This is a genomic window from Paenibacillus sp. sgz302148, assembly GCF_056120465.1.
On the sequence record NZ_JBVYOJ010000001.1, the window covers coordinates 692,057 to 791,973 of the forward strand.

General features: G+C 52.3%; 87 protein-coding genes, 17 tRNA genes, 1 rRNA gene and 2 pseudogenes (1 of these 107 cut by a window edge). 24 read left to right on the forward strand and 83 right to left on the reverse strand.

Annotated features, from left to right (window positions below; genetic code table 11):
* From AC0LWM_RS03135 to AC0LWM_RS03205, 15 genes and pseudogenes are all read right to left on the reverse strand, one after another.
* Window positions 1-261, reverse strand: a pseudogene (locus AC0LWM_RS03135) (ABC transporter ATP-binding protein) (its annotated part extends 582 nt beyond the left edge of the window); the annotation flags it as partial.
* Window positions 262-272: 11 nt separating this feature from the next.
* Complete coding sequence (locus tag AC0LWM_RS03140; protein WP_474673432.1) at window positions 273-1,370, reverse strand: putative 2-aminoethylphosphonate ABC transporter substrate-binding protein; 1,098 nt, start codon at window positions 1,368-1,370, stop codon at window positions 273-275.
* Window positions 1,371-1,554: 184 nt separating this feature from the next.
* Window positions 1,555-2,337, reverse strand: coding sequence for a DeoR/GlpR family DNA-binding transcription regulator (locus AC0LWM_RS03145; protein ID WP_474673433.1), 783 nt, complete (start codon window positions 2,335-2,337; stop codon window positions 1,555-1,557).
* Window positions 2,338-2,340: 3 nt separating this feature from the next.
* Entirely contained in the window at window positions 2,341-4,074 is a 1,734-nt protein-coding gene (locus AC0LWM_RS03150) for a putative 2-aminoethylphosphonate ABC transporter permease subunit (RefSeq protein WP_474673434.1), read from the reverse strand.
* A 207-nt stretch (window positions 4,075-4,281) separates the two neighbouring features.
* The gene (locus AC0LWM_RS03155; RefSeq protein ID WP_474673435.1) at window positions 4,282-5,736 is read right to left on the reverse strand and encodes a CoA-acylating methylmalonate-semialdehyde dehydrogenase; all 1,455 of its coding nucleotides are present in this window, start codon (window positions 5,734-5,736) and stop codon (window positions 4,282-4,284) included.
* A 14-nt stretch (window positions 5,737-5,750) separates the two neighbouring features.
* The gene (gene iolC / locus AC0LWM_RS03160) at window positions 5,751-6,752 is read right to left on the reverse strand and encodes a 5-dehydro-2-deoxygluconokinase (RefSeq protein WP_474673436.1); all 1,002 of its coding nucleotides are present in this window, start codon (window positions 6,750-6,752) and stop codon (window positions 5,751-5,753) included.
* Window positions 6,749-7,582: a 5-deoxy-glucuronate isomerase gene (gene iolB / locus AC0LWM_RS03165; protein WP_474673437.1), complete on the reverse strand. Its 834-nt coding sequence runs from the start codon at window positions 7,580-7,582 to the stop codon at window positions 6,749-6,751. Before iolB ends, iolC begins: the two co-directional genes overlap by 4 nt.
* 147 nt (window positions 7,583-7,729) lie before the next feature.
* Window positions 7,730-9,675: pseudogene (locus tag AC0LWM_RS03170) on the reverse strand (3D-(3,5/4)-trihydroxycyclohexane-1,2-dione acylhydrolase (decyclizing)).
* 80 nt (window positions 9,676-9,755) lie between these two features.
* Window positions 9,756-10,526: a sugar phosphate isomerase/epimerase family protein gene (locus AC0LWM_RS03175; protein ID WP_474673438.1), complete on the reverse strand. Its 771-nt coding sequence runs from the start codon at window positions 10,524-10,526 to the stop codon at window positions 9,756-9,758.
* Between the two features lie 19 nt (window positions 10,527-10,545).
* Complete coding sequence (locus tag AC0LWM_RS03180) at window positions 10,546-11,397, reverse strand: carbohydrate ABC transporter permease (RefSeq protein ID WP_474673439.1); 852 nt, start codon at window positions 11,395-11,397, stop codon at window positions 10,546-10,548.
* A 15-nt stretch (window positions 11,398-11,412) separates the two neighbouring features.
* Window positions 11,413-12,309: a carbohydrate ABC transporter permease gene (locus AC0LWM_RS03185; protein WP_474673440.1), complete on the reverse strand. Its 897-nt coding sequence runs from the start codon at window positions 12,307-12,309 to the stop codon at window positions 11,413-11,415.
* 69 nt (window positions 12,310-12,378) lie between these two features.
* Window positions 12,379-13,698 (reverse strand): ABC transporter substrate-binding protein, encoded by a 1,320-nt coding sequence (locus AC0LWM_RS03190; protein ID WP_474673441.1) that lies wholly within the window; start codon window positions 13,696-13,698, stop codon window positions 12,379-12,381.
* A 28-nt stretch (window positions 13,699-13,726) separates the two neighbouring features.
* On the reverse strand, window positions 13,727-14,686 hold the full coding sequence (locus tag AC0LWM_RS03195) for an aldo/keto reductase (RefSeq protein ID WP_474673442.1): 960 nt from the start codon (window positions 14,684-14,686) through the stop codon (window positions 13,727-13,729).
* Between the two features lie 144 nt (window positions 14,687-14,830).
* Entirely contained in the window at window positions 14,831-15,556 is a 726-nt protein-coding gene (locus tag AC0LWM_RS03200) for a glucosamine-6-phosphate deaminase (protein ID WP_474673443.1), read from the reverse strand.
* A complete protein-coding gene (locus AC0LWM_RS03205; protein WP_474673444.1) occupies window positions 15,553-16,731 on the reverse strand; it encodes an ROK family protein in 1,179 nt (392 codons plus the stop codon). Before AC0LWM_RS03205 ends, AC0LWM_RS03200 begins: the two co-directional genes overlap by 4 nt.
* A gap of 446 nt (window positions 16,732-17,177) precedes the next feature.
* Here AC0LWM_RS03205 and AC0LWM_RS03210 point away from each other — a divergent pair, with 446 nt between their 5' ends.
* Window positions 17,178-18,080, forward strand: a complete 903-nt coding sequence (locus tag AC0LWM_RS03210) for a transposase (protein WP_474673445.1) — start codon at window positions 17,178-17,180, stop codon at window positions 18,078-18,080.
* A gap of 949 nt (window positions 18,081-19,029) precedes the next feature.
* On the opposite strand, the gene AC0LWM_RS03215 is transcribed toward AC0LWM_RS03210, so the two are convergent.
* The 6 genes from AC0LWM_RS03215 to AC0LWM_RS03240 all read right to left on the reverse strand — a co-directional run bounded on the left by AC0LWM_RS03215 (window position 19,030) and on the right by AC0LWM_RS03240 (window position 25,429).
* Window positions 19,030-20,154 (reverse strand): ROK family transcriptional regulator, encoded by a 1,125-nt coding sequence (locus AC0LWM_RS03215; protein ID WP_474673446.1) that lies wholly within the window; start codon window positions 20,152-20,154, stop codon window positions 19,030-19,032.
* Window positions 20,155-20,222: 68 nt separating this feature from the next.
* Window positions 20,223-22,364, reverse strand: coding sequence for a YhgE/Pip family protein (locus AC0LWM_RS03220; RefSeq protein ID WP_474673447.1), 2,142 nt, complete (start codon window positions 22,362-22,364; stop codon window positions 20,223-20,225).
* 15 nt (window positions 22,365-22,379) lie between these two features.
* Window positions 22,380-22,742, reverse strand: coding sequence for an ArsR/SmtB family transcription factor (locus tag AC0LWM_RS03225; RefSeq protein WP_474673448.1), 363 nt, complete (start codon window positions 22,740-22,742; stop codon window positions 22,380-22,382).
* 217 nt (window positions 22,743-22,959) lie between these two features.
* On the reverse strand, window positions 22,960-23,937 hold the full coding sequence (gene glpX, locus AC0LWM_RS03230) for a class II fructose-bisphosphatase (protein ID WP_474673449.1): 978 nt from the start codon (window positions 23,935-23,937) through the stop codon (window positions 22,960-22,962).
* Between the two features lie 34 nt (window positions 23,938-23,971).
* Window positions 23,972-24,781 (reverse strand): pyruvate, water dikinase regulatory protein, encoded by an 810-nt coding sequence (locus AC0LWM_RS03235; protein ID WP_474673450.1) that lies wholly within the window; start codon window positions 24,779-24,781, stop codon window positions 23,972-23,974.
* 9 nt (window positions 24,782-24,790) lie between these two features.
* Window positions 24,791-25,429, reverse strand: coding sequence for a helix-turn-helix transcriptional regulator (locus tag AC0LWM_RS03240; RefSeq protein WP_474673546.1), 639 nt, complete (start codon window positions 25,427-25,429; stop codon window positions 24,791-24,793).
* Window positions 25,430-25,583: 154 nt separating this feature from the next.
* Between AC0LWM_RS03240 and AC0LWM_RS03245 the strand changes: the two genes are divergently transcribed.
* Window positions 25,584-26,498 (forward strand): pseudouridine-5'-phosphate glycosidase, encoded by a 915-nt coding sequence (locus AC0LWM_RS03245; RefSeq protein WP_474673451.1) that lies wholly within the window; start codon window positions 25,584-25,586, stop codon window positions 26,496-26,498.
* A gap of 94 nt (window positions 26,499-26,592) precedes the next feature.
* On the opposite strand, the gene AC0LWM_RS03250 is transcribed toward AC0LWM_RS03245, so the two are convergent.
* Complete coding sequence (locus AC0LWM_RS03250) at window positions 26,593-27,300, reverse strand: HAD family hydrolase (RefSeq protein ID WP_474673452.1); 708 nt, start codon at window positions 27,298-27,300, stop codon at window positions 26,593-26,595.
* A 95-nt stretch (window positions 27,301-27,395) separates the two neighbouring features.
* On the reverse strand, window positions 27,396-28,424 hold the full coding sequence (locus AC0LWM_RS03255) for an NADH:flavin oxidoreductase/NADH oxidase (protein WP_474673453.1): 1,029 nt from the start codon (window positions 28,422-28,424) through the stop codon (window positions 27,396-27,398).
* A 176-nt stretch (window positions 28,425-28,600) separates the two neighbouring features.
* Between AC0LWM_RS03255 and AC0LWM_RS03260 the strand changes: the two genes are divergently transcribed.
* Complete coding sequence (locus AC0LWM_RS03260; RefSeq protein WP_474673454.1) at window positions 28,601-28,939, forward strand: winged helix-turn-helix transcriptional regulator; 339 nt, start codon at window positions 28,601-28,603, stop codon at window positions 28,937-28,939.
* An 81-nt stretch (window positions 28,940-29,020) separates the two neighbouring features.
* Here AC0LWM_RS03260 and AC0LWM_RS03265 read toward each other — a convergent pair whose 3' ends face one another.
* The 10 genes from AC0LWM_RS03265 to AC0LWM_RS03310 all read right to left on the reverse strand — a co-directional run bounded on the left by AC0LWM_RS03265 (window position 29,021) and on the right by AC0LWM_RS03310 (window position 38,782).
* Entirely contained in the window at window positions 29,021-29,269 is a 249-nt protein-coding gene (locus AC0LWM_RS03265; protein WP_474673455.1) for a hypothetical protein, read from the reverse strand.
* A gap of 27 nt (window positions 29,270-29,296) precedes the next feature.
* Complete coding sequence (locus AC0LWM_RS03270; protein ID WP_474673456.1) at window positions 29,297-29,674, reverse strand: VOC family protein; 378 nt, start codon at window positions 29,672-29,674, stop codon at window positions 29,297-29,299.
* Window positions 29,675-29,702: 28 nt separating this feature from the next.
* The gene (locus tag AC0LWM_RS03275; protein ID WP_474673457.1) at window positions 29,703-30,638 is read right to left on the reverse strand and encodes an AraC family transcriptional regulator; all 936 of its coding nucleotides are present in this window, start codon (window positions 30,636-30,638) and stop codon (window positions 29,703-29,705) included.
* Between the two features lie 220 nt (window positions 30,639-30,858).
* On the reverse strand, window positions 30,859-31,737 hold the full coding sequence (gene pstA, locus AC0LWM_RS03280) for a phosphate ABC transporter permease PstA (RefSeq protein WP_474673458.1): 879 nt from the start codon (window positions 31,735-31,737) through the stop codon (window positions 30,859-30,861).
* A complete protein-coding gene (gene pstC / locus AC0LWM_RS03285) occupies window positions 31,734-32,690 on the reverse strand; it encodes a phosphate ABC transporter permease subunit PstC (RefSeq protein ID WP_474673459.1) in 957 nt (318 codons plus the stop codon). Before pstC ends, pstA begins: the two co-directional genes overlap by 4 nt.
* A gap of 83 nt (window positions 32,691-32,773) precedes the next feature.
* Complete coding sequence (locus tag AC0LWM_RS03290) at window positions 32,774-33,631, reverse strand: phosphate ABC transporter substrate-binding protein (RefSeq protein WP_474673460.1); 858 nt, start codon at window positions 33,629-33,631, stop codon at window positions 32,774-32,776.
* A gap of 50 nt (window positions 33,632-33,681) precedes the next feature.
* Window positions 33,682-35,106 carry a stalk domain-containing protein gene (locus tag AC0LWM_RS03295; protein WP_474673461.1) on the reverse strand — a complete coding sequence of 475 codons (1,425 nt, stop codon included), beginning with the start codon at window positions 35,104-35,106 and terminating at the stop codon, window positions 33,682-33,684.
* Between the two features lie 212 nt (window positions 35,107-35,318).
* On the reverse strand, window positions 35,319-36,830 hold the full coding sequence (locus AC0LWM_RS03300) for a PH domain-containing protein (RefSeq protein WP_474673462.1): 1,512 nt from the start codon (window positions 36,828-36,830) through the stop codon (window positions 35,319-35,321).
* Window positions 36,823-37,302: a PH domain-containing protein gene (locus AC0LWM_RS03305; RefSeq protein ID WP_474673463.1), complete on the reverse strand. Its 480-nt coding sequence runs from the start codon at window positions 37,300-37,302 to the stop codon at window positions 36,823-36,825. The genes AC0LWM_RS03300 and AC0LWM_RS03305 overlap by 8 nt, the downstream gene beginning before the upstream one ends.
* Before the next feature lie 133 nt (window positions 37,303-37,435).
* Entirely contained in the window at window positions 37,436-38,782 is a 1,347-nt protein-coding gene (locus AC0LWM_RS03310) for an MATE family efflux transporter (RefSeq protein ID WP_474673464.1), read from the reverse strand.
* A 203-nt stretch (window positions 38,783-38,985) separates the two neighbouring features.
* Between AC0LWM_RS03310 and AC0LWM_RS03315 the strand changes: the two genes are divergently transcribed.
* Window positions 38,986-39,813: a M15 family metallopeptidase gene (locus AC0LWM_RS03315; protein WP_474673465.1), complete on the forward strand. Its 828-nt coding sequence runs from the start codon at window positions 38,986-38,988 to the stop codon at window positions 39,811-39,813.
* 57 nt (window positions 39,814-39,870) lie between these two features.
* The gene (locus tag AC0LWM_RS03320; RefSeq protein WP_474673466.1) at window positions 39,871-40,245 is read left to right on the forward strand and encodes a hypothetical protein; all 375 of its coding nucleotides are present in this window, start codon (window positions 39,871-39,873) and stop codon (window positions 40,243-40,245) included.
* A 30-nt stretch (window positions 40,246-40,275) separates the two neighbouring features.
* On the opposite strand, the gene AC0LWM_RS03325 is transcribed toward AC0LWM_RS03320, so the two are convergent.
* Window positions 40,276-41,046 (reverse strand): class I SAM-dependent methyltransferase, encoded by a 771-nt coding sequence (locus AC0LWM_RS03325; protein ID WP_474673467.1) that lies wholly within the window; start codon window positions 41,044-41,046, stop codon window positions 40,276-40,278.
* A gap of 175 nt (window positions 41,047-41,221) precedes the next feature.
* Window positions 41,222-41,806: a nitroreductase family protein gene (locus tag AC0LWM_RS03330; protein WP_474673468.1), complete on the reverse strand. Its 585-nt coding sequence runs from the start codon at window positions 41,804-41,806 to the stop codon at window positions 41,222-41,224.
* A 195-nt stretch (window positions 41,807-42,001) separates the two neighbouring features.
* Here AC0LWM_RS03330 and AC0LWM_RS03335 point away from each other — a divergent pair, with 195 nt between their 5' ends.
* The 3 genes from AC0LWM_RS03335 (at window position 42,002) to AC0LWM_RS03345 (ending at window position 45,096) form a co-directional block, all read left to right on the forward strand.
* Window positions 42,002-43,630 carry a GAF domain-containing sensor histidine kinase gene (locus AC0LWM_RS03335; protein WP_474673469.1) on the forward strand — a complete coding sequence of 543 codons (1,629 nt, stop codon included), beginning with the start codon at window positions 42,002-42,004 and terminating at the stop codon, window positions 43,628-43,630.
* A 20-nt stretch (window positions 43,631-43,650) separates the two neighbouring features.
* Complete coding sequence (locus AC0LWM_RS03340; RefSeq protein ID WP_474673470.1) at window positions 43,651-44,304, forward strand: response regulator; 654 nt, start codon at window positions 43,651-43,653, stop codon at window positions 44,302-44,304.
* Between the two features lie 165 nt (window positions 44,305-44,469).
* The gene (locus AC0LWM_RS03345) at window positions 44,470-45,096 is read left to right on the forward strand and encodes an FMN-dependent NADH-azoreductase (protein ID WP_474673471.1); all 627 of its coding nucleotides are present in this window, start codon (window positions 44,470-44,472) and stop codon (window positions 45,094-45,096) included.
* Window positions 45,097-45,205: 109 nt separating this feature from the next.
* Here the strand turns inward: AC0LWM_RS03345 and AC0LWM_RS03350 are convergent, their stop codons facing one another.
* From AC0LWM_RS03350 to AC0LWM_RS03360, 3 genes are all read right to left on the reverse strand, one after another.
* Window positions 45,206-46,246: a Gfo/Idh/MocA family protein gene (locus AC0LWM_RS03350; protein WP_474673472.1), complete on the reverse strand. Its 1,041-nt coding sequence runs from the start codon at window positions 46,244-46,246 to the stop codon at window positions 45,206-45,208.
* 181 nt (window positions 46,247-46,427) lie between these two features.
* A complete protein-coding gene (locus tag AC0LWM_RS03355) occupies window positions 46,428-48,323 on the reverse strand; it encodes a PrkA family serine protein kinase (protein ID WP_474673473.1) in 1,896 nt (631 codons plus the stop codon).
* 157 nt (window positions 48,324-48,480) lie between these two features.
* Window positions 48,481-50,286 (reverse strand): SgrR family transcriptional regulator, encoded by a 1,806-nt coding sequence (locus tag AC0LWM_RS03360; RefSeq protein WP_474673474.1) that lies wholly within the window; start codon window positions 50,284-50,286, stop codon window positions 48,481-48,483.
* A gap of 115 nt (window positions 50,287-50,401) precedes the next feature.
* Between AC0LWM_RS03360 and AC0LWM_RS03365 the strand changes: the two genes are divergently transcribed.
* On the forward strand, window positions 50,402-50,566 hold the full coding sequence (locus tag AC0LWM_RS03365; RefSeq protein WP_474673475.1) for a hypothetical protein: 165 nt from the start codon (window positions 50,402-50,404) through the stop codon (window positions 50,564-50,566).
* A gap of 74 nt (window positions 50,567-50,640) precedes the next feature.
* The gene (locus AC0LWM_RS03370) at window positions 50,641-51,354 is read left to right on the forward strand and encodes a DUF2161 domain-containing phosphodiesterase (RefSeq protein ID WP_474673476.1); all 714 of its coding nucleotides are present in this window, start codon (window positions 50,641-50,643) and stop codon (window positions 51,352-51,354) included.
* Between the two features lie 109 nt (window positions 51,355-51,463).
* Here AC0LWM_RS03370 and AC0LWM_RS03375 read toward each other — a convergent pair whose 3' ends face one another.
* The gene (locus AC0LWM_RS03375; protein ID WP_474673547.1) at window positions 51,464-56,083 is read right to left on the reverse strand and encodes a LamG-like jellyroll fold domain-containing protein; all 4,620 of its coding nucleotides are present in this window, start codon (window positions 56,081-56,083) and stop codon (window positions 51,464-51,466) included.
* Between the two features lie 241 nt (window positions 56,084-56,324).
* On the opposite strand from AC0LWM_RS03375, the gene AC0LWM_RS03380 reads away from it, so the two are divergent.
* From AC0LWM_RS03380 to AC0LWM_RS03415, 8 genes are all read left to right on the forward strand, one after another.
* Window positions 56,325-57,461, forward strand: coding sequence for a HupE/UreJ family protein (locus tag AC0LWM_RS03380; RefSeq protein WP_474673477.1), 1,137 nt, complete (start codon window positions 56,325-56,327; stop codon window positions 57,459-57,461).
* Between the two features lie 74 nt (window positions 57,462-57,535).
* Window positions 57,536-57,802 carry a hypothetical protein gene (locus AC0LWM_RS03385; protein ID WP_474673478.1) on the forward strand — a complete coding sequence of 89 codons (267 nt, stop codon included), beginning with the start codon at window positions 57,536-57,538 and terminating at the stop codon, window positions 57,800-57,802.
* A gap of 244 nt (window positions 57,803-58,046) precedes the next feature.
* Complete coding sequence (gene kduI / locus AC0LWM_RS03390) at window positions 58,047-58,880, forward strand: 5-dehydro-4-deoxy-D-glucuronate isomerase (RefSeq protein WP_474673479.1); 834 nt, start codon at window positions 58,047-58,049, stop codon at window positions 58,878-58,880.
* A gap of 3 nt (window positions 58,881-58,883) precedes the next feature.
* Window positions 58,884-59,642 (forward strand): DeoR/GlpR family DNA-binding transcription regulator, encoded by a 759-nt coding sequence (locus tag AC0LWM_RS03395; protein WP_474673480.1) that lies wholly within the window; start codon window positions 58,884-58,886, stop codon window positions 59,640-59,642.
* Between the two features lie 7 nt (window positions 59,643-59,649).
* Window positions 59,650-60,402: a 2-dehydro-3-deoxy-D-gluconate 5-dehydrogenase KduD gene (kduD, locus tag AC0LWM_RS03400; RefSeq protein WP_474673481.1), complete on the forward strand. Its 753-nt coding sequence runs from the start codon at window positions 59,650-59,652 to the stop codon at window positions 60,400-60,402.
* A gap of 6 nt (window positions 60,403-60,408) precedes the next feature.
* Window positions 60,409-61,086 carry a bifunctional 2-keto-4-hydroxyglutarate aldolase/2-keto-3-deoxy-6-phosphogluconate aldolase gene (locus AC0LWM_RS03405; protein WP_474673482.1) on the forward strand — a complete coding sequence of 226 codons (678 nt, stop codon included), beginning with the start codon at window positions 60,409-60,411 and terminating at the stop codon, window positions 61,084-61,086.
* Between the two features lie 88 nt (window positions 61,087-61,174).
* Window positions 61,175-62,308, forward strand: coding sequence for a glycoside hydrolase family 88 protein (locus tag AC0LWM_RS03410; protein WP_474673483.1), 1,134 nt, complete (start codon window positions 61,175-61,177; stop codon window positions 62,306-62,308).
* A gap of 223 nt (window positions 62,309-62,531) precedes the next feature.
* On the forward strand, window positions 62,532-64,286 hold the full coding sequence (locus AC0LWM_RS03415; RefSeq protein ID WP_474673484.1) for a Rieske (2Fe-2S) protein: 1,755 nt from the start codon (window positions 62,532-62,534) through the stop codon (window positions 64,284-64,286).
* Between the two features lie 336 nt (window positions 64,287-64,622).
* Here the strand turns inward: AC0LWM_RS03415 and AC0LWM_RS03420 are convergent, their stop codons facing one another.
* The 3 genes from AC0LWM_RS03420 to AC0LWM_RS03430 form a co-directional block, all read right to left on the reverse strand.
* Window positions 64,623-65,819 carry an aminotransferase-like domain-containing protein gene (locus tag AC0LWM_RS03420; protein ID WP_474673485.1) on the reverse strand — a complete coding sequence of 399 codons (1,197 nt, stop codon included), beginning with the start codon at window positions 65,817-65,819 and terminating at the stop codon, window positions 64,623-64,625.
* A 114-nt stretch (window positions 65,820-65,933) separates the two neighbouring features.
* On the reverse strand, window positions 65,934-66,086 hold the full coding sequence (locus tag AC0LWM_RS03425) for a hypothetical protein (protein WP_474673486.1): 153 nt from the start codon (window positions 66,084-66,086) through the stop codon (window positions 65,934-65,936).
* Window positions 66,087-66,127: 41 nt separating this feature from the next.
* A complete protein-coding gene (locus AC0LWM_RS03430) occupies window positions 66,128-67,069 on the reverse strand; it encodes an NAD(P)/FAD-dependent oxidoreductase (RefSeq protein WP_474673487.1) in 942 nt (313 codons plus the stop codon).
* Between the two features lie 195 nt (window positions 67,070-67,264).
* Here AC0LWM_RS03430 and AC0LWM_RS03435 point away from each other — a divergent pair, with 195 nt between their 5' ends.
* Window positions 67,265-67,690 (forward strand): hypothetical protein, encoded by a 426-nt coding sequence (locus AC0LWM_RS03435; RefSeq protein WP_474673488.1) that lies wholly within the window; start codon window positions 67,265-67,267, stop codon window positions 67,688-67,690.
* Window positions 67,687-68,757, forward strand: coding sequence for a phosphodiester glycosidase family protein (locus tag AC0LWM_RS03440; RefSeq protein ID WP_474673489.1), 1,071 nt, complete (start codon window positions 67,687-67,689; stop codon window positions 68,755-68,757). Before AC0LWM_RS03435 ends, AC0LWM_RS03440 begins: the two co-directional genes overlap by 4 nt.
* 310 nt (window positions 68,758-69,067) lie before the next feature.
* Here the strand turns inward: AC0LWM_RS03440 and AC0LWM_RS03445 are convergent, their stop codons facing one another.
* On the reverse strand, window positions 69,068-69,322 hold the full coding sequence (locus AC0LWM_RS03445; RefSeq protein WP_474673490.1) for an AbrB/MazE/SpoVT family DNA-binding domain-containing protein: 255 nt from the start codon (window positions 69,320-69,322) through the stop codon (window positions 69,068-69,070).
* A 134-nt stretch (window positions 69,323-69,456) separates the two neighbouring features.
* Window positions 69,457-69,921, reverse strand: coding sequence for a tRNA (uridine(34)/cytosine(34)/5-carboxymethylaminomethyluridine(34)-2'-O)-methyltransferase TrmL (gene trmL / locus AC0LWM_RS03450; RefSeq protein ID WP_474673491.1), 465 nt, complete (start codon window positions 69,919-69,921; stop codon window positions 69,457-69,459).
* Window positions 69,922-70,075: 154 nt separating this feature from the next.
* Here trmL and AC0LWM_RS03455 point away from each other — a divergent pair, with 154 nt between their 5' ends.
* Together AC0LWM_RS03455 and AC0LWM_RS03460 are read left to right on the forward strand one after the other, a co-directional pair.
* On the forward strand, window positions 70,076-70,792 hold the full coding sequence (locus tag AC0LWM_RS03455; protein ID WP_474673492.1) for a response regulator: 717 nt from the start codon (window positions 70,076-70,078) through the stop codon (window positions 70,790-70,792).
* Between the two features lie 181 nt (window positions 70,793-70,973).
* The gene (locus AC0LWM_RS03460) at window positions 70,974-71,372 is read left to right on the forward strand and encodes a hypothetical protein (RefSeq protein ID WP_474673493.1); all 399 of its coding nucleotides are present in this window, start codon (window positions 70,974-70,976) and stop codon (window positions 71,370-71,372) included.
* 527 nt (window positions 71,373-71,899) lie between these two features.
* Here the strand turns inward: AC0LWM_RS03460 and serC are convergent.
* On the reverse strand, window positions 71,900-72,991 hold the full coding sequence (gene serC, locus AC0LWM_RS03465) for a 3-phosphoserine/phosphohydroxythreonine transaminase (RefSeq protein WP_474673494.1): 1,092 nt from the start codon (window positions 72,989-72,991) through the stop codon (window positions 71,900-71,902).
* Between the two features lie 165 nt (window positions 72,992-73,156).
* On the opposite strand from serC, the gene thpR reads away from it, so the two are divergent.
* On the forward strand, window positions 73,157-73,756 hold the full coding sequence (gene thpR / locus AC0LWM_RS03470; protein WP_474673495.1) for an RNA 2',3'-cyclic phosphodiesterase: 600 nt from the start codon (window positions 73,157-73,159) through the stop codon (window positions 73,754-73,756).
* Between the two features lie 55 nt (window positions 73,757-73,811).
* On the opposite strand, the gene AC0LWM_RS03475 is transcribed toward thpR, so the two are convergent.
* The 19 genes from AC0LWM_RS03475 to AC0LWM_RS03565 all read right to left on the reverse strand — a co-directional run bounded on the left by AC0LWM_RS03475 (window position 73,812) and on the right by AC0LWM_RS03565 (window position 95,331).
* Window positions 73,812-75,605, reverse strand: coding sequence for an extracellular solute-binding protein (locus AC0LWM_RS03475; protein ID WP_474673496.1), 1,794 nt, complete (start codon window positions 75,603-75,605; stop codon window positions 73,812-73,814).
* A gap of 91 nt (window positions 75,606-75,696) precedes the next feature.
* On the reverse strand, window positions 75,697-76,485 hold the full coding sequence (locus AC0LWM_RS03480) for an alpha/beta hydrolase (protein WP_474673497.1): 789 nt from the start codon (window positions 76,483-76,485) through the stop codon (window positions 75,697-75,699).
* 151 nt (window positions 76,486-76,636) lie between these two features.
* Entirely contained in the window at window positions 76,637-78,061 is a 1,425-nt protein-coding gene (gene glnA / locus AC0LWM_RS03485) for a type I glutamate--ammonia ligase (RefSeq protein ID WP_474673498.1), read from the reverse strand.
* 271 nt (window positions 78,062-78,332) lie between these two features.
* Window positions 78,333-79,394 carry a 3-deoxy-7-phosphoheptulonate synthase gene (gene aroF, locus AC0LWM_RS03490; RefSeq protein WP_474673499.1) on the reverse strand — a complete coding sequence of 354 codons (1,062 nt, stop codon included), beginning with the start codon at window positions 79,392-79,394 and terminating at the stop codon, window positions 78,333-78,335.
* A 221-nt stretch (window positions 79,395-79,615) separates the two neighbouring features.
* Window positions 79,616-80,104, reverse strand: a complete 489-nt coding sequence (locus AC0LWM_RS03495) for a DUF2062 domain-containing protein (protein ID WP_474673500.1) — start codon at window positions 80,102-80,104, stop codon at window positions 79,616-79,618.
* A gap of 68 nt (window positions 80,105-80,172) precedes the next feature.
* Window positions 80,173-81,123, reverse strand: a complete 951-nt coding sequence (locus AC0LWM_RS03500) for a 4-hydroxy-3-methylbut-2-enyl diphosphate reductase (RefSeq protein ID WP_474673501.1) — start codon at window positions 81,121-81,123, stop codon at window positions 80,173-80,175.
* A gap of 42 nt (window positions 81,124-81,165) precedes the next feature.
* Window positions 81,166-82,608, reverse strand: a complete 1,443-nt coding sequence (locus AC0LWM_RS03505) for a sensor histidine kinase (protein WP_474673502.1) — start codon at window positions 82,606-82,608, stop codon at window positions 81,166-81,168.
* Window position 82,609: 1 nt separating this feature from the next.
* Window positions 82,610-83,299: a response regulator transcription factor gene (locus tag AC0LWM_RS03510; protein WP_474673503.1), complete on the reverse strand. Its 690-nt coding sequence runs from the start codon at window positions 83,297-83,299 to the stop codon at window positions 82,610-82,612.
* A 135-nt stretch (window positions 83,300-83,434) separates the two neighbouring features.
* A complete protein-coding gene (locus tag AC0LWM_RS03515; protein ID WP_474673504.1) occupies window positions 83,435-85,093 on the reverse strand; it encodes a S1C family serine protease in 1,659 nt (552 codons plus the stop codon).
* A 148-nt stretch (window positions 85,094-85,241) separates the two neighbouring features.
* The gene (locus AC0LWM_RS03520; protein ID WP_474673505.1) at window positions 85,242-85,655 is read right to left on the reverse strand and encodes a YugN family protein; all 414 of its coding nucleotides are present in this window, start codon (window positions 85,653-85,655) and stop codon (window positions 85,242-85,244) included.
* Window positions 85,656-85,722: 67 nt separating this feature from the next.
* Window positions 85,723-86,373, reverse strand: coding sequence for a response regulator (locus AC0LWM_RS03525; protein WP_474673506.1), 651 nt, complete (start codon window positions 86,371-86,373; stop codon window positions 85,723-85,725).
* A 28-nt stretch (window positions 86,374-86,401) separates the two neighbouring features.
* Complete coding sequence (locus tag AC0LWM_RS03530) at window positions 86,402-87,427, reverse strand: HAMP domain-containing sensor histidine kinase (protein WP_474673507.1); 1,026 nt, start codon at window positions 87,425-87,427, stop codon at window positions 86,402-86,404.
* Window positions 87,428-87,440: 13 nt separating this feature from the next.
* A complete protein-coding gene (liaF, locus tag AC0LWM_RS03535; protein ID WP_474673508.1) occupies window positions 87,441-88,385 on the reverse strand; it encodes a cell wall-active antibiotics response protein LiaF in 945 nt (314 codons plus the stop codon).
* Window positions 88,386-88,589: 204 nt separating this feature from the next.
* Window positions 88,590-88,727 carry a hypothetical protein gene (locus AC0LWM_RS03540; protein WP_474673509.1) on the reverse strand — a complete coding sequence of 46 codons (138 nt, stop codon included), beginning with the start codon at window positions 88,725-88,727 and terminating at the stop codon, window positions 88,590-88,592.
* Window positions 88,728-88,751: 24 nt separating this feature from the next.
* A complete protein-coding gene (locus AC0LWM_RS03545; RefSeq protein WP_474673510.1) occupies window positions 88,752-89,264 on the reverse strand; it encodes an RNA polymerase sigma factor in 513 nt (170 codons plus the stop codon).
* A gap of 142 nt (window positions 89,265-89,406) precedes the next feature.
* Window positions 89,407-90,042, reverse strand: coding sequence for a 3D domain-containing protein (locus AC0LWM_RS03550; protein WP_474673511.1), 636 nt, complete (start codon window positions 90,040-90,042; stop codon window positions 89,407-89,409).
* 112 nt (window positions 90,043-90,154) lie between these two features.
* Entirely contained in the window at window positions 90,155-92,092 is a 1,938-nt protein-coding gene (gene thrS, locus AC0LWM_RS03555) for a threonine--tRNA ligase (RefSeq protein ID WP_474673512.1), read from the reverse strand.
* A 39-nt stretch (window positions 92,093-92,131) separates the two neighbouring features.
* Window positions 92,132-94,051: a threonine--tRNA ligase gene (gene thrS / locus AC0LWM_RS03560; protein WP_474673513.1), complete on the reverse strand. Its 1,920-nt coding sequence runs from the start codon at window positions 94,049-94,051 to the stop codon at window positions 92,132-92,134.
* A gap of 362 nt (window positions 94,052-94,413) precedes the next feature.
* The gene (locus AC0LWM_RS03565) at window positions 94,414-95,331 is read right to left on the reverse strand and encodes a putative sporulation protein YtxC (RefSeq protein WP_474673514.1); all 918 of its coding nucleotides are present in this window, start codon (window positions 95,329-95,331) and stop codon (window positions 94,414-94,416) included.
* 172 nt (window positions 95,332-95,503) lie between these two features.
* Here AC0LWM_RS03565 and AC0LWM_RS03570 point away from each other — a divergent pair, with 172 nt between their 5' ends.
* The gene (locus AC0LWM_RS03570) at window positions 95,504-96,613 is read left to right on the forward strand and encodes a GGDEF domain-containing protein (protein WP_474673515.1); all 1,110 of its coding nucleotides are present in this window, start codon (window positions 95,504-95,506) and stop codon (window positions 96,611-96,613) included.
* Window positions 96,614-96,728: 115 nt separating this feature from the next.
* On the opposite strand, the gene AC0LWM_RS03575 is transcribed toward AC0LWM_RS03570, so the two are convergent.
* The 19 genes from AC0LWM_RS03575 to AC0LWM_RS03665 all read right to left on the reverse strand — a co-directional run.
* Window positions 96,729-97,928, reverse strand: coding sequence for an MFS transporter (locus tag AC0LWM_RS03575; RefSeq protein ID WP_474673516.1), 1,200 nt, complete (start codon window positions 97,926-97,928; stop codon window positions 96,729-96,731).
* A gap of 191 nt (window positions 97,929-98,119) precedes the next feature.
* Window positions 98,120-98,205: transfer RNA gene (locus AC0LWM_RS03580), tRNA-Leu, on the reverse strand.
* 29 nt (window positions 98,206-98,234) lie between these two features.
* Window positions 98,235-98,311, reverse strand: a tRNA-Arg gene (locus AC0LWM_RS03585).
* A gap of 18 nt (window positions 98,312-98,329) precedes the next feature.
* A tRNA-Leu gene (locus tag AC0LWM_RS03590) sits at window positions 98,330-98,418 on the reverse strand.
* A gap of 12 nt (window positions 98,419-98,430) precedes the next feature.
* Window positions 98,431-98,504 (reverse strand) — tRNA-Cys (locus tag AC0LWM_RS03595).
* 12 nt (window positions 98,505-98,516) lie between these two features.
* Window positions 98,517-98,591 (reverse strand) — tRNA-Gly (locus AC0LWM_RS03600).
* A gap of 13 nt (window positions 98,592-98,604) precedes the next feature.
* A tRNA-Gln gene (locus AC0LWM_RS03605) sits at window positions 98,605-98,679 on the reverse strand.
* A gap of 30 nt (window positions 98,680-98,709) precedes the next feature.
* Window positions 98,710-98,785 (reverse strand) — tRNA-His (locus AC0LWM_RS03610).
* Between the two features lie 15 nt (window positions 98,786-98,800).
* Window positions 98,801-98,874: transfer RNA gene (locus AC0LWM_RS03615), tRNA-Trp, on the reverse strand.
* Between the two features lie 13 nt (window positions 98,875-98,887).
* Window positions 98,888-98,973 (reverse strand) — tRNA-Tyr (locus tag AC0LWM_RS03620).
* A gap of 10 nt (window positions 98,974-98,983) precedes the next feature.
* Window positions 98,984-99,059 (reverse strand) — tRNA-Thr (locus AC0LWM_RS03625).
* A 16-nt stretch (window positions 99,060-99,075) separates the two neighbouring features.
* Window positions 99,076-99,151: transfer RNA gene (locus AC0LWM_RS03630), tRNA-Phe, on the reverse strand.
* A gap of 33 nt (window positions 99,152-99,184) precedes the next feature.
* Window positions 99,185-99,261: transfer RNA gene (locus AC0LWM_RS03635), tRNA-Asp, on the reverse strand.
* Window positions 99,262-99,271: 10 nt separating this feature from the next.
* Window positions 99,272-99,348: transfer RNA gene (locus AC0LWM_RS03640), tRNA-Met, on the reverse strand.
* An 11-nt stretch (window positions 99,349-99,359) separates the two neighbouring features.
* Window positions 99,360-99,435, reverse strand: a tRNA-Val gene (locus AC0LWM_RS03645).
* A 27-nt stretch (window positions 99,436-99,462) separates the two neighbouring features.
* A tRNA-Glu gene (locus tag AC0LWM_RS03650) sits at window positions 99,463-99,537 on the reverse strand.
* A gap of 12 nt (window positions 99,538-99,549) precedes the next feature.
* A tRNA-Ser gene (locus tag AC0LWM_RS03655) sits at window positions 99,550-99,642 on the reverse strand.
* Window positions 99,643-99,645: 3 nt separating this feature from the next.
* A tRNA-Asn gene (locus AC0LWM_RS03660) sits at window positions 99,646-99,721 on the reverse strand.
* Between the two features lie 90 nt (window positions 99,722-99,811).
* Window positions 99,812-99,917, reverse strand: a 23S ribosomal RNA gene (locus AC0LWM_RS03665); the annotation flags it as partial.

A 99,917-nucleotide genomic window follows, 5' to 3' on the forward strand; every position in this document is an offset into this window, starting at 1 on the left:
CGCGTACGATTGAAACATCATGCCGAAGTTGCGTTTCGCCGGCGGCAGCGGCGTCAAATCGCGTCCTCCAAGCAGCATTTGCCCGGTATCGTTTTTTTCGAGGCCGGCGATGATGCGCAGCAGCGTCGATTTGCCGCAGCCGCTCGGCCCGAGCAGGCAGACGAATTCATTTTTACGAATATCGAGATCGATGCCGTTCAGCGCCGTTTGCTTGCCGTACCGCTTGGAAATGCCGCGAAGCGTTAAATAACCGTTGCTCATGAGATCACCTGTCATTGTTGTTTTGGTTCCGCTTTGCTGCCGTAATTCTTATCCCATTGTTCCAGCGTCGCTTCGCGATTCAAAGCCGCCTTGTTCAAGTCGTTTTTGATCAGTTGCTTGAGCGGATCTTGGGAGTAGCCTTCCGGAATGCCGGCGCCTTCGTTTTTGATGCTGATAATGGCATAATTTTTGTTGTATTCCTTCATGACGTCCGCCGAAATCGCCCAATCAAGAAACGTTTTCGCTTCCGGTTTGATGTCCGGTTTTTTCATCAGTGCATTCGCTTCAACATCCCAGCCCGATCCTTCTTTCGGGAACACGACCTCAACCGGAGCGCCTTTCTGCTTCTCTTGAATGCCGCGGTAGCCGAAGGAAAGACCAATCGGCACCTCGCCCGTTCCCGCCATCTTGGCCGGCTTCGATCCCGAATGCGTATAAACTGCCATGTTCTCGTGCAGTTTATCCATATAAGCCCAGCCTTGCTCCTCGCCCATCAGCTGCAGGAAGGCGTTGACGGTCAAATATCCCGTACCGGAAGACGCAGGATGCGGCATCGCCAGCAGCCCTTTATATTCCGGCTTGATCAGATCCGCATAAGACTGCGGAATCGGCAGGTTGCGCTTTTCCATTTCTTTCGTATTGACGACGATCGCCGTTTCCCAAGCGTCGATGCCAACCCACGTAGGCGGCGAAGTCGTGTCCTTAAATTCCGGTGATACTTTCTCAGCCCCTTGAGGCTCAAACGCTTCCAGCATGCCTTTGTCCTTCAGCACGAGTAGGCTTGTCGCGGCAAGTCCCCATACGACGTCGGCTTGCGGATTGTCTTTTTCGGCGATCAGCTTGGCCGTAATGACGCCCGTGGAATCGCGGACGATATTGATTTTGACGTCCGGATATTGCTTGCGGTACGACTCCAAATACGTTTGAATTTGATCATCCTCGAGCGCGGTGTATACAGTAAGTTCGGAAGATCCGGACGATTCCGCGCTTGAGCCGGAACCGTTATCCGCCTGCCCCTGCTCGTCCGATTTGGCCCCTCCGCTCGCGCAGCCGGCAGTCAGACCGGCACACAGCAATAAAATCGTCATCCATTTGAACGTTTTTTTCATCGATCAAGAACATCCTTTCGCTATAACCATCATTTTTCGGCAATCTACCCGCATGCGCTGCCCCGTTGCCGATGAATCCAATATAACGCCTTTTTGTAAAATCAATATAAAACGCAAGTAAAGGTTATGTGTTGTTTATGTTATGTTGTGTTTTTGTGTGTTGTCCTTATCGCCAAAATTGGTTTTACTCCGCATGAATCCACGCCGTGTCGGATTCGTTCAATTCCTCCAACCATTCCGCCGGCGCCGCGACGTCGCTTATAATGATGTCCACCTCTCGCAGGTCAGCGATCTTGTACATGGTGACGACACCGATTTTGGAGCTGTCCGTCATGATGATGCTTTGCTCGGAATGCTCCATCATTTTACGCGCGAGATTGCCCCGTTCCGCATGAAATCCGGTAATGCCTTTGCGCAGCTGGATGCCGTCGATCGATATAAACGCCTTGTTGACATGGAAGTTGTCCAGCATTCGCTCCGACAGCACTCCCGTTACCCGATCGTTTTTCACGTCGTATGCTCCCCCGAGAAAAACAATATCGCCTTCGAACAAGCCTCGAAGCTTATAGTCCCGGAGCAGCCGCAGCGCCGGAAACCCTTGCGTGATCACGGTGACGTTTTTTTTGCCCATTAAATAATGAATGAGCTGCAAAGGCGTTGTCCCGTCGTCGATCATGATGACGTCGTTATCCTGCACGAGCGCCGCCGCCTCGCGGCCGATTTTCCGCTTCTCCTGCACGAACATATACTCCCGCTTTTCGTATTCCGGTTCGCGGTCGAGCGTAATTTTGACGGCCCCGCCGTATACCCGCTTCAGCTTCTGCTCTTTCTCCAGCTCTTCCATTGTGCGCCGCACCGTCTCGAACGACACTTGCAGCTTTTCAACCAGCTCATCGCTCCGCACTTTGCCTTCCAAATTAATCAGGTTCAAAATATATTGCTTCCGTTCAAAAGAACTAAGCGACATCGTTTATTCCTCCTCCGTTCGGCGGCTCCAGCGGTCCGTACGACGGCGAACCGTCTTGGCGGCGAAACCGTACACCGTATGAAAAGCCAAATTTACCAGCAGTACGAGCACTGACATCGCAGCGGCCGCGGCGACGTCTCCCGCATCGTCCATGTTGACGATGCTCACCGAAGCGAGCTTCAGATCGGGTGCGTACAGAAATACGACCGCCGAGATCGTTACCATCGAATTCACGAAATAATAAGCGGCGATTTCCAAAATCGCGGGCGAACAAATCGGCGCCGTCACCCGCCAAAACGTGCGCAGCGCCGGGACGGCCATCGCCTCCGACACAAGCTCGATTTCTTTGTCCAGCTTCTTCAGCGACGTCGTCGCCGTCATGAACGCAACGGAGAAAAAATGAACGACATTCGCCAGCACAAGAATCGCCGCCGTTCCGTAAATGCCATGAAGCGGATTGTTCGGATTGTTGAAGAAAAAAATATAAGCCAGTCCGATCACAACCCCCGGCAGCGCCGTCGGGAGCAAAGCAAGGAAATAGCCGATATGCCGGAGCGCCGGAAAATGTTTCGTCTTCTCGATCAAATAAGCGCATCCAAACGTTACGGCTGTACCCAACGCCGCCGATAAAGCCGCTACGATCAAGCTGTTCCACAAGGGACCATAGCTGCCGGCCGCCGATTTGCTGAAATCGTAGTGAACCAAAGACAAACTCAGATTATAAGGCCAATACTTCACGAACGTTGCGAACACAACCGTGCCGAGCAGCATCAAGATAGCAATCGCCACCGTATAGTTGAATACCCCATAAGCAGCATCCCGTTTCCGGTTCGGCTGAATGCGGTATGGCGTCGATTTGGAGCTGAGCGACGACGTCTGCTTGCGGGATACGATCCGGTCGACCGCGAAAGAAATGATCGCCGGGATCGTAAGCAGCAACCCTACGGTCGCCCCCATCGTCATATTCGCTTGACCGAAAATATATTTGTATATATCCGTCGCCAGCACGTTGTACTGCCCGCCGATAACGCCCGGCGCGCCGAAATCGGTAAAGCTCAGCGTAAAAGCGACGAATGCCGCGCCGATCAAACCGTATTTCACGTTCGGCAGCGTCACCGTCACGAATTTGCGCCAGCTTCCCGAGCCGAGTGTCTCCGCCGCTTCATACAACCGGTTGTCCGCCATTGCAAAGGCAGCCGAGATCATCACGAATACATGAGGAAAGGTATACACGACCTCGGAGATAACGATGCCGACCGGGCCGTACACATGTATATCCAGTCCCCGCTCCAGCCACCCGAATACCCCGGTCGTGACAAGCCCTTGATTGCCGAACAAATAGACGAGCGCGATGCCATACATCATCGTCGGAGCAAATAAAGGAAGCATGGCGACGCCCTTCAGGAACGCTTTCCCGCGAATTTGCGTACGGTGTATGCCAAAAGCGAACAGTAAAGCCAGTACGACGGACAAAACCGTCGTCGATACCGACACAAAAACCGTATGCTGCATCGATTGCAGCAAGGACGGCGTGGAGAAATATTTGGCGAAGTTCGCGAATCCGACAAACCGGCCCGCCTCATCAAAAAAAGATTTTTCAAACAACGTATACAACGGCAAAACAATCATCACCGCGAGCAGGACGATCATTAAGCCGATCAACCCTTTTAACAGCAGCACGTCGCCGCCGCCCCGCGCCCAAATGCCGCGGCTTCTAGCCATTTCCGCCTTGTTCATCCCATTCTTCCCTTCTTCGTTCATAGCTTCAATTTATCAGCGCATTGTAAATTTCATATCAAACACACATTAAGATTAAGTAAATTCCATGTATTGCCGTGGATTTACGTGTGTTTCCAATGAAAACAAAAAACCCTTTGCCGTCCGCAAAAACGGGGCAAAGGGTCGAGATGATTGTGTTTACCAGTTCTATCCGTACATCAATAATCAATAACGAGCGACAACCATTTTTTTGCGCGTATAAAATTCGACACCGTCGCGTCCGTTGGCGTGCAAATCGCCGTAAAACGATTTTTTGTAGCCGGAAAAAGGGAAAAACGCCATCGGTGCCGGAACGCCGACATTCACGCCGAGCATGCCCGCATCGATCGTTTCGCGGAATTGGCGGATCGCCTTGGCGCTGTCCGTATAGATGCAGCTGCCGTTGGCGAAATCCGACCGGTTGGCGATGTCGATCGCTTCGGCCAAGGTTTCGGCGCGGACGATTTGCAGCACCGGAGCGAAAATTTCGTCGTTCCAAATCGTCATGCCCGGCTTCGCATGGTCGAAGATCGTCGGCCCGATGAAGTAGCCGTCGCCCTTCGAAGCTTCATGCTCCCGGCCGTCCAGGATGAGACTGGCGCCTTCCGCTTCGCCTTTGCCGATATAATCGGCCGTCCGCTGGCGGTGCGAGTCGCGGATGACCGGCCCGAGGAACACGCCGTCCGTGAGGCCATTGCCGACCGACAATTGACGGGCCGCTTCGGTCAAACGCTCGACCAGCCGGTCCGCCACGTCGCCGACCGTCACGACGACCGAGCAAGCCATGCACCGCTCGCCGGCCGAACCGAACGCGGCGTTGATGACCTCTTTGACGACGAGGTCAAGGTTTGCATCCGGCATGACGATCGAGTGGTTTTTGGCGCCACCGAGTGCTTGCACCCGTTTGCCGTATGCTGCGGCTTGCTTGTACACGTACTCGGCAACCGGCTGCGAGCCGACGAACGAAATCGCCACAACGTCCGGATGCTCGAGCAGCCCGTTCACCACGTCGTGGGCGCCGTGGACGATATTGAATACGCCGGCAGGCAATCCTGCCTCCGTCAGCAGCTCGGCCAGACGGTTCGCGAGCAGCGGCGTCCGTTCCGACGGCTTGAGCACGAACGTATTGCCGCAAGCGATTGCCAGCGGGAACATCCAGCAAGGCACCATCATCGGGAAATTAAACGGCGTAATGCCGCCGACGACGCCGATCGGGTACCGGTACATGCCGGATTCGATGCCGGTGGCGATGTCGGGAAGCATATTGCCCATCATCAGCGTTGGCGCTCCGGCAGCAAATTCGACGCATTCGATGCCGCGCTGTACTTCGCCGTATGCCTCGCCGTAGCTCTTGCCGTTTTCGATCGTGATCAGTTCGGCAAGCTGCTTCCAGTTGTCCACGAGAAGCTGTTGGTATTTAAACATGATGCGGGCCCGGCGAGGTACCGCAACTTGGCTCCAAGACCGGAATGCCTCTTTGGCCGAAGCCACTGCTGCATCCAGGTCGGTGCGCGACGATAACGGTACGCGGGCTATAATTTCGCCCGTCGCCGGATTCGGTACGTCGTCCATCCGGCCCGAAGTCGCGTCCACAAAGCGGCCGCCAATGTAGTTTTGTAGTTGCTGTATTTCCGCTGTCATTGCAAGTCCCTCCATTAGCGCGGTATATTTTCGCACGATCTGATTTTGTCTTCGATTTGTTGTACGGTCGGCATGGCGTCGGAGCAGCTGTGGCTCGACACGACGATCGAAGCCGACGCGCTGCCGAACTCCTGGCAGCGCTCGACGCTCCACCCTTGCAGCAGCCCGTACAGGAACGCTCCCGCGAACGAATCTCCCGCTCCGAACGTTTTGACGACGTCGGCCGGGAACGTGCCCGACCTCGACATTTTGCCGTCGCTCGTGAAGGCGATCGATCCGCGCGAGCCGTGCTTCACCAGCACCAGCTTCGCGTGGCAGCGAAACCACGATTCCGCCGTGTACCAATCGTCATTGCGCAGCGGGCCGGAAACGGCCTCGATCACGTCGAACTCCTCGCGGCCGGCGATGATCACGTCGCTTTTTTCGGCGACCAGCTTGCAATAGATGCCCGCTTCCTCCCGCGATTTCCAAGTATACGGCCGGTAATCGACATCGAACACGACAACGACATTATGCTTTCTCGCATAGTCGAGAGTGACGAATACCGCTTCCCTTGACGGGCTTTGCGCAAGCGCCGTTCCCGATATAAGAATCGCTTTCGCCTGCCCGATATACTCTTCGCGAATATCGCCGGGTTCCAATTTCAGATCGGCGACATTGTCCCGGTACATAAGGATGCTGCAGTCGGTCGGTGATTTGATCTCCGTAATCGCAAGCCCCGTGACGCTTCCGGAGCGGTCGACGATCACGCTCTCCGTATTGATCCGTTCTTTTTGCAAATACTGGACAATGAATCGTCCGAACGCGTCATCCGCTACGCGGCCGATAAAACCGGCGCGCAAGCCGAGTCTGGCCGCCGCTATGGCGATATTCGCGGGAGAGCCGCCGACGTATTTCGTGAACGTCAACGTTTCCTCCAGCGGCCGGTTGATCTCGTTCGCGTTCAAATCGATGCATAACCTGCCGAGCGCGATTAAATCAAGGGAACGTTCGGCTTCGAAAACGATCGGATTCATGAGGCGTCCCCCTCTCCGGCAGCCTTACGGAGCATCAACCTTTCGTGATCCGGGTCGTTATGGAACTTCCAGGTCCGCGTCGGTCCGGCCATGACGTTCAAATAATAGAGATCGTAGCCGGGAGCCGCGGAAACCGGATGATAGCCGCGCGGTACGAGGACCGCGTCGCCGTCCCGAACGGTCAACGTCTCGTCAAGCGATCTGTCGTCGGTATATACCCGCTGTACGGCAAAACCGCGTCCCGGATTGACCCGATGATAATACGTCTCCTCCAGATACGATTCGCGCGGCAAATCGTCTTGATCATGCTTATGCGGCGGGTAACTCGACCAATGGCCGCCTGGCGTGAACACTTCGACGACAAGCAGGCTGTCCGCCGGCTCGTTTTCCGGCAAAATATTGTGAATATACCGCTCCATGCTGCCGTAACCGCGCGTTTCGACGCCGACTTCGCCCGGCGAAATCAATCTCGCCGCATACGTCCCTTTGCCCGGGGCCGAGCAGACGGCAAACTCCAACCCCGTCTTCGCCGTCACTTTCGCAACGTCGCCCGAAGGAACGTATACGCTATAAGGCGGAATTTGTTCAAAAATACTCATGCGACTTCCGACATCGGCAAACGTCTCCTTAGCCGTGCGTATGTCGGCTTTCCCGCTCAGCAGCACGATGCACAGCTCCGACTCGCCTGTCTCTTGTTTCCATGATTGTCCTGCTTCCAGTTTATAAACGGCGAACGCAACATACCGCCAGCCCGCCGATTCAGGCGTAATCTTCAGCAGGTTCCCGTCTTCGGCTGGCTCCAACCGGCTGGGTACAATTAGCTTCGACATCTCGGTTTCCCTCCAGATTCCAGTTTCCAGTCTCCCATGTCCCATGCCGCCTTCCGTTCCCGGAAGGGGCTTCTCGTTTTCATTTGCGCAGCCTGCTCGCACTGGCCGCACGCTGCACGCTGCACGCTGCACACTTCACGCTGCACGCTACCACTTCAACGCTTGGGCCAGCTGCTTCGTCGATTCGCGGTACGCCTCTTGCACCTTGACGCTGTCTGACGTCTCGGCGACGTCAACCCGCCACCACGATTCATAACCCGCCGTATTCGTCCCGGGAAGCACCTTCACCTCGACCAATGTGGTGACCGTCTCTTGCTTGGCCGCCTCAAGCGCCCGCTGCAGCTCGTCCGCGGTCCGTGCCGTATAGGCGGCGGCGCCCATGCTGCGCGCATGCGCGGCGAAGTCGAACGGCATGTAGTCGCCGTCGAGCTTCCCGGTTTGCGCCGAGCGGTAGCGAAACTCGTTGCCGAAGCCGTCGCTGCCGTGGCCCTTTTGCAAATTGTGAATGCACTGGTAGCCGCTGTTGTCGAGCAGCAGAACCGTAATTTTGCGTCCTTCCTGCAAGCTCGTAACCAGCTCGGAGTGAAGCATGAGATAGCTGCCGTCGCCGACGATGGCATAAACGTCTCCATCAGGTTCGGCCAGCTTCACGCCAAACGCACCGGACACCTCGTAGCCCATGCAGGAGAAGCCGTATTCGAGATGATACGTCTTCGGCTCGCCGCTGCGCCAGAGCCGGTGCAGGTCGCCGGGCAGGCTGCCCGCTGCGCACACGATCACGTCCTGCGGACCGAGGAATGCGTTAATGACGCCAAGCGCCCGCGTTTGCGACAGTCCGTCCGGCAACTCAAGCGCATACAGGCGATCCGTTTCTCGCTCCCAAGCTTGCTTTAATGCGTCCAGCTCGTCCTTCTCGTACGCCGAACAATATTTCAACTCTTCCAGAGCCTCGGTCAGCTCGACCAGCGCTTCGCCGGCGTCGGCGACGACCGAAACCGCGTATAGCTTGACGGCGTCGGACGCATTCACGTTGATATGCAGGAACTCGACGTCCGGATTTTGGAACGCGGACTTCGAGCCCGTCGTAAAATCGCTGAGCCGCGTGCCGACGCAGATGACTAGATCGGCTTCCTTCGCCAACCGGTTCGCCGCCAGCGTCCCGGTGACGCCGATGCCGCCCATGTTGAGCGGATGGTCCCAAGGCAAGGCGCTTTTGCCCGCTTGCGTAACGCCGACCGGGATCCGGAACGTTTCCGAGAACTGCCGCAACGGAGCGGTCGCGAGCGCATAATGGACACCTCCGCCGGCGATGATCAGCGGTTTTTTCTTCCTGGCGATCAGCTGAACCGCCCGCTCACAGGCCGATAAAGACATCGGCCGCCTATCGATCTCATGCACGCGCTTCGCGAAGAAGTCCGCCGGATAGTCGTAGGCTTCCGCCTGCACGTCTTGCGGCAGCGACAGCGTCACCGCTCCGGTATCGGCCGGATCGGTCAATACCCGCATCGCCTGCATCAGCGAGCTCATGATCTGCTCCGGACGCAAAATCCGGTCCCAATATTTGCTCACCGGCTTAAACGCATCGTTGGCCNCATCAGCGAGCTCATGATCTGCTCCGGACGCAAAATCCGGTCCCAATATTTGCTCACCGGCTTAAACGCATCGTTGGCCGACACCGTATAGTCGGCAGGGTTCTCGATTTGCTGCAGCACCGGATCGGGCTGCCTGCATGCGAAAATATCGCCCGGCAAGAACAGCACCGGAATGCGATTCACCGTCGCAGTGGCGGCGGCCGTAACCATGTTCAGCGCGCCGGGGCCTATGGAAGACGTGCACGCGAATATTTCGAGCCGGTTTTTCTGTTTGGCGAAAGCCATCGCGGCATGCGCCATCCCTTGCTCGTTTTTGCCTTGAATGAACAGCAAATTTCCCGGCGTGCGCTCGAGCGCTTCCCCGATGCCCGTCACGTTTCCGTGGCCGAATATGCCCATTACGCCCTTGACGAACTTTCGTTCTTCCCCGTCGATCTTGACGTATTGATTGTCCAAAAAAGCGATTAGCGCCTGCGCCATCGTTAAACGTATCGTCTTCATCCGAACTCCTGCCTCCCGTAAAACTATCTAATCAACCGCGATTCTGTCAGATCGCCATTCTTGCTAGACATGCCGTTACTCTATTTGCCGAGCCCCAGCTTCTCCGACATCCGGATCAGGTTTGTCAAGCTGAGCTCCAGGCTGTCGAACGGGCTACCGGGACATTCGTCCTGCTCGACGGCGTAATATTCAACTCCGTTCTGCTCGCCCCACAGCAAAATCGGTTCAAAATCGATGCAGCCCGTGCCGATTTCGGCATAAAACTCCCGCTCGTCGTTCGTCATATCTTTCAGATGCAGAATCGGAATCCGCTGCGGGAATTTTCGGATGTAAGCCAGCGGGTCAAGGCCGGCTTTTTTCACCCAATACGTGTCGATCTCCGGATAGATGAACCTTCCGTCAACCGGCTCGAGTATATAATCCAGCGCATACTGCCCGTCTACGACGGTTTGAAACTCAACGTCATGATTGTGATAGCCTACCCGAAAGCCTTGCGGCGACACTTTAGCGCCGACTTCCAGCAGCTCGCGCTTCGCCTGCTTATATCCTTCGACATGCAGCATCTCGTCCTCGAGATAGTGGCAGAAGAAATCAGTCGTCCCAAACAGCCGCGCTTCCCTCAGCACCTCGTCCAGCTCTCCGTTCATCCGGTCGAGGCCAACATGCATCCCCGCTGTTTTAAGTCCCGTTTCCTTCAGCACGGCGGCAATTTCCTCCGCGGCATAGCCATGCAATCCGTCGATTTGCACCGCGGACCAGCCCATTTGCTTCAGCGTCCGCAGCACGCCGGGAAAATCTTGTTTTACTTCATTAACCAACGTGTATAATTGAGCTGCAAATTTGTGTCTCATCAATTTTCGTCTCCATCCGTTACGATTTAACGGCGCCTGCCGTCAGCCCTTCGATCAGGAAGCGCTGGAATATTAGCGAAATCAAGATCGGCGGCAGCAATCCGACGATGCCCGCGGCCGACAGCAAACCGTAGTCGACGGAAAACCGGCCGAGAAATTCGTTGATCGCCACCGGCATCGTTTTGGCTTGATCGGTGCTCGTCAGGATGAGCGGCGTCAGGAAATCGTTCCACGAATTGAGGAACGCGAACACCCCCGTCGCGAACAATCCTGGCGTGCTGACCGGTAAAATAATCCGGAACAACGTGCCGAACCGGCCTAAGCCGTCCATAAACGCCGCGTCCTCGAGCTCCTTCGGTATCGAATAGAAAAAGCTGCGCATCACCCAAATGATAAAAGGCAAAATAAATGCGATTTGCGACAAAATGAGCGCCGTCTTCGTATCCAATAACCCGACGCCTCGAAAGATAATGTAAATCGGGATCAATACGGCAATCCCCGGAATCATCTGCGTAAACAACACGAAAACAATGAACTTGTCGCGGAACGGAAAGTTCAGCCGCGCGAACGCGTAAGCTCCGAGCGATCCGAACAGCAAGCAAACCGCCGTCGTTACCACTGCCACGATCAAACTGTTCGATAAGGAAGTGAAGTACCCGGATACGTTCGACTTGGTGAACAAGACCTTCGCGTAGTTCTGCATCGTCGGCGCATCCGGGAACCAATGTACCGGTATGCTCGTAATTTCCTTGTTAATGGAAATGCTAGTAATACAGACCCATAGGAAAGGCGCCATCGTAAATATCATGACCGCCAAAACCGCCGCGTAAGTTCCAACTTTTCCGAGCAAAGGAGAAGATATTTTTTTCAACGCTACCCGCCCCCTTTACGATAAATCCTTCAATTTGAATACTTTCACATAAACAAAGACGAGGACGAGAATCAGGATCGTCACCAAATAACTGCCTGCGGCGCTTGTGCCGAAGTTCGTGAATTGAAACCCTTGCTTGTACAAATACAATCCGACGATTTCCGTCGTGTTGCCAGGGCCGCCCTTCGTCAAGGCAAAGATCAGGTCGAATGCCCGGAACGCATCGATCGTCCTAAGCACGAGCAGAACAAGCGTAGCCGACTGCAGAAAAGGAAGCGTAATGTGACGGAAGTTGGAAAAGACACCCGCGCCGTCCACTTTTGCCGCTTCGTACAAATCTTTCGGAATCGCTTGCAGCGCCGCCAAATACAACAGGGCGACGAACGGAAACGACCGCCACAGCTCGGCTACGACAAGCATAAAGAACGACCATCCCGGTTCCGTTAACCAAGCGATATTGTGTCCGATTATCCCCGTTTGCGTCAGCAAGCCGTTTAATGCGCCGTAGTTCGGATGCAAAATCAGCTTCCAGATCATGCCCACGATGACAAGCGGGATGGCCCATGGCACGAGCAGCAACGAACGGAACAACCCGCGCAGCTTAAAGTTCAAGTTCAGAACCAACGCGACGGCGAGGCCAAGAACCAAGCTCCCCGCAACGCTGAAGAACGAAAAGTATACGGTAATTTTGAGGCTCGACCAGAAAGCCGGGTCGGCGAGTGTCTTGGTAAAATTCGTTAATCCGACGAATTGAGTGCCGATCCACGGCTTCGTGATGTTCAAATCAACGAAGCTCAAATATACGGAATAAATAAACGGATAGAGAAGCAGTCCAACCATCAGCAGAATCGTCGGCAGCAGCAGCCAGAATGCGAACCGGCTTTCCGACATTCTCTTCTTCGCTTGGATCACAGTCATTAACCTCCCTTGAACAGCCGGAGCGGGCTAGACGTTACGACATCCACCCGCTCCAACCGATCGTTACTTGTTGCTTTTCATCAGCTTTAACGTTTCCGCAGCCGCATCGTCCAATGCCTGCTTCGGCGTTTTGCTTTGAGTCAGCGCTTGCTGGAGCTGTACCTGCATCATATCCGACCATTCCTGGTACCAAGGGACCTGAGGGCGAACGATGCCGAACTCCCCTTGCTTGAGGACCGTGTCGAAGCCCGGCAGCAAGCTTTTTACCTCGGGGTCGTCCATGAGGCTCTTATAGCCCGGGAATACGTTTGTCCCACCCGTTTCCTTCAACTGACTCTTGGTGCCTTCCGGTCCATTCATAAATTTGATGAACTCCCATGCGGCTTCTGGATTTTTGCTGCCGTACGAAATGCCTTGAACCCCCGATGTCGAAGTCGTAGCCGACGTCGTCCCGGCTGGCAGCAGGAACATATCCGTCTGGTTCGCCACTTGCGATTTTGTCGTATCGTTATGGGTTACCGTAGGCATTCCCCATTGGAATTCGAAGGCGATTTTGCCCGCGCTCATCGCTTCCTCCACATTGCCTTCATTAAATTGGATCGAGGAAGGATCGACGATTTTGTCTTTATGAATCATATCCACCATCATTTGCAGCGCTTTAACGCCGCTTTCGCTATTGAACGCCGGATTGCCTTGCTCATCGAACATTTTGCCGCCCATCGAACCGACGATCGGCACGAAGTCGGCCATTAACGCCTCGGCCCGAGTCCAGCTCCATGCGGAAGCGTATTGTACGATCCCTTTTTGCTGCAAATCTTTGCTGACTTTGATAAATTCGTCCCACGTTTTCGGCGGCTGATCGTATCCCGCTTTTTTCAGCATCTCTTTGTTGTAAGCCATCGTTTTCCATGCGGAATACCAAGGAAGTCCATAATGATGCCCTTTGTATGACGTTAATTGCTGAGTAAACGGCGTCAGGTCGTTCTTTAACACGTCGTCCATATACTTGTCGACCGGCTGCAGCCACCCGGCTTCCGCGAACTTTGCCAAATAGATGTCGTCCACAATCACGACGTCATAGGTCGTGCCGCCGGATACCATCGAGTTCGTCAGCTTCGTAATCAAGTCGTCCCACGCGACCGCTTCGACCTCGACATTCGCTCCTGTTTTTTCATTGAACTCCTGTGCGACCTTATCAAAATATTGCTCGAAATCCGCGGGAGTAATCGCCTTGATCGTTATGCCGTCCAGAGGCTTGGCGCCTTGCTTCTCCCCGCTTGTCGCTCCTTCACCGGTTCCCCCTGTTTCGCTTTTGCCGCAAGCCGTGACCAACAACATCGCTGCGACGACCATCAAAATTGCCGTAAACCTCAGCTTGTTCATCATCATCGATCCCCTCACCCTTGTTTAATTATTTCTGATCGGAAAGCAAATCAAGCCAACGAATTTCTTCTTCGGTCAAACGAATTTCAGCCCCTTTGACGGAAGACAACAGTTCCTGCTCCGTTTCCGGACCGATCAGCGCGGCCGTCGGGAATGGTTGGTTCAGCACGAAAGCGAGTGCGATTTGAATCGGCGTTACCTGCTTCAGCTCCGCCAGCAATTGCGTGCGGCGATAACGTTCCCAATTTTCGGGTGTATAATACACCTGAACCATCTCTTCGTTATCCCGTTTCTCCGGCGAAAACCGCCCCGAGAAAAATCCGCCCGCTTGAGAAGACCAAGACAATAGCGGCATCTGATTCGCCGTATGCCAGTCGCATGCCGCCTGATCCGCCGAGACGCAGCCCGCCCAGCGCGGCACCCGGCATTTGGCGAGGCTTAAGTTCGGGCTATCGAACGTAAAGCCGATCAATCCATGCGCAGCGGCATACTCGTTAGCTTCTTGTATGCGCCCGTGCGTCCAGTTCGAAGCGCCGATCGCATGGATGCGCCCTGCGGCGATATGTTCGTTGAGCGCTTCCATAATCGGCCCGACCTCAACGCTCGGATCGTCTCTATGAAGCGCATACAAATCAACGTAATCGGTTTGCAGCCGCTCCAAACTTTCCATCAAATCATGGGCGATCGCCCTCGGATTTACGCGCGGGCCGGGCTCGCCGTCATCGTGATGAGCACCCTTCGTCAAAATGTTGATTTTGCTGCGATTGCCTCGCTGCGATATCCATTGGCCTAGTGCAACCTCGCTGCCGATATATTGGTGGGCGGTATCGAACGTATTGCCGCCGACTTGAAGAAAGGCATCGAGCATCCGGCCCACCTGCTCCATATTGTCCGGCCGCAAAAAATCGCCCGAACCCATGATCAGCTGTGAACACGCTTTCTCGACGGTCTTGCCTGCAGCCGTTCCTTGGACTGTGATGTATTTCATGAAGTCTCCTCCTCCGAAAAATATTTTCTATTACCAAGTGTTTGCATTTTCGCGAATAACTTAAGCTTATTATTAGTAAATATTGTTTGTTTGTTTTTTATTAAAACTAACTAAAGCTAAATGTACAGCAAACGGTTACATTCGTCAATTCATTAGGCGTGCCGCCGACTCATCCAAACATAGGAAAACGTTCGGATGCTGTTGTAAGGCGCTAGCCGGTACTTCATTCGTTATTTCGCCTTGGAACGACTTGGCGATAATGTCCGCCTTCTTGCTGCTGTCGGCAATCACAATCACCGTTTCGGCCTTCATCATATGTCCGATGCCGATCGTAATCCCTTGTTTCAAGTCTTTCTGCTCTTCGAAATATTTGACCGAAACCGTTTTCGTAACCGCGTCCAAATCGATTACATGCGATAACAATTCGAAGCTTACCCCCGGCTCGTTAAAGCCAAGATGACCGTTCATACCGACGCCAAGCAAGAACAAATCAACCTTGCCGTGATTGGAAATAAACGCGTCCATCTTGTCGCATTCACCTTGCAAGTCGCTGCTCATACCGTCGAAAAATTGAATTTGATCTTCGCGAATCGCAAGCGGCGCAAAAAAATGGTCATACAACGTTTGCCGGCAGCTTCCCTCTGTCGAGCCGTCCAATCCGACCCATTCGTCCAAGCTGACGAACTTGCAGGATTCAAAGCTCACCGCCCCTTGCCAGGCAGCTTCCCTTAAAGTGGCGAACGTGCCAAGCGGCGTGCTGCCCGCGGCCAAACAAATGAGCGCATCAGGCTTTCGATTGACATATTCGATGATCAGGCTTGCCGCTTTCTCGGACATTTCTTCATAATTTGCGCTGACGATCGTCTTCATCCTATCGCCACTCCTTTCCAATATCCTGCTTGCTCCAAAGCAAATGCCGCGGCACCGATGGCGCCGGAATCTTCGCCCAATGCGGACAATTCGATCGTTGCCGGAACCGGCGTCAACCTGGCCACAGCCGCCTGGATCTGCTCAAGCACAACCGGCATCGAACGGGATACACCACCGCCGACGATGATCTTCTGCGGATTCAGCAAGCTGACGATATTCGCAATGCCGATGGATAGATCGGCGACGAACCGTTCGATGATCCGCATCGCTTGCGCCTCACCCTGCCCGTATCGCACGAACAGCTCCTGCGCCGAAACGCCATGCTGCGAAAGGGCGACGCCCGAAGTTTTTTTCTCGAACACCCCGAACTCTCCGAATGCGTTCGATTCATTGCGGACCGTATCTTCGTCAACGACCATATAAGCAATTTCCCCTGCCATAAAATTGCTCCCTTGCACAAGCAAGCCGTTCGTCACGATAGCGCTGCCGACGCCGGTACCGATCGCGATAAAAACAAAATCCCCCGTCCCCTGCGCAGCCCCCTTCCATCGTTCGCCAAGCGCGGCGCAATTCACATCGTTATTAACGAACACGGGCTTGTCAAAATAAGGCTGCATGTTCGCGAGAAACGGTTCATTCGTCCAATGAAACGCCGGAGCTTCGATCACGATTCCCGCGACACTGTCGGTTATACCCGGTACGCCAAAACCAATCGCAGCAACCTGATCCATCGTAATCGACGCGGCGTTCAAGCATTCGCCGATCTGATCGCGAATGGCCTTATAATTGGTCGTCGCAGCCACTTTTTTCTTATAAACGGTAGCCCCTTGCAAATCGGCAATATGAATCAGCATTTTCGTCCCGCCGATATCAACGCCAATACTGTAATTCGCGTTCGCTGTTGCATTCGCAGTCGAATTCGCAGTCGAATTCGCAGTCGCGTTCGCAGTCGAATTTTTCGCAGTCGAATTCGCGTTTGCAGTCGCATTTGCTACATTCGATATCGCATTCGCGTTCGCGTTCGCAGTCACATTCGAATTCGCAGTCGAATTCGCAGTCGAATTCGCAATCGCATTTGCTACATTCGAAATCGCATTCGCGTTCGCAGTAACATTCGAATTCGTAGCCGAACGCGATTTCGTTTCCGAGCCATGAATCGTGTTATTGTTGGTCATCTTGAGTAACTCCAGTTTGTTTGTTTTGTTATAAAACTAACTAAAAACAATATAATTTATTTCAAAGGAGTCGTCAACGAAAAATATTTTTTCAAATGCTGGAAACAGAAGGTTCGTGATATGTTCAGGAAACCCCTGGTGTCGTCACACCCACAAGCAAACCAAAGTATACAGAAAATACATTCACGTTTCGCATTAATATCGGTTTTACATAATTTTACACCATGTGACATTACTCTTTTCCTCCTTCCTTTTATGTCGATATCCCGCTCGTTCAGGAACGTATGATTCTACTTCATCAGTTCCAAGAAATTCATGCTACCAGCACGAAGTAATGAAAAATTTTCATCATTTTTTTATCAAAACCGGTTGACTCGAGAACTAATGTTCGGTAAAATTAAGCAAACACATGTTCTGTTTATGCTAATTATTGGTGGGGTGTTCTGATGTCCGAGCAGATGTCTTTCGAATGTTTCATCGGTTTATTTGATAAGGAAGAAACATGCGTGAAAGCTTTATTCGGCATGAGATGGCCCGAGGGATTCCAATGTCCCCGGTGTCGGCATACTCGCGCCTATGTCATTTCGACCCGTAAACTCCCTTTATTCGAGTGCCAAGCTTGTAAAACTCAAACTTCACTTATTGCCGGCACAGTTATGGAAGGCAGCCGCACTTCTTTGCGTCGATGGTTTCAGGCTATTTTCCTGCATGCGCAGCCCCAGAGCGTAAATGCAGTTCAGTTGTCCCAAATAATCGGAGTCACCTATAAGACGGCTTGGCTTATCTGCCATAAGCTTCGACATGCTATGTCCCAGGCGGAGTCTAATGAACTCTTAAAGGGACTAGTTCGTGTTTCAGAGGCAATCTATGCACGAAGAATGGTGCCTCATTTTAGTTGGGAAAAGCAAGAGCAACCGCTTCTGATCGGCGCTTCGGAGGACAAGAACGGAGCAATCGCCCGGGTCAAAATGGAACAACAATCGAAAGAGACGATACTAAGTCGCTATTCTCCTTTCGCTGTTGATCGTTTTATTCGTCGTCATATTGAGCCCGATGCTGCAATAGATACCATTGTTTCTCGCCGCATGGGGCGCGGTTTGAATCGTTCGTTGATTCATATAGCACAGAATGCAGAACAGTGGATCGCATGCTTGTTCCGTGGTATCGGCTGCAAACATCTACAAGCTTATCTTGATCAGTATTGCTTTATGATTAACAATAAGAAGTCCTTGCTGCATAAGCTTTTTCAAAGCTGCATGGTCTCCCGAACAATAACGTATTCAACTCTTACAGGCCGGAGCTCTAAGTTGCGACTTTCCCATATCCACCGATACCCGATCGCTTCCTAGCGATGCGTTGTTTAGTGATATTCACTTTACAATTTGCATTGCAATATAGCTTTATTTTATCTACTGTTTTCTTTATATTTCGCTTTACGATTTGTATTACGATTTTTATTTACGATTCGCTTTACCTCTTGCAATCCGATCCGCTTTGCTCTGCTTACAATCCTTTTTGAGATCTGCTTTGTAATCTGTTTTGCGGTCGGCTTTGCGAGTTGCTTTGCGAGCTGCTTTGCGAGCTGCTTTGCGTTCTGCTTTGCGATCTGCTTTGCGATCTACTTTGCGTTCTGCTTTGCGTTCTGCTTTGCGTTCTGCTTTGCGATCTGCTTTGCGTTCTGCTTTGCGATCTGCTTTGCGATCTGCTTTGCGATCTACTTTGCGTTCTGCTTTGCGATCTGCTTTGCGTTCTGCTTTGCGATCTGCTTTGCGATCTGCTTTGCGATCTGCTTTGCGATCTACTTTGCGATCTGCTTTGCGATCTACTTTGCGATCTGCTTTGCGTGCGCTTTGCGTGCTACTTTTACGATTATGATTACGATTCGCTTTGCGATCGGCTTACACGATCCGCTTTGCGAATTACCTCACGTTCTGATTTGTTTAACCCATAATTTATTATGTATGTAACCTGTCTGTTTATTTTTTTATAGTATTATACTTTTGACATTGAGTCTGTGGGCAATTTACTTTGTCGCACGTGAGAACTAGATGCACACTATTACATCCGAATCTCTTTCCTGAGTGAATGGGATATCGACAAAAGACGAAGAGGGGCGAACAGTTACGCACCAGCTCGCCATTTATTCCTTTATTTGGAACAAATGGCGAGCTGTGATCTATTAACAACAAGAGAAATAAAGGCGAAACCGAACATGTAAAAAACCCGGCAATCCTTTAGGACTGCCGGGTTTTGGAGAATGCTGGGTTTTGGAGATGCCGGGTTTTGGAGCATGCCGCGTTATAGCATTACATCGCGGACCTGATCATATGCGTAAGCGATGACGCCAAGCGCGCCGGATTGCTCGCCGATTTCGGCTAGCTCGATCGTTGATCGGATTGGCGTTATGGAGGCGACCGAACCGCGGATCTCGTCCAGCATCGGTGCCATGAAACGAGCCACTTCACCGCCGATGATTACCTTCTCCGGGTTCAGCAGGCTGACGACGTTGGCGATGCCGATCGACAGATGGTTGGCGAAACGATGAAGCACCCGAACGGACTGTTCGATCCCTTGCTCGTATTCCGCGAATAAAGCTTCCACCGAATCGGCGTATTGCTCCAGCGCCTGTCCGGAGATTTTTTTGTCAAATACGCCAAAGTCGCCTAACTTGTTGACCTGCTTATGGAATAAATCTTCCTCCAGCAAGAAATAGCCGATTTCGCCTGCCATAAAATCTTTTCCCTGCACCAGTTCGCCATTGGCGACAATTGCGCTTCCTACGCCCATGCCGATCGAAATATAGACGAAATCGTCGACATTGCGGGTTGCCCCGAGCCATCTCTCCGCCAGCGCGGCGCAGTTGACATCGTTGTTGATATACAGTGGTTTATCTAGATATCGTTTCATTTCGGCAATAAAATGGACGTTCTTCCAGCTCATCTCCGGCGCGTCAACGACGATACCCGCAACGCTGTCGGTTAATCCAGGGATGCAAAAACCGATTGCGATCACTTGCTCCATCGGCACAGCCGCTTGCTCTAAGCAGTGCAAGATATAGCTGTATATCGTTTGGAACGTCGGCTCCGCTTCCGTTTTTTGCTGGAATACAACCCCTCCGTCAAGATCGGCGATACAGATCAGCAGACTCTTCGCTTCAATCTCGACGCCGACGCCGTAACCCGATTTTGGATTGAACCCGAGCTCGATCGCCCGTCTTCCGCCTTCCTTCGTCGAGCTTCCCAGCCCTGTTTCGACTACGAACTTTTTGGCAATCAGCTCGTCGACGATCGATGAAACCGTGGAGCGGCTCAGACCGAGCTGCGCCGCTACTTTCGCCCGGCTGATCGGCTGCTCGGCGCGAATCGTATCCAGGACGAGATCACGGTTCATTTTTTTGATCAATTCGAGATGGGCTTTTTTCATTTCCCCCGTTTTCCCCTCTTACTGTTTGTTATCTCATCAAACGAACTCTATGTTCATGTATATCAGATTTAAACAGCTTCGGCAAGCTTTGAGCTTTTTCTTAGCTTGACCGTGAAGGTGACGATCGACAATGCGATCGATACTACTGCGAATATTGCAAGCGCCACTACATCGTTTGTCAATGCGCTGAAATCGCCTGAGGAAATGATAGCTCGGAAGCCATTAACCGCATAGGTCATCGGCAAATAGGCGTGAATATTTTGCAACAGCTGCGGCACAAGCTCGAGCGGATACGTTCCCGCGCTGCCTGTCAGCTGCAATACGAGCAGGATGATGCCGATAAACCGGCCCACGTCTTTGAATGCCGAGACGAGGAATTGAATCATCGCCATAAAAGTGAGACTAACAAGAATTGCAAACCAAATGAAACGTGAATTGCTTTGCGTCTCGACGCCGAGTCCATACAAGAGCACAAACGAAGCGATCAAAGCTTGCAGAACGCCGACGCCGCACAATACGACGAATTTGTTCAAAAACCAACTGAACGGCGTAACCGCAAGCCGTTTCGTTTCGGTGAGCGGGAATACGGTCGTCAGCAATAACGCCCCGACGAACAAGCTTAATGAGAGAAAATACGGCGCCAACGCCGTGCCGTAATTCGGCACCGGATGGAATGGCTTCTCATCGACGTGTACCGGATTGGACAGCATTTCATACGTTTGTTGGCTGGCGTGAATATCCGCCGCTTTTGTCGCACCCTCCGCCAGCTTGTCGCTTAGCTCTTTGGTGCCGTCGAACAATGTTTTTTGCCCGTCGTCGAGCTTTTTCACGCCATCAATCATATCCGTCCAACCGGTTGCGACGCTAGCGACGCCGGTTGACAGCTTCTGCGCACCTGCGGACAATTGCCCGCTGCCGCTCGACAACTCTCCCATCTTATCGTTAAACGTGTTTGCTCCCTGGGTCAGCTTGCCTAATCCTTGATTCGCTTGGCTCGCGCCCGCCGCCAGCTTGCTGCTGCCTGCCTTAAGGTCGGCTGCGCCTTGCTCGAGCAGCTTCTGCTTGTCGCTCAGCGTATCGAGCCCGCCGGACAATTGGGTAGCCGCGCCGTTTAACTGGCCTGCGCCGTCGGCTAACTGCTTAGTACCGCCCGCCAATTGCTTGCTCGCTTGCACCAAAGCCTTCAAGTCGCTATCGTCCGCCAAGTCAGGGTGCTTCTGCATAATCGCCGCCGCTAGCTGCTCCAACTGACCCGCGCCCGTGCTAAGCTTGTTAGCAGAATCGCTCAGTTGCCCAATGCCTGGAGCGAGCTTGCTTGCTCCATCGGCTGCTTTCGCCAATCCGTAGCCGAACTGGCCGATTCCCTGCTGCAGATTGCCTGCGCCTTGAGCCAGTTGTGACGCACCGTCATTCAACTGCTTCGTTCCTTTCTCCGCGGCGACGACACCGTCGCGAATCGCCTTGAAGCCCGAATCCAGCTGCTTCGCGCCATCCGCCAGCTTCTTGGCGCTCGTGCCGATTGCCGCAGCCCCGTCGGCCAGCTCCCGGATTTGCGGATTTTTTTCCTGAAGCGTCGAGAGCAGATCGCCTGTGCCGTCCGATAGCTTAGCGGCGCCATCTTTCAAATCGTTAGCTCCGTCACTCGCTTTTTTCATGCCGTCAGCCATTTCGGTTATGCCCGAAAAAATCGATTCCGAATAATTTTCGATTAATTTCTTCGAAAGCTCTTCCTTGATCTTGGCGACTCCGCTTTCTCCAATCCGCGAAGCGATGTAGTTATAACCGGTATTGGCCGTATAATATAGGGTCAGCGGTTGCGGTTGGTTTTCCATTAGGGTCGTTGCATTCGAGGAGAAGTTTTCCGGAATTTCGATGAGAATATAGTAGCGGTTGTCGGCCAGACCTTTCCTCGCATCCTCCAGGTCCGTGAAATGCCAATCAAAGCCGGGGTCCTCGCGTAAGTTATCCTCCAAATCTTTGCCGATTGAATAGGTTTTGCCGTCGTATACGACGCTTTTGTCCGAGTTGACGACAGCAACAGGCAGTCTCTCCAAATGTCCATAAGGGTCCCAAAATGCCCATAGGTATGTTGCACTGTACAATACAGGGACTAGCAGCATCCCGAAGAGGGCAATCATGATCTTCGGATTTTTCGCCAGTTCCTTCCACTCCTGCAGCATCCATGCTGCAGCTTGTTTCGTTCGTTTCATCGTCTTGCCACCTCTTTAGCTGTCTTTAGGGTCAAAAAACACTTCATTTTCGATTGTTGCAATCAAAAGCTTCATTTGTTTCATCGCATCCCGTATGATGAGCCGGTACAGATTTTCCGTTCCGCGCTGCTCTACTGTCACAAGACCGGCCTGTCGCAAAATTTTCAGATGGTGCGATATTGCCGGGCGGGAAAGATGCGAATGCTCCGTTATTTGCTTGACATTCAAAGCTCCGTGCTCCGCAAGCGTCACGATAATGCTCTGCCTGCAAGGATCGCCTAATGATTGAAATAACGGAATGCACTCTTTAAACAATTCCAAGCTTTTCTCCCAGCCTTTATCCGTCGGTACGCTTGCATCACCAATGTCATGATACATGTATAATTCCACCTCGCATTCAATCGTTCATTGGTTTAAACATTTAAACTAATGACAGTATATAAAAACACGACGATAATTTCAAGCCTCCTTTTTAAATTTTTTTCCATTACGCTTATGAATGCCTATTCTTCGCTTGTTTATTCCTTTTTCTCAAAAAAAAACGGCTCATATCCAGCCCCTCGCCAGGGTTCTGTCCATGAGCCGTCGCTTATGATTAGCCGTTGCCGTTTTCGCCGGGCAATGGTTTATTCGGCAAATAATGCAATGTCTTGATGAAGCGGATTGTCTTTGTTTTGGCGCGCATGACCAGCGAATGCGTCTCCGCCCGTTGATCCGGCAAATAACGGACGCCTCCGAGAAATTCGCCGGGCGTTACGCCCGTTGCCGCAAAAATGACATCGTCGTCACCGACCATATCGGACATCGTCAGTACACGGTACGGATCCTGAATGCCCATGGCGAGACAACGTTCATATTCGGTGCCGTCTGCCGGCATCAGCCGGCCCTGCAGCTCTCCGCCTAGACATTTGAGCGCCGCCGCGGCCAATACACCTTCCGGAGCGCCGCCGGAGCCGACGTACAAGTCGATCCCCGCCTCCGGGAAAGCCGGTGCAATCGCGCCCGCAACATCCCCATCGCTCAAAAACTTGATCCGAACGCCCACTTTGCGCAGCGTTCGTATTAATGTTTCGTGGCGGACACGGTCCAGAATCATGACCGTCAGATCTGCTACATTTTTGCCCAAGTGCGCAGCCGCTTTTTTCAGCGTTACATCCATGGGATCCAGAATACTCAGCTTGCCGGCCAGGGCAGGTCCTACCGCCAATTTCTCCATGTACATGTCCGGCGCGTGCAGCAGATTTCCTTTATCGGCAATCGCAATTACCGACAGCGCATTGTTCAATCCTTTGGCGACGATTTCGGTTCCTTCGAGCGGATCGACGGCGACGTCGACTTCAGGTCCCTGCATGCTGCCAACCTGCTCGCCGATATACAGCATCGGCGCTTCGTCCATCTCGCCTTCGCCAATGACGACCGTACCACGGATCGAAACGGAATCGAACATCGTCCGCATGGCGGTCGTTGCGGCACCGTCGGCCGAGTTCTTATCCCCGCGTCCCATCCAAGGTGCCGACGCCAACGCCGCTAATTCCGTTACCCGTACAACTTCCAGCGCTAATTCTCGTTCCATTCGGGAAAAACCCCTTTCATCGGATCAGAATGCATTAAGCCAAATAACTCATGATAATTCCGGCGGTTTCCTCAATTGCTTTATCGGTAACGTCAATAATCGGACAGCCCAGCTCTTTCATCAGTCCATGAGCATAATTCAATTCTTCCTGAATGCGTTGAACGGTCGCATATTTGGCCGTATTGGGCAAACCTAGCGCTCTGAGCCTTTCCGTGCGGATTTTTAACAAGTGCTCCTCCGTCATCGTAAGCCCCACAATGAGCCTTCCCGGTGAGGATATAAGTTCGGCCGGTGGCTTCACCTCGGGCATCAGAGGCAGGTTAGCGGTTTTGATTCCTTTATGCGCGAGAAACACGCTTAACGGCGTCTTGGACGTCCGTGATACGCCGATCAACACGACTTCAGCCTGCAGCAGCCCCCGCGCGTCTTTGCCGTCATCGAATTTGACGGCAAATTCAATCGCTTCGATCCGCTTGAAATAAGCGGCATCCATCTCCTGCATTAAGCCAACCTGACGTTTAGGCGAATCGTGAAACGTATCCACGACGGCCTGCATCATCGGCCCAAGCAAATCTACCGCCCGCACGCCGCTGCGGACCGCTTCCTCGCGCATAAATTCGCGAAGCTCCGGCTGAACGAGCGTATAAGCGACAACGCCGCCGGTCTCCGCCGCTTCGAGCATCATGCTGCGGATTTCTTCCTCGTGCTTCAAATGGCCGAATCGTTTCATTTTCATATGCTCGAATGCGAATTGACGCATCGTTGCCCGCGCGACTGCCTCCGCCGTCTCGCCGGTCGAATCGGAGCATATGTAAATCATATGTTGCTGATAGTCTGTCAACATCCCAACTCCCTATTCATGCATGATGTCCAGCAGCAGAGCCGTCATCGTCGTTTTAGTGATTCTGCCGACGATTTCGTTAATTTCGCTGCCATTTGGCAATATTTTCTTCCTTACTACGGGCAGCGCATCGATCTGATGATGAACGAGCTTTCTTGCCGCTTCGAGCACGGAGTCTTCCGGAGTTACGGAAATAATGTTCGGCTCGCGCGTCATGACGAGACTGATCGGCATCGACGGTGCGGAGGCATTGCCGAGCGTCACCTTCAGCAAATCTTTGCGTGAAACGATCCCCTTCAGGGATCCGTCTTGGTCCGTAATAACAAGGCTTCCTACATTTTCGAGAAACAAAGCGATTACCGCATCGTTAACCGTGGCCGTATCGGTGACAACAACCGGAACGCCTTGAACCTCTTTCACTTTCATCTCCCGCAGCTTGGAGGCGAAGCGATCTTCGGTGTTCATTTTCTGGCCGATAAAATAACCGACCTTCGGCTTGGCATCAATCAAGCCGAGCATTACGAGCAGCGATAAGTCGGAGCGTATCGTCGGGCGGCTAATGCCGAGCATCTCGGCGATTTGTTCGCCCGTTATCGGGGCATGCCGCTTAACAAGCTCAATAATTTCAAGTTGACGCGATGTTAGTTCGATTGGGGCACCTCCTCAAAGGCTTCGATCTGAATTTTTTCTTATATAAGATGTATCATAAAATTAAATATGACGCAATATATAGATTTTAAAAATTGATCTAAGCGTCATGAAAACCATATCCAATGGGAATATTAACATGCAGAGGTGAATGATTTTGAAACAATGTCTTACTTATAACGATGAGGTTCGTCGGGCTTTGGTGAACCGTACGCCAATCGTCGCCTTGGAATCCATTCTGATTTCGCGAGGAATGCCCTATCCGCATAACTTGGAAAACGCCAAAGCGGTCGAGCAAATCGTGCGAGACCATGGCGCCGTTCCGGCCACCATCGCCGTCATGAATCGGAGAATTCATATCGGGCTGGAAGAACACGAGCTGGAGGAGCTCGCTACGAATAAATCCGTGGAGAAGGCGAGCCGCCGGAACTTGCCCTACCTGCTGGCCTCCGGCAAAATCGGCGCGACAACCGCGGCAGCCGCGATGATCGCGACCCGGCTTGCGGGCGTCCGCGTTTTCGCCACGGGCGGCATCGGCGGGGTCCATCGCGACGGGACGTCTTCGTGGGACATATCGGACGATTTGAACGAGCTCGTCCAAACGGACGTTGCAGTCGTATGCGCCGGGGTCAAAGCGACTCTCGACATCAGCAAAACATTACAGTACTTGCGAAGATACGGCGTCCCCGTCGTCGGCTATCGCTGTGACGAATTCCCTTCCTTCTTCTCGCGGGTCAGCCCGTTTGGGGTTGACTTCCGACTCGATTCGCCCGATGAAATCGGAGACATTATGGATACGAAATGGAAACTTGGCCTTCAGGGCAGCCTAGTCATCGCGAATCCCGTACCCGAGGCGCACTCTCTTGACTATGAGGAAATTAACAGTTATATCGTCAAGGCGCTGGAAGAAACGAGAAAATCCGATTTTACGGGAAAGGTAACGGCCTATTTGTTCGATCGGGTGCGTGAGATGACCGGCGGGCGAAGCCTCGAAACGAATGTCGCGTTATTCAAGCATAATGCGGAGGTTGCTGCAAGCATTGCGGTTGCTTATCAATCCTGTTGCAAATAAAGGTTTCGCTTCCGGGGCGCGAAAAACCCTTTGTCCAAAAGGCATCATGCCTATCCGGACAAAGGGTTTTGTTATAGGTTCATCGTTACGAGCGTTAGAATAAATGGATGAGTTCCCCAATATGGCGAATGATACAAGTCGGCTTATGCGTATCAGGAACGGATACGCCCTTCCGGTTCAGCCATACGGTCCGCAAGCCAAGCTGCCCCGGCCCCCATACGTCATTGCGCCAGGAATCGCCGACGAACAGCGTCTTGTCCGGCTGCTCCCCGAATCGGTCCAGCACAAGCCGGTATATTTCCGGGGAGGGTTTGTCATAACCGACATCGTCGGAGACAAAAACCGTTTCCCTCGGGAAGTATTTGCCCACGCCCAAAGCCTCGATTTTGTCTAACTGCTGCTCCAGCGTTCCGTTCGTTACGATGCCGAGCCGGTACGATGAGCTCAGTTTTTCAATTAGATGCGTCACATCGTCGTTCGGCTTCATGAATTTCTTGCGAACCGCCGTGCACATCCTGTCGAAAGAATCTGCATCGTCCACTTGGACTTCGATCCCGAACCGGGCCATCGTTTCGATAAAGCGGCGCTGACGGAACTGTTGGATCGTTATTTTCTGATCCAGGTAAAGCCGTTCGTATATGCCGTCCAGCTCGCAAAACGATTCGAAGAAAAGCCGTTGATCCAAATCCCGCACGAGCGGGTGCAGGCTCGCCGTTTCCTTGATGCTATCCGGCCAGTAATTATCGAAATCGATCAACGTGTCGTCGAGATCGAATAAAATGAGCCGTACATCATTCAGCATGGTATCATCTCCCCTTGTATTTCCGTAAGTCATACCGTGGAGATTGTATTATACCATAGGCCGGGACGGAAGCGGCGAGCCATTTTTGCCCTTGCTTATTTGTAAGCCCGTTCGTATTGCTTCGGCGCCACTTCTTTGGCGTGTCCGGTTACGGCTTGAATCGCGTTATTCGCCCAGTACGGGTCGCTCAGCATGCCTCGCGCTACCCCGATCAAATCCGCGTCGCCGTTGCCGACCGTCGCTTCGGCCAGCACAGGATTTTCGAGCAATCCGACTGCAATGACCGGCACGTCAAGCTTTTCCTTGATCGCGCGGGCAAAAGGAACCTGGTACCCCGGGAAGTTGCCCGGTTTCTTCACGCCGGCCGAGCCTTCGCCCCCGCTGGATACGTTGAACATGTCGACGCCGGCTTCCTTGTACTTGGCGCTTACTTCGATTCCGTAATCGAGCTCGTATCCGCCGTCGATATATTCGATGGCCGAAATCCGCATCAGGAGCGGCATTTCGGGAGGCATCGCGCTTTTGACCGCCTTGATGACTTCAACGCCGAATCGGGTTAAATCTTGACCGTATTCATCATCCCGATTGTTGATCGACGGCGAATGGAACTGGTGGATCAAATACCCGTGCGCCCCGTGCAATTCAATCGTGTCGAAGCCGGCTTCAACGGCGCGGCGGGCGGCGTCCTTGAATTTGTTCACCATTTCCTTCACTTCGGCTGTCGTCAGCGCACGCGGCTTCTTGTACCGATCGCTATACGCTTTATCCGACGGTCCGACGGGTACTTCGGCATCCTCGGCTTTACGGCCGGCATGGGCAATCTGTACGGCGATTTTGGCGCCGTATTTATGCACCTCGTCGACAATGCGCTTGAAAGCCGGAATTTGCTCATCCGACCATAAACCGAGGTCGCGGTTGGAAATTCGGCCGTCCGGCTCGACATCCGTCATTTCCATAATAATAAGTCCCGTACCGCCTACGGCACGCGAAACATAATGGACAAAATGCCAATCGTTCGGAATACCGTCTTCGGCGACGACGGAATATTGACACATCGGCGGCATGACGATGCGGTTTTTGAGCTCCAAGCTTTTTAGCTTAAACGGTTTGTTTAAATGCGACATTGAAAAAACTCCTTTTTGGTGTAGTCTGGTTTCTTTCTACAAAGGATTATATCCTCATTACTTCATTTAAGGAAGTAGTGATATAATAATCATATAGTTTCACAAAATGAAGTATTTTATTTTTCAAGCTTTTCAGGTATGATAAGCATATTAAAAAACGATTGATGGTGATCATCTTGACACAACAAGAGCCTTTGATTCTGACGAAGGGCAAACCCGGAGAAGTATGCTCTATCGCCAAAACCCTAGAAATGATCGGCAGCAAATGGACCTTCTATATTATTCGCGATTTGCTGATCGATGAAACGCTGCGTTTCGGCGATTTGATCAAATCGCTCGGCGGCATCAGCCCGAAAACATTGTCCGTCCGGCTGCGGGAGCTGGAGGAGCACGGGATCGTCAAACGGACGGTTTATCCCGAAATTCCGCCGCGCGTCGAATATTCGCTGACCGACAAAGGCAAGCGGCTGGAAAGCATTTTTATCGAACTGAAGCGATTCGGACTGACGATTTAGGTTGCGTCGCGAACGCAGCAAGCCCCCGGAAATTGTTCCGGGGGCTTGCCTGTTCACTTGCTGGAAAAAGAGGATTCATGCTTATATTATAAATTCGTATTTTTCAAAGCCGGTAAAATCCGGGGGATAGACATTGACGGCAACCAATTGCTTATTGACGGAATTAGGGATCTCGCTTGCGCGGGTGGCAAGGAATTGATTGGCGAACTTGCCGAATGCGTCGTTTTTATGATGATCGGCCTTCGATAGCATGCAGGCTTCGCCGATGATCGAAAAGGCTTCCTTCCGAACCAGCTTGATTTCAGGCACGGCGGTTTCTTTATTCCCCATTGAAGCAACTCCTTTCTTCTTAGTGATTCACGTACGGCATGAAGCAAAAGCGATAATATAACCGTCCAAATCGCGGATGGCAAATTCCCTCATCTCGTACTCCACCGGGTCCTTCGGCGCATATTCGATGATTGCTCCGTTGTCGGCAAATTCTCTGTACAGCGCATCGGCATCGTCAACCCACACATACATATCCCATGACCAACCGTCGATATGGTGGTTCGGCGTAATCGGCTTTTTTGCGTTCTCCGCTTGATGAATCGTAAACTTCAGCTCGTCCCTTTCCAGAAATCCGGTGAACGTGTTGTACACAAAACCGAGCTGTCCGTAATATTTCAATGCTTCCTCACGGTTTGCCGACATAAAGACCGGGCGGTACTCTTGCATTTTTGCTTTAAAAGACATATTCTCTCTCCTCATCTCATCGTATTTATCAAGCTGGACGAACCGGCAGGCAAAAATCAACGATCATGTTTCCATTCCGGTCGGTTTGCGGATCGTTATAATGAATCATCAAGACAGGCCGCAAATCGAAAACGTAACCGCTGACCGGAAGCCAGTGCCGCAAGCAGATCGTCATCAACTCCCGTACTATGGTTTCCGGTTCTTCGAATCGGATAACGGCATATGAGCCTCCGGCGATCTCGCATCGGTTGCTCCCTTCTATCAAGGGAACGGAATCCGCGCGCAACGTCAGGCATGCGTCATGCCGGGCTCTTCCAGACTGGCCGGCATGCCAAGGCGACCTCAGGACGCCTATAAGTACCGTATCGCTTCTCCACAGCTGCCTCGACGATGCCAATCTGCTTAATTTACGAAAATTTTCGGCGATTTGCGACGCTTCGTCACCGCCCCCGTAGCAACGATAATAGATGGCTTGTACAGGCGGGAATTCCCGTATCGTCATGCGCATCGAGTAGGCATTCGAAACCGTATGTCCTTCATTATACTCGCGTTTGTAAAAATATCTTTCGCATCCGCTGCTTACAATTTGACTTAAATTGCTTTTTATAGTCCGGTGATCCTGCATGTATGTCGTGGGGTTTATTCCATAATGGGCCTTAAACGCCCTGGAAAAGGAAGATAACGAAGATAACCCGCATTGTGAAGCGATTTCCGTAAGCGTCATTCCATGCCAGAACTGTATATAGTGGGCAGCGATCTCCAGCTTGCGGCGAGTGATGTATTCGCCGACATTTTCCTGGACGACGGATTTGAACATGCCGTGAAAATAGCGAGGAGAAACCGCAACGGCCGAGGAAACGTCTTGTAATGTCAAATCTTCCGTTGCATGCGCATCGATATAATCGACAGCTTGATTGACAATGACAATATGCTCATCGATTAAATTCGGATTTTTTAGTCTCATTCCGATTTGCCTCCAGCCAATTCTAGTGTGAAATGCTGTAGAATTCGGCAGGGAACCAATGTTTTCCTGCAACAAGATCTGCAGTCCACTATGCATTGTTCAGAGAGCCCGGCTTAACCGCACTCCTTGAACGGTACGAGCAGGCCGGAAGCAAAACAAGCAGGCCCACGGTATCTCTACCGGAGCCTGCTTTTCTTTTACAGCCTGACCAATCCGTTATTTATTTCACCTTCCGATTGTTCAGCCAAAGCGGGATACGGAACAAGAAGTTGATCAGCAGCACGACGAAAACGAGCACGGCCGCCGATTTATCGGCGATTTCCTGGGCATCGGGCACGATCGCCTCCGATTTGACATACCACAAATGAACCGCAAGCGTTTCACCCGGCGAAAATAAGCTGAAATCCCACATTTCACCACTTGTGCTTAGCCCTGCCGTTAAAATAATGACGGCCGATTCCCCGTAGGCGCGGCCAGCCACGAGGCATATGCCGGTAATGATGCCGTTTAACGCAACCGGCAGCACCGCGGTCCGAATGCATTGGAACTTCGTCGCTCCCATCGCGTACGAGGCGGCCCGCAGTTCCTTCGGGACGGCGCGAATCGCCTCTTCGGTTACGCGCGTCAACACGGGCAAGTTGAGGAATGCCAAGGAAACCGCGCCACCCAATATCGTGAGTCCGATTTGAAAATATTCCACAAACATCGCGAGTCCAAGCAAACCGAACACGATCGAAGGAACGGAAGCGAGGCCTTCGACGCAAATCCGGATAAAGCCGGTAATCTTGTTCTCCGGCGCATATTCCGCCAAATAGATGCCCGCTCCGATACCAACCGGCAGCGAGAACAGAAGCGATAAGATCAGTACGTAAAACGAGTTGAACAAGACAGGGCCGATCCCCCCGCCCGCTTCCATTTCATCCGGCACTTTGACGAGAAAGTCCGCCGTAATGAGAGGCAAGCCGTTTCTTAGAATCGTGAACAGCAGCCATACGATAATGAGTACGATTGCGGCGCCAAGCGCCCAGAACAAGCCGGTTGCCGTTTTATCCAAAAAGCGGGACCAGGATGTTTTTCTCGTGAGATTCATTGTGCTCATCCTTGCAGTTCCCCTTTCGGACGAATGATTCGAATCGTAACGATCAGAAGCAGCGAAATCATCAGCAAAATAAATGCCATCATATATAGCGCGTAGTTCCAGGTCGATTCGAATTCAACGTTTAAAATTTGCATGACGATGTTGCTCGTCAATACCGACGTTGGCGCGAATAATCCTTCCGGAAGCTGCGCCGTATTGCCGATGACCATAACGACGGCCATTGTTTCGCCGATCGCGCGCGCCATGCCGAGAATGACCGCGGACATAATCCCGCGGCGCGCGGCCGGAAGCACGACACGGCCAATAACCTGAAGTCGCGTCGAGCCTAACGCGTAAGCAGCGTCGCGGTATTTGCGAGGAACGGCAACGATCGCATCGTCGCTAATCCGACATATGGTTGGGAGTACCATAATTGCCAAAACCAGTGCGGAAGCAAGCAATCCCTCACCCATTATTTCCCCGGTAATATTCTGAAGGAAAGGAATCAAAACGGTTAAACCGATATATCCGTATACGACCGAAGGAATACCGACGAGCAGGTCAAGAACCGGACGAAGCAGCCGTTTCAGCCATCCCGGAGCAATTTCGGCGACAAATACGGCTATGCCGATCGACAGCGGCATCGCGATAACAAGGGTCAAGGCGGTCAACGCCAGCGTCCCGATGATGAACAGCGCTGCACCGAATTGGTTCTCCTCAGGAACCCAGTTCGCGGAGAAGAAAAAAGTCGACAACGAAACTTCGTTGAATGTTAAAATGCCGGTTCTGCCAATAAAATAAATGATGGAGAACAAAATAAGGCATAACAAGAAAATACTTACTACACAAAAAGTTTTGAACAACCTATTGTTCATGCGGATTCTAAAGTTCCGGTTAAACGCCAGCTTCCCGTTTTTGAGCGGGACCGCGGCGGTCGTTTTCGATGGTATGGTTTGTTGCGCGGAAGTGTTCATGACACCCTCCTAAGAATTGTGGTCTTCCTTTTAAAAACAGCCAGCCCCACCGTTAACGCGGGGGCTGGCCGCACCGTCTCTTCTTACTTTTTCATCGCGGAAACCGGGATGAATTTCATTTTTTTCAGAGAACCTTCTTGGAACGTTTTGCTCGTAATGTAGTCGATAAATGCTTTAGTTGCACCTTTAGGCTCGCCTTTTGTCATGTAGTAGCCGTAGCCCCATACTTTATATTTGCCGTTGATGACATTGTCGATCGTTGGCTCTACGTTGTTGATTTTGAGAGCTTTCATTTTGTCGGAAACATAAACAAGGTCGATGTAGCCGATCGAGTTTTCTTTAGTTTCTACCGTCGTTTTCATGTTGCCGCTCGTTGCTGCCGTAATGAAGTTGCTGCCGGTGCCGATGTCTCCGCCGTCCAGCGCTTTTTGCTGGAAGTTAACGCGCGTGCCGGAACCGAAGGCGCGAGTGACGACGATGATATCCGCGTCTTTGCCGCCAACGTCTTTCCAGTTTTTGATTTTGCCGGAGAAAATATCTTTTAATTGCGCGTTCGTCAGGCTGTCAACACCTACGTTTTTGTTAACAACCGCCGCGAAAGGAATAACCGCGATAGGCGTTGCCACTTGGCCGTCGAATTTTTTGAAGCCCGGAACGTCTGTGCTCGCATCCCAGTCGCATGCGCCGATGTCGGCTACGCCTTTTCTTACCGCTTGCGGTCCTGTAACGGAACCTGCGCCGGAAGCTGCGATCATCACTTTAGGGTTTTTCTTCTTGAATTCTTTAGCTGCTTGAAGCGTCAGCGGCAGCAGTGCCGTCGAGCCGTTGACCGTAATTTTGCCGGAAACCGTTTCTTTGGCTTGGGCTACCGAGTTAGCGCCTGCGCTCAGTACGAATACGGATGCCAGTGCGACGAGGGATATTTTTTTGAACAAATTCATTTGAAATCAGAACTCCTCTCAATTTGTAAAGTTGATTGATGAATTAGGTATTACTTCGTCAATTGAACCGTCTTGCCGTTGCCTACGATGACGAGTTGGTCATCGCTGATGACCGCAATTTTGCCGTCTTGGGCGAAAGCCGCCTCTTGAATATCGTCTGCCGCGTAAACCGATGTTTTGCCGTTTGTCGCCGGATCGATGACGTACAGGTTCGCTTTGCCGCTTGCGTCTGCCGCGACAACCGCCGGTTTGCCGTCTGCCGACAGCGTGCTGAACGTCACGTCCAGGTCTGCCGCAAGATCCGTTACGCTGCCGTCCGTACCGATTGCTTTCAGAAGCGCTTTGGCGTCCTTTGCTTCCAGATCAACCGATACGAATACGACTTTGCCGTCAGGCAGCACGTTCAGGAACGATTTGTTGTCTTTTGTTTTCGTCAAAGCGACGGCTTTGGCATCCTTTTGCGTTGTGTCGAACGTCATCACTTGGGACGTTGCATTCGAAAAATCGATTTCGACCGCGTCTTTATCGATATCGGCTTTGCTGTCCACTTTCGCCGATACGGCCGTCGTTACGAGGTATGTAAATTTTTTGCCGTCCGCAGACACGTGAAGATCGGATTTGTATTCGACTTTATCGTCAACGACTTTTTTAATGGCGCCGGTGAACGGGTCGATCGATGCGATCGTCGTGCCTTTGTCCGTCAGCAAGAAGAATACTTTGCTGCTGTCCGCCGACCAAACGAACTCGTTTTTGATTTCCGTATCGCCGCTAATTTTGGTTACCGCGCCGGTCGCGACCGTTTCCAGGAACACTTCGTTTTTGGAGTTCGTGTAAATGCCGTATTTGCCGTTCGGCGATACGACGGCCGGATACGCGTCCTCTGCCGAAAGCTGCTCCGATGTTTTCGAATACGTGCTGATTTTATAATCAATGCTATCTCCGTTGTCGTTAGCTTTCGATACGATGATGTTCGAGCCGAACCATCTTGGATTGAATACCGGTCCGCTGAACGGTTTTACGGAAACGTAAGCTTTCTCGCCGGAATCTTCGGTCACTTCGCCGCCAAGCGCTTCAACGAGCTTGTCTAGCTCGGCGTAAGTTTGGCGTCCCGCTTCTTGCGGGGCAACCTGGAACGATTCTTGCTGGCCGTTAACGTTAAACGCCGTCGACCCTGCCTTCAGCTCCAGTCTGTGGTTCTCGTTGATCAGCACGATCGTACCGTTCTCAACCGTAAATAATGCACCCAAAACGTCCGCCGCGTCGTGTACCGAAACCAGTGTAGATCCGTTCGCGACAATCGAAGGCAGCGAAACTTTAATTCCGTCAATCGTAACCGATGCATTCTGAACGGACGCGCTTGCCGCCGCGATCTTCACCGCAGGTGCCGCTCCGGCCACACTTGCCGTCAGAGCTGTCGTTGCAACCGCCGATGCGACCACCATTCCCATGATTGCGCGTTTCTTCGTCTTATTCACCGAATAATCCTCCTCAATCGAATCTATTCTTATGTACAAATCCATTCTGCCATGCAATTGTTAAAACATTTCATGGAATGTGTAAACCGAATATGAAGCAGTTGTAAATATTTCGTAAACCATATAATAGAAAAAGCCCGATCATGCAACGAACCTTCAAGTCCATCGTCATTGATCGAGCTTTCTCTGTTAATTTGGTGTAAAACAGTTCTTCAGTGCCGCTCGCGGGAGTCGCGCGGACGATACCAGTCGAATAAGTCGTGGCATTGCGATACAAGCATGCCGGAAAGATCAAAGTGGGCGCCCGTCATCCGGGATGCGACACTGACGCCGAACGTAGCTAGGCCTCTGCGGCGCTGCAGCGGATTTTGCCTGATCCGGCATGATTGAATGCGATTCCTCGGCACGATAACCGTCGTCCGGGCAAGTCGGCGGTAGCGCAGCACTAGCATATCTTTCGTTCGTGTCCACGCCGCGGCCCGGAATTGCCTATAGCCGAGAAGTGCCGCCGCAACGCAAATCGGCGCGCCGATCCACCCCCAGCGCGTAAACCAAACGACGGCGCAAGTCGCTACCGCCAGCACGATCGTCCAAGGCAGAACATAACCTCTCCACGCTTTCCCCGGCAGCGGTTCGAGCTTTTGCGTCGCCTGCCCGGCAAATCCGGGTGCCATTTCCTGCAGAAACCGTTCGATCTCCGTGCGGCGGATCAGCGGAAACAACAAGCTCGTCTCCCCTTTATCATTGCCGTATCCGACGCTCTCGACATGCAGTGCGGCGAAGCCGAACGGCTGCCAAAGAAGATCCTCCGTTAAACGAACCGCCTGGATTCTTGCAAGAGGCAGCGTAACTTGTCTCCTTTCCAGCAACCCTCGTGAGATGACGAGCGATTCCCCGGAACGAACTACGGTGAAGTTAGCGAATTTCAATACCGAGAGAAACACGCTGAACAGCCAAGCGAGCGCGATGCCTATCGCGATGATCAAGGGCAGGGAGGCCATCTCGAAAGATTCGCCGACAACTTCGAACACGTTAAGACCCGGGAATATTTCATCGACCTTGGACAAAAACGCAAAAATCAACGTAATCGACAACCCCAAGCTGCCGGAGCTCATCCCTGCGATCAGCAAGCTGCCAAACGAGATACGATATGTCGGCTTCGGTGGTTTATGCGATAAATTCGGTCGTTCAGACAACTGTACCGAAGTCCCCCCGGAAGCGGCCTCCTCCGGATTCGCCCGTACCGATTCGTGATCTCCGACTCGTATGCCGCGCAGCTGCGTTTGAAGCCTCGCCGCTTCTTCCTTCGTTACAGCCGCTAGAATCACTTCCGGTTTATTGCCGCCTGCGGTCTGAATTTGCACCCGCACGACTCCGAACAGGCGGTGCAGCAATCCCTCGGTCAAATCAACCGTCTGGATACGCTCGAGCGGAATGAACTGTCTTTTGACTACGAAAACGCCATGCTCAACCTTTAACTGTCCGTCTGAAACTTCGTACCGGTAGCGAAGCCAGCCCAAGATTCCGCCTCCGAGGGTCACTGGCAGGAACAACGCAGCTGCCGCAGTTCTCCACTTGTCGGGGCCGGAGCTGCCTCCGCCACCCCATAATTTCGTGACAACAACCAAGATAAAAGGAAGCAGCAAATCTTTAATCATTTTGAGCGCAAAAAGAATAAAAGCGACGGGATGCAACCTTTTGCCGTTTTGGATCGGATTAGACATCTTCATTCGTCACCCTTGCCAACGTCGCGATCTGCTCGCGCACCCGATCGGCGATGTCGTCTGCAAGCGCCGGGATGTCGTGTTTGCCCGCGGCCGTCGAAAATGTAACGTTCGACAGCCCGTACTTGCGCATGATCGGCCCCTGATGCGTGTCGACATGCTGGACGCGAACCATCGGAATCAATGTTCTTTTGACAAATACAATGCCTTGCAGAAGCTCGATTTCTTCCTCCCTGATTTCGTAGCGCCAACGCTGCCAACGAAGCTGCGGAATGATGAAGATCCTTAACGTCAGCTCCAATATCGCGAGCGTACAAACGAGGATCGATATCCACACGGGCCACGAAAAATTTATCGTTAATACAATGACTGCAATTGCAACGGCCAAATCAAAAATGCCGCCTAGCGCCGCACCCCATCGCCAAACGGTAACCGCGCGCTGGTCTATTCGATGTTCCGGCAGTGAACGCATCGTAACACTCTCCTTGTCCATAATCAATTTGTCCTAGAAACCGAACAAAGAAAGCTCCTCAAACCATCGTTCTGCTTGATCGTTCGGAGCTTTCTTTCATCAAGATATTGTTTATAGGGAAAATCCGTATCGCCTATCCATGTGGGGCCGCTTCTTTGATTTGCACCGAAAGCCAGTCGGTTTTGTAATAGCGGATCATGACCGACAAACCGAAGGCGGTCAAGAAAATATAGAGCGACAGCCAAGCGCCCAAGCTCCCCCACTCCAGCACAAAAATGAACAGGTAAGCCAATGGCACGAACAAGAACCAGCTTAATATCGCCGAGACGCGCAGCAGGAATGTCGTGTCGCCGATGCCGCGAAGTCCGCCCGCATAATAATTGAGCAGCCCGTCGAATATTTGCAAATATGCGGATATCGTGATCAAATATGCGGCAAGCTCGAATACTTGCGGATCGTTCGTATACAGGTTGGCGATCGGACCGGCCCAAATAAATTCAATCGTACCGAGAACGATCAGAAACAACGTGCCGATGATGGCCGTATCGGTTCCGGCGCGGCGTGCCGCATGCGGGTTGTTCTTGCCGATTTCCTGTCCGACGAGTATGGTTGCCGTCGAGCCGAAAGCAAAGGCCGGCATAAATCCGAGCGACATAATGCTGAGCGACACTTCGTTCGCGGCAAGCGCATGCGTGCCTAGCCTTGCGACGAATACGGTAAAAATAAACATCGTCACGCTCATCGAAAATTCCTGGATGCCCAGTTTCCCACTCTCGGCAAGAATCAGTTTCGCTTCCGCGATATTCAGCTTCATTCGGGAACGTGTGTTGTACTTCGCATGCATCCGAACGAGAAATACGTAAGCTCCGCCAAGCAGACCGATAATTTCGCCTGCCAGCACGGCTATGCCGGCACCCTTCAGCCCAAGCTCAGGGAAGCCCAGCGCGCCGAATGTTAACGCATAGGTTAAAAATACCATGATGACGCTGCTAATCATCGATAATACCATCGATGTTTTCGTATCGCCGACGCCGCGCAAAAATCCGTGAAAGACGAAGTTGACGATGCCGAACGCCATCGCATAAAAGCGAATTTGCAAGTATTGCTCTCCCGCGACGACCAGTTCGTCCGAGCCTCCGGTCAGCTGCAAAATCGTACCGGAGAAAAATAAGCCGACAAGGAAGATGACGACGCCGAAGATGACGCTCATCGCGAGCGCCAAATACGTCCGCTCGATTCCTTTTTTCATGTCGCCCGCGCCGTAGTTTTGCGCAACCAAGTAGTTGACCGTATGCCCGATGCCGGAAAAAATTGCAAACGCATTGTACATGATAATATTGGTCACGCCTACGATCGCGATGATCAAAGCGCCCAAATGGCCGACCATGATCAAATTGACCGTGCCGGTCAACGTGGATGTCGCAAACGACAATACGGAAGGAAGGGCGAGGAGAAGAATATGTTTCCAGTTTTTAAACATAAGAAGATGCCTCGTTTTTCCATTTTATAGTCGCTAAAGTTGCGTCTATCTATTCTGTACCATCCTCTGAATAAATGTCAACGAATGTTTGTTCATAATTGAACAAAATTGCGTTAGCTTGGCCATACTACCGTATATTAATGCTCCGAATGATCCACGATAGAAATAAGAAGCCATGAACGACGTCAGGAGCATGAAGTACGATGAGCCAACGTACAATAATACGAACAAAAATGATATGTCTAGCAATCGGAATCTCCGCCGCAGCGCTTTCCGGCTGCTGGAATCCTTACGATAGCGGCATAAGCCGGAATGACCGGAAGCAAGCGGATATCGCGCCTTCACGGAAGGAGAATCGCCTGAACGTCGCGGATTCCGTCAGCAAACCGATGCACCGGGGCCGGGCTACGCTCGCGGAGACCGTTATGCTCGGGGAGGACCATCTGCCGGTCGTCACCAACCCCGATGCCGTGACCGTTGTCGTAAACAAGCAGCGGAACCTGCCTCCCGACTATAAACCGCAGCGTCTCGTAGCTCCGAACGTCCGGTTCTCTTTTGCCGGCAAACATCCGAAGATGCTGATGCGCCAAGAGGCGGCGACCGCGCTTGAGCGGATGTTCATCGGTGCTGGAAGGGCCGGCTATAGGCTGGCCGCCGTTTCAGGGTACCGTTCCTACTCGTCGCAGATGAAGCTATTCCAATATTATAAGAAGCAACTAGGCGAAACCGCCGCCAACCGAACGAGTGCCCATCCGGGCCAGAGCGAGCATCAGACCGGGCTCGCCATGGACATTTCCTGCGCCAGTCTCAATTACGATCTGGACGAATCGTTCGGAGAAACGAAAGAGGGCAAATGGCTTGCGGCGAATGCCGCCGATTACGGATTTATTATCCGGTATCCGAAAGGGAAAGAATCGGTAACGGGGTACGCATATGAGCCGTGGCACGTGCGTTACGTCGGCCGGGAAATCGCACGCGAGCTGCGCGACACCGGGATGACGCTGGAGCAATATTTTGCCGAACGTTCGTAATGAGACAGCCTGGCCTACGAACCCTTAGTGAATGAACAGAAGAAGGAAGTGATTCGTATGCTGATCAAAAAAATATACGTTTATTTGATCATGTTCGCGACATTAATGATGACGATCGGCGGCAGCGTCGCCGTCGTGATGGCGCTCGCCGACATAGCAAGCCCAACTCCCTATTACATGACCTATGAGCAATTCAAGGAAATGAAGCAAACGAAACCGGCCGAACCGGGAGGCGGTACGGGCACGCCGGTTCAAACGGAGACCGAGCAGCAGCTGCGCGCGCAATACGACAGCATGGTCGAGCAGGAAAAAACCGCCGGCAGGCAGCGGGCGGTCAATAGTTTGATCAAGAGCTTGGCTTGGGTCATCATCCCGCTGCCGATATTTATTTACTTCCAGCGTAAAGTGCGACACGGGGACGACGCTGCGTAAGGACCAATCCAATCGTAAGGATCCATCCAATCAACGAAGCGTTGCCTTAATCCGAATCCGTACATAATCGGCAACCCAGATGCCGCCCTGGAACAATACCGGACGTGCCCGCTCTTCCGCAAGGGCGTAAGCACGAGCTTTTTCCTCCGGTGACATGCCGGCAAAATAAAGCTGCCCGAACGTATCGAGCCACGTCGCAAATCCCGCTTCTCCGTCGGCAAGCGGGGTAGGGCGGTCGAACAAGGCGGCGAATTCGACGCGGAAGCCATGCCGCTCGAGCAAGCTAGCGTATTCGCCGACGCTTGGGAAATACCACGGATCACGCGGCCCGGCGTCGATCCCGCATGCCGCAAGCGCCGCGCGAACTGCTTCCGCGATCGCGGAGACGTTGCCGTGGCCGCCGAACTCGGCGACGAATCGGCCGCCGGGACGAAGGGCTAACGCAACCGATTCGGCAACTCGATCCGCTTGCTTCATCCAGTGCAGCGCCGCGTTGCTAAACACGGCGTCGAACGGCTCTTCGACGCGGAACGACTCGCCGTCTCCGACTACAAAAGGGATGTGCGGATATTTGCGGCGGGCTTCCGCGATCATCGGCCCGGACATATCGAGCCCGGTCGGCTCGGCGCCGGACTGGGCGATCCGATGCGACAAATCGCCCGTGCCGCAGCCCAAATCCAATATGCGCTCCCCCTGAGCCGGAGCAAGCAGCTCAATCACGCTTTGTCCGAATTTGGACACAAAGCTCATCTTGTCGTCGTATTGCTCGCCGTTCCATGCTTGTTTCGAATGATCCGTCATCGTCAATCACGTCTCCCTGAAAATGTCTTTATTACGTTATACACCTCCTGCGTTCATTATTCCAATATATAAAACTTATTCACTCTATAGTTTGTACCTATAATGATTCGAGCGCACAAAACAAACGACGGCAGTCAAGCGCGTATGCGCGTAACGGCCATCGTTTATCGTCGATCTATTTGCTCATATCGGAATCGATCCATACCGTTCGATCGGCCGCCGGCTTCCTCTTCGCTTCGGGCGGTCCCATTTCCGGATGGCCCAGGTAGACAAAACCAACGACGATGCCGCTTGGGGCAACCTCGAACAGCTCGTTCATCTTCGGATGATACGCCTGCGGGCCGGTACGCCATACTGCGCCAAGGCCGAGACTATGTGCGGCAAGCAGCATGTTCTGAACCGCGGCGGCAACCGCCGCTTTATCCTCGATCACCGTAACGGCGGAGTCATTCGCCGGTTCGCAAGTGACCGCGATTATGACCGGCGAGCGAAGCGCCTTCGCCCTTTCTTTGCCCAGCGTCTCTTCATTCGCTTCGGTCAAAGGCTCGGTCATGTTTTCTTTGGCGATGTCTGCGAGTACAGCGCCAAGCCGTTTTCTCCCGTCTCCCTGCATAACAAAAAACTTCCACGGCTCCGTACGGCCGTGGCTCGGCGCCCAAGTCGCCGCTTCCAAAATCATTTCGACGGAAGCCCGGTCGACCGGCTCCTGCGTTACTTTTCCGATACTTCTGCGCGTGCGGATCGCATCCAATACGTTCATTCCGTTCTCTCCTATCCCTATGCCGTTCTCATTCCTTTCTCATTATACCGCGAAAAGACCGATGAATAAAATACGGCTGCCGTCCTCCTTCGTCCCGGAATCGACGCAGGCCAAGTTGCCTTGCTTAACGTAAACCACGGGTGATACACTAGGCTCAAACCTTTCATTAGATCAGGAACAGGAACGGGGAAACCGATGCATAAAGATTTCAGTTTGCAGGAGCTTGCGACGTTTCATAAAATTGCGGAAACGATCAATAAATCAACCGATTTGAACTGCGTATTGCATGAAGTATTGGAAAGAGTCGTTGGGCTTTCCGGCCTGGAATCCGGCTGGATTTATCTCGTGAACGACGACCCGCCGCATTTCAGCTTGGCCGCTTCGTACGGGCTGCCGCCGGCACTGGATGCGAATGACAAGCGCGCCATGCTGGACGGTTCCTGCTGGTGTCTCGACCGATATAAGGCAGGAATACTGCAAACCGCGGAAAATACGATCATTTGCAAACGTTTGGACGATGCCGTCAAGCATGGTTTAGGCTGCACGAACGGCATCACGCACCATGCCACCATTCCGCTGACGGCCGGCAGCAAAATGTTCGGTTTGATGAATTTGGCCGCCGCGGAAAAAACGCATTTTACGGAGGAAGAACTCTCGATGATGCAATCCGTCGCCTACCAGATCGGGACGGCCGTAGAACGGACGCTGCTTTACCAGGCGCAGCAGAAGAGAGCCGATTTGTTCTACCGGCTCGGGGAAGCGACGCGGGAGCTCGGCAAGCTGTCGGAAACGGAACAAATTCCGGCTATCGTCTCCGAATGGGTCGCCCGCAGCCTAAACTGTCCGGAAGCATATCTGTTCATGGAGGACGGAAGCGAGTTGGTTCAAATGGCTTTGTTCCGGGACGGAACGACGATCGTTGGCCGCAAATCCCCCGATTGGAGCGCGCTCGGATCGGTCGATATGGCTTTCCGCGACGGCAAAACGATGCGCTTGAATCGCTCTAGCTCCGATGATAGCGTAAATGCTCCCCCGTTCAAGCCGGGAGCTCTGTCGTCTGTTGCGGTACCGGTTCTGCTGCGCGAGAAACCGATCGGCGTAATTTATGCTTGCAGCCCGCAAATCAATCATTTCGACAACACGGACGTCGAAGTGCTGGAGTCTTTGGCCGATCATATTTCACTTGCCTACGAAAACGCCAAAATCTATCAGATGCAAATGGATATGCAGCGATGGGACGAGCGGAACCGGCTGGCCCGCGACCTGCACGATTCCGTATCGCAGATGCTGTTTTCGCTGCAATTTACGGCACGCGGCATGGATAGCCTGGTCGACGAAGAGTCGGCGACGCTCAAAAACGCCCTTCGCGACATCCAGCAGCTGACGCAAAACGCGCAGAAGGAAATGCGTGCGCTCATATGCCAGCTGCGGCCGGCCGAGCTGGAGGAAGGACTGCTTACCGGACTTTACCGCTACGGCAAAAGATTGGGTCTCACCGTCCTGACCCATTCGGACGGGATTAGCGAGCTTTCGCAGAGCGTGGAGGAAGTGTTGTACCGGATTGGCCAAGAGGCGCTGAACAACGTCCGCAAGCACGCCCGCACCTTAGGGGTGCAAATCACATTGCAACGGGAAGCGGGAAGGGTGACGATGTGCATTGCCGATCACGGCCGGGGCTTCTCGAAACATTCCCACAAGAAGCTCGAAAGCCTCGGTTTAAAATCCATGCGGGAACGTGCCGAATCGCTGGGAGGCACTTTCGCTATGCACAGCGACAGCGGCAAAGGAACGACGATTCAAGTATCGATACCGGTAAGCTCGTAAAGGTCGTAAAGGGGATTACAATGAAAATTAGAGTGCTTCTTGTTGACGATCATGCGGTCGTCGTAAAAGGACTGCAATTTTTTTTGCGCTTGCAATCGGATATCGAGGTGGTCGGCGAAGCCGTCAACGGGAAAGACGCGCTCCGAATGATGCCGGAGCTGAAGCCTGATGTCGTGTTGATGGACTTGCTCATGCCGGAGATGAACGGAATCGAAGCGACTAAGCTCATAAGGCAAGATTATCCGGAAACGAAGGTCATTATGCTGACCTCTTTCTCCGAGCAGGATCAGGTTCTGCCCGCGATCAAAGCCGGCGCGAACGGTTATTTGCTCAAGGACGTTCAGCCGGACGAACTCGTTGAGGCGATCCGCGGCGTCTATCATGGCAAAGCGCAGCTTCATCCGCGAGTCACGGAGCAGCTGATGACCCATCTTGCCGACAATGGGGCCGATCCGGCGGAGGACGACCAGATCGAGTCGCTTACGCCCCGCGAGCTGGAAGTGCTCCGGCTGATCGCGCTCGGCAAGAGCAACAAAGAAATCGCCGCAGAGGTTCATATTACGGAGAAAACGGTCAAAACGCACGTCAGCAATTTGCTGGCGAAGCTCGGATTGCACGCCCGCACGCAAGCGGCGATTTATGCAATCAAGCACGGACTCGCCGAAGCGGAGTAAAAACTACATCGAAAGTCTGAGATAAGGTCCAACCGACGTTGGACTTTTTTCGTAGTCAAGCCTCAGCCGACCTGCCGAAGCGCACGGAACGGTCCGGTGATATGATGGAATCACGAAACAACATATCATCGTCCGGTTCGGACGACAAAAGGGAGATAAATGAGGATGAGTAAAGTACTGTTTATTAAAGCGAACAACCGTCCTGCCGAGCAAGCCGTCAGCGTCAAGCTGTACGAAGCTTTCCTGCAGACTTATAAAGAAACCCACCCGCAAGACGAAATCGTGGAACTGGATCTTTTCGCGGAGCAGCTTCCCTATTACGACAACACGATCATGACGGGCATGTACAAATTGGCGAACGGCTACGAGGCGACAGCGGAGGAAAAAGCCGGCGCGGAAAAAGTGCTCGCCTACCTGAATCAATTTCTGGACGCGGATAAAGTCGTCATTGCATTCCCGCTGTGGAATATGACGGTTCCGGCCGTCCTTCATACGTACATCGACTACTTGAACCAACCGGGCAAAACGTTCCGTTATACGGCCGAAGGTCCTGTCGGACTTGCAGGCGACAAAAAAGTCGCGCTGCTGAACGCACGCGGCGGCGTTTATTCGGAAGGCCCGCGCGCCGCGACGGAAATGGCCGTCAACTTCGTAAACTACAACCTGTCGCTGTTCGGCGTGAACGATGTAACTTCGATCATCGTCGAAGGCCACAATCAATTCCCGGACCGCAGCGAAGCGATCGTGCGCGAAGGGATCGAAAAAGCGGTCAAAGCAGCCGCTTCGTTCTAATCCGCCACAAGCAACGCAAAGAAATCATGGACGCAATAATAAGCCCTGCAGCTCGGAGCTCTTCTCCAGCCGCAGGGCTTGTTTTATTCGAAATGATGCCGGTCAGCCATTAGATTTTAACCGTTTCTCCCGTTTCCGCGGAAATATAAATCGCTTCGATAATTTGCTGCAGCTTCGTGCCTTCCTCGGCTGTCGACAGCACTTTGCCTTCGCCGGCAAGCGTCTTCACGAAAGCTTCGATTTCCGCCGTATGGCTGTCCACGTTCGGCACGGAGGTCGGCGTAATGTCCACGAGCGAACCGTGTTTATCCTGGAAAATCGCAATCGGCGAATAGTCGCAACCGCCTTCGGTCCCGTGCAGGCGCACGTTTACGGAGTCTTCCTTCGTATGTAAGATAAAGCTCGTGTCCAGATGCAGCGTCGCGCCGTTCTCGAAACGGATCATCGCCATCGCCATATCCTCGACGGAGTAGTTTTTGTAATCCCAAGATCCGCCCCATGCGGAAGTGAGCGGACGCGTTCCCAGCTCGCGGTAGGTTGCCCCCATGACTTGCGTCGCGCGCGGATACCCCATCAGGTACAGGGCAAGATCAAGCATATGGACGCCGATGTCGATCAGCGGTCCGCCGCCTTGCAGCTCCTTGTTCGTGAAGACGCCCCAGCCCGGAATACCGCTGCGACGGATCGCCGTGACGCGGCCTGCATAGATGTTGCCGAGCTCTCCGGCATCCACGAAACGCTTCAGGATTTGCGCCTGGCTCGTATAGCGATGATTGAAGCCGTAAGTCAGCAGCTTGCCCGATTTGTTCGCCGCGTCCTCCATCGCCTTGGCTTCCGCGCTCGTCATGGCCGGCGGTTTCTCGCACAATACGTTGCAGCCGGCTTGCAAAGCGGCAATCGCCGCCGGAGCATGGAATTTGTTCGGCGTACAGACGCTGATCGCGTCCAGTTCAACGCTGGACAGCATTTTTTCGTAATCGGTGAAGCCATGCTGGAATCCATGATCTTCGATATTTTTGTTGACGATGCTTTCGTTTACGTCGGCGATTGCAACGAGCTCGATTTTGTCGCTATGCTTCTTATAGTTGGCGATGTGCGCATATTGAGCGATGCCTCCGCCGCCAATGATGCCAATTCGGATTTTGCTCATCTGAATAAACCGCTCCCTTGCCGTATTTGGTATAAAACTAAATTCGATTATACACCACCCGGGTACAATTAAATAGGCGGATACGGGCAACCCAAAACAAAAATCCGGACAACCTCGCTTAGGGAGGTCGTTCCGGATTAAGATTGGGTGGATGAGGGAAAATGAATGCCTTGACCGTGTTCTAGCGGTTCAGCAAGCTGCCGACATACCGCAGCAGCTCGTTCGCGCAAACCGGGCAATATCCATGTTCGTCGATCAGCCGTTTGGTGACCTCATTGATCCGTTTCAGCTGTTTTTCATCCGGCGTTTTGGTGGATGTCGTAATTTTCACAATATCTTTCAAATCGACGAACAGCTTCTTCTCGATCGCTTCGCGCAGCCGCTCGTGGCTGTTGTATTCGAACTTCTTGCCTTTGCGCGAATAGGACGAGATCCGAATCAAAATTTCCTCGCGGAACGCTTTTTTCGCGTTTTCCGAAATGCCGATTTGCTCCTCAATGGAGCGCATGAGCCTCTCGTCCGGGTCCATCTCCTCGCCGGTTAATGGATCTTTGATTTTGTGCGCATTGCAGAAGGCTTCGATATTGTCGAGATAATTCTCGAACAACGTCCGTGCCGATTCCTCGAAAGAGTAAACGAACGCTTTCTGGATTTCCTTTTTGGCCAAATTATCGAATTCCTTGCGGGCAACCGAGATGAAATTCAAGTACCTCTCCCGCTCCTCCTTCGAAATCGACGGATGCTGGTCAAGGCCGTCCTTCAAAGCGCGAAGCACGTCAAGGGCGTTGATGCACTGCATGTCTTGCTTGATGAGCGCGCTGGAGATCCGGTTGATGACGTACCTGGGATCGACGCCCGACATTCCTTCTTCCACGTATTCGTTCTGCATCTCCTTCAGGTCGGCTTCCTTGAAGCCTTCGACCTCTTCGCCGTCATACATGCGCATTTTTTTGACGAGGTCCATGCCCTGCTTCTTCGTTTCCTTCAGCCTGGTCAAAATCGAGAAGATGGCGGCCGACCGCAGCGCATGAGGCGCAATATGAATATGGTTCATGTCGCTTTGCCGGATCAGCTTGCTGTATATTTTCTCCTCCTCGGTCACCTTCAGATTGTACGGAATATGCATCACAATCATCCGGGATTGGAGCGCTTCGTTTTTCTTATTGCCAATAAACGCCTTGTATTCCGATTCGTTCGTATGGGCAACGATAAGCTCATCCGCCGAAATCAACGCGAACCGCCCGGCCTTGAAGTTGCCTTCCTGCGTCAGCGACAGCAGGTTCCACAGAAATTTCTCGTCGCACTTCAGCATTTCCTGGAATTCCATAATGCCGCGGTTCGCCTTGTTCAGCTCGCCGTCAAAACGGTATGCACGGGGGTCGGACTCCGAGCCGAATTCCGTAATCGTCGAAAAGTCGATGCTGCCGGTCAGGTCCGCAATGTCTTGCGACTTAGGGTCGGACGGGCTGAATGTGCCGATGCCGATCCGGTTTTCCTCGGAAACAAGAACCCGCTCGACGAGAACATGTTCGATATCGCCGCCGTATTCGGTTTTCAGTCGCATCTGGCAGGATGGGCACAAGCTTCCTTCGATTTTGACACCCAGCTCCTTCTCGACATCGGGCCGCAGCTCATTCGGTATCAAGTGCAGCGGTTCCTCATGCATCGGACAGCCCTTGATCGCATATACGGCGCCGCGATCCGTTCGGGCGAACCGTTCCAGCCCGCGTTTCAGCAGCGTAACGAGGGTCGATTTCCCTCCGCTCACCGGACCCATGAGCAGCAAGATCCGTTTACGGACGTCAAGCCGCCGCGCCGCGGAATGAAAATATTCCTCGACCAGCTTCTCCAAAGCGCGATCCAAACCGAATATTTCCTGTTCGAAAAATTTATATTTGCGGTGCCCATTTTCTTCGACAACGCCATACGAATGAATCATTTCGTAAACTCGGGAATGCGCGGTCATCGCCGGCGCAGGATTCGCTCGAATCAAATCGATGTATTCCGCAAACGTTCCGGACCAAGCTAGTCGTTCGCTCTCTGCACGATGCTCGGATATTCGCTTGAAAATATCCATAGGTGTAACCTCCTCCCATGCCCCTTAAAGTTTTGTTCCCCCGGCAGCAGCTGTTGGCTTCCGTGCTTTGTCGTCGCAATAGACTACCCGTTACATTTCGGTATAACGAAGTGTATTACAATCCTATGCGGGAAGACAGGATTAGTTGCCCGAAATTTTATCCTTGGGGAACGAACCAAATCGGCTTGAAATCAACCCATCCCAGCTGATTGAAGCGGATGCCGCGAACCGAGGGATGGTATTTGATATTCGTTTTTTTGTGCAGCAAAAATAAAATGTAACGATGCTCGCGGAGCAATCCTTCCATCTCCGCCAGCTTGCGCGCGCGCTCCTCCGGATTCGGTTCGGCTACGACATCCGCGACAAGCCGGTCGCGTATTCCGGCCAATTCGTCGCCCATATGGGAATAAATAAAATCGCCGGCCTGCTGGAACATGCCGATCCGATCGACCTCGTCATCGTTTAATACCGCCTCGTATAGAATGCAGTCCGAATTATCAATGAAGCTTTGACGCTGGACTTCCTCCTTCGGTGCAATGTATATCTCGCATGCGATTCCGTTCGCCTTGCACTGATCCTGGATCCAATACGCATCCTTGGCGTGCCGATGGCTCGTGAACAGCCGAATCGGCTGTCCGTCATAGCCCATCTCGGCAAGCAGCCGTCGAGCGGTTTGCGGATCGTAGTCGTCCGTAGGCTCAAGCGCATGGATTCGGGCGGACGGCATGAAGCTATGCGCCGGGTAAACCCGATTGTCGCCGATTTCGCGAATCATTCCTTTGCGGTCGACGAGCCGATGCAGCGCTTCCCGGAATTTCAAATGCCGATGCGGGCCGGGCTTCGTCATATTAAACGTCAGCAGGCTGCACCCGGGCACGAGCCAATCGTCCTGCTCCCATCCTTCCAGCGCCGGCTCCCCGGCATCGCCGTGCGAGCAAAGCAGATGCTCGAGCGTAGGCAGCTGCAGGATGTCCGCTTCCTTCTCCGGAACGATAATGATTTCCACCCGGTCGAGATGGGCCCGTTCCTTGAAATATTGCGGGAACGCCTCAAGCACGATCAGGGTGTCCGTCTTCTTCGCCATGCGGAACGGGCCCGCTCCGACAGGCTCGTGATCGAACGTGTCGCCCCGCTGCAAAGCGATATCCTTCGGCACGATCGCGCAAGCGGTCGTACACAAATACCGAAGGAACAGATGGTTCGGCGAATTCAGCTTCACCCGCACCGTCCGCCGGTTGATCGCCTCCGCATGGCCGATATGCGGAATAACCCAAACTTGAATGCTCTGACAGGCGTCGCCCAGCCTTTGCAGCGTAAATACGACGTCGTCCGCTTCAAGCTCCCTTCCGTGATGGAACCGTACGCCTTTGCGCAAATAAAACGTCCATTCCGTCGCATCCTCATTCGATTCCCAGTGATGCGCAATATTCGGCACGATCGCCTTCGCGTCATGGTCGTAACGGACAAGACCATCGAACAATTGGCCGACCAGGTGGAAATCGAACGCATAAAATACGCGCGCCGGATCCATCGTCCCGACCGTCCGAAAAACGGGAAAACGGAGCGTCTCCACCTCCTGTTCGTCGAACGTTTCCGTGACATAACCAAAGTAGCTGTTCAGCCACTCCATAAACCGTTCCTTGACGGACGTCCCTTCCCCGTATTCATGAATATATTCAAGCGCTGTTTTCATATCGCCTTTGACGGCGAACGATTTCGCTTCTTCCAGCAGCAGCGGTTCCTTCGGCTCGATAAATGCGATCGATGAAGCGTTTCCGCGGCCGAGGCCGGGCTGCCACCTGATCCACTCCAGCGCCTCCAGCTTGCGGATGACGAACTTGACGTTGCGCGGCGTACAGCATAATACGCCAGCCAGCTCGTCAATGGTGACAGGAAACGGTTCTTTCTCGCCGATATTTCCGAAATGATTGCGCAAGTGAAAGTATTGCAGTACCGGTTGCATCGGCAGTTCCTCCTAAAAGGTGAAATGGTGTAATTCAATTATACCCTTTTTATCCCCTTTTCCCAGCGTATACTTAGGGTATAGAGTAAAGATGGAAATAAGGAGTGAGGAAAACATGTTAAACCATTATTGTGCAGAAAAAATTTGCGAGTACCGAAACCAAGCGATCGAGTCAAGAGCGCGTGAACACTGGAAATGGAACCAATACGTAGAACAGCAAACGCAAGCCGTCAAACAAAGCATCAAAGTGATCGTAAAAGCAATCGCCATGTTCTTCTAAGCCGCGGATAACTCATGTTATAATAGAAGTTATGACAGCGGAATGGAGAAAAGGTGAAAGGCGGTTGTCGATGCATGGCGGTGCAAAGCGAAACCGAGCTGTATTTGCCGGTAAAGCGATATTTGGAAACGTTAGGCTTTGAAGTGAAAAGCGAGGTAAACAGCTGCGACATCGTAGCTTTGCGGGATGGCGAAGAAACGCCGGTCATCGTAGAGCTCAAGCGGACGTTTAACCTTGCTTTGTTGTTTCAGGGCATCGAACGGCTGAAGCTGTCCGACAGAGTTTATTTGGCCGTGGAGCGGAACCGCAAAAAAAGCGGTGCCCAAAACCAACGGTGGGGAGATATCGAGAGGTTATGCCGGATGCTCGGACTCGGCGTCATGACCGTGACGATGTACAAGACGAAGCCGGCGCTCGTCGAAGTTCTATGCGAGCCGGCACCGTATACGCCGAGACTGTCCAAAGGGCGCTCCGCCAAGCTGCTGAACGAGTTTCGCGAGCGGAGCGGCGACTACAACGTCGGCGGCAGTACGAAGCGCAAGCTGATGACGGCCTACCGGGAGAAGGCGCTGCACTGCGCCGCGATGCTGTCGGAGCATGGCCCGCTCAGCCCGCGCAAGCTGCGCGAGCTGACCGGCAATGCGAAGATGTCGGAGCTGCTGCAGAACAATTACTACGGCTGGTTCGAGCGCGTCGAGCGGGGCATTTATCGGCTGACGCCACAAGGCGAGGCAGCGCTTGCCGAGAACGTGGCTGTCGTCGAGGCGAGAGTTTCGACGCTATCATGAGCGGCTGCGGTTGTACTCGAAAGTAATGATTGATAAAATGCACCACGATCACGAATGCAACTTCCAAAGAAAAGGCGCGGAGCAACAGCTCCGCGCCTTAGCACTTACCTTATTTGTCCTTGCCCGAAGCATCGTGCGGCACGGTTACCGTACCGACGGCAACGGCCGTATCTCCCGACGTAAAGGTTACTTTGTACGTTATCGTGTATACTCGGCCTTTGCCCTGCGGCAACCTTACCGCACGCAGCTGAAAGAGCATGTCCGCCGTGCCGAATACGGCATCTTGGATGTTTCCTTCAGCCGGTTCGCTGCTCGTGATCGAAACCAATTCGACCGAAGCGATATCCTGCTTCCTGCCCTCATATAGGACCTCCGCTTGAATCGGAACCAGCTTATGGTTCGCAGGCCAAAGCGTAGTCTTACTCAGCTTCAGCTTCACCGGAAGCGGCGGTTTCACCGTGACGGCAACAGCCGCCGATGCGGTCGTCGCTCCTCCGTTATCGGTTGCAATGGCCGTGATGCTGTACTCGCCCGCCGCTACCTTCGTCCACTCGAAGCGATAGATGCCACCCGACAATTGTCCGTTACCCAGCTTGACGCCACCGTTATAAAATTCAACTTTCGCCACTTGGCCGTCGCTATCCGTGGCTTCCGCCTTCAGCTCAATGGAAGCCGGCGATGTGAACGTTGCGCCGCTGCCCGGGTTCAGCATCGTTACGGTCGGCGCCGCGTTCGGCTCGAGCACTGTCACATGCGCTTCCGCCGACTTGCCGCCATATTCGGCGCTGATGACCGTTTCGCCTCCGCTCAGCCCTTCAACGAGCCCCGTTGCCGGATCTACGCTTGCAGCCAGCGAATTCGAGCTGGCGAACCGGACACCGGAAGCGATCATTTGCGTTGTCCCGTCGCGATAGGCCGCCTTGACCGTCGCTTGGGCGCTCTCTCCAACGTTCAGCTTGGAAGGCAGCTCAATCGACAACGATTGCAGCGGATTGACGAACTGTTTGTACAGCGTCGCCACTTGTCCGGCGGACAGCCCTTGGCTATAAATTTGCGCAAGGCCGACCTTGCCCTTCATGAAGCTGCGCGCCCCGACCAGTTCCGGATCGGCTCCGATCGTCAAGTCCACGATCGCCGCTTGGCCGATCGCGCCGGGTTTCGTCGCCGAATCGACCTTCACTCCGTTTAAGTATAGCGCGTTTTCATTGCCATCGTACGTTGTCACCGCATGGTATACGGTATTCGCTTGCAGCGCTTCCGTTTTCAGCACGACATATCCTGCCGAACCGTCATTCCCTTGAATATACGTCCACGATTCCAACCGTTTCGTACCCGGATTGTATTCGAAGCCGTAATCGGAGCTTTGGTTTTTGGCGATGATGTCCTGGGTGCCTTCCAGCGTATCGAGCGAGAAGGCCGCGGCGAGCGTAATATGCTGCGGGCGCAGGCCTGCATTGTCCGCGATGCGGATATACGAGCTGCCGTCCAAGGCTAGCGCGTTTTTGCCGAACGCTTCGTCGTACGCAACCGTTGCCGACCCCACAATAACGCCGTCATTATGCGCTGGAGACGAGTCTTTCACAGCCGATTCCGCGAACGTATAATCGAGCAAGTCCGGCGCTCCGACATCCTCATAGACGAGCGGCGCGGTCGTCGCCGTCACCGACGGACCGTTATCGGTCCAATTGCCCGCTTCGTCTCCCGCTTCCACTTTGAACGTAAACATTGTTTCGGGCTTCAGGCCTGTTATTGTATACGCCGGCGTCCCCGCTTCGACAGTCGCCGCCAAGACACCGTCCCTGAACACCTTGTACGACTTGACGCCGATATTGTCGGTCGCCGCCGTCCACGACAGGTCTACGCTCGTTGTGGTTGCATTCGCCGCGGTTAAGCTGCTGCCGTCAGGCCAAACCGGTTTATTCGTATCGACCGATTGCTCGACGCCGGTAATTTGGGCATGCGTCAATGCGCGCGAATAGATTTTGACATAACCGATTTTGCCGGCAAAATAACTGCGCGCCCCGCCATCAGGCTCGGGATCGACGCCGATCGCCAGATCGACCGGATCGCCCGCTTGGCCGATTTCGCCGGCTGCCTGCTTGGAATCCACTTTCTCGCCGTTCAAATAAAAGACGGACTCCGCACCGTTATACGTGACGGCCACGTTGTATTTGGTCTGCGCCTGCAGTACAGGGCTTTGCGTCACAACGTAGCTACCTCCCCCGCCAGCATCTTTCACATAAATCCAAGCTTCGAGTCGCTGCGTATCGGGGTTGAACTCCAGACCGTAATCCGAGCTTTGGTTTTTCGCCACGATATCCTGGTAGCCGTCCAGCGAGTCCAGCGAGAAGGAAACCGCCATCGTCACCGTTTTCGGGCGCAAGCCCGCATTGTCCGGAATGCGCACGTACGACTGCCCGTCCAGCACGAGCACGTTTTTTTCGAACACATTGTCGTACTGGACGACAGGTTGTCCGACTTCAATGCCGTTATTGCCTGCCGGGGAATTGTCATGGGTCGCCGATACGGCGAAATCGTAATCGACGAGATCCGGCTCGGGCGTATAATTTACCGAGTATTCCTGACCCGGAATCCACGCTTTGCGGTAAAAATCGCGTCCCGCGACAACAACCTTGTAAGGATAAACTTTGACGTACAGTCCTTCGCTTTCGTTCGGACCGATCGACTGATCGTTCGAATTCAGCGGGTCCCACGTCGTGGAGGAATTGAACATCGTAAATTGGTTTTTGGCGATCGTCGTCGGCATGTTGAGCGTCCAATGCGTATGGCCGGAAAAATAAATCGTCTGCGGATATTTCGCCAAAATTTCCGTGAGCCGCTCATGCTGAATAACGGCCCGGTTGTTGCCGATTATATCGCTGCCCGAAACGGTATTCGGCAACGGCTGGTGCAGGAACACGAATATCGGCTTGTCCTTGCTTGCGCCCTCCGCCATCTTCTCCTCCAGCCAGTTCAGCTGCGTATCGGAAAGAAACGCGTCCTCCCCGTTGGAAGGGCTCGACTGGCGATATTGCTCGGAGCCTAGGAAAATAAAGTGGTAATCGTTAATCCACTTGTCGCGGTACAAGCTTTCGGAGCCTGTTTTTTGCAGGAACCGGTTAATGGACATCTGCTCCGTTTCGCCGTTCGGGAAATTGTCCATGTCCCATTCGCCGCCCGCATTGTACCATGCTTTGTAAAACTCGTGGTTGCCGATCGAAAATTGTACCGACGCATGCGGAACCTGACCCAATATTTCGTTCATCTTGTCATAGTCCGCTTCCCAGCCGCTGACCGTCAAATCGCCGTTCACGACAAGCGTATCGGCATTTGGAGCGGATTCGTGCAAGTCGGTGAGGGCGTTTTTGAACTTGTTGTAGGACGCCGGATTGTATGCGTTTACATGAATATCGCTCAATACAGGGAATTCAAGCAGCGGCTCCCCGTCCGGCGCATCCGTTTTCGCGGTCGTAACCGTAACCGAAGGACCGGTCGTGCTCCAATTGCCCCATTCGTCCACAGCCTCGACCTTGAACGTATAGGAGGTTTCCGGGGTCAAGCCGGAAGCGACATAGGACGGTTCCGACGCGCCGATCGTCGCGATAGCCGTTCCGTCCCGGAATACGCGGTATTTCGTAACGCCGACGTTGTCCTGTGCGCGGTTCCATGACAGGTGCACGCTCGTATCGCGCAGGTTGAACAGCGAGATGACGCTGCCCTGCGGCCAAGTCGGCGCTTCCGGATCTTCCGTTGACGGCACCGGGTAATCAACCGTGTACTCATGGCCTTCCATCCACTGCCCGGCGGCAAAATCCCGCGCCTTGACGACAACCCGGTCCTGGAAAACCTGAACGTACAGCCCTTCGCTTGCGTTCGGGCCGATTTCCTGTCCGGATGCGTTAAGCGGCCTGAATACGGAAGACGTGTTGAATACGGTGTATTTGTTCTTCACCATGGTCGGCGTGTAGTTGAAGCCCATCTGCGAATCGCCGTGGAACCAGATGACTTGAGGATAACGGTTCAATATTTCCTGCAGCTGCTCACGCTGGACGACCGAAGTCATCGATTGGTGCAGGAACAGGAAGATCGGCTTGTCCAGGCCGGCATTTTCCGCCAGCTTCGAGCTCAGCCAATCCAATTGCTCTTGGGAAAGGTAAGCGTTGTCCGCGACCGACGGGTCGGACTGCCTATACTTCTCCGAGCCGAGAAATACAAAATGGTAGCCGCCGATCCATTGATCGTAATAAAGCCCGCCGGCTCCGGTTTTCGCCAAATAACGGTTGATGGAATCCTGGTCGCTTTCCCCGTTCGGGAACGTTGCCGGGCTCCAATTGCCGTTCTGGTCGTACCAAGCATGATAAAACTCATGATTGCCGATGGTGGTATAAGCCTCTGGATGGGGGTGATTTTGAAGCACTTGATTCAGTACGTCATACTCGTCTTTCGTTGCTCCGGCTACGATGTCTCCGTCGATGACGAGAGCGTCGGCGTCCGGGTCGACGGCATGGAGATCGTCCAAGGCTTGACCGAGCTTGTCCGAGCTAGAGGCAACATCGCTCAAGAGCAACGTGTTGCTGAGCACGGGAAAGCTGATCAGCGGCGTCTCGCCGGCCTGCGAAAGCACTGAGGCTTGCGCTTCCCTCTCTGCGGCATAAGTCGGCTGAACGCCCGAGAGCAGGGGGAACAATCCGATACTTGCCGCCAGAAGGGAAGTAAGTACCTTTTTCACCAAATCATTCACTCCTTTGTGCTGAAATGACAACAAGCGAATCAGGCGATGCTTCCGTATTGATCCATATCCCCCCTCCTTTCGCCTACATTATACAATCCTGCCAAGTGAAATAGAAGAATAATTTTTCTTAATTTTTTGTATAGTCGGAATATTTTTTCGTTTACAAATCGGCTTTGATTTTATATGTTAGAAAATAGAGGGTTCGAATTCATGAATCCGCATACGAGGAGATGATGATGTGTTGAAGCGTCAGGTTTCATTTGCTGCTTCCTTACGGTTATTGCTTCGCGTCCTTCCCGTAATTTCCCTTATGCTGCTTCTACTCGCCGCATCTCTTGCCGCCCCGCCGCCTAAGGCCGATGCCCATGGCAACACCTTCGTGTACACCGACATTTACATCGAACGGCAATCCGTCAAAATGATCATGCGCGTCGATAACCTGACGATCTGGGAAATCGGCGGCGCGATGGATCTCAATCAGGACAAAATCATCGACGCTTCCGAGCTCGAAGCCGGCTATGCATCCTTTATTGAGCCTTATCTCGCCAAAACGTTAACCGTCAAAAACGGCGGTACCGCGCTCGATATGGTGTCCGTGAAGCAGGATCTCCCGAACCCGAACGTCATTCGGATCGAGCTCACTTTTCCCGCCGAACGGCAGCTGCAGACGATCGGCATCCGGTACGACAGCTTCTTCGAGGTAGCGCCCGGGCACCAGAATATCGCCGTGTTCCATCAGTCGGACGATACGTCATTCAAGCATATCCTGGACGCAGGAAACAGAGACTGGGTCGGTGAATATGGGGGACAAGCCCCTTCGGTGCTTGAGACGATGCGCGAATTCGTTATGCTCGGCGTCGAGCATATATCGACCGGCTACGATCATTTGTTGTTCCTGCTCGCGCTTCTCATCGTCGGCATGAGCTTCAAGCAGATGCTCGGCGTCGTTTCTTCATTTACGATCGCGCATAGCATTACGCTCGCCCTATCGGCGCTTGATGTCGTCAGCCTGCCGTCGCGCCTGGTGGAATCGGTTATCGCGCTGTCGATCGTTTATGTCGTATATGAAAATGTATACCGGGCGCAAAATGTCAAATACCGCTGGTTGCTCACCTTCGGCTTCGGCTTGATCCACGGCTTCGGCTTCGCCGGGGCGCTGCAGGAAATCGGCCTTCCGAAGCAGCAGGAAGTCTACGCTTTATTCACGTTTAATCTTGGCGTCGAGATCGGCCAGCTTGCCGTCGTTTGCATCGTGCTGCCGTTGCTTCTGTACATCAAAAAACGCCATTGGTTCGGGCGGCTGCGCTTGTCCGCCTCGGCGATGATCGGACTTGCGGGCAGCTTCTGGTTTATTACTCGCGTATTTGGGTTATAAGACCTCCGGTGGGGCATAATGGATGAATGAAACCTTAAACCCATCATTCAGACTGTAAGCGAGGAGCATTCGACGTGGATACATACGATGAGTACGATCGGCATTCGAACCGGCACAATGATCGCGAACAATTGTACGAAATACCGGACGAGCATATGGAGGTAGATTCCGACGTCAACGACGATCCCGGCCGCGAGCTGCAATTGGACGCTTCGTTCGAGGACTGGTACCGCAACATCGGCTATTGGGTGAGGCAGAAGGAAGATATGACGCAAGTGCCGAGAGCGAATGTTTTTGAAGCTGCCATGGAAATGGACGAAGATAACGCCAACGCAGAATAATACGATGCGGAATATACGATGAACGCCCATCCTCCCAAACATCAAGTCAAAAAATCCCATCCAGTGGATCGCATCACCTAGACGATGATCCGTTGAATTCATGCGCTGCAACTGTTGCAGCGTATTTTTATCCCTTAAAAGAACCAATATGAACACAAATGAACATTTAATTCGGTTATATGTACAGTTTCGAACCTTTATATTATAATTAAACCGTATATCGAACAAATAAGGAGGACATCACGTGCAAATCCGATACGCAACAAACCCGACAGCAACCAAAACGTACGATACCGAACAGCTCCGCAATGAATTTTTGATCGACGGCTTGTTCCAGCCGGGAGCCCTAAAGCTCGTTTATAGCCACGTCGACCGGATGATTACCGGCGGCGTTATTCCGACGGAGGAGCCGATCAAGCTGGAAGCCGACCCGAAGGAAATGGGCGCGGCTTATTTCCTGGAACGCCGCGAGATCGGCATCATTAACGTTGGGCCGCGCGGCAGCATTACCGTCGACGGCGAGACGTACGTCATGGAAACAAAAGACTGCCTATACGTCGGCCTCAGCAACAAAGAAGTGCTGTTCGCCAGCGACGACAGCGGCAATCCGGCGCGCTTTTACCTGAACTCCGCCCCGGCCCATCACGCTTACCCGACCGCAAAAGCGGCGATCAGCGAAGCGGAGCCGAACCATCTCGGCAGCATCACGAACTCCAACGAGCGGACGATTTACAAATACATTCATACGCAAGGCATCCAGAGCTGCCAGCTCGTCATGGGCATGACGCTGCTGAAGCCCGGCAACATGTGGAACACGATGCCCTGCCATACGCACAACCGCCGTTCCGAGGTGTACTTCTACTTCGACATGCCGGAAGACGGCGTCGTATTCCATCTCATGGGCGAGCCGACCGAAACGAGACACCTTGTCGTCCGGAACGAACAGGCGGTCATTTCGCCGAGCTGGTCGATTCACAGCGGCGTCGGAACAAGCAACTATACATTTATTTGGGCGATGGCCGGCGAAAACCAGGAGTTCGCCGATATGGACGCCGTTGCCATGAAAGAGCTGAAATAACGAATGAGCCTGAAACGACACGAAAAAATTATGTCCCTCCTGCTCCAGGCCGGAGAAGTGAAGGTTGCCGAGCTGAGCGAGCTGCTGCAGGTCACCGGCAAGACGGTGCGCGAGGATCTGGAGAAGCTGGAGGAGCAAGGACTGCTCACCCGCGTCCATGGCGGTGCGGTTGTGCGCAATGACGCAGAGCGAGGACTGCTCCCCGTGCAGAGGGCGAATACGGCCAATCTGGCGCTCAAAGCGGAAGCGGCGGCCCTTGCGGTACGTTATATCGAGCCGAACGACATCATTGCGCTGGATGCCGGCAGCACGACGCTGGAAATGGCCAAGCAGCTGGACAACGTACCGTTAACCGTCATCACGAACGACTTGTTCATCATTAGCGAGCTGGCCCGCAAAAGCGAAATCCGGCTAGTCGTGCCGGGCGGGTACCGGCAGCGCAACATGCTCGTCGGACCGGATACGGCTTCGTTCATCCGCAAGCTCAATATCGGCAAAGCATTTCTGTCCGCAAGCGGCATTCATGCCGAATACGGGCTGACAATATATACGAGCGAGCTGCATGAACAGAAGCGGGCGATTATTGAAACGGCGAAGCGAGTATTTTGCGTTGCCGATCATACCAAGTTCGATCAATACGCGCTCATGACGTTCGCGACGCTGTCCGAGCTGGAGCGCATCGTCACCGACCGCGGATTGCCCGGGGATATCGCCGCCAAGTTCGCCGCGAGCGGTGTCCCGATTGAAAAGGAAACGGAGTGATGGAGCTATGAACTTTGACTTGCACGGCCGGACGGCAATCGTAACCGGAGGCGCCCGCGGACTCGGCGCCGGCATCGCGCTTGGTTTAGCCCAGGCGGGAGCCGACGTGGCCATCGTCGCGAACGGCAGCACGAATCGGGACGTCCAAGAGGCGATTGAAGCGATGGGACGCCGCGCGCATACGATCGTCGCCGATCTCAGCGACGAGTCCGTATTGCCCGGTGTCATCGGACAAACGCTCGAAGCGTTCGGCAAAGTCGACATTCTCGTCAACAATGCCGGCATCATCCGCCGGACGCCCGCCGCAGAGCATGGAGCGCAAGACTGGCACGACGTAATCGATATTAACCTGAACAGCGTTTTTTTCCTGTGCCAGCTCGCGGGGCGGGAGATGATCAAGCAAGGCTACGGCAAAATCATCAACATCGCATCGATGCTTACTTACCAAGGCGGCATTAACGTACCGGGATATACGGCATCAAAGCACGGCGTCGCCGGCATTACGAAAGCGCTCGCGAACGAGTGGGCGAGCAAAGGCGTGAACGTCAACGCAATCGCCCCGGGCTATATGGCTACGGACAATACGGCCGCGCTGCGCTCGGATAGCGACCGCAGCCGGCAAATTCTGGAGCGCATCCCCGCGAACCGTTGGGGAACGATCGAGGATTTGCAAGGACCCGTCGTGTTTCTGGCTTCACAAGCTTCTGATTATATGCACGGCCACGTCATGTGCGTGGACGGCGGATGGATGGCGAGGTAAGCATCGATGAAAAAATTGAAATTGATCGAAACGGTCGTACGCGAAGGCGTCGTCGCCGTATTGCGCGGAGATTCGCCGGAGGAAGTCGTGGAGATGGCCGAGCAAGCGATCGCCGGAGGCCTGAAAACAATCGAGGTGACGATGACCGTCCCGCGCGCGCTGCAGGCCATCGAACGGCTTGCGGCCCGATATTCCTGCACCGCTCCGGCGGATGCGCCGAATTTTGCCGTCATCGGCGTCGGCACGGTGCTCGACCCGGAAACGGCGCGTGCCGCCATCCTGAGCGGGGCCGAATTCGTCGTTGGCCCTTCGTTCAACCCGGCTACCGTAACGCTGTGCAACCGCTATCGGGTGCCGGTTATGCCCGGTGTCATGACGATTCAAGAGATCCAATCCGCTTTGGAGCTAGGTGTCGATATCGTGAAGCTGTTCCCCGGCAACCTGTTCTCCCCTGCGATGATCAAAGCGATCAAAGGACCGCTGCCGCAGGCGAACGTCATGCCGACCGGCGGCGTATCGCTCTCGAATCTCGGCGAATGGATTCAGGCGGGCGCCGTTGCGGTTGGCATCGGCTCCGACCTGACGGCTGAAGCGGTCAAGACAAAGGATTATTCGCTTGTCGCGAAAAAAGCGGCCGCTTATATGGAAGCATACCGTGCGGCAGTCGGCGGAGCGCGCGGATAAACCGTGCTTTTTCCGGATCGCAATCCGGCATCCTTTTGCATTCATCCCCTATTTTCAACCATTCATTGATTGAAGGAGCGTATGAACAATGTGGAAACAAGCCATTGAAGACGCCGTTGCCAAAACTCGCGCCAATATCGAGCGGTTCGGCGACCAATTCCCGCATGTCGGCATCGGCGGCGGCGGTTATTCCGGCAACTTGAACCCGAACAACGATTGGACGGACGGCTTCTGGACCGGCATGCTGTGGTTATGCTATGAATACACGAAGGACGAAGTTTTCCGGCAGGCGGCTCATCGGAATATCGCCAGCTTCCGGAGCCGGCTGGACAACAACGTTGTTGTCGACCATCACGACATCGGCTTCTTATATTCGTTATCCGCCAAAGCCGGCTGGATCGTCGAGCGCGACGAAGCGGCCAAGCAGCTCACGCTCGAAGCCGCCGACAAGCTGATGCTCCGCTGGCGCGAAAAGTCTCAGCTCATTCAGGCGTGGGGCCCTGCGGACGACCCGGAGCAAGGCGGCCGGATCATCATCGATTGCCTCATGAACTTGCCGCTGCTGTATTGGGCGTCCGAAACGACAGGCAATCCCCGCTACCGGGACGTTGCCGTCATTCATGCGGAAAAAAGCCGCCGTTTTCTCGCGCGCGGCGACGATTCGTCTTACCATACGTTTTACTTCGACCAGCAAACCGGCGTGCCGATCGGCGGCGCGACGCATCAAGGCTACACGAACGGTTCGACCTGGACGCGCGGCCAAGCTTGGGGCGTTTACGGCTTCGCCTTGTCCTACCGGTACACGCATAACCCGGCTTTCCTCGAAACTTCGAAACGTCTTGCCCGTTATTTCATCGAGCATTTGCCGGAAGACGAGGTCGCTTATTGGGACTTCAATGCGCCCGTCGACGCCGAAACGAAGCGCGACAGCTCCGCTTCTGCGATCGTATGCGCAGGCTTGCTTGAGATCATCGGCCACCTCGACGAGAACGACGAGGATCGCGCTTACTTCGCCGGGAAGCTGCAAAGCTCCCTCGCCTCGCTCGTAAGCCGTTATTCGACGATCGGCGACCAAAACGCCGAAGGACTGCTCCGCCGAGGCTCTTACAGCGTCCGCCACGGCCATTCGCCGGACGACTTCGTGATCTGGGGCGACTATTATTACCTGGAAGCGTTGATGCGTATCGAAACCGGAATTACCGGGTACTGGTACGAACGTTAACGTTTAGACGGCGCTTATGAACGGCGATGGCATAGGCTGAACTTCCCCGTGAAACGATTAAAGCTCAACGCGTTTAAATACTCCCTCCATCAGACTACGGTCTGTTAGAGGGAGTATTTTTTTATCGAATAGCAGGATATTATACTTTTCTCACGAAAATGTTTATTAAGTTAAAATAAGTTTCATATTATAGTTTATATTCCATGATGAGGAGGAGAATGTATTGTCCCAATCCCAATGGATTCATGCAGGAACTCTGGAAGAGCTGCGGCGCGAAGGCGCCAAAGTGATCAAAGGCGGCATCGCCGTATTCGCCCATGAAGGCGAGGTGTACGCCGTCGACAACCGCTGCCCGCATATGGGCTTTCCGCTGCACATGGGCAGCTTGTGCGACGGGATTTTGACCTGTCACTGGCACCATGCGCGGTTTGACGTGTGCAGCGGTGGAACGCTCGATCTATGGGCGGACGATATTCCCGCTTACGACGTGAAGATTGAACAAGACGAAGTGTATGTCGATTCCCGCCCTCGGAATAAAGGCGATAAGAACAAGCACCTGCAGCGGCTCCGCGAAGGGCTGGAACAAAACCTGTCGATCGTCATCGCCAAATCGGTCGTTGCCTTGGTGGAAGGCGGCGTTCCCGAGTCGGAAATCGCCAAAGTCGGCGTCGCGTTCGGCACCGAGCAGCGTTCGAACGGCTGGGGCTCCGGCCTGACGATTCTGAGCGCGATGGTGAACGTGCTGCCGAAGCTGGATGCCTACGGGCGCATCCTTGCCTTGTTCCACGGCTTGGTGCACGTTGCGCGCGATGCAGCGGGGCGATCGCCCCGCCATATGGTACAGCCGCTGCCGGATGCGAATGTGCCGATGGAGCGGCTTGCCGCTTGGTATCGCAATTGCATCGAGGTCCGCGACCGGCAAGGTGCGGAGCGGGTGCTGCTGACTGCGATTCGCAAGGGTGCGGACGAGCAGACGCTGGCCGAAATGATGCTGGTTGCCGTGGGCGACCACTTTTATTTGGACGGCGGGCATACATTCGATTTTCACAATAAAGCATTCGAAATGCTGCGCCATACCGGAGCTGAACTCACGGAGCGCATCTTAACCTCGCTTGTGCCTTTGCCCGTTCAGGCAACGCGCAGCGAGGAGCTGCACAGCTGGATGTCGCCGGTGAATCTCGTGACGCCTCTGCGGGAAGCGTTCCAGTCGATTGCCTCTGCCGGCCTGCCGCAAACCGATGCGCCTGAAGCTACGTTCGATGAAGACGCCTTTATCGAGCAGTTGCTCTCCGACCGGCCGCTCGATACGATCGGTGCGATAACGGAAGCGTTCCTGCAAGGCGTCCGCCCTGCGACTATCGCCCAATTAACCGCGCTCGCCGCGGCGGAACGAATCGCTAGGTTCCACACGCAGAACGATTTCGGCGATTGGATCGCCGTCCTGCATACGTTCACGCATGCGCACGCCGTACATGAAAGTCTCAACCGCAGCGCCGATCCGTTAACCGTACGCGCCGTTTATTATACGGCGATAAGCATCTACCTCGACCGGTTCCTGAACATCCCGGCGGCGCCACGCCCGAACGCTGCCAACATTGCTGCAGGATCGTATTCGCTTGAGCCTAGCGAGCTGCTGGATATGCTGAACCAGCGGCAGCAAGTCGCCGAAGCCGCCAAATGGACGACGCATTATATCGCCCAAGGCGGGGATATCGGCGCTTTGTTCAATACGCTCGGCCACGCGCTGCTGCGCGAGGATGCCGAATTCCATTCATTCCAAATGTACGAAGCCGCCGCGATCGAATACGACCGGTGGAGCGAATCGACAAGCACGCTCCGGGAGCGGGCGAAAGAAACGATTGTATTGGCATTGACCCGTTACTTGGCCGCCCATGCGCCAACGGCAAGAGAATTGCCGAATACGGCCAAAATCGCCTGGCGCTTGCAGCGCGGCGAGCGGTTATTCGAGGAAGGTTAAAGCCCTATTTTTCCGGGCTACAGACAATATTGTTGTACCACGTACAACAATGACGTGCATAAACCTTCGTTCCGATCAGTATTGTTGTACCCCGTACAACATTCGGACGTACAACGCTTCGAAACAGACCCTATTGTTGTAGGCGATACAAGATTACGAACATGTCGGCTTAAATTACGACGAGTTGTTGTACTATGTACAACAACTCGTCGATTTTGCTTTAACCAACCCGGTTATGGAAAACTGCGCCTACGTATATACAAACACAAGCTCCATTGTTAATATGACGCAGGTCGACGGATAACACGCATGCTCCTGCTCCTGCTCCTTGTTAGCCTACTTCTTGGCGGTAAACTGTTCGATCGCATCCGCAAAACGCTTCACGCCAACGACCGTTCCTTCGTTATCGGTATGCGTGTAGTTCAAGCGCAGCGTATTCCGCCGCGGCTCTCCGGCATAAAAATCGTTGCCCGGAACAAAAGCGACGCCATGCTGCACGGCGATTTTCAACAGCTCGGACGAATCAACGCCCTCCGGCAGCTCCATCCACAGAAACATGCCGCCTTTCGGAACGTTCCAACGGATGTCGTTCCACGCATACTTGTTCAACTCTTCTACCATGAACAGCATCCGTTCCTTATAGTTGCGGCGAATCAGCTCGATATGGTCATCCAACGGAAAATGCTCGAGCAGTTGGTTCAGCGCTTGCTGGTCCAAGGTGCTGGAATGCAGGTCGGACGCTTGCTTCGCCTTGGCCATCATCTGGATGATGCGTGTATCGCCGATCGCCCAGCCGGTACGCAGCGCAGGCGCGACCGTTTTGCTGAACGTGCTCGTATAGACGACGCATGAGCCGTTCGGATGGTCTTCCATCGAAAAAATCGTCGGATACATCGCTTGGCCGTCGAATTGAATTTCGCCGTACGGATCGTCTTCCAGAATGAGCAGGTTATTCGCCTTGCACGTCTGAAGCAGTCCTTTCCGTCGTTCGACGCTCCATACATTACCGGTCGGGTTCGAAAATGTCGGCACGACATAAACCATCTTCGGCCGATGCGCTTTCACCTTACGCTCCAAATCTTCAAGAATCATGCCGTCGGAGTCGCTCTCAACCGGGATCACGCTAACTCCGCGGAATTTGAACACTTGGAGCGCAGCCAAATATGTAGGGTTCTCAACGAGCACGACATCGCCTGGATCAAGATAAACGCGAGCCAGCAGATCAATCGCTTGCTGTGATCCTGTCGTCAAGATCATGTTATCGACGGCGACATTCATCCGTTTGCGCGCCATCCGTTCGCACAGCTTCTCGCGAAGCGGAGTGTACCCCTCGGTCAGGCCGTATTGCAGCGCGCCCTTGCCCAGCGTGAACACGCGATTCATCGCTTCTTGCACCGCATCCACCGGAAATAACTCTTCAGCCGGAAGTCCGCCGGCAAACGAGATAATAGCATTGCCTTGGGTCAGCTTCAATATATCGCGGACGGCTGACGATTTCAGTTGTTGAACCGCATTGGAAAATACGTAATCCATGGGAATATCCCCCTTTCGATAATTCAAATTATAGTACAATCCCGCCAAAAAATCGACAAATGATGCAGTCAAGAAAAGGCGGAACCTGAGAAGATTCCGCTCCGATTTCCTTGATTATATCCCGCACGAACCCGGAAAACCGTCATGCTCCTTAGTTTCTTTTAACTTTTCCCGCATTTCCCTGTCGCCGGGCATTTCCGCGGCCACCTTCACTTTAGCGTCGGCCGGCGATCTGTCGATCGGCCGGTTTTTGTCTTTTTGCGCCATCATGCTGCCTCCTTTGTATCGCCCATCGTACGGCGATATGATCAGGTTCTGCAAAGTATGTTCCGCGTATTCTGCATTCCGCTGATCATCTTATGCATCCAGATCGCCGCTTGCAGCCCATCTCCAATCGCAATGGCCGCTTGCTCCGAATGTACGCCGATATCGCCGGCCGCCCATATGCCGGGCACGCTCGTCATTTTCGTCCGCGGATCGGTCACGATGTGCTTATTCTCCATCCGTTCAATTCCGATCGAGTGGGCGATGTCGGTATGGACCTTGTTGCCCCCAAAAGCGATAAACGCTCGCTCAGCCGCAAGCTCGGTGCCGTCCGTAAACAGGACGCCGGCGAATGCGTCCGGATGCTCCGACGCAACAAGCACCCTTTCAATCGATTTTTCGACGACCGTGATCCCTTTATGGCCCAATTCCCGGGCGATGGATTCATCGATCGGCTGCCGTTCGTGATTGACATAGAGGAGCTGATCGCACCAATAAGTTAACGTTAACGCCATCCGAGCGCCGACATCTCCCGCTCCCATCACAATCGTTCGTCGGCCTCGGATTTCGTATCCGTCGCAATCCGGGCAAATATAGACCGACTGCCCAAGACACCCGACAAGCCCCGGAAGCGGCGGAAACCGGTCGGACACGCCCGTCGCCAGCAGCAGCGTCAAAGCGGAGTGCGGAACGTCGGGATTACTGAGTGTGGCGACTTCGAACCCGCCTGCCCTTTTGACAATCTTCGAAACTTCGTCCTTCACAAACCGCACGCCCGTCCGTTCCGCGGCCATTCGCCCCAATCGCCGCAATTCCTCGCCGGATACGCCGTCCGGCCAGCCTAGTAAATTGTGGTAGCATCTGCACAATGTCGATCGTCCGTTTCCTTTGTCTACGACGAGGGTCCGATGCCCGTAACGCCCCAGTTGAATCGCTGCCTGAAGCCCGGCTAACCCGCCTCCGACAACGATTGCTTCATAATCCATGCCGAACCTTCTCCTTCGCATGATTTGGATGTTATTCTCAATAGCCTTTCCTAAATTGCCGCGCGTTACTCGACACATTCTATTAAAAATTGACACCATTCTACGAAATCACAATCTCTTCATTTTGATTCGGAGGTTCAATTCGGTATAATAGATGGGCGCAAGCATCAATAGATAACGACAGAGGTGAACCTAATGAATTCGCAGACGATTCCCGCACAGACGCAGCACGCATCGCGCAAGTCGGGCAAATCGGGCAAAAGCGCGCTCAAATATTTCATCATCAGTTGGTTCCTGCTGATCGCATGCGGTGTACTGGGCACCATGTTGTGGACACAGGAGATGAAACGCCAGCTGTTGGAAGATTTGCAGAATCAGACGGAAGCGCGGATCGCAGCCATGCAGACAGACTACCAGAACCGGCTCGCGGAAATGAAAAAAGGCATCGACACTGATATGAACGACATGAAAAGCAAGGTCGATGCGTTCAACGAGCTCCTTACGTTTACGAAGGACAATGCGAGCACCAAAACCGACAACAGCAACAAGCTGTATACTCAGCTGAACGAAGTCAAGAAGAAGCTGGACGAGCTGAAGAAAAACCTGGACGTGTTGAAATGACGCCCAAAGAGTTAAACCGATTTTGCCTGCTTGCGTGCGCTCCTTTTATCGGCATGCTCTTCTGGTTTGCATTCGCCACATTACATATCAACCTCGGTTTTACAGCGCATTCGTCAGCGGACGAGGCACCTGCGATCGTCATCCCCGAATCGTCCAAAGCGATAACCGAAGGGCTGGATCAAGCCAAAAAACTGGCCAATGAAACGATCGGCTCGATCCGCAAAGTATCCGACCTGTACAAAAAAACGACTTCGAGCATGAATTCCATCATGATTACAGCCAAGACGCAAGCGCCTCGTCCCGGCATCATCTACGATAAGCGGATTACGTCCAAGCTGGGATCTGCATCCCGGCAGGTGAGTACGGACAAAATCAACGCGGAATTGTTTTATTTGCACGAGCCCAACTACAAAGGATACGCGCTTAAGGTGAAGCTGAAATCGACTAACGCGATGGATATGGTACTGGGCTACGACAAGCTCGGCGCAGCGGAAACGACGTTGTCCGCGGTGAAGCGGTACGGCGCGGTTGCCGGCGTGAATGCGGGAGGTTTTGCCGACGAAAAAGGCAAGCGGTATCCGCTTAGCACCACCGTCGTGAATGGCAAGCTGGTAGGGGATTTTGAGCCGTCGTATAAAGATTTGTTCTTTGTAGGCTTGAATGATAACGGCAAGCTGATCGGCGGCAAATACGACCGCAAGGACGAACTGGTACAGCAGAATCCGAAATTCGGCGCTTCGTTCGTGCCTGTTCTGCTCAAGAACGGCCTTAAAACGACGATCCCTTCCAAATGGGAAACATCGCCGCGTCGGGCGCCGCGAACGGTCGTCGGCAATTACAAGGACGATCAGCTGCTCTTTATCGTGACCGACGGCTATACGGAGGACGGTTCATCCGGCGCAACGCTCGCAGAACTGCAAAATGCGCTTGTCCGGCTAGGCGTCAAAGACGCCTACAACTTGGACGGAGGCGGCTCCTCCACGCTTGTTTTTCAAGGCAAAGTCATCAACAATCCGTCCGACGGCCGGCTGCGTCCGCTGGCCACTCATTTTTTGTTTTTTAAATGATCACAATTTCGGATTTTCTTTTTGCCGCACCTTGGGTATAATATACATAGTTCATTTGGAGGTGTGGTCAATGTCCATCACGTTCTGGATCGTTATGCTCGTATTTGCAATGTTCATTACGGCTATGCTTACGTCTTCGTATAACGACGATAAAACGAAAGGGCTATAAACCGCCATTTCGACCGAAAAGCTTCCTCGTTCCATGCGAGGGAGCTTTTTTATATTTTCAGAAAGGTTCCATACATTTAATGCTAAACGCAAAAAAAGCGCCACGCTCCGCTGGAGGAGCCATGACGCTTCATCTTTTTAATTATGCGCGTTGACGCAAACGGTTCATTTCGCCGATGCATTCGCCGCAAATGTAACGATCTTTAAAGTCTTTCACCGCTTCGATCGATCCGCAAAACACGCATTTCGGATGATAACGCTCCAGAATAATGTGGTCGCCTTGTACCAAAATTTCAACAGGGTCCCCCTCATTCATCTGATAACGCTTGCGGAGGGACTTCGGTAACACGATGCGTCCCAATTGGTCTACTTTACGAACTACGCCTGCCGGTTTCATCAGTTTCCACCTTTCTCTTATGTCTCGTTGCACGGTTTTCGTAGGATTTTAGAAACCTATAACCTATACATTAACTATATATTCGATGCCTTACCTCGAATTCCTGCTTATTCAATGCGAAAATCCCTTTATGTTTATTCCAATCCCGGATACCCGTTCTGCCGGAGCGCTTCGTATACGACAATCGCCGCCGAGTTGGACAAATTCAGCGAGCGCACCGCGCCGGTCATCGGAAGCCGCATTAAGCTGTCGGGATGTGCATCCAGCAATTCCTTAGGCAATCCGGACGTTTCTTTGCCGAACACAAAAAAATCGCCGTCCCGAAAACGATACTCGTCCATCCGCTTGCTCGCCTTCGTTGTCGCCAGAAAGAAACGGCCTTCGGGATATTGGTCGACGATCTCTTGGAAAGAGTCGTGATATTCGACTTGAACCGCATGCCAATAATCGAGGCCGGCCCGCTTCAGCGTCCGGTCATCCGTCTGGAAGCCAAGGGGACGCACCAGATGAAGCACGGTTCCCGTGGCTGCACATGTACGGGCGATGTTACCGGTATTGGCCGGAATTTCGGGATTAACAAGCACAATATGAAAAGCCATTCATGATTCACCTCTAGTAGCTTCTTGTTTCGCCTTAACCTTATATATTTTAACATTGAGTTAACGTATTGTTAATCCCAAGTTGATAGTCTTCCTCCATAATGGACCTAGAACATGCTCTGCATACCAAATAATGGAGCAAGGAGACATTCGAATGAAAAAAAAGATTTTAGTCGTGGACGACGAACCGTCCATCTCCATGCTGATTGACTTTAACCTTAAGCTCGGCGGTTATGAAGTATATTGCGTCCATGACGGAGAAGCCGTATTCGAAGCGATTCGTACGTACCGTCCCGACTTGATCGTGCTGGATCTGATGCTGCCTAAGATGGACGGCATTCAAGTATGCCGCGAGCTGCGTAAGCAGAACAACTTGGTTCCGATCATTATGCTGACCGCATTGCAGGATTTGACCGACAAAATCGCCGGGCTTGACAACGGTGCCGACGATTACATGACGAAACCGTTCAGTCCCCAGGAGCTGATCTCGCGTATACAGGCGATTTTCCGCCGCATTCAAGCATTGCCAAGCGGTAGCGAAAGCAGCGTCTACGACATCGGACGAATCAGCGTACGCGCCGACCAGCGCGAGGTGCTTGTCGATAGCGTTCCGGTAGAGCTGACGCCGAAGGAGTTCGAGCTGCTCGTATTTCTATGCAAGCACAGGGGCAAAGTATTAAGCCGCCAGCAGCTGCTGCACGGCGTATGGGATTACCATTTCCTCGGCGATACCCGCATCGTTGACGTTCATATCAGCCACCTGCGGGATAAAATCGAGAAAAACGCGCGGCACCCCGAATATATTATGACCATTCGGAACGTCGGATACAAGCTGGCCGAACCGGCTGTAAAAACGATGGCTAATGCTTGATAGTCTCGACTCGCGAATCAAGGTAACGTCTTTATGGCCTCAACTCCCGAATCGATGTAACGACTTGAAAATGCAACCTCTTGCTGAGGTTGCATTTTTGCGTTGTTGCAAGGTTGAAGGTTCGGAATCATCTGGAACAATTTGAATAGGTCGAACGTTAGTATAATGGGAGGTGACATCGATGAGATTAATTATTTCGTTCCTCATCGGAATGATCTTGCTTACAGCATGCAGCCAGTCGGTTGAAAACAGTGCCGAAAGCCGAGCCGAAGCAACTCATAATCCTACGGCCGAAGAAGTTCTCGCCCAAAATGCTGATGCCGATATTTTTCAATTTCAAGGAATCGTGTACGAAAACGCAGATCATGTGGATTGGGTGCAGCAAGAAAAGCTAACAAGTGGAGAACGCGTCGGGAAAATTACGAAGCAATACCAAGAAGGTGTTCCTTTCGAAGACGGCATGGCGACAAAACTTCCCGAAGGTGCGGAAATTTACGAGCCTGCAAAAAAAAGCGGCCCTGTGCTCATCGTGAAATGGAATGGCAATGAAAAGAGGTATCTTGGTTTACTCGAAGGTTAAGGCATGAATAAAATGTGATATCGCCGGATGACTCGAAATTTGCCGCTCTGGCAGCTATTCTGATCACGCAGTTCTGATCAAGCTTTGTCGATCAAGCTCTTCATGCTCCAATATGGTTAGCTCAATTAATCCCGTTTAGCTTAATACCGTACAGCGGCTATTCAGAAATTTTTGGCTGAAATTCAGAAACAAATTTCTGAAAATCTTATGAATACAATCGTTTTTCTAAGGATTCAGAAAAAACTTTCTGAAATACAGAAAATTTTGGCTAACTTCAGAAAATAATTTCTGAATTTGCGCATTTCTCTTCTTTTAACCCAATAATTAAGAAAATACGTTCTTAATTTCAGAAACTTTTTGCTGAAACGGCCTCGCCCTAGCCAGCAGTGCAATGAATAAGAAAAACTTCTATCGATGTCCTTCGAGGATAAGCGACATTTAGCAGACCAAAACCTTTATAACGTAATAAACCTCACGAAGCCGATATCGGCTCTGTGAGGTTTTTCATTGGTATAGCCGAAAACGAATTACCCGTTCCGCTGTTGGAAATCCTTCATAAACTGCTGCAGCGCTTTGCAGCTTTCATACGGCACCGCATTGTACGTTGAAGCGCGAAGCCCGCCAACATCGCGGTGGCCTTTCAGGCCGACGAATCCGTTCTGCTCCGATTCCTTTACGAAAAGCTTCTCCAGCTCCTCGGTTTGAAGACGGAACGTGATGTTCATGAGCGAACGGCTTCCCGCTTCGGCGCAGCCCCGGTAAAAACCGCCGCTTGCGTCGATCGTATCGTAAATGAGCGCCGCTTTCTCAATGTTGCGCTGCTCCATCGCCGTTAATCCGCCGTTCGATTTGATCCATTTCAGCATCAGGTCGACCATATAGATCGAGAAGGAAGGCGGCGTGTTGTAGAGCGAGTTGTTCTTGCTGTGCGTTTCGTATCGCATCATCGTCGGCAAGCCTTTAGCGGCTGCGGATTGTACCAAGTCGTCGCGGACGATGGCAATCGTTACGCCGGAAGGGCCGAGGTTTTTCTGCGCGCCCGCGTAGATCATCGCGAATTGGGACACGTCCACAGGACGGCACATAATGTCGCTGGACATATCGGCGATGAGCGGCACGTCGCCGGTCGTCGGATATGCCGCATATTGCGTGCCTTCGATCGTCTCGTTCGACGTGATGTGCAGATAAGCGGAATTCGGCGCGAGCTGAATGTCGCTAAGGGCAGGGATTTTCATAAACTTGTCCTGCTCCCCGCTTGCCGCGATCGACGTTTCCCCGAACAGCTTCGCTTCTTTTATTGCTTTGCCCGCCCAGTTGCCGGTCATCACATAACTTGCCGTTTTGCCAGGAGCCAGGAAGTTCATCGGTATCATCGCAAATTGCGTGCTTGCTCCTCCTTGCAGGAACAGTACGTGGTAACCGTCCGGAATGCCAAGCAGCTCCTTCAGCACGGTTTGAGCGGAGTTGTGCACGCCCTCATAAGTTGCGCTGCGGTGCGACATTTCCATAATGGACATGCCGGTGCCGCCAAAATCGACAAACTGCTCTTGTGCTTGCTGCAATACTTCGAGCGGCAGCGCCGCAGGGCCTGCGTTAAAATTGTAAGCGCGATTCGTCATTGGTTCTCCACCCTTGTCTTTTTCATGATATGGCTATGATAGCAAGATTCGTCCCCGCCATCAAGACATTGTAACCGGATGTTTCTTGAATGTTTAATGAATCATTTCAAAATGGTGAATGCTAACATCCGGAATGATATAGTGGAAGCATTGGAGGAGATGTCAATGGAGACAAATTCAAGCAGCCGCTCGCGCTTATTTATCGCCGTTCCGCTGCCGGACGAACTGAAGCAGCAGCTCGGAGAACGGATGATGGAATGGAAGCAACGGCTTGACTTTCAGAAATGGGTCTACCCGGCCGATTTGCATATTACGCTGTTTTTTATCGGGGATACGGAAGATCGAAAAATCGCGACGATCGTCGATGAGGTCGGAAAATCGATCGCCGGATTCGGCTCGTTTCCGCTTGCATTGACGAAAGCCGGCACATTCGGCAGGCCGCAAGCCCCGTCGATCCTTTGGCTTGGCGTCGGCGGCGAGCTCGAGCGGTTGCGCAGCTTGCAGAAGCTGGTGGAGCAAGCTGCGGTCGCTGTAGGGTACGCCGCGGAATCGCGCCCCTATGCGCCTCATATTACGATCGGGCGCAAATTTGCCGGTGCCGGAGGCGTTTCCTTTCAACCGGAAAAGCTGGCAGCGCTGCTTGCCAGTGAGCGTGAAGAAGGCCGAACGCTGGAATGGGAGGCGCAATCCGTCGTTTTATACCGCACCCGCCTCGGCCACAAGCCGATGTACGAGACGGTGCACGAATGGCCGCTGGAAAAGTAAGCTTCCTTGCGTAAACCCGAATAGACGGGGCTATTCGGGTTTTCCATATACCTCCCTAGGTTGTTGCACTTGTCACGCTGGCCATTTCCCTAAGATGATTTTGCAATTGTTCGAGCAATTCCTTCCCATCTTCTTCGCCTTCCAGAACCTGCTCCATAATCCGAAATATTTCGGACCGCATGTAAGGGAACTGCGGATGAATAGGCCGAAGTTCACCTGACGGTATTAAATCGATAAACGTGCGAAACTTCGGGTCACTCGCCAAAGGATGCTTTTCCCGGTTGATTTCGTGCACCGCGGCAAAGTTCGATTCCGGGTCAACCTTCACCCAGTCGTCCAATCCTTTGCCATAAGCCGCATATTTTATAAATTCCCAGGCCGCATCAAGTGAAGCCGATCCTCGCGGAATCACAAAGGAGAATCCTCCGTGGGAAGTTACCCTCTGCGTTCCGCCGATTGTCGGCAGCGGCGCAATGCCCCAGTCATCCTCTGCGCCCGCATACCGCGGATAAATGCTCCACATGTCCCAGCAGCCAAGGAATACGAAGCCGAAACGCGCATATGGATTCGCTTCCGAACGCAGCGTGCTAATAAACGCTTGCAGCTGCTTCCAATCGTATTGATCCGCATAACTTTTCATCCAGGATAACGATTGAATGATGTTCGGATCTCCCGGCGTCAATTGACCGCCAACCTCCCAAGAACCGCCCCAGAGCAGACTGTTAAGGGGTAAATTTCCTGCCCTAAACCAAGGAATAAAGCCGACGTGCGTATAGCAGCCGGTCGCATCCTTACGAAACATAAGCTTCGCCATGCGATCCAAATCTTCAATCGTTGCCGGCGGCTGATCCGGGTCCAGTCCGACTTCCCGCATCAAGGCTTTATTGTAAAATAAAGCCACATTGCTCATATTCCACGGCAAACCGAATATCTCGTTTTTGTATGCGCAAGACTTCCATGCGTTGCTGTAAAATCGTTCGGATTGAATATGATCCTCCCGAATGCGGGTCGTAACGGGATGCAAAAGACCTCTTTCCGCCCACGATGCGATATTAACGGGTTCGAACAAAGCAACGTCGGGTTGCGTCCCTCCTGCTATCATCCGAATAAGCTCCTCCTCATAATCTAATTCAGGGGATTCGCATAAATCATAGGATGTGACGCGAACTCGAATATGCGGATTTGCTTTTTCAAAACGCCTTACGACGTGTTCATTAAAAAGATCGATATAAGCCGCTCCTAGCGCATAAGAAACATTTATCGTAGTGATTTGATCCGAACCCGTCTTGGCGGCAGCTTCATGTTTCATGACGTCTCCTACCATTAGAAACAGCTCCCCTTTCAGCTTTTCTCTCGTTCGGCGCAACCGGCTTTCGACCGTGTTTACGGAAACGCCGAGAAAGCCCGCTATTTCCCTCGTGTTAAATCCGCTTATGTAATACATCAATATAACGGTTCGATCATGTTCCTTCAGCCGATCCATGGCATCCCATACGATTTGTTTCCGTTCCTTGCGGATGACTTGATCCTCCGTATTCTGGCCGCTTGCCACCGCATGATCTTCGTACGCCGTCGACAAGGGGCGGTTATTGCCTTTTCGAATCCAGTCGATGCAGAGACGTTTCGTCGTCGTGTAAAGCCACTTCCCGAGCTTGCCTTCTTCCTCAATCCTGTCGCGATGGTGCCACATTCGGATAAAAGCTTCTTGAGCAATGTCTTGCGCATGGTACAAATCCTTCACGTATTGCAGCGCCGTCGCAATGACGGCATTCGAATATTTGCGAACGAGGATGCTGAATGCTTCAATATCTCCCTTGGCTCCTCTTTCTGTATCCTGTATATGTATCATCTTCTCATCACCTCAACATAACAGACGAAAAGTACGGGTGAAAACGTGCAAAAAAACGACGGAACATCTATTCGACATTCCGCCGCCGTCATCAGAACCCCCGCTTGCGAAGCCATGTTTCGCATAAGCCCGTCCAAGCCCCGACGGATGTATCGTCCTCCGCTAGCCCGAGTCCATGTTGGCCGTGTGGGAAAACATGCAGCTCAAACGGGACGTGATGCCTGCTTAACGCTTGAGCGAACAGCAAGCTGTTCTCCACGGGAACGGGCTCGTCATCGGCCGTATGCCACAAGAACGCTGGAGGTGTATCCGCCGTAACCTGCAGCTCGTTCGACAATAAGCGACGCAACTCTTCATCAGGCGACTCGCCGATTAAGTTCCGCATTGAACCAGGATGACGGTTTTCGCCGAAGCTAATGACCGGGTAACATAAGATCATCAAATCCGGTCGGCAGCTTTCACGATCGATCGGATCCGTCGCTGCGGCATCCCCCGCATCAAAATGCGTCCCCGCCGTGGAGGCCAAATGTCCGCCCGCAGAGAAGCCGAGTATGCCGACACGCTGCGGATCGATATTCCATTCGCCGGCATGATGGCGAACGTACCGGATCGCCCTCTGCGTATCCGTAAGCGGCACCGGGTGACGATAAGGCGCAACGCGATATTTTAACACGAATGCGGAAATGCCGATTCGGTTCAACCATAAAGCAATCGGCTCACCTTCATGATGTGCCAGCATCTCGTATCCGCCGCCGGGACAAACGATAACCGCCGCGGTCGGCGATCCGGCGTCGACAAGATAAGGAATGAGAACCGGAATATCCGATTCGCCGCCCCCTTCCGTGAACGGCGCGGCGTGAGGCCAAAGAGATATCGCCATGACAATTTCCTCCAGTACGATTAGGTTATATTAACCATTCGTCGGTTGGATCGCCGATTCCTTCTCGCAAATCGAGCAATTAAAAAAGAGAGCCGAATGGCTCTCTTTCGTCATCACTTGTATCAGTTCGTCGTTTGCACAGGACTGCCGATTAGCAGTCGAAGTACAGACCGTATTCGTGCGGATGAATGCGGATGGAAACGGCTTTTGCCTCTCCGCGCTTCAGCTCGATGAAGTTGTCGATGAAGTTCTTCGAAAATACGCCGCCTTCAGTCAGGAACTCATAGTCGGCTTGCAGCGCGTCAAGCGCTTCGTCAAGCGTTCCCGGAACGCTGCGGATTTCTTGTTTCTCCGCATCGGACAATTCATAGATGTTTTTGTCGAACGGTCCATAACCAAGAGCAACCGGATCGATTTTGCGTTTGATTCCGTCAAGGCCTGCCATCAGCATCGCTGCGAACGCAAGGTACGGGTTCGCCGTGGAATCCGGCGTACGGAATTCGATACGGCAACCTTTTGGCGTTACCGCTGCAACCGGAATCCGAATGGCTGCGGAACGGTTTCCTTTGGAGAATACAAGGTTAACCGGCGCTTCGTAACCTGGAACTAGGCGTTTGAAGGAGTTCGTGCTTGGGTTCGTCAGTGCAAGCAACGCCGGAGCATGGTGCAGAATGCCGCCGATGTAGTGCAGCGCCATTTGGCTCAGGTTCGCATAGCCGCCTTTTTCATAGAACAACGGAGTGTCTCCGTTGAAAATGCTTTGGTGAACGTGCATCCCGCTTCCGTTGTCGCCGAACAGCGGTTTCGGCATGAAAGTCGCTACTTTGCCGTATTGTCTTGCTACGTTATGAATGATGTATTTGTATTTCATCAGGTTGTCGGCCGTTGTCGTCAGCGTGTCGAAGCGGAAGTTGATTTCGCCTTGACCTGCCGTCGCCACTTCGTGGTGATGGCGCTCGATGCGAAGACCGGATTCCATCATGATGCGGCACATTTCGCTGCGGATATCTTGTTGCGTATCGGTTGGAGCTACAGGCACGTAGCCGCCTTTCGTGCGGATTTTGAAGCCCAGGTTGCCGCCTTCTTCTTTGCGGTTCGTGTTCCAGGAAGCTTCTTCGGAATCAACGAAGAACGAAGAGCTGTTCATCGTGCTTTCATAGCGAACGTCGTCGAAGATGAAAAATTCGGATTCCGGCGCGAAAAACGCTGCCGTGCCAACGCCGGCATTTTGCATATATTCTTCAGCCTTCTGAGCGATGCTGCGCGGATCGCGCTCATAACGCACGCCGTCCGGCGTATAGATGTTACACATAACGATCAATGTCGGGTGAGCCGTGAAAGGATCGACATACACCGACTCGGTGTCCGGCATCATAACCATGTCAGATTCTTCGATACCGCGGAATCCCGGAATCGAGGAACCGTCAAAAGCTACCCCGTTTACGAATGTATCGGCATCAACTTCGGATGCGGGAAGGGAAATGTGATGCGCTTTGCCGGAAAGGTCGACGAAACGAAAATCTACCCACTCGATGTTTTTTTCGGAGATCAATTGCAATACGTTTTGAACTGACATGATCTATTCCTCCCTAAATTCCGAACATTAATCGCATATCGGACGAAAATTGTTCAAGTTTTTATAAATTGTATGAGGTAATTATAAGACGGTCTGTTTTACCCGTCAATAGTTATGTCAGGTATTTTTTTCGTTCGTGTAAGGTATTCTTACATAAGGGCCGAAAGTTCATCATTTGTTCAAATAATCCAATTGAAAACAGCCCGAAAACCCGTATAATACACAGGTTCTCGAGCTTTTGTCCGGCAGCGCGGCGCCGCTTATCGATTCGTTATATTTTCCATTCTTTAAAAAATTCCGCCGGTTCTTTCGGCGTATCGAAAGTTTTGCCCATCAGCGGCGCGAGTTGCTCCAGTTCCTTCAGCAGCTTCGCGAATTGATCCGGGAACAGCGATTGTACGCCGTCTCCCGTCATCGAGTTGTCCGGATCGGTGTGCATTTCGACAATCAAACCGTTCGCTCCGGCCGCTACGGATGCTTTGGACATCGTTTCCACAAGCTCGCGGCGTCCAGTGCCGTGGCTCGGATCGGAAATGACCGGCAAATGGCTAAGCTGCTGCAATACCGGAATCGCCGTCAAGTCTAACGTATTGCGGGTATACGTTTCAAAAGTCCGGATTCCTCGTTCGCAAAGCATAACGTTCGGATTTCCGCCTGCAAGGATATATTCCGCTGCGTTCAGCAGCTCATCATAGGTCGCGCTGAATCCGCGTTTCAGCAGTACCGGCGCTTTCGTCTGCCCCAGTTTGCGCAGCAAATCGAAGTTCTGCATATTGCGTGTGCCCACTTGCAAAATATCGGCGTATTCCGCGCACACGTCGACGTATTCCGGCGTCATGACTTCGGTTATCGTAAGCAAGCCATGCTTCTTGCCCGCCTCCGCCATCATCACTAGACCTTCTACGCCAACGCCTTGGAAGCTGTACGGACCTGTACGAGGCTTAAACGCTCCGCCGCGGAGTATTTGCCCTCCTGCCGCCTTGACAAGGCGAGCGATCTCGTCGATCTGCTCCGGCGATTCTACGGCGCAAGGTCCGCCCATAATAACGAGGTTGCTTCCGCCGATTTTTACGCCTTTGATTTCGATAATCGTATCGTCCGGATGGAAATCCCGGCTCGCCAATTTGTATGATTTTGAAATTTTGATGACATTCTCGACGCCTTTCATTTGACGCAGCTGTTCCGCAAGCTTGGGCTCGGCTTTGCCGATAATGCCGATGACGGTACGATCCATCCCGCGGGATACATGGGCTTGGACGCCCGACTTCTCAATGTGGCGGACAATTTCCGCTAGTCTTTCTTCGGTAATTTGGTTGGATGTAATAGCTATCATTCGTAAACACTCCTTCGGGATCTATGTGATGTGATTGGGTTTCGGCTTTTTTACTTTCAACTCGACTTTCAACTTTCGTACTTAAACGCTTATCCGCTTTTAAGCTTTTAAGCTTTTATGCTTTTAAGCTTTTGTGCTTTTAATGGCTAAAGTAAATATACAAGATGGAACCGTTCCAGTCAAGTAAAAAAACTTTGGAGCGGAATGAATCCGTCCAAAGTTTATTTTTCGGTTTGCATATTCATCTGATGCAGCTGATGCTGACGCAGCCTGCGTTTTTCTTTGCGCTTTACGGTGTACATATCGAGCATCCACTTGAGCGGGAAATATAAGACGATGCCGAGAATCGTACCCACGATCATGCCGCCGACAATAAGCCTTAAATTCATGAAAATCAGCCGTTCGATCCAATGCGGCAAGAAAGGAATGTCTTGATGATGCAGTCTTGGAACGATGAGACTTCCGACTTTATTGTTCAAGAAAGCCATCGGAATATAGATGATCTTTCCGAAAACGAATCCAAGCAGCGCTCCGGCTAGGCTAGCCCGAAACAAATATACGAGCGGGAATATTAAGAAAAAGGCCAACCCGCCTGTCGGCAAGGTGATCATTTCGATAGCAAGCCCGATTGCAAATCCTCGTGCGACGATAGCCGAACCGCCTTTTACGCGGAGCAGCAGCAAATATTTATACTTCAGCCATCTTTTCATTCGTTCTCCTCGATCCTAAAAGCCCTGCCCACAGCTATCCCGAAAATGCTCCCGAAAGGTTGGCCTGATTACCCTCCCGTTTTTTCCCGAACCGTAGGCAGAAGCTTGCTCATATTTACTGTGCGACGTAATTCCCATGTGTCCGCCCGTTCCGGATCATATTGCTCCAAATATGCAATAACTTCCTTCGTAATCGGCGTAGGGGTTGAGGCACCCGATGTGACCGCAACTTTCCGAACGCCTTTAAGCCATTCCAGATTCAGTTCCTTAATATCGGAAATCCGATACGCCTTGACCCCGGCGATTTCTTCGGATACTTGCGCGAGCCGATTGGAGTTATTGCTTCGGGGATCGCCCACGACGATCACCAAATCCGCTTGGCCCGCTTGCTCCGCAACCGCTTCTTGGCGAACCTGCGTTGCCAGACAAATTTCATTATGCACTTCGGCCTTCGGAAAGACTTCCAGCAGCCGCTTGATAATATGCCGAATGTCCCATTGGCTCATCGTCGTTTGATTGGTAATGATGATACGTTCCGATGGAATGGAAAGTTTCATGATTTCTTCTTCTTTTTCAATGAGATGCACATGCTCGGGTGCGATTCCGATGGCCCCCTCCGGTTCGGGGTGGCCTTTTTTGCCGATATAGATAACCTCATAGCCTTCGGAGGTTTTCTCGCGAATCAGATCGTGCGTCTTCGTTACGTCGGGGCAGGTCGCGTCAACGACCGTTAATCCTTTGTCCCGCGCTTTGCGGCGAACTTCCGGCGACACGCCGTGCGCCGTAAAAATAACGGTGCCCCGCTCGATTTGGTCGAGCAGCTCCAACCGATTTTCGCCATCCAGCGTAATAACGCCTTCCTGCTCGAACGAGTCGGTGACATGCCGGTTATGAACGATCATGCCTAATATATAGATCGGCCTGGGCAAATCCAGATTTTTCGCCGTTTGCATGGCCAGTACCATGGCGTCAACGACGCCGTAGCAATATCCTCTAGGGGAAATTTTGATGACTTCCATTGCTGCACCTGCTTTTTCATTATCGTTCTTTTCCATTATACCTCATGGAGCGTTCAGTTGGAAACCGACCGGAAGCCAGATCACAAAAATGGACCCTTCATCCTTGCGCGTCATCACTTCAATCGAGCCCCCGTGCTCGTCAATAATCCATTTGGCGATCGACAAGCCAAGTCCGGTCCCCGCCGTCACTCCGCGTGAAACGTCAGCCCTGTAGAATCTTTCGAAAATATGCGGCACTTCGCCTTTATCCATGCCGATCCCGGTGTCGCTGATCCGAATGCCGATTTGTCCGCCGCGCATGAGCGCATCCAGCTTCACATACCCATGCGGCGTATATTTAAATCCGTTTTCGATAAAGATGAACAGCAGCTGCTGCAAATAATCTTTGTTGCCCTGAACGGTAACGCCGTCGAGTGCGCTCAAATCGCCGGTAATCCAGTCCGCCTTTCTCGGCAGGAACTGCGCCCTCCGCACGACTTCCTCCACAAGCGGCTTCAATTCGACCGGCACCTTCTCCATCGTTTGTCCGGCATCGGCCCGAGCCAGCGATAACAAGTCGTTCACGAGACGGCTCATCCGTCTCGCTTCGTCGGCGATATCGCGCATCGCTTCCAGCGACATTTCTTTTTTGCTTTCGTCGGACATATCGATTTGCGCCGCGGCATTCGCCCACATCTTCTCCAGCAAATCAACATTGCCGCGAATCGTCGTAAGCGGCGTACGCAGCTCGTGCGAAGCGTCGGAGACGAACCGCCGCTGCGCGGTGTAAGCGTCGTCGAGCTCGTTATAGACCGTCTCGATCCGCGACAACATCCCGTTGAGCGTTCTGACCAATTGGCCGATCTCATCATTCGGCCCGTCATATAAGATGCGGTTGTCGAGGTCGGCGCCCTTCTCGATTTGTCTCGCCGCGGCGATGACGCTGTCGATCGGTTGGAGCGCTTTGCGAGCAAGAAACAGTCCGAATGTAAATGCAATAAGAACCGTAAGCACCGAAACGGAAATCAATACATTAATCAAAATTTTAAAGAAGTTATCTGTTGTTTCCGATATAACACCAACTTGAAGCAACCCCACCGTTACATTTTTTATTTGTATGGGGTAATTATATACAATTAATGGATATTGACCAAAATTGCTTCTAAAATATCCTTCTTTTGCATCCTCCATATTTTTGGGATATGGTATCTGGTAACCGCTGTTTAATATATTATCCGATTGCTGGATTTTTCCGTTGTAATAATTGACAAGCTGAACGATATATTGATTATCTTTTACACGATTATACCCGTCTGCACTAATTCTTAAATCGTCCCAATTGACTCGTGCTTTTGGGTCTAGCTCGGCAGCATAGTTTTTTAAACTGTCTTTCAAGCTTCCCATAATAAAATACTGAAGCGAAAAATAAAGCACCGTACCAAACACCAGCAGCGTCAGCGCAACGATGCCCGAGTACCACAAAGTCAGCCGCAGCCGGATCGACATGTCAGGATTCCCCTCTCAACACGTACCCGGCGCCGCGTACCGTCTGGATGATTCGCTTCCCGCCATACTCCTCCGTTTTTTGGCGAAGCATCGCAATATAAACCTCCAGCACGTTGGACTCCCCGCTGTAGTCGTAGCCCCAAATTTTCTCCATAATGATATCGCGGGACAATACCCGCTTCGGATTTTGCATGAACAGGTACAGCAGTTCGAACTCTTTGGTCGTCAGTTCAATGACTGCACCGGCACGGATGACTTCACGCGAATCAAGATCAAGCACGATATCTTCGAACACGATCCGATTGGATGGCTGTTCAGCCTTCTCCACCTTCCTCCGCAACAAAGCGCGAACGCGCGCCAGCAGCTCTTCCAGCGCAAACGGCTTCACCATATAATCGTCCGCACCGAGATCGAGCCCTTTGACCCGATCCGTGATTTCATCCTTGGCGGTCAGCATCATCACCGGCACTTCGCTGCCCGCTTCACGTACGCGGCGGCACACTTCCCAGCCGTCGACCTGCGGCATCATGACATCCAAGATGATGAGATGAGGCTCGTCCTCCAGCATTTTTTTCAAACCTTCCAGACCGTTGTTCGCGGTCGTTACGCTATATCCTTCAAAAGCCAAGCTGCGGCGCAGCAGCGATGTAATTTTTTCGTCGTCGTCGATAACCAGTATCTTTTCTCTCATCAATGCAATCCCCTTCCTTTCAAAAACAGTACCTATCATAATTGTAAGAAATAATAACGAAAAAAGGAAGCGGATCAGCGGCAGCCGCTATCATCCACTTCCTTCTCCACAAAGAGCTTATTGTGCGCAAAGCTTTTATTGCTGTCCGTCATTGAACTTGTTTTTGTCCCCGACCGTAACTGCAATCTCTTTTTGCTTGCCGCTGCGAATAATGTTCAACGTCAGCGTGTCGCCGACTTTCGATTTTTGGATTTGCGCGATTAATTCTTCTTTGGTTTTGTATTTGGTCCCGTTAATACCGTAAATCACGTCATATTGGCGAAGATCGGCCTCGAATGCAGGCGAGTTAAAATACACTTCTTTCACAAGCGCGCCATCGGAGTTATCGAGCTTCAGCCGTTTCAGCCATGCGCTATCGACATCCGTCAGATTGACCAATTCCGCGCCGATGAACGGAGAAGGCTCTTTCGGAATTTCTTTATTCTTAATCAACGCGTCCAGCACCTGGTCGATCGTGCTCGTCGGAATCGCGAAGCCGATCCCTTGCGCTTGCGTGCTCACCGCCGTATTGATCCCGATAACTTCCCCGTTAAGGTTGATCAGCGGTCCGCCGGAGTTGCCCGGATTAATGGAAGCGTCGGTTTGCAGCAAATGCTGGTAGTTGCGCTGCTTGTTGCCGTCGGCAATCGGAATCGACCGTTCCTTGGAGCTCAATACGCCGACAGTAACCGTGTGATCGAAGCCATACGGGTTGCCGATCGCTACGACCCAATCGCCGATGCTCAAATCGTTCGATTTGCCTAGCTTGAGCGTCGCAAAATCTTTATCTCCCTCGATCTTTAATACCGCCAAGTCCAAGTCGAAGCTGGAACCAAGCAGTTTGGCTTTAAACGGCTTCGTATAGCCTTGCACCGTAACTTCGATTTGGTCCGCGTCAGCAATGACGTGCTGGTTCGTTAGAATGTAGCCCGATTTATCGAAAATAAAGCCGGACCCAAGACCGTTCGGCGTCAGTGAGCCGCTCGAATCTTTTTGCTGTTGTTGTTGCTGCTGATCGTCGGAAGAGCCGTCGTCGCCGAAAAACTGGCGGAAGAACGGGTCGTCGAAGATGGATCCGCCGCCCTGGCTCCGCTGCGAGCTTTGCTTCACATACGTATCGATCTTGACAACCGCCGGGCTCGCCATATCCGCAATCTGCGCAATATTGTTCGGACGTACGACGTCAGCCGCCGTATTCACCGTACCGCCGCCACCGGCATTAGCCGATACTTTAACTCCCGAATCGGAACCGCCGCCCGATTGACTGATCGCTTCCTTGGAGGTGAACAAATTCATCCGGTCCGAAGCAAACATGAGTCCGCTTATGACGAGCATGCCGGCAAGAAACGAAGAGACGATAGGCACGAAGGAGCTTTTCTTTTTGGCTTTCTGATTGTACTCCCACTGTCCTAGCGGATTCGGGTTCGGTGCGGAATATGGGTTCTGCATCGGCTCCGGACCGATCGCCAGCGGTTTGACCGGCCGCGGCGCCGTCATTTCCACCGTGTCGCGCTCTTCCTCTTGGATCGGCCGCTCCGTACCGGCACTTCCGGTAACGTTCTCGCTGCCTACCGATTTGAACGGTCCATACGAGTAATAATACGAAGGTCTTGCCGCTTGGGCCGTTGAGTCTGTGCCTTGAACCGTATTCAATTCGTCGCCGGCCGATTGCTGCTCTTGCTCGTGCTCGTGCTCTTTACGGCTTGGCTCGTTTGTATTCTGAAAATCGTCATGATCGCGTTTATGATCTTCCATCGCGTATACCTCCCATGAACTCCATGTACTGTTGTACTGCTGTTATGTCTCCAATCATGCACCAATAACCTTAAACGAACCTTAAAGCGAATTAAAAAGGAGATAAAACATTGTACACATGGAGGTATTGCGTATCTACCTGCTCAGATTATTGCGGAAATTGCCGCTCCACCTCGCGCAGATGCCTTTTGGCTTCATCGACCCAATGCGGCTCTACGTCCGCATCTTTGTCGGTCGGTTCCTGGAATTGATCGAACAAAGCGCCGAGCATCCGCGCCTTCGCTTCGGTATCGAGCCCTTCGTTGTAGACATGCTTGAGCACAAACGGCTGTCCCATCCTAATTTTGGCATGAAGATGATCGGCTTCACGATCGATGACGCCGTTCGTCACTTCAAACGGCAGCCGCAGCCACACTTTCTGTTCCGCATCAAGATTCATGTCAAAAAAACCCCGGTCGTACTCCCAATTGCCGCCGACGGTAAAGTCGTGCTTCTCTAAATACGTTCGAATGATGCCGTACTCATGTTCTTTGCTTTGAATTTCGGAATGCAACGGAATCATGGCGTTACACGCTCCTTCTGTCTATTTTCGAATAGCGTGCGCCATAAATCGCCTTTGTATGTATGAATTAGGCCCATCCTTTACGATGGGCGAATATCGCCAGCTGCGTACGGTCCTCCAGCTCGCATTTCATCAGCAGGTTGCTGACGTGCGTTTTGACCGTTTTAATGCTGATATGCAGCTCGTCCGCGATCTCTTTGTTCGTCTTGCCGTCAGCGATAAGCAGAAGCACTTCTTTCTCCCTTTCGGTCAAGCCTTCGTCTTCTCCTTGCGCCGTTCGGATCCGGATGCCTCGCGTGAGTGCCTGAGATACATCCCCGCTCATGACGGGCATTCCTCGGCTGGCTCCTTGCAGCGCATAAACAAGCTCTTCTGCGGATACGGTTTTGAGCACGTAGCTGACCGCTCCCGCTTCCACCGCTTGAAACACCTTTTCATCCTCGAGAAAACTCGTCAAAATAATGACCTTCATGCCCGGATATAGCCGCACGACTTCGCGTGTCGCTTCAATGCCATTCATCTCGGGCATCATCATGTCCATCAGGATAATGTCGGGCATGCCCGCCTCGAATCCTTGCTCCAGCATCTTAAGAGCTTCCTTGCCGTTGCCCGCTTCGCCGATCACGCTGATGCTCGGTTCTAGCATCAAATACGTTTTCAAACCCAAACGTACCATATCATGATCGTCGACGATCATGACTTTTATCGAATTCGACATGTTCATTCTCCTTCTATTGTTGACAAAATTAGGCTTCTTCAAACTTCGGAATCGTTACCTTGATCCGCGTTCCCGAACCGGGCTTCGAGAAAATTTCCGTATCCCCGCCCAGCTTCTGCGCTCGCTCGCGCATCGTCGATAATCCGTACGAAGCCGGTTCGGCGGAACGTTGAAACCCTTTGCCGTCATCGCTGATCGATAAGACGTACTGGTGCTCCATTTCGTTCATGGACAATACGACTTGCTTCGCCGCGGCGTGCTTTACGACGTTCGCCATCGCTTCCTGAATAATAAGGAATAGCTGATGCTCCTTCGCCTCGGAAATGCCGCCATGAACGTTCGTCTCCAAGCTTCCTTGCAGGCCGTTCTGCCGGCAATAATCGGGAAACCATTTATCAAGCGCGTCCGTAAGCGATTTTCCTTCCAATTCCAAAGGGCGGAGCTGCGCGATGAGACCTCGCATTTGTTTCTGGGCATGATACGACATCTGGATCAGCTGTTCCAGCACCTGTTTGGCCACCTCGATATCCCGCTCCAAAATTTTCGGCATCGACGATGCCGACATATGAATGGCAAAAAGCTGCTGGCTAACCGTATCGTGCAAATCGCGCGCCAATCGGCGGCGCTCTTCCAGCACCGCCGACTCCACGACCTCGCCTTGATTCATCACATCTTCTTCGCTGAGCTTCTGGAGCATTTTCACTTTGTTTTCCAGCGTCGCCGCCATATTGTTAAAGTCATGGTAGATCCGCCCGAACGAATCATTGCTGTCCGCATTGATCCTGCTTGTCAGATTGCCCTTGGACAGCTGCAGGATGGCGAGATGCAGCGTATCGACCTTCCGCTGCGCGTTTTGCGCCGCGAAATAACCGACAGCCATGCCCACAACGACGATAATGACGACGTAACTGATGACCTGCTCCCGCAGCGTGAGCGCCTCGGCGAAATACAACCATTCGACGAACAGGACGAACAAAATCAACATTTGTGAAATAAAGAAATAGGAGAGCAGCTCCCATTTCATGTTCATCATATTTTTCCATATTTTAATCATATGCCGCGTTTGTTCACCCGACCCTCGTTACCGATACGTCGCCGATAAAGGCGCTTGCGACGATGCGGATTTTTTTGGGTGCGTCGGCGTAGAACGGGGATTCCGAGTTCGTGCTTTTGAACATCCCGCCGGTATGGCGGTCGAACACCCGGGTGTCGCCCAGAAAAGCGCTCGATACGACGTGAATGCCGACTTCCGGATCGTTCGGGGCAATTACTTTGACATCGCCGATAAAAGAAGAAATCGTAATTTTCGTTTCGCCGAACGGAACTTGCGCTTTCGTCAAATCAAGGAACGTATCGCCGATGAAATGCGAAATATTCGAAGGCTTAAGCTCCCAGTAGTCATGGCCAAGATGAACGTCGCCGATAAAACCGGATTTATTAAACGAATCCCTGCCGTTCGACCAACTGCTTCCATGATGCTTGGCATATTTATCTTGCTTCGCTTGATGGTTCGGCTGCTGCGGCTTCGTGCCCTCCAACGGATCCGCCGGCGGAGGCGGCGTGTTCGGATCCCAATGCACGGGATTGCTCCAGCTTCCGCTTCCGCTGCCGCTGCCGTTTCCGTTATTCCATCCTCCGTTATTCCAATGGCCTCGTCTTCTTCCGGGGCTGAATATCGCCTTTAAACCGAAGAGAATGAGAATGATCGGAACAAGATAACGGAACAAGTCGCCGAACGACCAGGTCACCAAGTCCAAATTTTTAAGCAGAAAAAACGCACCGATCAATAGAACGATCGAACTCCCGAAAAACGAACCGCTCCCATCGCCGTAATGCTTTCCTTGAAACATCAATCCCCGAAGCCCGATAAGTATGAGGATAACCGGCCAATAAACGCGGATGATCTCTCCAATATCGATCGTAATCAGATCGGCTTGATTCAATAAGAACAGGACCCCGATGGCAACGAGCAGAAGTCCCCACGAGAAACGCCCGAAAAAATTTCTGTCCATACTCGTTTCCTCCAACAACTATTTTGTATGATACCAGTGTAACGGATTATCGGCTTGTTCGAAAGCGTCGTGAGGTTGAATTGCTTATCCGTCTCGAGACCGATACACTTGTAAATTCCAACCAGTAAATTGATATAAATTGAAATAAATAAAAGAGGAGATCGCTTGGATCTCCTCGCTAATGCGCTTATGTGAACATTCGTATTACTTATTTACGTTTTCCGAAGCTGAAGTTTGAGCAGCTTTTTTCGCGTTCTTCGCAGCTACTTCTTCCGCAAATTCAGCATTGAATTGGTTGTTATTGTTGTTGTTGTTGTTCGCTTTGTTCTTGTTTTTAGCCACTTGGACTCACCTCCCCTTCCCATATCATTTGAAGGGCTGAGCCTTTTTATACAAATCCTCGTTAAAGATCCCTCTGAGCCGCGCCTTGCCGCGGTGTATTCTAGCCTTGACCGTCCCTACCGGAATCCGCATCGCCAAGGCGATTTCATCATCCTTGTATCCATAAACATATTTGCTTAAGAACATCGTCCGCGTTAGCTGATCCAGCCGCTCCATCACTTCAACCATTTCAAGCTTCAGCCCCATATCGCCTATATCCGCCGGCAAACGGTCGGAAATAACTTCATCGAATGCACAAGAGCTTCGCATGATTTTGCGTTTCACGAAATTAACGGCCGTATTGGCGGCGATCACATTCGCCCAATGCCGCAGCTTCGACTGATCCTTCAGCGTATCGAGGCTGCATAAAATTTTTACCCACGATTCCTGCACCACATCCAGCGCATCGATTCGATTGCGAACTCTTCGGTAAGCGACCCGAAACATTTGATCGTACAATTCGGCATACAAATTATCGTTTAGAGAGGTCCGATTCATTATCAAATTCCTCGCTTTCTTAAGATGGCGGCTTGCGGATTAATTTACTTATGTTTACTTTATTGTAACATCCGTTCTAATAATAAAAAATCAGACTTCTGGCGTAAGGCCATTGTCTGATTTATCATGACTGGTTCTTGGTTTATACGAAATTCGAAGATGGGCGTTTCTGAGCTCCTACCAAATCATTCAACTGATTCATGAGCTTCTCGGTTACTTTGCCCTCGCCCTTCTTGAGGACGATGACATTCACTTTTTTCTTGCCCCAATTTGTGTACACTTGCTTTTTCGTTTCAAAATACAAATCGATTTTTTTGCCTTTGATCGCCGCGCCTTTATCCGCGACGATACCGTAGCCGTAACCCGGTATATACATGATCGTTCCTAAAGGGAACACTTTCAAATCCGCAGCTATTGTTGAGACATGGCTTCGGCGAACTTTTACGCCGGAATACGTAATGCCGTATTCCTTATGCCCCGGATTTTTGCCCGTCGATTCGACGCCGGCATAATAACCGGTAGCCGTTACCTTGGCGATGGACATCGGCTTGGCTAACATGGCCAGACTGACCGGAACAGCTTGCGAGGTCGCCTTGGCCGACTTTGCATTAGCCGTTTTGCTTGGCGGTTTGGCAGTAGGCTCATTTGTCTGCCCGGACGCCGTTGTAGCTCCTTTGGAATAAACCGTCTCTTGCATGGGCCCAAATACCGTCATCATAAAAAACAGCAACAAACATAATGCGATCCATTTCGGAAATGCACTGAGATTTGCTAACATTTGGTTTCCCCTCCCTAATGAGAAGGATGCCCAGATGCTTTTGGAAATATACGCTTGAAAAAAAAGGACGGCAGCAAGCCATTATAAAGGGCCTGTGCCGTCCGGGTTGAATTTATATTTTTTTGCTGCGGATTTCTTCGGTCAGAAGCGCGATGACATCGGCCACGCTTTGCGCTCCGAGGTCGCCTTCTCCACGTTTGCGGACGGACAATGTCCCCGCGTTTACTTCGTTTTCTCCGACGACGAACATGTACGGAACCTTCTCCAGCTGCGCCTCGCGGATTTTGTAGCCCAGCTTCTCATTACGATGGTCCGCCTCGGCACGAATGCCCGCTGCGAGCAGCTTCTCCGTCACTTCGTTCACATAGCCTTCGAACTGGTTCGATACCGGGATGATCCGCGCTTGTACCGGCGACAGCCAGAGCGGCAGCACCCCGGCGAAGTTCTCGAGCAGGAATGCCGTCATGCGCTCCATCGTGCTGATAATGCCCCGGTGAATGACGACAGGACGATGCTTTTTGCCGTCGTCGCCGACATATTCCAGCTCGAAGCGTTCAGGCAGCAGGAAGTCGAGCTGCGCGGTCGACAGCGTTTCTTCTTTGCCGAGCGCCGTCTTGATCTGTACGTCCAGCTTCGGTCCGTAGAACGCCGCTTCGCCTTCCGCTTCGAAGAACGGCAGGCCGAGCTCCTCGACGACCTCGCGCAGCATCCGCTGCGACATTTCCCACATCTCGTCGTTCTGGAAGTACTTCTCCGTATCTTGCGGATCGCGGTACGACAAGCGGAAACGATATTCCGTAATGCCGAAATCCGCATAGACTTGACGAATCAAGTTGATCACGCGGGCAAATTCCTCTTTGATTTGATCCGGACGGCAGAAAATATGCGCGTCGTTCAGTGTCATCGCGCGTACGCGATGCAGGCCCGTCAAGGCCCCGGACATCTCGTACCGGTGCATCGTGCCAAGCTCGGCGATGCGGATCGGCAAGTCGCGGTAGCTATGCATTTCGTTTTTGTACACCATCATATGGTGCGGGCAGTTCATCGGACGAAGGACAAGCTCCTCATTGTCCATGACCATTTTCGGGAACATGTCTTCATGATAATGATCCCAGTGACCGGACGTTTTGTACAGCTCCACGTTCGCCAAAACCGGCGTATACACGTGCAGATAGCCCAGACGCTCTTCCAGGTCGACGATGTAACGCTCCATCGTGCGGCGCAGTTTCGCGCCATTCGGCAGCCAGAGCGGAAGCCCTTGGCCTACCTCGCGCGAGAAGCCGAAAATTTTCAGCTCGCGGCCCAATTTGCGGTGGTCGCGTTTTTTCGCTTCCTCCAGAAGACGAAGATGCTCGTCGAGATCGGCTTTTTTCGGAAACGCGGTGCCGTAAATGCGCTGCAGCATCTTGTTCTTCGAATCGCCCCGCCAGTAGGCGCCTGCGACGCTCAGCAGCTTGAACGCCTTGATTTTCCCGGTAGAAGGCAAGTGCGGCCCGCGGCACAAATCGAAGAACTCGCCTTGATCATACAGCGTAATGACCGAATCCTGCGGCAAATCGCGGATCAGTTCCAGCTTCAAATTGTCTTCCAGCTCGGTGAAGATGCGCGTTGCTTCCTCACGGCTTACTTCACGGCGGCGGATCGCCAAGTTTTCGTTTGTGATTTTCTCCATTTCCTTTTCGATCTTGACCAGATCTTCAGGCGTTAACGGCGTTTCGATATCGATATCGTAATAGAAACCGTCCTCGATGACCGGCCCGATGCCAAGCTTCACCGCTTTTTGTCCGTACAAGCGTTTGATCGCTTGCGCCATAAGATGGGCCGTGCTATGACGATACAGCTCCAGGCCGTCCTTGCTGTCCAGCGTTACGATTTCAACCGCCGCATCGGCTTCCAGCGGATAATATAAGTCGACGACTTTGCCGTTTACTTTGCCGCCTACCGCATTTTTTTTCAAACCTGAGCTAATGGAACCCGCCACGTCTTCGATCGTTGCGCCTGCTTCGTATTCGCGCACTGCGCCGTCTGGTAAAGTTACTTTGATCGACATCTTTAATTGCTCCTTTTAGTTTAATTGTTAGTTTAATTGTTAGTTGAATTGTTTGAGTTGAATTTGTTCGTTTAATCGCCTTACGATGTCATCCACGGACGACGACCCTAGGTCCCCTTCGCTTCGCGTGCGCACCGAAACCGTGCGCGCCTGCACTTCCTGCTCTCCGACAACGAGCATATAAGGCGTTTTCTCCAGCTGCGCTTCGCGGATTTTGTAGCCCATTTTTTCGTTGCGGAAATCGCCGGCGGCGCGAATGCCTGCTTCTTGCAATTGCTTCATGACTTCGGCGGCATAAGCGTCGAACAACCCGGAAACCGGAATGACCTTCGCCTGCACCGGAGCAAGCCACAACGGGAACGCACCGGCGTAGTGCTCTGTCAAAATGCCGATGAATCGGTCAATGGAGCCGAATATCGCACGGTGGATGACAACCGGGCGCTGCTTCTGGTTGTTTTCGTCGATATACGTGCAGTCGAACTTTTCCGGCATTTGAAAATCAAGCTGAATCGTACCGCACTGCCAGCTTCGCTTGAGCGCATCGAGGATATGGAAGTCGATCTTCGGCCCGTAAAACGCGCCATCGCCTTCGTTGATCCGGTACGGAATATTCCGGCTGTCGAGCACTTGCTGCAGCGCTCGTTCGGCCTCATCCCATAATTCCTCCGAACCCATCGAATCCTCCGGACGCGTGGATAGCTCGATTCGGTATTCGAACCCGAATACGCGGTACATATCGGCGATCAGTTCAATAACTTTGCCGATCTCATCTTCGATTTGATCGGGGCGGACGAACAAATGGGCGTCGTCCTGGCAAAACGTCCGCACGCGCATCATCCCGTTTAATGCGCCGGAAAACTCATGGCGGTGCACCTGGCCGAACTCGGAGATTCGGATCGGCAAGTCCCGGTACGAGTGCAAATTGTTTTTGTAAATGAGCATATGGCCCGGGCAGTTCATCGGCTTGAGCGCAAACCTCGAATCATCCACTTCGGTAAAATACATGTTTTCATGGTAATGATCCCAATGCCCCGATTGCTCCCACATTCTCTGGTTCATCATAAAAGGCGTTCTTACCTCTTGGTAATGCCGCTGCTTCTGGATTTCGCGAGAGAAGCTTTCCAGCTCATTGCGTATGATCATGCCGTTCGGCAAATAAAACGGCATGCCTGGCGCTTCCTCCGAAAACATAAACAGCTTCAGTTCTTTGCCGAGTTTGCGATGATCGCGTTTTTTCGCTTCCTCCAGCATGTGCAGATGCTCGTCGAGGTCGGCTTTTTTCGGAAAAGCCGTGCCGTAAATACGCTGCAGCACCTTGTTGTTCGAATCGCCCCGCCAGTATGCGCCCGCTACGCTCAGCAGCTTGAACGCCTTAATCCTGCCTGTGGACGGCAGATGCGGGCCGCGGCATAAGTCGAAGAACTCGCCTTGATCGTACAGCGTAATGACCGAATCCTGCGGCAAATCACGGATTAGCTCCAGCTTGAGGTTATCTTCGAGCTCGGTGAAAATTCGCGTTGCTTCTTCGCGGCTCACTTCGCGGCGGCGAATCGCCAAATTTTCGTTTGCGATTTTCTCCATTTCCTTCTCGATCTTCGTCAGATCTTCAGGCGTTAACGGAGTTGCAATATCGATATCGTAATAAAAACCGTCTTCGATGACCGGTCCGATGCCAAGCTTTACCGCTTGTTGCCCGTATAGCCGCTTGATCGCTTGCGCCATCAAATGCGCCGTGCTGTGCCGATACAGCTCTAACCCTTCTTTGCCGTCCAGCGTCACGATTTCAACCGCCGCATCGGCTTCCAGCGGATAATACAAGTCCACGGCTTTGCCGTTCACTTTGCCGCCTACCGCATTTTTTCTTAGACCCGGGCTAATCGAGCCCGCAACGTCTTCGATTGTGCTGCCTGCTTCGTACTCTCTTACCGCGCCGTCCGACAGCGTAATTTTTACCGCCATTGCAACAATCACCTCTCCCGCGAACCAATTGGTAACAACAAAAAACAGCGCATCATCCCATGAAGGGACGAGTGCGCTGCGGCTCGTGGTTCCACCCTAATTCAATTCATTGCTCTTGAAACGTCGACAATGATCCTCTTAGCATTCTGTAACGGGAATTCCCGGTGAAGATTACTACCGCTGCGGACAATCAGTCACTCATGCCACCGGCTTCATCTTCACAGCTACAAAGGGGTAAATGCGCCGCCGCGTCTGAAGGAAATTTCAGCAATCTTTCCTCTCTCTGGGCAGATCGGTCAACGATCCATGTCTTTGATCATCGCTGTTGTATTCAGTAAATTAACATATATTATATCTCCGTATCAGGATTGTGTCAACAAATTGGCCTTGTCCCCAAGTATCGGCTTGCACGAGGCGCAATATACGCACAACTCGGCTCGATCTTCGAAAATTTGCCGAATTGTCTTGATGACCTGCATCTCCGGCTGTCGCGTATGGATGTAGACCTTCTGCGGCGAAACCGTGATGAGCGTGCTGACGATCATATCCTCGTAGTTGATTTCCTTATCGATCATTTCCACGACAAAGCTGTCCACTTGCTTCGTTTCGATTGGGCTCAGCTCCTCGTTAAGCATCACGAATTCGTGGTCGCCTTTATGCATGAGATGGGCAACCGGAATTTTCGCATCCTGGATATAAACGAAATACTTCAGCAATGCGATAAAATCTTGATACTGTTTGTCCAATATATACTCGTCAATCGCATATTCGACGACTTCCCGCAGTTCGTCCACGTAATGTTCCAATCGAAAACGTATAAACCCTTCGACGTTAAGCAGCGTATTATATTCCAGATAGCGGTTGAACGCTGTTTGCAGCTTTGCTCTTCTGCGGCTTCTGTTGTCGGGTAGAGACGATTCCTCTCCGGTATTGTCCAATAACTGCGAACAATACGTCTCGATTTTATCGATTTCTTCCTTCGCCTTGTAGTCGTATTCCTTCACGATGATTTTACGGATTATCGCCGATTCCTGTTCGGCGATCATATAGTCGGCCAGCGCCTGCGCAGCGGTTTGAAACACTTGTGGCGCCGATTGCTTATACGAGAAACCGGGTGATTGGCTTGTAAACCGAATATCGGTTCTTGCATGTCCGACTACAGAGTCAAACGCGATGCCTTCGATCGTATGTAAATCGGCAAAATTCCGCTCTATATGCGCAAGCAGCTTTTCAACATCGTTTGCAGGATGATTCATCATCGAGATCGTAAACAGTTCCACCCCGTATCACTCCTTTCTGTTCCTTATTCAGTATATGGCGGGTTAGAAACAGATATACAGCGACGAGTGTGGAAACAAAATGTAACGGCTTAATAAATTAAATTAATGATGCCGTTCACAATTTCATGTTATGATAAAATAGCAATGATCTGGAAAGCGGAGTGAACTTTCGATGATGAATCAAACCCTTTCGCAAAATCAACGACGCTGGAATCGCAAGCTGATGAACGGCTACTGGATTCTGTTTGCGGTTACAATCGTTTTGGAATGTTGTTTCTTTATGGTAACGAAAGATGATTTCAAGATCTTTTTAACCGTTTACATTATAAGGCCGGCCTGTATAGAACTAACGCTGCTCATCGGTGCGGAGCTGCTTCTGCGGCAATTGCGCCGTTATCATGATTATGTCATTATTCTGACGGCGATCGGAATGTCCATTACATTGATCTCGGTGCATACGGAAGTATCTTATTTATTGTTTCTGCTCTTTTTTCCGATTATTATCGCAACGTATTATTATCAGAAACGAAAAGTCTACTTCGCACTTGCAACCAGCCTGCTTTCTCTGATCGGCATCTATACGTTCCATCCTGTCATTCAGGAGAACATATCGCTTATCGGCCTCCTGACGATCGCCACGCTCATTGTCAGCTACTTTTTCCTCACTTTAGGATTGATGAACCGCGGTACGGAGCTTTTGGACATGCTTCGTTCTTCCTTTGAATCCAATCAGGAATTGTTGGTCAAGACGGTGCTGATGGACAAAATCGTCAAAACCGACGCTCTGACGGAGCTGTACAACCATATTACGTTCCATGAATATTTGGAGAAGCTTGTTGAACAAAGCGAATCGAACGATTTTCCTATTTCACTCGCCGTGATTGATATCGATAATTTCAAAGGAATTAACGATACGTACGGTCACCATGCCGGCGACATCGTTTTGCGCAGAGTGGCGGATATCATTCGTTCCCTGATCAGTCCGAACGACTTTGCAGCCAGGTACGGCGGAGAAGAATTCGTTATTATTTTTACGGAGAAAGTGCCTGAGCAAGTATTCGCCCTCGTGGAGTCGATTCGCGAGACGATTGCCGTAACCCCCCATGAGGAACTCGATGATCAATTCGTCACCGTCAGCGTCGGTCTGCACGAATACGTGCGCGGCGAAGGCAAGGAGATGTTATTCAAGAGCGCGGACGCATCGCTATATTTTGCCAAACGAAGCGGTAAGAACAAGACGGTGCGTACGCAGCAAGCTGACGAGATCTATGATGTAACATAGCCGTATCAAAAAAGACTGTCAACTTCGTTCATTCGAAGTCAACAGTCTTTTGTAGTATGAAGCCTAGCCAGTTCGGCTCAATTGCGCCGACAAATGCTTGGCAATCGCCGTAGAATTATGTTTGTGACGTCTCTTCCCCCAAAGCAGAGATGCTCCTCTTCTGAAAATATAGGATCGAGACAATGCATGCCATGGTTAAAGCGATTAAGACGATAAATATGGCGCCACCAAAATGTTGCATCGGCAAAACGCACAGCAGCAGCACGCAACGCGATACGACAAGCAAACATTCGCGCCAAACGAGAATTTTGGCCTGTACGATCGCAGGAGAGGTACTGACCACCCGAAAGTGCTGTGCATTCCATTGCATCGTATAATAGAACATTCCGACCGTCGTCAGGACGTTCGAAATAATGAAGATCGACTTAGAAGGAAATACGAGTATGGTAAACCCAATGGATAACAAGATCATCCCGAGCAGTAGCCAAGTTTTGGCTTGCCAATGAACCTTGCGGAATAGATATAAGGCACCTAACGAACAAACCGTATAAAGGGTATTCAACAGCGCAATCAGCAGCTTGTCATTCGTTACATTAAACGTGAACAATAGGGCGAATAACCCCTGAAATTGCAGGAATATGCCAGCCGCAAGACAAGAGGGTACCATCCATCGCAACGATGGCTTGTAGAAAACGCGATGGTAGCTCATTTCTTGCATCCAAATCTTATCTTGGTCCTGACTCTGCCGGCCCTTCAATGATAATACCGGCAGCAATTGCGATACGGACAGCATGCATAGGATAAAAACAAGCATGAATATAAACGAACCGGCATAACCGAAGTATTGGACGATCACCGCGGACAAAATCGGCACCGTGACGTTCAAGATTTGTCCGATCGTACTCGTTAGCGCGAAATAATTTTCAAAATCTTTCCCCTTGCCGAACAAAGACAAGCTTAAGTTTTGCGCACAGGAGAAAAACCCCCACATGGATCCAACCGGAATTCCGATCAGCAAAATCCATAACATCCGATTGTCCAGATGGAGGAAGAACAACAGCAGGAAAGCGACTCCACCGGATATAGCTGATATCGCGAACAAGAGACGGATCGACCAGCCATGAAGCAGACGAGCCCCAATTGCAAAAGCAAAGCCCCATGTCAAAAACAAGGAAAAATTGAACCAAGAGACATCGAAAATTCGATGGCCTTGCTCCCAAATATACAAGTTCACGAAGATTCCGATATAGATAAAAATAATTTGGCTAACCACATTCATCCACAATAGTCGCTTAAGCTCGCCCGGTAGCCCCATAGTTGCACTCGATCTCCCCGTAATCCCCGAATGTCAAACTTTCCTCATCATATCACAATCGTTGATTCCGCGTTAGCATAAAAATATGCCTGTTTCGTACAACAATCTTCGTCACGGCGTATCGGCTCAAAAAGCTGTATAAAACAAAAAAAGCCGATGTACTAGGTACATTCGACTTCGTTGATTTTGAGTGGTGCCGGTGAAGGGACTCGAACCCCCACTTCCTCTCAGAAAACGGATTTTGAGTCCGTCGCGTCTGCCATTCCGCCACACCGGCAATTGAATTTGGTACTGCTAGAAGAAAAATGGCGTGCCCTAAGAGATTCGAACTCCTGACCTTTTGATTCGTAGTCAAACGCTCTATCCGGCTGAGCTAAGGGCACATATTCAAATGAAACACATGGTGCCGAAGACCAGACTTGAACTGGTACGGTAGTCACCTACCGCAGGATTTTAAGTCCTGTGCGTCTGCCGATTCCGCCACTCCGGCTCATTTGGAAAGTGGAGGCGCCACCCAGACTCGAACTGGGGGTAAAGCTTTTGCAGAGCTCTGCCTTACCACTTGGCTATGGCGCCATGTTAAGATAATGGAGCGGACGACGGGAATCGAACCCGCGACCCTCGCCTTGGCAAGGCGATGCTCTACCGCTGAGCCACGTCCGCATGTTAGAAATAATGGCTGGGGATCAAGGATTCGAACCTTGGAATGACGGAGTCAAAGTCCGTTGCCTTACCGCTTGGCTAATCCCCAACAATTGTCCAAGTAATAATGTGAGTAATATGGGGCGATCGAGGGGACTTGAACCCCCGAATGCCGGAGCCACAATCCGGTGCGTTAACCCCTTCGCCACGACCGCCATATATGAACTCATTGGCAGGGGCAGCAGGAATTGAACCCACACCAAAGGTTTTGGAGACCTTTGTTCTACCTTTAAACTATGCCCCTATATTTAATTAAATGGTGGAGGATGATGGATTCGAACCACCGAACTCGTCAGAGAACAGATTTACAGTCTGCTGCGTTTGGCCACTTCGCTAATCCTCCATGTGAAACATGGTGCCGCCGAGAGGACTTGAACCCCCAACCTACTGATTACAAGTCAGTTGCTCTACCAGTTGAGCTACAGCGGCATATTAGGTTTTCAAATGGTGGCTCGGGACGGAATCGAACCGCCGACACGAGGATTTTCAGTCCTCTGCTCTACCAACTGAGCTACCGAGCCTTAATGGGTATGCACCCATAATGTTTACAATAATGGCGGAGCTGACGGGATTCGAACCCGCGGTCTCCTGCGTGACAGGCAGGCATGTTAGGCCTCTACACCACAGCTCCATATGTTGTTTGGTTGCGGGGGCAGGATTTGAACCTGCGGCCTTCGGGTTATGAGCCCGACGAGCTACCGGGCTGCTCCACCCCGCGTCATTCTTCAATGGTGGACGCTGACGGGATCGAACCGCCGACCCTCTGCTTGTAAGGCAGATGCTCTCCCAGCTGAGCTAAGCGTCCTTGCAATTGAGCAATAATAGAATATTGTGGTGACCCGTAGGGGATTCGAACCCCTGTTACCTCCGTGAAAGGGAGGTGTCTTAACCCCTTGACCAACGGGCCTTATTATAATAGTGGCGGAGAGAGAGGGATTCGAACCCTCGAGACGCTTGTGACGCCTACACGATTTCCAATCGTGCTCCTTCGACCAAACTCGGACACCTCTCCGAATGGCTCCCCGAACAGGACTCGAACCTGTGACAACTCGGTTAACAGCCGAGTGCTCTACCAACTGAGCTATCAGGGAATATCTCATTCTCAGGGGTTGCACCCCTCAAAACTAGATGCGAAACGTTTATCATTGTACCACGAATGCTTATCCTTTGCAAGACTTTTTTTAGTTAAGCCCTCGACCGATTAGTATTCGTCAGCTGCACGCATTGCTGCGCTTCCACCCCGAACCTATCAACCTCGTCGTCTACGAGGGGTCTTACGAATTGGGA

What these genes read in the sequence shown, in the direction of transcription:
- AC0LWM_RS03140 (WP_474673432.1), bottom strand. Translation starts at nt 1,370, where the DNA reads ATGAAAAAAACGTTCAAATGGATGACGATTTTATTGCTGTGTGCCGGT.
- AC0LWM_RS03145 (WP_474673433.1), bottom strand. Translation starts at nt 2,337, where the DNA reads ATGTCGCTTAGTTCTTTTGAACGGAAGCAATATATTTTGAACCTGATT.
- AC0LWM_RS03150 (WP_474673434.1), bottom strand. Translation starts at nt 4,074, where the DNA reads ATGAACAAGGCGGAAATGGCTAGAAGCCGCGGCATTTGGGCGCGGGGC.
- AC0LWM_RS03155 (WP_474673435.1), bottom strand. Translation starts at nt 5,736, where the DNA reads ATGACAGCGGAAATACAGCAACTACAAAACTACATTGGCGGCCGCTTT.
- iolC (WP_474673436.1), bottom strand. Translation starts at nt 6,752, where the DNA reads ATGAATCCGATCGTTTTCGAAGCCGAACGTTCCCTTGATTTAATCGCG.
- iolB (WP_474673437.1), bottom strand. Translation starts at nt 7,582, where the DNA reads ATGTCGAAGCTAATTGTACCCAGCCGGTTGGAGCCAGCCGAAGACGGG.
- AC0LWM_RS03175 (WP_474673438.1), bottom strand. Translation starts at nt 10,526, where the DNA reads ATGAGACACAAATTTGCAGCTCAATTATACACGTTGGTTAATGAAGTA.
- AC0LWM_RS03190 (WP_474673441.1), bottom strand. Translation starts at nt 13,698, where the DNA reads ATGAACAAGCTGAGGTTTACGGCAATTTTGATGGTCGTCGCAGCGATG.
- AC0LWM_RS03195 (WP_474673442.1), bottom strand. Translation starts at nt 14,686, where the DNA reads ATGAAATACATCACAGTCCAAGGAACGGCTGCAGGCAAGACCGTCGAG.
- AC0LWM_RS03200 (WP_474673443.1), bottom strand. Translation starts at nt 15,556, where the DNA reads ATGAAGACGATCGTCAGCGCAAATTATGAAGAAATGTCCGAGAAAGCG.
- AC0LWM_RS03205 (WP_474673444.1), bottom strand. Translation starts at nt 16,731, where the DNA reads ATGACCAACAATAACACGATTCATGGCTCGGAAACGAAATCGCGTTCG.
- AC0LWM_RS03210 (WP_474673445.1), top strand. Translation starts at nt 17,178, where the DNA reads ATGTCCGAGCAGATGTCTTTCGAATGTTTCATCGGTTTATTTGATAAG.
- AC0LWM_RS03215 (WP_474673446.1), bottom strand. Translation starts at nt 20,154, where the DNA reads ATGAAAAAAGCCCATCTCGAATTGATCAAAAAAATGAACCGTGATCTC.
- AC0LWM_RS03220 (WP_474673447.1), bottom strand. Translation starts at nt 22,364, where the DNA reads ATGAAACGAACGAAACAAGCTGCAGCATGGATGCTGCAGGAGTGGAAG.
- AC0LWM_RS03225 (WP_474673448.1), bottom strand. Translation starts at nt 22,742, where the DNA reads ATGTATCATGACATTGGTGATGCAAGCGTACCGACGGATAAAGGCTGG.
- glpX (WP_474673449.1), bottom strand. Translation starts at nt 23,937, where the DNA reads ATGGAACGAGAATTAGCGCTGGAAGTTGTACGGGTAACGGAATTAGCG.
- AC0LWM_RS03235 (WP_474673450.1), bottom strand. Translation starts at nt 24,781, where the DNA reads ATGTTGACAGACTATCAGCAACATATGATTTACATATGCTCCGATTCG.
- AC0LWM_RS03250 (WP_474673452.1), bottom strand. Translation starts at nt 27,300, where the DNA reads ATGCTGAATGATGTACGGCTCATTTTATTCGATCTCGACGACACGTTG.
- AC0LWM_RS03255 (WP_474673453.1), bottom strand. Translation starts at nt 28,424, where the DNA reads ATGTCGCATTTAAACAAACCGTTTAAGCTAAAAAGCTTGGAGCTCAAA.
- AC0LWM_RS03265 (WP_474673455.1), bottom strand. Translation starts at nt 29,269, where the DNA reads ATGGGGAATAAAGAAACCGCCGTGCCTGAAATCAAGCTGGTTCGGAAG.
- AC0LWM_RS03270 (WP_474673456.1), bottom strand. Translation starts at nt 29,674, where the DNA reads ATGTCTTTTAAAGCAAAAATGCAAGAGTACCGCCCGGTCTTTATGTCG.
- AC0LWM_RS03275 (WP_474673457.1), bottom strand. Translation starts at nt 30,638, where the DNA reads ATGAGACTAAAAAATCCGAATTTAATCGATGAGCATATTGTCATTGTC.
- pstA (WP_474673458.1), bottom strand. Translation starts at nt 31,737, where the DNA reads ATGAGCACAATGAATCTCACGAGAAAAACATCCTGGTCCCGCTTTTTG.
- pstC (WP_474673459.1), bottom strand. Translation starts at nt 32,690, where the DNA reads ATGAACACTTCCGCGCAACAAACCATACCATCGAAAACGACCGCCGCG.
- AC0LWM_RS03290 (WP_474673460.1), bottom strand. Translation starts at nt 33,631, where the DNA reads ATGAATTTGTTCAAAAAAATATCCCTCGTCGCACTGGCATCCGTATTC.
- AC0LWM_RS03300 (WP_474673462.1), bottom strand. Translation starts at nt 36,830, where the DNA reads ATGTCTAATCCGATCCAAAACGGCAAAAGGTTGCATCCCGTCGCTTTT.
- AC0LWM_RS03305 (WP_474673463.1), bottom strand. Translation starts at nt 37,302, where the DNA reads ATGCGTTCACTGCCGGAACATCGAATAGACCAGCGCGCGGTTACCGTT.
- AC0LWM_RS03310 (WP_474673464.1), bottom strand. Translation starts at nt 38,782, where the DNA reads ATGTTTAAAAACTGGAAACATATTCTTCTCCTCGCCCTTCCTTCCGTA.
- AC0LWM_RS03315 (WP_474673465.1), top strand. Translation starts at nt 38,986, where the DNA reads ATGAGCCAACGTACAATAATACGAACAAAAATGATATGTCTAGCAATC.
- AC0LWM_RS03320 (WP_474673466.1), top strand. Translation starts at nt 39,871, where the DNA reads ATGCTGATCAAAAAAATATACGTTTATTTGATCATGTTCGCGACATTA.
- AC0LWM_RS03325 (WP_474673467.1), bottom strand. Translation starts at nt 41,046, where the DNA reads ATGACGGATCATTCGAAACAAGCATGGAACGGCGAGCAATACGACGAC.
- AC0LWM_RS03330 (WP_474673468.1), bottom strand. Translation starts at nt 41,806, where the DNA reads ATGAACGTATTGGATGCGATCCGCACGCGCAGAAGTATCGGAAAAGTA.
- AC0LWM_RS03335 (WP_474673469.1), top strand. Translation starts at nt 42,002, where the DNA reads ATGCATAAAGATTTCAGTTTGCAGGAGCTTGCGACGTTTCATAAAATT.
- AC0LWM_RS03340 (WP_474673470.1), top strand. Translation starts at nt 43,651, where the DNA reads ATGAAAATTAGAGTGCTTCTTGTTGACGATCATGCGGTCGTCGTAAAA.
- AC0LWM_RS03345 (WP_474673471.1), top strand. Translation starts at nt 44,470, where the DNA reads ATGAGTAAAGTACTGTTTATTAAAGCGAACAACCGTCCTGCCGAGCAA.
- AC0LWM_RS03350 (WP_474673472.1), bottom strand. Translation starts at nt 46,246, where the DNA reads ATGAGCAAAATCCGAATTGGCATCATTGGCGGCGGAGGCATCGCTCAA.
- AC0LWM_RS03355 (WP_474673473.1), bottom strand. Translation starts at nt 48,323, where the DNA reads ATGGATATTTTCAAGCGAATATCCGAGCATCGTGCAGAGAGCGAACGA.
- AC0LWM_RS03360 (WP_474673474.1), bottom strand. Translation starts at nt 50,286, where the DNA reads ATGCAACCGGTACTGCAATACTTTCACTTGCGCAATCATTTCGGAAAT.
- AC0LWM_RS03365 (WP_474673475.1), top strand. Translation starts at nt 50,402, where the DNA reads ATGTTAAACCATTATTGTGCAGAAAAAATTTGCGAGTACCGAAACCAA.
- AC0LWM_RS03370 (WP_474673476.1), top strand. Translation starts at nt 50,641, where the DNA reads ATGGCGGTGCAAAGCGAAACCGAGCTGTATTTGCCGGTAAAGCGATAT.
- AC0LWM_RS03395 (WP_474673480.1), top strand. Translation starts at nt 58,884, where the DNA reads ATGAGCCTGAAACGACACGAAAAAATTATGTCCCTCCTGCTCCAGGCC.
- kduD (WP_474673481.1), top strand. Translation starts at nt 59,650, where the DNA reads ATGAACTTTGACTTGCACGGCCGGACGGCAATCGTAACCGGAGGCGCC.
- AC0LWM_RS03405 (WP_474673482.1), top strand. Translation starts at nt 60,409, where the DNA reads ATGAAAAAATTGAAATTGATCGAAACGGTCGTACGCGAAGGCGTCGTC.
- AC0LWM_RS03410 (WP_474673483.1), top strand. Translation starts at nt 61,175, where the DNA reads ATGTGGAAACAAGCCATTGAAGACGCCGTTGCCAAAACTCGCGCCAAT.
- AC0LWM_RS03420 (WP_474673485.1), bottom strand. Translation starts at nt 65,819, where the DNA reads ATGGATTACGTATTTTCCAATGCGGTTCAACAACTGAAATCGTCAGCC.
- AC0LWM_RS03425 (WP_474673486.1), bottom strand. Translation starts at nt 66,086, where the DNA reads ATGGCGCAAAAAGACAAAAACCGGCCGATCGACAGATCGCCGGCCGAC.
- AC0LWM_RS03430 (WP_474673487.1), bottom strand. Translation starts at nt 67,069, where the DNA reads ATGGATTATGAAGCAATCGTTGTCGGAGGCGGGTTAGCCGGGCTTCAG.
- AC0LWM_RS03435 (WP_474673488.1), top strand. Translation starts at nt 67,265, where the DNA reads ATGAATTCGCAGACGATTCCCGCACAGACGCAGCACGCATCGCGCAAG.
- AC0LWM_RS03440 (WP_474673489.1), top strand. Translation starts at nt 67,687, where the DNA reads ATGACGCCCAAAGAGTTAAACCGATTTTGCCTGCTTGCGTGCGCTCCT.
- AC0LWM_RS03445 (WP_474673490.1), bottom strand. Translation starts at nt 69,322, where the DNA reads ATGAAACCGGCAGGCGTAGTTCGTAAAGTAGACCAATTGGGACGCATC.
- trmL (WP_474673491.1), bottom strand. Translation starts at nt 69,921, where the DNA reads ATGGCTTTTCATATTGTGCTTGTTAATCCCGAAATTCCGGCCAATACC.
- AC0LWM_RS03455 (WP_474673492.1), top strand. Translation starts at nt 70,076, where the DNA reads ATGAAAAAAAAGATTTTAGTCGTGGACGACGAACCGTCCATCTCCATG.
- AC0LWM_RS03460 (WP_474673493.1), top strand. Translation starts at nt 70,974, where the DNA reads ATGAGATTAATTATTTCGTTCCTCATCGGAATGATCTTGCTTACAGCA.
- serC (WP_474673494.1), bottom strand. Translation starts at nt 72,991, where the DNA reads ATGACGAATCGCGCTTACAATTTTAACGCAGGCCCTGCGGCGCTGCCG.
- thpR (WP_474673495.1), top strand. Translation starts at nt 73,157, where the DNA reads ATGGAGACAAATTCAAGCAGCCGCTCGCGCTTATTTATCGCCGTTCCG.
- AC0LWM_RS03475 (WP_474673496.1), bottom strand. Translation starts at nt 75,605, where the DNA reads ATGATACATATACAGGATACAGAAAGAGGAGCCAAGGGAGATATTGAA.
- AC0LWM_RS03480 (WP_474673497.1), bottom strand. Translation starts at nt 76,485, where the DNA reads ATGGCGATATCTCTTTGGCCTCACGCCGCGCCGTTCACGGAAGGGGGC.
- glnA (WP_474673498.1), bottom strand. Translation starts at nt 78,061, where the DNA reads ATGTCAGTTCAAAACGTATTGCAATTGATCTCCGAAAAAAACATCGAG.
- aroF (WP_474673499.1), bottom strand. Translation starts at nt 79,394, where the DNA reads ATGATAGCTATTACATCCAACCAAATTACCGAAGAAAGACTAGCGGAA.
- AC0LWM_RS03495 (WP_474673500.1), bottom strand. Translation starts at nt 80,104, where the DNA reads ATGAAAAGATGGCTGAAGTATAAATATTTGCTGCTGCTCCGCGTAAAA.
- AC0LWM_RS03500 (WP_474673501.1), bottom strand. Translation starts at nt 81,123, where the DNA reads ATGGAAGTCATCAAAATTTCCCCTAGAGGATATTGCTACGGCGTCGTT.
- AC0LWM_RS03505 (WP_474673502.1), bottom strand. Translation starts at nt 82,608, where the DNA reads ATGTCGATCCGGCTGCGGCTGACTTTGTGGTACTCGGGCATCGTTGCG.
- AC0LWM_RS03510 (WP_474673503.1), bottom strand. Translation starts at nt 83,299, where the DNA reads ATGAGAGAAAAGATACTGGTTATCGACGACGACGAAAAAATTACATCG.
- AC0LWM_RS03515 (WP_474673504.1), bottom strand. Translation starts at nt 85,093, where the DNA reads ATGGAAGATCATAAACGCGATCATGACGATTTTCAGAATACAAACGAG.
- AC0LWM_RS03520 (WP_474673505.1), bottom strand. Translation starts at nt 85,655, where the DNA reads ATGATTCCGTTGCATTCCGAAATTCAAAGCAAAGAACATGAGTACGGC.
- AC0LWM_RS03525 (WP_474673506.1), bottom strand. Translation starts at nt 86,373, where the DNA reads ATGTCGAATTCGATAAAAGTCATGATCGTCGACGATCATGATATGGTA.
- AC0LWM_RS03530 (WP_474673507.1), bottom strand. Translation starts at nt 87,427, where the DNA reads ATGATTAAAATATGGAAAAATATGATGAACATGAAATGGGAGCTGCTC.
- liaF (WP_474673508.1), bottom strand. Translation starts at nt 88,385, where the DNA reads ATGGACAGAAATTTTTTCGGGCGTTTCTCGTGGGGACTTCTGCTCGTT.
- AC0LWM_RS03545 (WP_474673510.1), bottom strand. Translation starts at nt 89,264, where the DNA reads ATGAATCGGACCTCTCTAAACGATAATTTGTATGCCGAATTGTACGAT.
- AC0LWM_RS03550 (WP_474673511.1), bottom strand. Translation starts at nt 90,042, where the DNA reads ATGTTAGCAAATCTCAGTGCATTTCCGAAATGGATCGCATTATGTTTG.
- thrS (WP_474673512.1), bottom strand. Translation starts at nt 92,092, where the DNA reads ATGTCGATCAAAGTAACTTTACCAGACGGCGCAGTGCGCGAATACGAA.
- thrS (WP_474673513.1), bottom strand. Translation starts at nt 94,051, where the DNA reads ATGGCGGTAAAAATTACGCTGTCGGACGGCGCGGTAAGAGAGTACGAA.
- AC0LWM_RS03570 (WP_474673515.1), top strand. Translation starts at nt 95,504, where the DNA reads ATGATGAATCAAACCCTTTCGCAAAATCAACGACGCTGGAATCGCAAG.
- AC0LWM_RS03575 (WP_474673516.1), bottom strand. Translation starts at nt 97,928, where the DNA reads ATGGGGCTACCGGGCGAGCTTAAGCGACTATTGTGGATGAATGTGGTT.